This window comes from Streptomyces sp. NPDC058195, assembly GCF_042883525.1.
Taxonomy (GTDB): Bacteria; Actinomycetota; Actinomycetes; order Streptomycetales; family Streptomycetaceae; genus Streptomyces.
In genome coordinates, this window is the sequence record NZ_JBHVVM010000007.1 from 223,139 (window position 1) to 314,335 (window position 91,197).

Consider the following 91,197-nt stretch of genomic DNA (forward strand, 5'->3'; position numbering starts at 1 on the left):
GGCTCACTCTGCCCCCCCCCCGGCCCCTGTGGGTGGAAGGGGCCTCGGGGTTGGGGGGGGGGGGGGGGGGGGGGGGGGCCGGCCCCCGCCCCCCACGCCGCACGCCGTACGGATCAGTCTCCGGCCGGTACGGCCGTCGGTCCGGGGACCGGCCCGGCCGGGAACTGCTCGGCCGCCTTCCTGGCCCGGCTGCGCACCAGCAGCATCGAGGTGATGCCGACCAGCACGGCGGCCACCAGGCCGAGGTAGGAGAACCGCTTCAGCCAGGCTTCGGCGACCACGCCGACGGAGTAGACGACGGCCGTGGTGCCGCCCGCCCAGACGATCCCGCCGAGCACATTGGCGACCAGGAACCGCCAGTACGGCATGTGCAGGACACCGGCCAGGGGGCCCGCGAAGATCCTCAGCAGGGCGATGAAGCGGCCGAAGAACACCGCCCACATGCCCCACTTGTCGAACGACCGCTCCGCCAGCGCTATCTGCGCCTCGCCGAAGTGCCGGGGGAACTTCCGGCCCAGCCGGGCGAGCAGCGGACGGCCGCCCTTGCGGCCGATGGCGTAGCCGATCGAGTCACCGATGACGGCGCCCGCCGAGGCGCAGGCCCCGAGCACCCACGGATTGATCCCGTCGTGCCCGGCGGCCAGGAGCGCCGCGCTGACCAGGACGATCTCACCCGGCAGCGGAATGCCGAGGCTCTCCAGCCCGATGACCCCGGCCACCAGGGCGTACACGCTGATCGCGGGGATGGTCTCCAGCCATTCCTGGATGTGCAACGCCCGTTCCTCCCGAAGCTGTTGTCCGTCGGACGCCGGGCAGCTCCCCGGCGCACGGCGCGCAGCCTACCCGGCTCTCCGGCCGCCGTAACAGCACGAAGGGCCGCCGCGCCGCCCCGGGGGGGGGCGGCGCGGCGGCCCCGGTTCGAACAGGCTGGATCAGGAGTGCGGGCGCAGGGTCCAGACGACCGTCATCTCGCCGGTCACCGCCCCGTCCTCGCGCCGGATCTCGATGGTCACCGGGAACTCCGGCCGCTGGCCCGCGTCGAGTTCGGCGACGACCTCGGCCGCCGGGCGTCCGAGGGTCGCGGTGGCGGTGACGACGCCCCTGGCCAGCTTCTTGTAGCCGATCTCGGCTTTCACCGCCAGCGGGACGGCGCGCGACATCTGGTCGCCGAAGGCCGCGATCACGATCGCTCCGCTCGCCGATTCCGCCAGCGTGAACATCGCTCCGGCGTGCGGTCCGCCGAGGTGGTTGTGGTAGTCGGCCTGGTCCGGCAGGCGGACCACCGCACGCTCGGCGGTCGTCTCCAGGAATTCGAGGTGAAGGGTCCGGGCCATCGGGACCGTCGCCACGAGCATCTCGCCGACGGTCATCTGTGTAGCGCTCATGACCAGATGTTACTCATGGGTAGGAGTTCTTGGCCATGTCCGTACCCCGTGGACGACCGCTCCTGATCGCTTCCTTCACCGTCCGCACACGGGGGCGGGCGTAGCAGACCGGCCACCGCACCTCTATCGTTACTCGCCATGTGGCCAGGACAGCAGCCGCCCGGGGGCGAGCAAAACCCGCAGGACCAGAATCAGAACCCGTACCAGCAGCCGGGTTACCAGCAGCCGAATCCCTATCAGCAGCCGGGATACCAGCAGACGGGACAGCCCGCACCGCAGCCGGGGCAACCGCAGCAGGGCCAGCAGCCCGGCTACCCGCAGCCGAACCCGTACCAGCAGTCGACCGTGCCGCAGTACGCCGTGCCCGGTCCGCCCGGCGGCGTGCAGCCCGGTGGTGGTGACAGCAACAAGAAGAAGAACACCGTTGTCGCCATCGTCGCGGCCACCGCGGTCGTCGTGGCCGCCGTGGTCACGGGTGTCGTCGTGATGAACAAGAACGACGACAAGGACAAGGACGTCGCCGACGGCAAGCAGTCCTCGGCGCCCGTCAAGCCGTCCGGCTCGGCCTCCTCCGACGGGGCGAACCCGCGCGGCGACAGCGACGATCCCAAGCCCCTCATCGCGGGGTGGAAGGTCGTCACCAACCCCAAGTGGGGTACGCAGTTCGACGTGCCCGGCGACTGGGAGGTCGGCCGGCCCGGCACCACCTCGTTCTTCGAGGACGACAAGAAGGGTGACGGGTCGCCCCTCATCGGTTTCTCCGCGCCGTCGTACTTCCAGAGCAAGTGGTGTGTGGAGGACTCCGACAAGGACGGCACCGAGGAGACCATGAGTCTCGCCAGCGCCGGTACCCGGGGCGCCCAGGGCGCCACCGACGCAGCCAAGAACGCGCACAGCGAGGCCGGTACGTGGGTGTGGGCCGCCTACGCGCAGCACATGCCGGAGAGCACCATCAAGTTCACCGACGCCAAGCAGTACACCACCAAGTCGGGGCTCACCGGACAGGTGGTCACCGCGACCGCCCCGAACGTCAAGAAGCGCAAGAAGTGCGACAGCGACGGCAAGTCCATCGCCTTCACCTTCAAGAACAAGGACGGGGAGTTCGCCTCCTGGGTCCTGTACGGGGCCGACTCCGTCAAGGACGAGCTCCCGGACTCCACGGTCCAGCAGATCCTGAGCACGGTCCGGCTGGTGGACGTCGTCAAGTCCGAGTGACCATCCCCCGCCGGGAATAAACGGCTGGCACGGGGCGGGGTGCGCAAGGCATATTCCGTGGGTGACTGCCGCTTCCGCCCCCCTGTCCCGTCCGCCGCGCTCCGAGCGCAATTACCGTCTCCTGACCGCCGCCGCGATCATCACGGGCCTGGGTACCCATGGCGCGTTGATCGCGGCGGCGTTCGCCGTACTGAAGGCGGGTGGCGACGGCGGGGACGTCGGTCTGGTGGCCGCGGCCAGAACCGCTCCCCTGGTGCTCTTCCTGCTGATCGGCGGCGCGATCGCCGACCGGCTGCCGCGTCACCGGGTGATGGTCGCGGCGAACACCCTGAACTGCCTCTCGCAGGCCGCGTTCGCCTGGCTGGTGCTGGCCGGTGATCCGCAGCTGTGGCAGATGATGCTGCTGACCGCGTTGTGCGGTACGGGGCAGGCGTTCTTCAATCCGGCGGCCGAGGGCATGCTGATGTCCAGTGTCAGCCGGGAGCAGGCGAGCCGGGCCTTCGCCCTGTTCCGGATGTCGATGCAGGGTGCGTCGATCGGTGGTGCGGCGCTCGGCGGCGCGATGATCGCGGCGATGGACCCGGGCTGGGTGCTGGCCGTCGACGCCGCGGCCTTCGCGCTGGCGGGCGCGCTGCGCGCGTTCCTGGACGTCAGCCACATCCCTCCGCGCGCGCCGGGCGGCGGACTGCTCGCCGATCTGCGCGACGGCTGGCAGGAGTTCATCGGCCGCCCCTGGCTGTGGAGCATCGTGGCGCAGTTCTCGGTGGTCGTCGCCGCCGTCGGGGCCGCCGAGTCCGTGTACGGTCCGCTGGTCGCCCGGGACGAGCTGGGCGGCGCCCGGCCCTGGGGGTTCGCGCTCGCCGCGTTCGGGGCCGGGACGCTGGGCGGGGCGCTGCTGATGACGCGTTGGAAGCCGCGGCGCCTGCTGCTGGCCGGGACGCTCTGTGTCTTCCCGCTGGCGCTGCCCTCGGCGGGTCTCGCGGTGCCGCTGCCGGTGGGTCTCCTGTGCGCGGTCATGTTCGTCAGCGGGGTCGCCATCGAGGTGTTCGGGGTCTCCTGGATGACGGCCATGCATCAGGAGATCCCCGAGGAGAAGCTCTCCCGGGTCTCCGCGTACGACTGGTTCGGTTCGGTGGCGATGATGCCGCTGGCCACCGCGCTCGCCGGTCCGGTGGAGTCGGTGGTCGGGCGGAGTCAGGCGCTGTGGGGCTGTGCGGTGCTGATCGTGCTGGTCACCGGAGCCGTCCTGTTCGTTCCGGACGTACGCAGGCTGACCCGGGCCCCCGTCACCACCGAGGTGGCGAAGGGCCCGGAACCGGTCTCAGCCGATGCTGAAGGCGCCGTCGGGCGGCTCGGGTGAGGCGACCGCCTCACCGTCCCCGACCGGCCGGGCGGCACCGGTCAGCCGCTCCAGGGCGGCACCGTACTCGACCCGGGCGGGGAAGGCGTCGGCGGCGCAGCGCCGGGTGAGGGTCGCGGTGTCGATGGGGCACGGGGAGGCGACCAGCACCAGATTGCCGAAGCGCCTGCCGCGCAGCACCGCCGGTTCGGCGATCAGCGCCAGCTCCTCGAAGACGGCGGCGAAGGTGGCCAGCTGGGAGCGGAGGAAGCCGAAGGGGGCGCCGTCCGCGAGGTTGGCCGCGTAGACACCGTCCTCCCGCAGCGCCCGGCGGGCGGCTCGCGCGTACTCGACGGAGGTGAGATGGGCGGGCACCCGTGAGCCGCCGAAGACATCCGCGATCACGAGGTCCAGCGAACCGGGCGGAGTCTCCTCCAGCAGGCTCCGGGCGTCCGTGCCGTGCACGGTGATCCCGCTGTCGCCGGGGACCGGAAGGTGCTCGGTGACCAGCGCGAGGAGGCCCAGGTCGGCCTCGGCGACGTCCTGCCGGGATCCGGGCCTGGTCGCGGCCGTGTAGCGGGGCAGGGCGAGCGCGCCGCCGCCGAGATGGAGCACGTCCAGCGGCGCGCCCGGCGCCGACGCGCAGTCCACGACGTGCGCGAGCCGTCGCGCGTACTCGAACTCCAGGTGGTCCGGGGCGTCGAGGTCGACGTAGGACTGGGGCGCGCCGTCGACGGTGAGCAGCCAGGCCCGGTCCCGGTCCACGTCGGGGAGAAGTCTGGCGATGCCCTGGTCCACGTCCCGGATCACCGGTATCGAGTCGTTCACTCCCCCATTGTGGGGTGCCCGGTCAGTCGCCGAGCACCGCGGCCACCGCGTCGGTGTGCGCCGCCGCCTGGGCGAGTCCGGCGCGGGCGGCAGCGGCCCGGTGGCCCGGGTCCAGCGGATTGCGGCCGAAGGCCTTCTGCGCCGCGGCGTCCGGGGTGATGAGCACGGTCCGGGCGCCCTGTTCGGCGAGCCCGGCCACCTGGGAGCGGGGCGAGGCGAGGGCCCTGCTGCCCGCGGCCGACGGGGCGATGACGACGACGCGCCGGTATCCGGCGGCGAGCTGGGCGTTGGCCGTGGAGTGCACTCCGCCGTCGATCCAGGTCCGCCCCGCGCAACGCGCGACGGGCCACACGCCGGGGACCGCGCAGCTCGCGGTGACGGCGTCGACGAGCGGCACCCCGCCGTCCTCGGCGAAGGCGCGGAGTTCGCCGGTCGTGGCGTCGACGGCGGTGACCAGCAGCGCGCGCCCCGGCCACTCTGGCGACGGCAGCAGGCGGGCGATCGCCGCGCGCCGTTCCCCGGCGGTGACGCCGGGCCGGGCGTCCTGCGCGAGCCTGCCCAGCTTCCGGCCGTACGCCTCGGGGGTGCGGGCGGACAGGACGGCACCCGTGTAGCGCAGCAGGGTACGCGCGCCCAGCTTGCCGCCCCTCATGTCGTGCGGGTCGGCGAGCTGGCGTGCGTAGAGTTCGGGAAGTCCGAGGAGCCCGGAGGCCAGTTGCGCGCCGACCACCGCTCCGGCCGAGCTGCCGACGATCAGATCGGCGGTGGCGAGGTCCGTTCCCGCCTCCGCCAGTCCGTGCAGGATGCCGGTCTCCCAGGCACTGCCGGTGACACCGCCGGAACCGAGTACCAGTGCTGTGTCCGTCATCCCGTCAGTCTCGCGCACGGCGCCGGGCCCGCCTCCAGCAGGGGGCTGGAGACGGGCCCTTGGCGCACCGTCACCCGGAGCGGGGCCGTTCAGAGCAGGGCGGTGACGGTGCCCGCGCCGACCGTGCGGCCACCCTCGCGGATCGCGAAGCCGAGGCCGGTCTCCAGCGGGACGTCACGCCCCAGTTCGACGGTCAGGTCGACGGTGTCGCCGGGGCGCGCCACAGCGAGCTCCCCGAGGTCGATGTCACCGACCACGTCCGCGGTGCGGATGTAGAACTGCGGCCGGTAGCCGGTGGTGACGGGGGTGGTCCGGCCACCCTCGCGCGCCGACAGGACGTACACCCGCGCGGTGAACCGGCGGCTCGGCGTCACACTGCCGGGCGCCGCGACCACATGGCCGCGGCGGACCCGGCCGCGCTCCACTCCGCGCAGCAGCAGCGCCACGTTGTCGCCCGCCTGCGCGGACTCCATCGGCTTCCCGAAGGTCTCCAGGCCGGTGACGACCGTGTCCACGTCCTGGTCCGCGCCGAGCACCGACACGCGGTCGCCGGTGCGGACTGTGCCGCGCTCGACGGCCCCGGTGACGACGGTGCCCCGGCCGGTGATGGTCAGCACGTTCTCCACCGACAACAGGAACGGCGCGTCGGTGTAGCGGACCGGTATCGGTACGTACGTGTCGACGGCGTCCAGCAGCGCCTCGACCGCCGAGGCCCAGCGCGGGTCGCCCTCCAGGGCCTTGAGGCCCGATACCCGTACGACGGGGACGCTGTCGCCGCCGTAGCCGTGCCCGGAGAGCAGCTCACGGACCTCCAGCTCGACGAGGTCGGTCAGCTCGGGGTCACCCATGTCCGCCTTGTTGAGCGCGACGACGATGTGGTCGACGCCCACCTGGCGGGCGAGCAGGACGTGCTCGGCGGTCTGCGGCATGATCCCGTCGAGCGCCGAGACGACGAGGATCGCCCCGTCGAGCTGGGCGGCGCCGGTCACCATGTTCTTGATGTAGTCGGCGTGCCCCGGCATGTCGACATGCGCGTAGTGGCGGGTGTCGGTCTCGTACTCGACGTGCGCGATGTTGATGGTGATACCGCGCTGTGTCTCCTCCGGCGCCCGGTCGATCCGGTCGAACGGGACGAAGGTGCCGGTCCCGCGCTCGCTGAGGACCTTGGTGATGGCGGCGGTCAGGGTGGTCTTGCCGTGGTCGACGTGGCCCATGGTGCCGATGTTGAGGTGCGGCTTGGTGCGCACGTATGCCGTCTTGGACATGACTCGTTCCTTGGTGTTCGAAGCTGAGAGGAGACCCCAGGGCCCTGCCGACCCTCCCCTTGCGGGGTCCGCCGGACTGTCGGGGGAGGGTCAGCTTCGGGCGCCGCCGAAGGGCGCTGCGACAGCGGTGCACGCTGCCACGCCAGCTGCGATGACGGGGATCACGGCAGCCTTCGGCGCGTCCGCGACTGCGGACGGCTCTGCGGGGAAGGCGTACCGGAACATGGCTTTGATGATGGCCGACGGGCACGGCCGCGTCGAACGGTTTTCGCGTATCTCTCCCCCTGTCCGGGGCAGTTCGCTCCACAGCGGGCGCCCACCAGTTCCGCACCTCGACGTGCACGGGGTCCGCACCTCGACGTGCACGGGTCCGCACCTCGACGTCCGCGAGGTCCGCACCTCGATGTGCGCGGAGCGCGTTCCGGCGATCATTCACCGGCGTCGGTTACTCTCCCCGCATGCTCGCCCCCGTCCCCGCCGCCCGGCCCGGCACCGGCCTCGCCGTGCGCTGCACGAAGGCGCTGCTCTCGCCCTGGTCCCGGCTCTCGCTGCTCGTGGCCGTGCTGCTGGGCGCGGCCACGACGATGCTCCTGCTCGAACCCCAGCGGCTGCTCGCGGCCGACTGGCCCGCCCGGCTGGACGGGAGCGCCGTCGCGGTGCTCCTGTTCGGGGCCGCGTACGGAGTGTGCACCGTGGCCTTCGTTCCCCGGCCGGTGCTCAACATCGCCGCCGGTGCGCTCTTCGGCGCGCAGGCCGGACTGGCCGCCGCGCTGGCGGGGACGGTGCTGGGCGCGGGCGTCTCCTTCGCCCTGGGCCGGGTGCTCGGGCAGGACGCGCTGCGCACGCTGGTGCGCGGGCGGTGGCTCAAGGCCGCGGACGGGCAGCTGAGCCGCCACGGGTTCCGCTCGATGCTGGCGCTGCGGCTCTTCCCGGGGGTGCCGTTCGCGGCGGCCAACTACTGCGCGGCGGTCTCCCGGATGGGTTACCCGGCGTTCCTGGGTGCCACCGGGCTCGGCTCGGTCCCGAACACCGCCGCGTACGTCGTCGCGGGCAGCGAGGCCACATCCCCGACCTCACCGGCCTTCCTGGCCGCGATGGGCTTCATCGTGCTGACGGGGGTCGGGGCGGCGGTCGTCGTCTGGCGCAGACGGCACCGCCTGTCTGCCGAGTGAGCCGCCGTGCCCTGACCGGCGCACTTGCGCGACCGGCCCCTTCCGGCGGGCTGCCGGGGGACCTGGGGCCGCCGTTCATCTGAGGGCGGTACCCTGCCCGCGACCGATCGTAGATCTCCGGGCCCTCGGGGGCCCTGTCCCCATTTGACCACTATGCGTACGCTGCCGACGGCGCTCGCCGCCGACGGCCGATGCACGATCACCTCCAGGATGGCCAAAGCCCCATGAGCTGGTTCGAATCGTTCGTCCTGGGCCTCGTTCAGGGACTGACCGAGTTCCTGCCGATCTCCTCCAGCGCGCATCTGCGGCTCACCGCCGCGTTCGCCGGCTGGCACGACCCGGGTGCGGCGTTCACCGCCATCACCCAGATCGGCACGGAGGCGGCGGTCCTCATCTACTTCCGCAAGGACATCGTCCGGATCATCTCCGCCTGGTCCCGTTCGCTGGTCGACCGGTCGATGCGCGGCGACCACGACGCCCAGATGGGCTGGCTGGTCATCGTCGGCTCCATCCCGATCGGGGTGCTCGGCGTGACACTCAAGGACCAGATCGAGGGGCCGTTCCGCGATCTGCGGCTGATCGCCACCACCCTGATCGTGATGGGCATCGTGCTGGGCATCGCCGACCGCCTCGCCGCCCGCGACGAGGCCGGCGGAAGGCACCGGGCGGGCAAGGAGCGCAAGACGCTCAGGGACCTCGGCGTGAAGGACGGCCTGATCTTCGGCTTCTGCCAGGCGATGGCCCTGATCCCGGGCGTCTCCCGGTCCGGAGCCACCATCAGCGGTGGCCTGCTGATGGGCTACACCCGCGAGGCCGCGGCCCGCTACTCCTTCCTCCTCGCGATCCCGGCGGTGCTCGCCTCGGGCGTCTTCGAGCTGAAGGACGCGGGCGAGGGGCATGTGTCGTGGGGGCCGACGATCTTCGCGACCATCATCGCGTTCGGTGTGGGATATGCCGTTATCGCATGGTTCATGAAGTTCATCACCACCAAGAGCTTCATGCCGTTCGTGATCTACCGGGTAGCCCTGGGCATTCTGCTCTTCGTCCTGGTCGGCATGGGTGTCCTCAGTCCTCACGCGGGCGAATCTGCCGGGTAGCCCGGTATCCACCGTTAACCACATCTAGCGTTTTCTTACGTCCCACTGCGATTGGTTACCAAGATCATCTCCCACAATCTCCCACCAGGGAGACTGGGAGACGGGTAGAGCAAACGCCTGCACGTACAAATCGGTGTGGCACCAGAGGGGCCCGCGCAGTCGTGAACCGGCTGTGCGGGCCCCTGCCGCTGACGCCGGCCCACCCCGAAGATCGGCGCCGCGGACATGCCCCCGTCCACGGCCGGCGGCCGTGGGCGAGGGCGAGGGCGAGGGCATAGTCTTCTCCTCGCGCGAACCGCGAGGTTCTGGCCGCGGCCAGGCGGTGCAGCAGCGCTTCTCAGCCGCCGCCGTGCCGCCGAGAAGCAGAAATATTCGAAGGGCGCCCCAGCGGGGCCGACTGGCTTGTGTCGACCTCCCTGCGCAGCGCCAGCCGTCGGTGACCGTGCGGCGTACACGCGGGATCGCCAGCCTGGCGCGTGTAGGTGCTCGCCCGAGCCCCGGACGCCGGGCTCGTCCCGTCGTTCACCAGCACGGCCCCGGTGGTGATGAGGCGGCCACAGTCGATACAGAACTTCACCGGCTGGCCTCCCGCCGTGCCCGATTGAGCTGACGCGCCTGCAAGCGATGCGCCTTGGCTCGGCAGGCCGCGCACGTCACGGAGTGCCCGAGCAACACTCGGTACGTCTCCCCGCTTCCGGGCTCTGCTGCTGAACGCTCGCGTCTTTTGTCACTTCGGGGTGCCCTTTCGGCAAGAGGGGAACCAGCAGCGGGGGAACCAGTGGCCGACGGAATCGCCGTACGGGCGATCGCCCAGGCCGTGCGCGGTTTTGCTGGTCAGCCCGGCCTTGCACCAGACGCAGTGCGCTCCGCGAACCTGTGCGTCCGTCAGAGTCGCCGGGTCCGGCACGATCACGGTCGGCGGGCGCGCCGTCTCGCACGCGGCGGGCTTGCGGTCGGTCATCACAGGCACTGCCCCACACTCAGACGCGGGCCCAGGGCCGCCCGAAGGCAGTCAGGGCTGACGAGGTGGCCGCGGCCGTCCGGTGGCGACAGCCCATACGGGCCCGGCGGCTCGACGACAGCCGGGACCGGGGCCATCACCCAGCGCTCCGGGTCCAGGAGGTGCGTGCCAGGGACCGACCACACCGCCCCGAGCGGCCCCAGGAAGTACACGCACTTCCGGGGGATACGGAAGGCCGGGCCGGAGACTTCGGCCCGCGGCGGCCAGCCCTTCGCGCTCCGGCGCCTGGGCCACCGGCCACTCAACATCATCGGCAAGACCAAGACCCGGGCCGGGCTGGTCCACAGATCCGCGATCACCGATGCCTCATCCGGAGCGGGAGCCGTCATCACGCCACCACAAGGGCAGACCCGCGCAGCAGGCTGTCCAGGGCGCTACGAAGCGCTTCGGCCTCCGTACGAGCGGGGAACGGTATCGGCGTGGCCACGGCGGCCGACCTGACCTTACGGACTCGCGTCCTGGCCGACGGTGGGACGCGGGCTCTGCTGAACAGCCTGCACCCGATAGCGGTGTGGGAGCCGCCCGTGCTGAGCGTCGTCTGTCCGGTCGAGTGTGATCTGCACCTGAACGGGTGGGGTCTGCTGCTGGTGCCGTGGCACTTCTGCTGGCAGCGCCTGATCACCCTGGCCGACGACCAGCTGCTGCCGGCACTCATCTACCCGGTCGGCAAGACTCCCTCACCGCCGACCGCTTCCCCGGCGTCGCTGGCGCGCGTGCTGGGCCCCACCCGCGCCGCGCTCCTGTCCGAGACCGCCGCGCTCGCCTGCGCCACCACCTCCGAGCTCTCCGATGCGACAGGGGTACGGCTACCGAGTGTCAGCCAGCAGCTGCCCGTACTGCGGGACGGCGGACTCGTCGCGTCCCGGAGCGATGGCACACGCGTCCCGCACACCGCGACTCCTCCGATCCGTAGGCCCCTTGGCGGCTTCTGACCCCACCACCCGACGCTTTGGCTGGAGCCAAAACCACACGCGCGCTACCTGGTGGCCGTCGCATGCTCTGCGCGAAGAAACACGGCGCACACCATACAAAGGGGATCTCGCATGAAGCAGCTCAAGCGTGCCGCAGCAGTACTGACCTCCGTCGTCCTTGCCGGGACGGGACTGGCGCTCACGACCACACCGGCCTCCGCCGCCCGGGCCGGGACCGCCTCGGCCATCCAAGCGAATCACCCCAAGGTCGACGTGTACTTCGCCTACTCCTCGTGGTCCCACGAGAGCCCGGACTCGAAGGCGTCCACCCACGTAGGCACCTTGGGAGCGGGCAAGAACTACGTCTACTGCTTCGTGAACGGCGAAACGTACACGGACAAGGGCCACACGAGCACCGTCTGGCTGATGACCGACGACGACAGCGGCAACGCCGATGTCTATGTGTCCAGGGTCTACCTCACCGACGGCAGCTACAACGTGGACCTGCCGCGCTGCTGATACCCCGCCACCCCGGCAACCCCCGCCAGGCTACTTCGGACTGGGCCTGGCGGGGCACCCCCGCGCCTCACCACGCTGCCCGCATCGCCACCGATCATCCGTACACGGACAATTATCCAGATGTACCTCACCTCTGCGGTGCTCGCTAGTGATCTGAGTCAGAGATTCGGGCTCTGGTCCACTTCGTGTGGACGTGTACGCAAGGTGACTGTTGATCTTCGTGTGATGCGGGTTGAGTTCGTCCGGAAATCGCTCAATTGAATGGTGGTGCGGTCGACAGTCCTTCGCCATGAACGAAGTGTTGCCGTAGTTGGACGAGCTGCTGTTCTCCTCGGTCGAGGGTGTGTTGGTGGAATCGGTTGAGGTGACCGACACGGTCGTCTGGGTCAAGGCTCGTACGACGACAGGGCGAGCGGCCTGTCCGGGGTGTGGATGCTGGTCGGCCCGGTCGACCTCCTTCCCGACCGGGAAGCGGACACGCTCGCGGCCTGGCTCGCTGAGCGGCCCGGCATCGAGATCGTCTGCCGTGACCAGGCTCCCTTCTTCGCCGAAGGCGCCACCCGCGGCGCCCCGCAGGCCCTCCAGATCGCCGACCGGTGGCACCTCTGGCACAACCTGGGCGAAGCCGCCGAGAAGTGCGTCTACCAGCACCGCGGCTGCTTACGCCCCACGCCGGAACAGTCGGAGGAAACCCAGGAGGAGCCGGAGCCGACCACGTCATCGCCCTGGCCGACAAGGCACCGATTCGCCGAACGCATCCGCGCCAAGCACGCCACCATCCACGCTCTCCTCGCTGCCGGGCACAGCAAGCGGTCCGTCGCCCGGCAGCTCGGGATGACCCTCAACACGATCCTGCGCTTCTCCCGCACCACCACGCCGGAGGAGATGTTCACCGGTCAGTGGCAAACCCGTGCGACCAGGCTTGACGCCTACAAGCCCTACCTCGATCAGCGCTGGCAGGAAGGCTGCACCAACGCCTGGAAACTATGGGAGGAGATCAAGGGAACAGGGCTATCCCCGCGGCTACGTCAGCAGGAATCTCCGCGGCAAGCCTCAACCGGTCGGTCCCCGCCCGCCGTCGGCCCGCGCCGTCACGCGCTGGCTCCTCACCCACCCCGACGCCATGCCCGAAGCCGACCGGCTCCAGCTCAAAGCCGCCCTGACCAACTGCCCCGAACTGACGGCTCTCTCCGAGCACGTGCGTTCCTTCGGTCACATGGTCGCCCTCCTCCAGGGCGACGAGTTGCCGACCTGGATCGAAGCGGCCACCTCCACTGCCGATCTGCCCAGCCTCCGGCACTTCGCCCAGCACCTCGAACGCGACCTCGACGCCGTCATCGCCGGCCTCACATTGCCCTGGAACTCCGGCGTCGTCGAAGGCCATGTCAACCGGATCAAGGTGCTCAAGCGTCAGATGTTCGGCCGCGCTGGCTTCGCCCTGTTGAGGAAGAGAGTCCTGCTGTCGTGACTCATACGGAACATCAACAAGCGGGCAGATTGGCCGGGCGGTCCACGGCATACACCGTGACCGGGCGGCCCTGCAGATGGTCTTCTCGCCGCGGCGCGAACCCTAGCTGCTTGGCCACCCTCACTGATGCCTCGTTGCCCGGCCGCATGAGAGCCGTGAAGTAGTCGTCGTCAAGGGTGGCAAAACCCCATTCCAGACACGCTTGAGCAGCCTCGGTCGCATAGCCATGCCCCCACTGATCCGCTCGAAGGGTCCACCCCAGCTCCACCTCGTCGAACTGCTCCCAGTACTGCAGACCGCTTCGACCGATGAACTCCCCGCTCGACTTCAGCTCGATTGCACACAGGCCATGGCCTCGCTCAGCCCACTGCCGCTCGATCACAGTGAGACGTTCCAGTGCTTGTTCGCGCGAGAAGGACCCGACGAAGCGGTTGACCTGCGGGTCGGCATGGAGCTCGACGAAAACGTCGACGTCAGACACATGCAGAGGTCGCAGGAACAGCCGCTCAGTCTCGATCATGCGTCCGAGCATAGATCTTGCCGCCAGCTGAGCTCAGGTAGTCGCTGCAACCTCACTCAGCGTTGCGCACACCACACGAAGTGGCCCAGACTCGTCGGCGGTCTTGGTCCAGATGAAGGGCCTGGGGTGCTCGTTCCAGTCGGCGGGCCAGGACCGGATGTCGCGTTCGCGTGCCTGGGCGGAGCGGTGGACGCCTCGCTCGAGCTTCTTCTGCGTGAGCTCGGCGAACCACCGCTCGACCAGGTTCAGCCAGGAAGCGCTGGTCGGCGTGGAGTGCAAACGGAACCGCGGGTGGGCCAGCAGCCACTTCTTGATGTCAGGCGTCTGGTGGGCCGCGCAGTTGTCCAGGATCAGGTGGACTTCGAGGCCGTCGGGGACTTCCCTGTCGAGCCTGGCCGGGAACCTCCTGAACTCCGCTGCCCGGTGACAGCGGCGGAGGGAGCCGATGACCTTGCCGGTGGCGGCCTCAAGGGCGGCGAAGAGGGTCGTGGTGCCGGCACGGACGTAGCCGTGGCTGCGGCGTTCGGGGACACCGGACATCATCGGCGGCACGGGCGGGGACCGGTCCAGGGCCTGGATCCGCGGCTTCTCGTCCACGCAGAGAACCCGGGCCCTCTCCGGCGGGTCGAGGCAGAGGCCGACGACATCGCGGACCTTGCCGACGGACGGCGGGTCGGTGGACAGCTGAACGTCTGAGCCCGGTGCGGCGCCAGAGCGAACGCCCGCCAGATCCGTGAGACCGTCGACTGCGACATCCCCGTCGCCGCGGCCAACGACCTCGTCGACCAGTGAGTCGCGTTCTTCGGCTTCTCCTCCAGCGTCTTGACGATGATCCGCCCGACGTCGGCATCGGTGATCTTCCGTGGGACACCGGACCGCGGGTCGTCGTGCAGACCGTCCAGGCCGCGTTCGAGGAACCGACGCCGTCGGGTGCGGACCGTGTCCGGAGCGACCCGCAGCCGACGGGACACCTCCATGATCGAGCGAGCGGCCCTCCGCAGCCTCCAGCACGATCCGCGACCGCCGAGCCAAAGCCTGTGCCGTCGTACGGCGACGCACCCAGCCCTCCAGCACCGCCCGCTGGGCATCAGTGACCGACAACGACGGAATCCTCAGACCCGGACGACTCGTACCCAACTACGATGAATCCCTGACCCAGGCCACTGGCCGCTTCCGGCCGGATCCAGCGTTTCCTTGCGTCTCCAGGCAATGGGGCGCCCTGATCGTCTCGCGGTTTCTCCCGCCCGCGAGAAACCGGGGAACGGGCAGCACATACGTCTGCGATCGCACATCGACGCCGTACCGGTGGGGGCCCGCACAGTCGCGAACCGGCTGCGCGGGCCCCACTGCTGCTGGTAGCGCGCCGCCCCGCACGACGGCCCGGCACCTCACCGGCAAGCCTCCCGCCGTACCGGGCAGAACCGGAGCGCCCGCGAGCGGGGCCCTGGCCCGGCGCTGTGCACGGACCGTGTGACCGAGCGCGAGGCGCCGCATCCCCGGCGGACGGTGTCGCCCGGGATACCGGCCCGGCGGCAGCGGTCAGGCCCGTCCATCCGCTCCCAGGTCGGATAACGCTGCCCGTCCAGGGGACACGACGCGGCGTTGGCCGTGGCGGGGACACGGACCGTGACCCGGTATTCCGCCCGCCTCCCGGAAGCTCCGCCGCCTTGGCGGGCCACCCCGGCCGACGCCCGGCCGCACTGGATCACTGACCCCCACGGAACAGTGCCGTGTGTGCAGTCGGCGACTCGGCTCGTGGGACAGGGGCGTTCACGGGCGGCCGGTGGCCGGGCCGGGCGGACCGGCCACACCGACGCACGCCTCGTTGCCCTCGGGGTCGGCCAGTACCCAGTTCGACGGCGCGTCGGCGTCGTTCACCAGCCGGCCGCCGGCCGCGAGCGCTGCCGCTATCCGGGCCTCAGCCTGGTCGTACGGCACCCACACATCAACGTGGACCCGGTTGCGCTGCGGGCGCGGTGCGTCCATCTGCTGGAAGTAGAACGGCGCCCCACGGCGGCGCGGGTCCAGCAGGTCCTCACCGCTGTTCGCGCGGTGCTGGTAGCCGAGCAGTGCACGCCAGAACGCCACCACGGCGGGACCTGCGAGGGCGTCAACAGAGACCTGGACGGTCTGCACAGCGGCCGGTTCGGCCGGTATGCCCAGCGCGCGGGCCACCACCGAGATCTGCCGGGCCAGCTCGACGTGCCGCGCGGTCAGCCCGTAGTAATCGTCCGTGACCGTGATCAGCCGTACGGTCACGCCCTCCCGCCTCACATCGACGTCCGGGTGATCCTGCCCGGCTGCCGGAATCTCACTGATCGCCTGCACGAACCGGGCACCGGCCCCGAACGACCCGGTGCGGAAGTACGCGCACGCCCCCTCGCCCACGACACGCCAGTCCTCCACCCCTTCGGTCTGGTGGAACTGTTGCGGCCTGATGCGCTCGATCGTGCCCTCTGTATAGATCACGCGCTCAAAATAGCGTGCGGGTCCGACAACCCCCTTCGACCGTTCCGCGCTTCAAAACCGCTCGCCCAGGACGGTCACGCACCCCCGGCGCCGGGTCGTACGGCAGGGACGAATCCGGCCCCGGCGTCAGCGTCTGGCCCGGCGATGGAAGAGGTATCCGCCCATGACCAGACCGACAAGCAGGGTCACGGCCAGCACCGTCCAGAGCGGCAGGGTGACGGACGGAACCCAGAGCCGGATGGCGACCGAGCCGGTGTTCGCGGCGATGAACCAGATCACGAGGGCCGCCAGTACCACGGCCCCGATGGTCCGGATGCGTACGCTCCGCCCCTTGACGGTCAGGGTCGACGGCTCCTGTGGTCGGGACGTCTTGTGCGCCATGCGTCCAGTATCGAGCGGTTCAGGCGATTAGTCCTGGCGGGCCGCGCTCAGGGGGTGTCACCCCGCCAGTCCCAGCGGTCGGGATCGCTGTCCCTGGGCCCGTACTCCGCTCTGCCGCCGGGGCCGAAGCGCCCGATCTCCGTGTTGAGCGCCGCCCCTTCGCGCAGCGCCCGGTCCGTCCACCCGGTCACGTCGAGCAGCAGGCCGTCGAGCGGGCCGCCCACCAACTCCCGGTAGACATGGCCCGGTCGGGGGCCCGGGTCGGGGTCATCGTGGTCGGCGCCGTATACGCGCCGCTGCCGCATCAGCTCGTCCATGGCGGCAGGATCGCACCCGGCACTGACAATCGCAGACGGCCCGAGCGGACCGGTGCCTTGCCTTACCTCACCGCCGGGCGCGCGGCAAGCCGACGCGGGGGGCGACAGGCCCTGGATCTTCCGGGCGGATAGGGTCGAAAGTCCCTGCCGTACCGTGTCCGCGCAGACCAGCCTGGGACATGAACCGCCGGAACCTGGAGGGACACCATGACCAGCACCGACCACCCCGTGATCGCCGCAGTCGACGGCTCGTCGCACAGCGCCGAAGCGCTCGACTGGGCCGCCCGTGAAGCCGCGCGCCGAGGGCTCGGGCTCACGATCGTGCACGCCCTGACACCCGACCGGCCGTCCGAGCGGGACGCCCGCCGCCACGAGGCGGACGAACTGCTCGCCCGGTCCGTGCGACGGGTGGCCGACATCGCCCCGGGGCTGACCCCGTCGACGCTGACGCCGCTGGACTACCCCTCGGCAGCCCTCTCCGCTCTCAGCCACAACGCCTCGCTGATCGTCGTCGGCTCGCGCGGGCTGGGCGGATTCCGCTCGCTGCTGCTCGGCTCCAACAGCCTGGCGGCCGCCTCGATGGCCCATTGTCCGGTCGTCGTCGTCCACAGTGGCCCGGACGGCGAGGACGCGCCGGAGGGGACGGAGGCACACTCCGACATCGTCGCGGGGGTGGCCGCCGACGAAAGCAGTGAGGCGGTGCTGGACTTCGCCTTCGAAACCGCCGCGTCGCGGCCGGGCGCGCGGCTGCGGATCGTGCACGGCTGGACGATGTTCTCCTCCATGATCTCCGGCGGTCCCGTCTTCGACCGGGAGGCGGCGGCCGACTCCGCCGCGCGGACCCTGTCGGAGCTCACCGCGGGCTGGCGCGAGAAGTACCCGCAGGTCGAGGTGGTACGGGAGCCGGTCGGCGGTTCCGCCTCGCGCACCCTGGTCACGGCCTCGGCCACCGCGGCGCTCACCGTGATCGGGCGGCGCCGGGGCGGTGAGTCCCTCGGGCTCGGGCTCTCCCCCGTCGCCCAGACCACGCTCACGCACGCGCTCGGCCCGGTCGCCGTGGTGCCGTGCTGACCACGCCGTCCGGTCATACGTGCACGCCTCTTGGCCTCTTCGGCGAGCGGGCGGACACTGACCCGATGACGCAGCGCGCGGATCTCGCCCATCTGATGGACCGGCTCGCCGTGGACGCCCTGCTCACGGGCTACGCGAGGGCGGTGGACGACGGTGAGTGGGCTGGCTATCTGGCCTTGTTCACCGCGGACGGCCGGGCCGACTACCGCGGCGCGGGCGGCATCGAGGGGCCGGTCGGCGAGGTGGCACGGTGGCTGGCGGAGACGATGCGGCTCTTCCCCGTACGCCAGCATCTGATCGTCAACCGGCGCATCGGTATCGAGACGCCGGACGGGTACCGCGGCGACCGGGCCGAAGCCCAGGCCGACTACCTCAACCCGATGCGGCTGGAGAGCGCCCCGGACGGTGCGGGCGGCCCGCCGGAAGGGCCCACCGCGCCGAACTTCGTCTCCGGCGGGCGGTACGCGTTCACGCTGTCGCGCACGGCCGAGGGCTGGCGTATCCGGACGGTGACCGTCCACGAGAAGTGGCGCGGCACCGGAGAGCTCTTCGCCGGGCAGTGAAAGAGCGCTCTTCGCCAGGAGCGAGGCTGTTCGCCGGGGAGTGAAGGGGAGCGAAGGGAGGCGCCGCATGCGGATTCCGGCCGACCGGGGCAAGCGGTGGAAGCGGCGGGAGCGGAGTGGGCGACTGGCCGCCCGGTGGCGGGGCGTTCTGGCCCTGCTCGCCGGGGCGCTGCCCGCGCTCACGTTTCCCCTTCCCGGTCTGTGGTGGCTGGCCGGTGTCTGTCTGGTGCCGTGGCTGCTCCTCGTCCGGTCGGCGGGCACGGCGCGGCGGGCGGCGCTGGAGGGCTGGCTCGGAGGCACCGGCTACATGCTCGCGGTGCATCACTGGCTGATGCCGAGCCTTCATGTCTTCATCGTGCTCCTGGCCGCGCTGCTCGGGCTGCTGTGGGCGCCCTGGGGGCTGCTGGTCCGCCGGACCCTGGGCGGGCCGCTCTCCGCCCCGGCGGCCGTCCGCGCGATCGTCCTGGTGCCCTGCGGCTGGCTGATGACCGAGCTGATCCGCTCCTGGGAGGCGCTCGGCGGCCCCTGGGGCCTGCTCGGTGCCTCCCAGTGGCAGGTGGGCCCCGCGCTCCGCGTGGCGTCGGTGGGAGGCGTGTGGCTGGTGAGCCTGGTGGTGGTCGCGATGAACACGGCTGCCGCCCTGCTGTTCCTGGCCCCGGCCGCGCGTACGACGGCCGTGGTGTGTCTCGTGGTGGGCGGGCTGGCCGTGGGGGCGACGGCCCGGTGGGCGCCCCGGCCCAAGGAGTCGGGGACGGCCAGGATCGCCGTCGTCCAGCCCGGGGTGTTCGACGGTCCGCACGGCCCGGAGCGGCGGCTGGCCGCCAGTGAGCGGCTGACCGGTGCGCTGGCCGGGCGTGATCCCGATCTGGTGGTGTGGGGCGAGAGCAGTGTGGGAGTGGATCTCGCGCGCCGGCCGGACGTCGCCGGGCGGATCGCGGCGCTCTCGCGCCGGGTGGGCGCGGATGTGCTGGTCAACGTGGACACCCGGCAGACCGACCGGTCCGGGCGGACCGGGATCTTCAAATCGGCGGTGCTGGTCGGACCGGACGGGCCGACCGGGGACCGGTACGACAAGATGCGGCTGGTGCCGTTCGGCGAGTACGTCCCGGCGCGGCCGGTGCTCGGCTGGGCCACGTCCATGGGGCGGGCGGCGGGCGAGGACCGGCTGCGGGGCGCCCGGCAGGTCACGATGGCGGTGCCCGGGGCCGGGGGCGGGCACGGCCTTCGGATCGGGCCGATGGTCTGCTTCGAGTCCGCGTTCCCCGACATGAGCCGCCGGCTCGCCCAGCACGGTGCGGGGCTGCTGGTCGCCCAGTCCTCGACCTCCTCGTTCCAGCACAGCTGGGCGCCCTGGCAGCACGCCTCACTGGGGGCGCTGCGGGCCGCCGAGACCGGCCGCCCGATGGTGCACGCCACGCTCACCGGGGTCAGTACGGCATACGGCCCCTCGGGCGCCCGGACCGGCACACCGCTCGGTACGCGCACCGGTGGCGCCGCCGTGTTCGACGTACCGCTGGCGACGGGCACCACGCTCTACGTGCGGCTGGGCGACTGGCCGCTTCGGGGAGCGGCGGCCGTACTGGCCCTGTTCTGCGTGTACGAAGCGGCCCGCTCGCTCGCGGGCCGCTCGCGCGGGGTCCGTCGGGCCAAGACATCCGCCGGGCCGGTCAGGGACCGTTCACCGAGATGATGTGGCCCTGGGCGTCGACGGTGAGGGCGGCCCGCTCGACCTTGTGGGTCACGGCCAGCACCAGCCAGACGACGCCCCAGAGGAAGCAGGTGAGCACCATCAGGAGGGCGTGCAGGACGTGGTTGAGCGGGGTTCCGCGCACCATGACGACCTGGGTCGGGGAACGGGACTCCACCCGCCAGCCGGCCGCTATCCGCTGGTTGACCGCCCAGTCGAGGATCAGGGCGCGCTGCGCGTCGTCGGGGGGCTGGCCGTTAGCCGAGTAGTAGCCGGGCGGCGGCTGGAGCGCTCCCCAGCCCTTTGGCTCGTCGTGAGGTCGCACGAGGTCACCTCCACAGGCCGGTGGCATCACCTCAGCCTGCATCCCGGCCGGACCGGGCGCATCCGGAGACCGGGCGACGCCGCCGGGCGTCAGGCGAGCCCGAGATCGGCGAGGACGCGTTCGCAGAGTTCGTGGGTCAGCAGGGCGTCCCCGGCATCCAGCACCGTCCCGGCGCGTACGGCGTCGAGGAACGACAGGACGCACTGCTCGATGCCGCGCTGGCGGGCCACCGGCACCCAGTCGCCGCGTCGCCGCACGCTCGGCACCCCGTGGTGGTCGATGGTCTCGGCGAGATTGACGACCTCGCGCTTGGAGTCCCGGCCGGAGACCTCGAGCCGTTCCTCCGTCGAGCCGCTGAGCCGGTTCATCATGCCGATGGCGGTGAATCCGTCGCCGGACAGCTGGAGCACGACGTGGTGCATCAGGCCGTCACGGATCCTCGCCCGGACGACGGTGTCCTCGACCGGTCCCGGCGTCAGGAAGCGGAGGGTGTCGACGACATGGATGAAGTCGTCGAGCACCATGGTGCGCGGCTCCTCCGGCATGCCCACCCGGTTCTTCTGCATGAGGATCAGCTCGCGCGGGTGCTCGGCGCACTCCGCGTAGCCGGGGGCGAGCCTGCGGTTGAAGCCGACGGCGAGACTCGTGCCGCGCTCCACGGCCAGGGCCACCAGCCGCCGGGACTCGGCGAGTTCGTAGGCCAGCGGCTTGTCGACGTAGGTGGCGACGCCCGCCTCCAGCAGCCGGGCCACGATCCGCGGGTGCGCGGCCGTCGGGGCGTGGACGAACGCGGCGTCCAGCCCCTGCGCGATCAGGGACTCCAGGTCGGTGTGGCACTGCGCGGCCGGAATCCGGTGGGCCCCGGCGACGGCGGCCAGGGTGGCGGGCGTACGGGTCTGCAGGTGCAGCTCGATGCCCGGCAGGCTGGTCAGCACCGGCAGGTACGCCTTGCGCGCGATGTCACCGAGCCCGATGCAGCCGACCTTCACCAGGGTTCTCCCTCTCGCTGTTCGGCGTCCACCGGAGCCGTGCCCGCCTCGCGATGGGCAGCATACGTGGGCCGGGGAGGCTGCCAGTCGGCGATCCCGTCGAAGGTGCGCAGGACGAGCGCGGGGCCCAGGCGCCCGGCGGCGGACATCAGCGCGTTGCGCGCCGCGACGGCGGGCGTGCTGGTCAGCCGCATGAGACGCGCGGTCCGGGCGGACTTGCGGACGATGGCCGAGGTCCGGGGCAGCCGGTCTGCGGTGTACGCGGCCACCCCGGCGCCGAGGTCGCCGTCCGGCGGCAGGCGGTGGGCGAGCACGACCGCGTCCTCGATGGCCTGGTTGCCGCCCTGGCCGAGGCTCGGTGCCATCGCGTGCGCACCGTCGCCGACCAGGACGGTGCGTCCGCGGTGGAAGGCGGGCAGCGGGTCGGTCAGGTGATGGACGTCGTTGCGGAGCACCTGTTCCCGGGCGGCGGCGGCGATGACCGACGGGATCGGGTCGTGCCAGTCCCCGAACCGGCGCAGCAGCTCCGCCTTCTCGCCGTCCGGGGCGCGGCCCCGGGCCGGGGCGACGGCGGCGCCGTACGCGTAGATCCGGCCGTCCTTGAGCGGCTGGGTGCCCCAGACGGCGCCGCGTCCCCAGGTCTCGTGCGGGGCGAAGGGCCGGTCGGGCGCGGGGACGACGATGCGCCAGGTGGTGAACCCGGCGTACGACGGACCGGGGTGGTCCGGGAAGAGTGCGCCCCGCACGGCCGAGCCGATGCCGTCGGCGCCGACGACGAGGTCCGCCTCGATGGTCCCGGCGTCCGTTTCGACCAGGGCGGGCGCGCCGTCCGCGCGGCCCGGGTCCAGCAGTCTCGCGGCGGTGCCGGTGCGGACGGCGGCCCCGGGCAGCCGGGCCATCAGCCGTTCGACCAGGACGGCCCGGTGCAGCAGGACCAGCGGCCCGCCGAACCGCTCCGCCGCGGCGGCGCTGTCGGTACGGGCGAGCCAGCGACCGCCGGGCTCACGCAACCCGCCCTCGCCCTGCCACGCGGCGAGCGCCCTGATCTCGTCGCCCATCGCGAGGGCGTCCAGGGCGCGCTGGGAGTTGGGGGCGAGGGCGATCCCGGCGCCCACCGGTTCCAGGGAGGCCGCGCGTTCCAGCACGGTGACCCGCCAGCCCCGGCGGTGCAGGGCCACCGCCGCGGTGAGGCCGCCGATTCCACTGCCGATGACGACGGCACGGGGTCTGTCCATGGCTCCTCCGCGTACACGACTCACCGGGACCGCGGCGCAGGAGGCCCCGGCACCCGGAACTACATCCGTAGTAACCACTTCACCGTACTACAGACGTAGTTGCGGGGGTAGGTTGAGCCCATGGCCACACGCACCACCGGTACCCCCCGGGCCGACCTCATCGCCGACGCCGCCCTCGGCCTGCTCGCCGAGCGCGGGATGCGGGGGCTGACCCACCGCGCGGTCGACGAGCGCGCCGGACTCCCCCAGGGCTCGACGTCCAACCACGCGCGCACCCGGCAGGCCCTGCTGGAGGCGGCGGTACGACGGCTGGCGGAGCGCGAGGCCCGGGTGCTGGCCCCCGGCGAACTGATGGCCGGCGGGGCCCGGGGCGATGCGGGCGACCGTCCCGGAAGCGGCCCGCCCGACGGGGCCCGGGACCTGGCCGCCGCACTCGCGGCGGCACTGCACCGCTATCTGACCCGCCACCCCGACCTGCTGGTCTGCCGCTACGAGCTCGCCCTGGAGGCGACCCGGCGGCCGGAGCTGCGGGAGTTCTTCGACGCGACGGGCCGGCAGTTCCGCGCACCGCTGCTGGCGCTGATGACGGCGGCCGGATCGGCCGAGCCCGAGCGGCACACCCTGTCCCTGGTCGCCTGGTGCGAGGGGCTGATGTTCTCGTGCACCGCGGGCTCGTTCCACCGCTCCGTCCCGGACGAGGCCGAACTGCGCGCCGGATTCACCGAACTGCTGAACGGAATGCTCGGGCCCGGGTGGGCACCGCGCTGAACGGGTGTCACCCGTGCGGAGCAATCCCGCCAGCCCTGCGCACCTGGTCCGCGTCCGCACCGCAGAGTTGACCAGGTGCAACGAACCCGAATCACCGTGAGCCTCCTGGTCGGCATGGCCGCCACGGCGCTGTCCGGCTGCGTGTCCGTGGGGCCCGGCCCGGACGCCCCGCCCCGGCCGCATGCCAGCGGCCCCGCCCAGGAGCTGTCGCCGCAGATCGCGCTGCCGCCCGTCCATGACTCGCTGGAGGCCCTGCCGGTACCCGAGCCGTCCGCCCCCCGGCCGCCGTCCGCCGCCCCGCCTCGGACCGCGGCCGTCACGCCGCCCGGCACCCACCGGCCCCGGTCCGGCGCCCCGTGGCAGCAACGGCACCCCGCCGCCACGCACCCGCGCCCCCGCCCCGTACCGCCCGCCGTGACCGCACCGGTCCCCGTCCCGCCGCCACCGGCCTCCGGTACGGGTGTGTGCGCGCTGGGCCGGGGCTACGGGCACTGGCCCGCGGGCAGTCCCCAGTCCAGGATCTGTGACGACACCTACGGACACTGAGCCCGCCGTCCGCAGGTGCGGCGCGGCACGCCCGGCCTCAAGGGGCGGGCCGCGCTCAGGGCTCGCGCAGCCGCAGCTCCAGCCGGACGATCGCCGCGCGCACCCCTTGCGCGTATCCGTCGTCGGCCCGCCCGTCTCCGAGCGCACCGGCGGCGGCACGGGCCCGGTCCAGATGAAACCGTGCCGCGTCGGGGCGCCTCAGTTTGAGGTAGTCGGCCACGAGACTGAGGTGGAGCGAGGGGTAGAAGGCCCGCAGCGCGGGGGCATCGGGATGCCGCGTCGCCCGCTCGCCACGCAGTCCGTCCGCAGCGGTCAACGCCCTGAGGTCCCAGGCCAGTTCGTCACCGGGATCGTCCTGGGTGTCGGCCATGTAGTGGGCGAGGGTGCACCGGTCCAGGGCGTCGCCCGACTCGCCGATCTCCGACCAGAGCACGCCGAAACGATTGCGGGCCTCCTCACGGTCACCACCGTGCAGCAGCATGGCCGCCTGGCCGATCCTGGTCATGACGGCGTCCCTGGACGCCTCCCGCTGCTCCGCCACCGCGGCCTCCTCGCGCGCCGGTCCCCCGTTCGTTTCCGGTCGACGCTAGCGCCAGCGGCGGCCGATCCCGCTGAGGCTCGGGCGGGCGTCCCGGTCCGGCCGCCCGAAGCGCGCTGTCGGCCGGACCGGGGCCGGGGCTCAGCCCAGGTCGGGGATGCGCCAGTCGATGGCGTCGTGGCCCTGTGCCGCCACCGCCTCGTTGATCTGCGTGAAGGGACGGGAGCCGAAGAACTTCTTGGCCGAGAGCGGCGAGGGGTGCGCGCCCTTCACCACCACGTGGCGTTCCTCGTCGATCAGCGGGAGCTTCTTCTGGGCGTAGTTGCCCCAGAGCACGAAGACCGCGGGGTCGGGCCGCGAGGCGACGGCCCGGATCACGGCGTCGGTGAACTTCTCCCAACCCTTGCCCTTGTGCGAGTTGGCCTCGCCCGCGCGGACCGTCAGCACGGCGTTGAGCAGGAGCACGCCCTGCTCGGCCCACGGCATCAGATAGCCGTTGTCCGGGACCGGCAGGCCCAGCTCCTCCTTCATCTCCTTGTAGATGTTCCGCAGCGAGGGCGGTGTCTTCACGCCTGGCCGCACGGAGAAGCACAGCCCGTGCCCCTGGCCCTCTCCGTGGTAGGGGTCCTGCCCGAGGACGAGGACCTTCACCCGGTCGTAGGGCGTGGCGTCCAGAGCGGCGAACACCTGCTCGCGCGGCGGATAGACCGGCCCCTTGGCCCGTTCCTCCTCGACGAACTCGGTGAGCTCCTTGAAGTAGGGCTTCTGCAGCTCGTCGCCGAGGACGCCGCGCCAGGAGTCGGGCAGCAGGTCGGTGTCGGTCACTTCAACAACCTCCGGTAAGCAATCAGCTGTACGTCCGAGAACCTACCGGGGGCCACTGACAACGCGTCCTGCGGTCCGGGGCTACCAGCTGGTCTTGCGGTAGAACTCCCACATCTGCATGACCGTCTGCGGGTCCAGGGCACGCTCGCCGCCGCCGATGTCCTCGCCCGAGGCGACGTACAGCTTGCCCTGCCACAGTGGCAGCATGCGCACGTCGTCGACCAGGATCTTCTGGGCCCGCTCGAACTGCTTGGAGACCGCGCCGCGGTCCCCCTCCTTGCGGGTCTGCGGCAGCAGCTGCTTGGTGATCTCGTCCTTCAGGTACGGCATTCCCGTGACGCTCTGCTTGCCGACGAACGGGGCGATGAAGTTGTCCGGGTCCGGGAAGTCGGGGAACCAGCCACGGCCGAAGACCGGGTACTCACCCTTGGTGAAGCCTTCCTGGAAGGCCTTCCAGGGCTGGCTCTTGAGCGTGATCCTGAACAGCCCGGAGCTCTCCAGCTGGCGCTTCAGCTCGTCGAACTCGGGGGCGGTGGAGGATCCGTACCGGTCGGTGGTGAACCAGAGCGTCAGCTCGACCGGCTTGGTGATGCCCGCCTTGGACAGGATCCGCTTCGACTCGGCCGGGTCCGGGTCACCGTACGCGTCGAAGAAGCTGGTGGTGTGCCCGCCGATGCCCTTGGGGACCATGGAGTACAGCGGTTCGGCCGTGCCCTGGTACACCTTGGCCACCAGGGCGTCGCGGTCGACCAGCTGGGCGATGGCCCGCCGTACGGCCACGTTCCCCGCCGCCGGGTCCTCGGGGTTGAAGACGAGGAAACGGATGTCCGCGCCGACCGTCTCGACGATCTGCGGCTGGCCGTCCTTGGACTGGCTCCGCTCCAGGCCGACGACCTCCTCGGCGGTGAGACCGCGGTAGATCGCGTCGATCTCCTTCTTCCGCAGCGCCGCGACCACCGGGGCGGATTCCTTGTAGTACCGGATGGTGACGGCGTCGTTCTTGCGGTTCGCGAATCCCTTGTAGTCGGGGTTCTTCACGAGTTCGGCGCGGCGCCCCGGCTTGTACGAGTCCAGGAGATACGGGCCGGAACCCGTGACCTTTCCGTCGTTGCGTATTTTGTGCCGGGAATAGTCACTGGGGGCCACCAGGGACATCGCGGGCGTGGCCAGAATGAACGGGAACGTGGCGTCCGGGCGGGAGAGGTGGAAGACGACGATGTCGTCCCCCTTCGTCTCGACGCGGTCGAGCGAGCCGAGCATGCCGACCGGCCCGCTCTTGAAGTCGATCTCCGAGATCCGCTCGATGGAGAACTTCACCGCCTCGGCGTCGAGTTTGTCCCCGTTGGAGAATTTCAGGCCCTTGCGCATCTTGCACCGGTAGGAGGTGCTCGTGGTGTCGGTGAACTTGCACCATTCCGCGGCGTCGGGCTCGGGCCTGGTACTTCCGGTCGGGAAACTCACCAGGGTCTGGAAGACGTTCCGCATCATCTCCCAGGAGTTGTCCCACGCCGCCGCCGGATCGAGGGTCGAGGGTTCACTGGTCGTGCCGACGACTATCTTCTGCTCGCTCTTGGAACCACTGTCGGAAAAAAGTCCGCAGCCGGCCAGCAGAGAAAGGGAAGCTAGGGCTGCAGCGGCCTGCAGACTGGCCCGGTAGAACACGTGCACGCTCCTCGATCAGCCATGGGTCGGCAGACGATACCGCAGCGCCCCGCCGGGTCAATCCGTAGGCCCGGCAGGGCACTTGAGTCAATCGGGGCCAAATCCGCTCAGGCCGTATCAGCCCACGCCCGCGTTCAGGAAGATTCCGCCGTCGACCACCAGGGTCTGCCCGGTCATCCACTCCGACTGGCTGGACGTCAGGAACGCGGCGGTACCGCCGATGTCCGCCGGAACTCCCAGCCTGCCCAGCGGATAAGCCGCCGCGGCCTCCTCCTCCCGGCCTTCGTACAGAGCCTGCGCGAACTTGGTCTTCACCACCGCGGGCGCGATGGCATTGACCCGGACGGACGGCGCGAACTCGTGCGCCAACTGCAGGGTCAGATTGACCATGGCGGCTTTGCTCATGCCGTACGCGCCGATAAAGGGTGAGGCGGAAATACCGGCGACCGAGGCGATGTTGACGATCGCCCCGCCGTTCTCCTGCTGCCACGCCTTCCAGGTCAGCTGCGCGAAGCCGAGCGCGGAGACGACATTCATCTCGAAGACCTTGCGGACGACGTCGAGGTCGAGCTCCGCGATCGGCCCGAAGACCGGGTTCGTACCGGCGTTGTTGACCAGGAAGTCGACCCGGCCGAACGCCTCCATGGTGCGCTTGACGGCCTCGGCCCGGTGCTCCGCGTCGTGGGCCTTGCCCGCGACGCCGATCGCCCGGTCGGCACCGAGGCGCTGGACGGCCTCCTGGAGCGCCTCCTCGCCCCGACCGGTGATGCACACCCGGTCGCCCCGGGCCACCAGGGCCTCGGCGATGCCGAAGCCGATGCCCCGGCTCGCACCCGTGATGAGCGCGACCTTCCCGCTGTCCTGCACTGTCATGATGTCCAAGCCCTCCGGAATCAGTTGAGCGGTCCGCCCGCGACGTACAGGACCTGCCCGGAGACGAAGCCCGCCGCGTCACCCGTGAAGAAGGCGATGGCGTTGGCGATGTCCTCGGGGCGGCCGACGCGCTGCACCGGGATCTGGGTGGCGGCGGCGGCCTGGAAGTCCTCGAAGCCCATGCCGACCCGGGCGGCCGTCTGCGCGGTCATCTCCGTGACGACGAAGCCGGGGGCGACGGCGTTGGCGGTGATGCCGAACTTGCCGAGCTCCTTGGCGAGGGTCTTGGTGAAGCCCTGGAGGCCCGCCTTGACGGCGGCGTAGTTGGCCTGGCCCCGGTTGCCGAGCGCCGAGGAGGAGGAGAGCGAGACGATACGGCCGAACCCGGCGTCCACCATGTGCTTCTGGACGGCCTTGGCCATCAGGAACGCGCCCTTGAGGTGCACGTTCATCACGGTGTCCCAGTCAGACTCGCTCATCTTGAAGAGCAGGTTGTCGCGGAGCACGCCCGCGTTGTTGACCAGGATCGTCGGCGCTCCGAGCTCGGCGGCGACCCGCGCGACCGCGGCTTCCACCTGGGCGCTGTCCGAGACGTCGCAGCCGATCGCGAGGGCCCGGCCCCCGGCGGCGGTGATCGTGTCGACGGTGTCCTTGCAGGCGGCCTCGTCGAGGTCGAGTACGGCGACGGCGCGGCCCTCGGCCGCCAGGCGAACCGCGGTGGCGGCGCCGATGCCCCGGGCCCCTCCGGTCACTACGGCGACGCGCTGCTCGGTGGTGGACATGCTTCGTTCTCCTCGCCCTTGGATCGCCGCCCAGCAGGTCCGGGGCACCTCCGGCACGGGATCTCGTGTGCGCGGAACCTTCCCGATGTCTGAGCGACCGCTTAGTACCTTCAGCAGACGAGACGCTAGAAGCCCTGGCACCCGGTGTCAACGGCGCACGGCCGTCGCGGCGCATGTCACATCCGCGACGCCGCCCGCACGGTGGCCGCGGGCGGCGCCGTGGCGGACCGGTCAGTGCACCAGCAGCCCCAGCAGCCGTTCGACCTCGGCCTCCGGGTCGGCCGTGAGGCCGCTGTGCACGGGGCCCGGCTGGACGACCGTGGAACGCGGCGCGATCAGCCAGCGGAAGCGGCGTCCCGCGTCGTCGCCCGACGCCTGGCCCGCGTCCGCCCCGCCGAGGCAGACGCCCTCGACGGCGCGCAGGGCGGCCCGTACGCCCGTCGTGTCGGCGGCCGGGTCCAGGGCCTTCAGCTTGGTCTCGTCGAGGTGGGTACGGGCAGCCACGTAGCCGCGGGCCCGGCAGTAGACGACCACGCCCGCGTTGAAGCACTCACCGCGCTCCACCCGCGGCACCACACGCAGCAGGGCGTACTCGAAGACAACGCGCTCGCTCACCGCTGGCCGTCCTTGTCGTTCTTCTTGGCGGGGTGGGGCCAGGGAGTGAGGTGCTCGGTGAGCCAGCCGGGGGCCTGGGACGGCCGGTCCGGCGTGGGGCCGTCCATGGTGATGCGCTCGTGGATGGTCGCGGCGCGCGGCAGCAGGGCCTCGACGTACGCGCGGCGCAGCTCGTCGGTGGTGGCGAAGCCGGGCTCGTCCACGAGCCACTCGTCGGGGACGTCCGCGGCAACCTCGGTGAGCAGTTCCTCGGTGACCAGCGGGGCCAGCTCGGCCGCGGCGGCCGCGATGTCGGGCGCGAACGGGGCGAGCGCGTGGTCGGAGGCGTTGTACGGCTTGGCGGCGGAGGCCTGGGCGCCGGGCCAGTTGTGGTGCCAGATCATGGTGGCACCGTGGTCGATGAGCCACAGGTCGCCGTGCCAGACGAGCATGTTCGGATTGCGCCAGGACCGGTCGACATTGTTGATCAGCGCGTCGAACCAGACCACCCGGCCGGCCTCGCGCGCATCCACCTGGTAGGCGAGCGGGTCGAAGCCGATCGAGCCGGGCAGGAAGTCCATCCCGAGGTTGAGCCCGCCGCTGGCCTTCAGGAGCTCCTGTACCTCCTGGTCGGGTTCGGCGAGGCCGATGACCGGGTCCAGCTGCATCTGGACGAGCGTGGGGACGCGCAGTCCGAGCCGTCGGCCGAGCTGTCCGCAGATCACCTCCGCGACGAGCGTCTTGCGCCCCTGCCCCGCACCGGTGAATTTCATGACGTACGTGCCGAGATCGTCGGCCTCGACGATCCCGGGGAGCGAGCCGCCCTCACGCAGGGGCGTGATGTAGCGGGTCGCTACAACCTCTTCCAACATGTTCCCAGGTCACCCATCTCTTCAGCCTTACCATCCACGGAACAGTATTCCGGGGCATAGAGGCAGGAATCACCGGCCACGGCCCGGGGAGGAGTCCGGGGAGCTTCGGCCGGCGAGCCGGTCCCCCCGCTCCCCGAACGGACCACCGATGGTGTCTCCCCCGTTGCGACCGGCCTCCGGAACGAAACGAGCATAGTAACCAAGGGTGATCACGGGCGAAGGGTTTACGGGCCGCCACGCCATGGTCGCGACGGGCCCTTCGGCTTCCGGCCAGGCCATGCCATGCCATGCCATGGAAACCGAAGCGCGGAGCGCCGGACTCGTCCGCCGCCGGACAGCCTCCGTTCCAGAAGAGGAACTCGCCGCCTCCCCGCAGGCGACCGCCGCGCGCCGGCAGGAGGGGGGCGCGGCACGGGCCGCCTCTTCGGACACCCGCGTCACCCGCGTCACCCACAAGACCCCCGCGCGCGGCCGACACCGCCAGGGCGGGTGCGGGGTGGCGGGTCCGTTCGGTGACGGCGAGGTGAGCACGGCCCGGACACGGGCGTTCCATCGGTGCGGAGAGAGCAGGATTCGAACCTGCGTGGGCCTGAGCCCGACCGGAACAATGTTCCGGACCCCGATAAGCCACTCCGGGCATCTCTCCTCGAACCGGGCCGGTCGCGCCCCGTTCACATCCACAAGACTGCACCACGCCGCTGACACCCGGCTGATGCCCGGCTGACGCCGGGTCATCTCGCGCACGCCCCCGTTCGGCTCACCGGTCGCCCGCAGCGCGGGTCTCCCTGATCACCGGCCGGGAGCACCGGACGCCACACCGGCCTGCCCCGGAGCCCGGAGCGAAGACCGCGGGAAGGGGAAACGCGAACGGCCCTGGGGAGACCACACCCTCTTGTCTTCAGGCGAACTGACGACAGCCAAGGGTGATTGCTAGACTGCGCGTCGTGACGGTCTTAGGCACGGACACCAGCATCGGGGCACTCCTGCGGGAGTGGCGTCAACGCATGATGCTCACCCAGGGGGAGCTCGCCCAGCGCGCCAACACCTCCGCCCGGCACCTGAGTTTCGTCGAGACGGGCCGGTCACGGCCCAGCCGGGAGCTGGTCCTGCGCCTGGCGGACCAGCTGGAGATCCCCCTACGGCAGCGCAACACGCTGCTCGTTTCGGCGGGCTACTCCCCGTCCTTCCAGGAAACCCCGCTGGAAGCACCCCGGCTGAAGATCGTGCGCGAGGCGATGGACCGGATCCTGGGTGCCCACGCCCCGTACCCCGCACTCGCGGTGGATCCCGACGAGAACATCGCCGCGCTGAACATCGGGACGGAGCTGCTCCTGAGCGAGGTCTCGCCCCAGCTCCTCGTCCCGCCGTGCAACGTCATGCGGATCTGCCTCCACCCCGAAGGTCTCGTCCGCCAGGTGGTCAATCACGAGGAATGGCGCACGCACCTCATCGGACGCCTCTACCGGCAGGCCGTCTACTCGGGGCGCGAGAGTCTCAGGCGGCTGTACGACGAGGTCTCCGCGTACTGGCCCGACACTTCTCCCGTCAGCGGGCACGACCTGTCCGACACGATCGTCGCTTCGATCCGCGTGCGGGGACTGGGCACCGAACTGACCCTGTTCAGCACCATCGCCACCTTCGGCTGCGCCACGGACATCACCGTGGCGGAACTCTCCCTGGAAACGATGCATCCGGCCGACCAGCGGACAGCCGACGCTTTCGGGGCAGCCGCGAAGGAACGGCTCGAACAGAACGGCACGTCCGGAATCGCATCCCTCCAGCCGCTCATCACTCCGCCGAGAAGGCCAGCAGATCCGCGTTGAACCGGTCCGCGTGAGTGGCGAACAACCCGTGCGCCGCACCCTCGTAACGAATGAACGCACTCCCGGGCATCAACGCCGCAGTCGCCTCGCCGCACAGACGGAAGGGGGCGCCCGCATCAGCGGTGCCGTGGACGATCAGCGTGGGCAACGTGATCTTGGTGATCTCGCTGCGCTGGTCGGTGGCGAAGAGGGTGCGATAGATCTCCAGCGCCGCTCGCGGCGAGCAGTCCAGAGCCAACTCGGCGAACCAGTTGGTGAGTTCGGGTGAGAGGGGTGACCGGTCCGGGCCCCCGTCAGCTCCTCCGAAGAACTGCGTGGCGAGTCCGGCGGCCCAGCGCGGCCGGTCTTTGACCATCCCCTCCGTCAGACCTTCGAAGAGCTCCGGGTCCAGCCCTTCGGGGTTGTCGGGTGCCTTCATCATGAAGGGCGTGGTCGAACCGACCAGGGCAAGCCGGGAGATCCGGTCCGTGCCGTGCCGGCTCAGGTAGCGCACCGCCTCTCCGCCGCCCACCGCGTATCCCACGAGGGTCACGTCGACGACGTCGAGGTGTTCGAGAAGAGCCGCGAGATCGTCGGCGAGCGTGTCGTAGTCGTAACCCTCCCAGGGCTGGTCCGAGCGTCCGCAACCACGCCGGTCATACGTGACGCACCGGAACCCATGAGCGGCCAGGAAAGATGCCTGGAACTCCCACATGCGCGAACTCATCATGGCGGTACCAAGCAGGACGACCGGTTTTCCATTACCCCAGTCGTTATAGAAGAGATTCGTCCCGTCCCCGGACGTGAAGAAAGTCATCCCTCTACGCTCCCTGATCCAGCAGCCCGCGTCAATTACTTCTCAGGTAATAAGGATTCGGCGAATCGCGGGCGATCATCTGCCTCTCAGGCGCTAAACCGGGGACGAAGCATCCACATTCCTCCGGATGACAGAAACCAGCCATAGTGCCGACCGCCGGAGGCGGCTCCCGGACCGCCATCCCCGGTCGATGTGGCCATTTATGAACCTCTTTGCACTGCCATCCCCAGCCCCGGATCCGCCTGACTCCGCCTGTCTCGTTCTCGACGAAAATTCTAGATTCACTCTTGCGGGTCACACGAGGAATGCAAGTAAATAGGACCGACGGTCGAGTTGTCCGTTCATGACGGAGTTGGCGATGGCGAAAAGAATCGAAGGCCGGTTTGGGATTCAGTTACCAGCCGGACTCCGCGATAGATCGAAAACCCGCCTCAGGCATCCAACTCCTTAACGCTCCGTTAAGGATGGGTCTTGCGTGCTAGAAGAAACGAACGTGAGGTTTAAAGTGCTCGGCTCCGTCGGAGTCGAGACGGGAGGGCGCTTCCGAAGCATATCCGGATCAAGACAGCGCTCACTGCTGGCCAGCCTGCTGGTGAGTTCCGGAAGACCGCTCTCCGCGCCTCAGCTGTACACGGAGTTATGGGGCGAGAACCCGCCCACCACCGCAGAGAACTCACTGCAGGCCCACGTCTACCGACTGCGTCGGACGCTTCACGGACTGGCGGGCAGCGAGAGTGATCCGCCCCTATTGGCCACCCGCGCCACAGGCTACGTTCTGAACATCCGACCGGAGGCTCTTGATCTGAATGTCTTCCGGGATCTCACAGCGGAAGCGCGGGCCGCCGCGCCGTACAATCCGCACGTTGCTTACACGGCACTGGACAAGGCCTTGAACCTGTGGCGAGGATCGCCGCTGCAGGACGCGGCTTCCGGTCCGCTGTGCCAGAGCGTGGCACTCCAGCTGGAGGAGGAGTACCTCAGCACGCTGGAAGAGAAACTCGCTCTCGGTATCGACTGCGACGACCCCGTGCGTGTCATCGGGGAACTAAAAAGGGTGAGCATCATACACCCCTGGCGCGAACGCATCACCGAAATGCTGATGCTAGCGCTCTACCGGTGCGGCCGCCAGGCGGAGGCAATCGAGGCCTACAACCGGGTGCGCAGCCGGCTGGTCGACGAGCTGGGCATGGAACCGTCCCAGCAACTCGAGCTGCGCTTTAGGGAAATACTCAATCAGGCACCGTCACTGCACCTTTCGCCCTTGGCGCGGTAGCAGACCAGGCCGTCTCCTGGACGACGGCAGTCAGCCGCCGTCCGGGAGACGACCGCTCGCCCTTTCGGGAGGTTCGCCGTCGGGCCCCATCCCGCCGAATCCGGTATGCGGACCCGGGGCTTTCACCAGCGTCACCGACGCCTCCGGGCAGCCCTTTTCCAGCGGCACGGCAACCGGTGAGCCGAAGATCAGGGCTTCGAAATCGCCAGGACCGCGTTCTGCCCGCCGAAACCGAGGGAATTACTCAGGACCAGATCGACGCGGGCACGGGTTGCCACGGTCGGCACCTCGATGTCGATGCGTGGATCGAGCGTACGCAGCCCCGCGGTGGGCGGGACCACCCCCTGCTCGACGGACAGGACACCGAACGCCGCCTCCACCGCGCCCGCCGCACCCAGGAGGTGCCCCGTGACGCCCTTGGTCGAACTGACCAGGGGCCCATCGGGCAGCGCGCGACGCAGTGCCTGAGCCTCCGCCAGGTCGTTCATCGGGGTCGAGGTGCCGTGCGCGTTGACGTGGTGGACGTCCTGCGGGCGCGCACCCGCGTCCGCCAAGGCCCGCCGCACCGCCGTCTCGACCCCCCGGCCGTCGGGATGGGGGCTGGTCACATGATGAGCGTCGGCACCGGCACCGTATCCGGCGATCAGGGCCCGGACGCGGGCGCCGCGGGCGCGGGTGTCCGCGGCGCGCTCCAGCACGAGCACTCCGGCGCCCTCACCCGCCACGAATCCGTCGCGGCCGACGTCGAACGGCCGGGACGCACTCGCCGGGTCGTCCTCGCGTCGCGACAGCGCGCCCATCTTCGCGAAGCCGGCCATCACCAGCGGGGTGATCATGGCCTCGCTGCCCCCGGCCAGGACGATGTCGCAGCGGTCGAGCAGCAGCAGGTCCCGCGCCGTGCCGATGGCCGTCGCCCCGGAGGCGCATGCCGTGGCCACCACGAGGTTGGGGCCGGTGGCACCGAATTCGATGGCCGTCTGCCCGGCCAGCATGTTGGGCAGCTGCATGGGAAGCAGCAGCGGAGAGACCCGGGAGGGGCCCTCCTCCAGGAGCACCCGGTGCTGGGTCTCCACGGTGCCCGGGCCGCCGTCCGCGCAGCCGAGCACCACACCGACCCGGGCGCCGTCCCACTTCGCCGGGTCGAGCCCGGCATCCGCCACCGCTTCCCGGGCGGCGACCAAGGCGAACTGCACGAAGGGGTCCAGCCGATGGGAGCGGCGGGCTCCCAGCAACTTCTCGGGGTCGAAATCCGGTACACGGCAGGCGAGCTGGACCGGCCCTCCCTTCAGGGAAGGGTCGAGCTGGGCGGCTGGGCGGCCCGCGAGAACCGCCGCCCAGCTCTCCCGTGTACCGACTCCGCCCGGCGTCACCAGGCCAAGGCCGCTGACCGCGATGTCGGTGTGTGTCATCAGACCTTCGCGCTCCGCTGTTCCATCAGCTCGGCCATGGCCCCGATGGTGGGGAGTTCGAGCAGTTCGTCATCGCTGATGACCATGTTCAGCTCTTTCTCCAGGACCAGCGACAGCTCGACGATCGCCAGCGAGTCCAGTTCGACGTCCTCGCGGGTGGCTTCGGGCGTGACCTGTTCGGGCGTCACCTTGAGCTTGCTGACCAGGATTTCCTTGAGTGTCTCGAACATGTCGTCCTCCTCGGGATTCGGTTTCCGTGCGTGCCGACGGACGGGCCCGGCCCGCCGCTCGTCAGCCGGGCTTGACGTCGGGCCAGACCACGGTGCTCGCGCCCCAGGCCAGCCCGCCGCCGAAGGCGGTGAGCAGCACCCGGTGGCCGGGCAGCAGGGAGCCCTCGGCGGCCGACTGCGCGAGCAGCAGCGGGATAGATGCGGCGCCGGTGTTGCCGACATGCTCAATGTTGGAGAGCCGGCGCTCCGCCGGGATGCCCAGCTCCTGGGCGACGGTGCCCAGAATGCGGGCGTTGGCCTGATGCGCGGCCAGTCTGTCGACGTCCTCGGTGCTCCAGCCCGCGGCCGCGACCGCCTGCCGGGACGCCGCGGTCATGCGGTCCACCGCATGCCGGTAGGTCTCGCGCCCGCGCATCCGGAACCAGCTGTCCCCGGGACCGGCCGCGATGCCCGAGGAACGCTGGCGGGAGCCGCCCGCGGGGACCTCGATCAGGTCGCTGAGCGTCCCGTCGCTGCCCAGCACGGTCGGGCCGATCGCCCCCGGCTCCTCGTGCGTACCCGCGCGCAGGACCATCGCGCCCGCTCCGTCGGCGAAGATCACGCAGGTGCCGCGGTCCTGCGGGTCGATGATCGTGGTGAAGGCGTCCGCCGCGATCAGCAGCACCCGCTCGGCCACTCCCGACGCGATCAGTCCCCCGGCGGTCGCCAGCCCGTAGAGAAAACCGGTGCACACCGCCGAGATGTCGAAGGCGGCGATGCCGGTGAGCCCCAGCCGCGCGGCCACCTCGGGAGCGGTGGCCGGGCAGGGGCGGTCGGGTGTCGTGGTCGCGAGGACCAGGGCGTCCGGGCGGAGGCCGCCCGCCGAGTCCCATGCCCTGGCGCCTGCCTCCACCGCCAGGTCAGAGGTGGCCGTGCCCGGGGAGACCATGTGCCGGGTGGCAATTCCGGTACGGCTGCGGATCCACTCGTCGCTCGTGTCCAGGCGGGCCGAGAGATCGTCGTTGGTCACCACGTCGGGCGGCAGATGGGAACCGATCCCGGCGATCACCGCCGCCGGTCCGGTGCGCCCCGGTACGCCGGGAGGCGTGCCGCTCACGCCGTTGCCCCGGGCCCCGGGCCGTCGAGCGCGTCCAGGGGCAGGCCCATGTACTCCAGCCGGCTGCGCGCCATCTCGCCCGTCCACTGCTCGGCCATGTCATAGCGCTGTTCGGGGGTCGTGTCGAGCATCCGGACGCCGGGCCAGATCTCGTAGTCGCCGATCGCCTCCGCGTGCTGGCTCATCCCCACCTGGAACAGTTCCTCACGATGGATGACGAACTCACGGTCGGGAACCTCGTCCCACAGTCGCGCCCCGTCGCGGATGATCTCCAGGACCCTGTCACGGGATTCCGGGTGCGCGGCCAGGTGGTCCTTGAGGAGGGTGCTGGCCACGGTCAGGTGCCGGATCTCGTCGATCGCGGTGCCGCGGGAGATCTCTCCGGTGGCCGGGGACAGCGGCGTCCACTTGCGCTCGCTCAGTTCGGCCGCGGGAGCCAGCACGCCCTCGATGACGATGGCGAACACGGCCACGCCTCCGATGAAGTCCTTCTGGTCGCGGACGATGCCGAGGGTGAAGTCCTCCACGGGCTGGAGCACCCGGCGCCGGTAGTCGGCGGCCATCTCGTGGATGTCCTCGACCAGCGTCGCCGCCGGCATTCCGAGCTCCACCAGGTGGTTGCGGAACACCCGGGCGTGCCGGGCCTCGTCGATCAGCTGGGTGGAGTAGAACTCCATCTCCGGGACGCCGGGGGCGATCGGTACGTAGTGGCCGAGCAGCCGGGTGGCGATCTCCTCGGACAGGCCCCGGAACCCGAACTCCAGGACGAGCGCCTCGCGCAGCGGTCCGGGGGCCCTGAGGAAGCCGGGTACGCCCGCGTCCCGGTGGTGCCCGGTCACCCCGCGGTCGCGCAGGGTGCCCTGGGCGACGGAGGTGATCCAGTAGGCGAGGTCGCAGTCCTCCGGGCCGAGGGTGAGCTTCATGGCGCCCTCGAGGAGCCCGGGTGCGGCATCCCAGTCGGCCTCGGGCGACGTGGTGGTGTCGTGGGGAGTGGTGGTCATCGTCCTGCGTCATCCTTCCGGGGAGAGTGTCTTGGGCACGGCAACGTCCTGGGGCCCGTCGGCCCGCGCCGGTCGCAGGCCCGCCGCGAAGAGCCCGCCCGCGTAGCTGAGCAGCGGTTCCCCGGGGCCGTGGTCCGCGCGGACCACCTGGCCGAGCAGCACCTCGTGGTCGCCGATGGCGAAGCGGCCGGAAACCCGGCAGGAGTAGTGGGCGAGGGCCCCTTCTATCCGGGGAGCTCTGGTGAACTCGTCGGTCAGCCAGGGCAGCCCGGCGAACTGCTCGACGCCTTCGGGGCGCGTGCTGTCGGCGAACCAGCGCGCCAGGTGTTCCTGTTCGCTGTCGAGCACGTTGATGGAGAATCGCCCCTCGGCGGCCGCCAGTCCGGCGAAGGAGGAGCCGGACCGCAGGCAGGCGCCCATCAGCAGCGGAACCCTGGAGACCCGGCTGACGTTGCTGACCGTCGTGCCGTGCGGGCGTCCCCCGTGCGAGACGGTGAGCACCGCCACGGGCGCCGCCAGCCGCCGCAGCGCCTCGCGCTGTACGGGGTGGGCCCCGGCGGCCGTGATCACCGGATCCCCTCGGCCGCGGCCCGCTCCGGCACCTCGACCGTGGTCCGGGCAGCGGGCACATGGCCGACGGGTTCCGGTACCTGCTCGTGTCCGACAGGCTTCGGGTGAGCGACGCCGAGGTCGTCCAGGAGCCTCAGGTACCCCTTCTGCCGGACAGGTTCGAACGGCAACGCGAAGGGCTTCATGAAGTTGCCGAACAGTCCGCGGTCGCCGAACAGGTGGAACGGCAGAACCAGCAGCGCCCACTCCGGCCCGGCCAGCCAGCACCACAGGGCCGCGACGGCGGCCTGCGTGATGAGGCTGTGCATCACGTTGTAAAGGACGTAGTACGTCTTGGCGATGGGCCTGCCACCGCTGCGCCGGAAGGCTATGGCTCCCGGGATGTAGCCGATCAGGTCGATGTAGAGGAACAGCGCGATCGCCGGCAGCCACCGGATCTCGTCGAGGTGCGCGATGATCAGCCCGGTCGACACCGCGAGGCCGACCAGGTACTCGGCGCGGTGCAGCGAAAAGGTTCTGGGGGTCTCGAAGGGATTGGCCTGGTCCACGGTTGGTCTCCTGATTCTCGCCGCGATGCGCGGCGGCCGGGCTCAAGCGGTGGCGGGCACACCGGCGCCGGGAGCGGACAGGTCGATTTCGCCGTGCACCTCGGACTGCGGGAACAGTCCGGTGACGGCCCAGGCCACGGTCTCCTTGATGACCCGCTCGGCGATCGGGTCGAGGATGCCTTCGAGGCTGGGGATGCCGAAGTCGAACGCGGCCTCGAAGCGGACGGCCACGTCGTCGCCTTCCTGCACGATCCGCCAGGTGCCGGTGAAGCTGTCGAAGTCTCCGTCGTCCTGGGTGAAGTGGATCTCCAGGCCCTCACGGTCGAAGCGGTCCTCCTCCGTCCAGCGCAACAGCCCGCTGCGGAAGTGGAGTTCCCAGCTGGAACTGCACTGCTGCGCCGGGTGGGTGGCGTGCACGGTGGTCGACCGGACGTGCGGGGCGAGTTCGGGGTACCGCTCCCAGCGCAGCACGTTGTCGTACACGGTCAGCGCCTTCTCGCAGCGCACTGTGACGTCCAGTTCGACATGTCGCACGGGGGTTACCGCCTTCCGGGCAGTGTGGCCGAGCCACTGATGAGGTCGCGGGTGGCCTTGTCGAAGGAGTCGAGCAGATGGTTCACGTCGTGGTCGCTGAGGATGGCCGGCGGGGTGAACCGCACCACCGAGCTGCCGTTCATGGAGTGGTTGGCGACGACCCCGTGGTTGAACAGCTCGATGAGCAGCTCCCCGGCGAGTCCCGCTTCGACCAGCTCCACACCGATCAGCAGCCCTCGGCCCCGTACGTCGACGAGCAGGTCGGGGATGTTGCGCCGGGCGATCTCGGTGATCCGGGGCAGCAGCCGGGCCCCCAGGTCGGCGGCCCGGGTGACGAGCCGTTCCTCCTGCACGGCCCGGATCGCCCCCTGGACCGCTGCCATCAGCACCGGCTGTCCGGAGAACGTGGCCGTGTGGACGTACGGGTCCTTGTCGAAGGGCCGGAACGCCTCACGGGTGGCCACCGCCGCCGAGACCGGGAGCACACCGCCGCCCAGAGCCTTGCCCGTGAGGAGGACGTCGGGGACGACGCCGTCGATGTCGGCCCCCCACCACTCCCCCAGGCGGCCGAAGCCGGACTGCACCTCGTCCAGGATGAGGAAGCCGTCGTACTCCCGCACGAGTTCCTCGACACGCTTGAGGTAGCCCTCGGGAGGCAGGATCACGCCTCCCTCGCCCTGGACGGGCTCGATGATGACGCAGACCTCTCCGGGGTGCGCGGCGAGCTCCTGCTTCAGGGCGTCGGCGTCTCCGTACGGCAGGTGCGTGAAGTCGGGGACCAGCGGCCGGAAGGGCTTCTGGTACACCTCCTTCGCCGTCGCCGACAGGGCCCCGAGGGTCTTGCCGTGGTACCCGCCGGACATCGAGACGGTGCGCTTGCGGCCCTTGGCACGGGCCAGCTTGAGGCCGGTCTCGACCGCTTCGGCGCCGGAGAGCGCGAAGTGCACCCGGTCGAGGCCGGGCGGTGTGATGGAGACCAGCGCTTCGGCGGCACGCGCCACCGTCGGCTCCAGCAGAATCCGGGTGGCGGTCGGGTGCGTGCGCAGCTGGCGCTCGACGGCCTCGATCACCATGGGGTGCCGGGCGCCCATGATGAAGACCCCGTAGCCCCCGGCGTTGAGAAACCGCTCGCCGTCGCTCGTGGTCAGCCAGGCCCCGCAGGACTCGGTCTCCATGTGGCTGCCGAAGAGTTCGGCGAGAGTGGCCCGGCCCTTGCTCAGGTGCGCCCGGTAGAGGCCGAGGATCTCCTCCTCCGTGTCCACCGGGGCTCGGTCTTCGGACAGGGCTGTCATCACACGGCTCCCATGGACGGGCGCGCCGGGGGCGGCGCGGTGGCGGTCGGGCGGTGGTGGTGGTCCGGGGTCACGACAGCTCCAGCGGCTCGCCGGTGAACCACTTCAGCAGCGGTTCCTGTGCCGAGGCCCGCCCCGGCGGGTGGAATGCGAGGGGGCGCACGGCGGCGGCCAGCCGGGTGTTCTCGTCCGACCTGATGAAGTCGATGCCGCCGAGCAGTTCCAGGGACCGGTCGGCGGCCTGTGCCAGGGATTCCTGGGCGGCGTACCGGGCGACCAGCACCGTGGCGACCGCTGCCTCGCCCTGCTGTCCGTCCCGCAGCGTGCGGGCCGCGCCCTCCAGCAGCGCGAAGGCCGACTCGACCTTCAGGGCGAGGTCCGCCCGGTCCGCCGTGCTGCCGCGCCCGCGTTCGATGACGCGGTCGGCGAGAGCCGTCGCCGCGCCCGCGTAGCCTGCGGACGCCAGGAGTTCGAACCAGGCGAAACCCGCCGACTGGAGGTCCTCCAGGCGGTGCGGGTCCTCGGTGGACGTGGTGATCACGAGTTCGTCCGGGACGAAGACGCCGTCGAGGCGCACTTCGTCGCTCTCGGCCGCGGCCAGCACCTCGTTCGCCCAGAAGGGGTGTACCGACAGGCCGGGCGAAGAGGCGGGGAGCAGCGCCAGGGCCAGTTCCGGGGTGCCGTCGGCGCCCGGCACCGCGATGCTCGCGGTGAGCAGGTCCATCGAGCCCGCGAGACTGCAGGGCTTCTTGGAGCCGTTCAGCAGATAGCCGCCGTCGGCCCTGGTGGCGGTCACCGCGGGGACGAGAATGTTCTGCTGGGTACGTCCCTCGGCCCATCCCGAGGCCATCAGCCGGGGGCCCGGGGCCACATCGTGCAGCACCTCCAGCACGGCGTCGGTCAGCCGGCCGGGGTCCGCCGCCAGCGCGTACAGCATCGCGACCGTGAAGTGGTGCATGGCGGTCGCCGCGGCGAGCGAGGGCGACAGCGATCCCACGGCACGCTGCACCCGCACCGCCTCCAGTACGTCGACGCCCAGGCCGCCGTACTCCGTCGGGACCAGGAGTCCCGCTCCCCCGTGGTCACGGAAGAGGCCGATCACCTGGCTGCCCGATGCCTCCCGCTCCGCGTACGGAATGGCCGCCAGGGCCTTGACCAGGCCGGGGAGGCGTTGCTCGGCGAGGTCACGGGCGAGTTCGAGGGAACGCATGGAGTCTCCAATACCAAGTAGTACGCCGTCGCGCTCGGGGCGGATGGAGGAAGGTCAGGAGCCGAAGACCGCGTCGCGCGGGCTGACGCCGTGCGCGATGCTCACTCCCTGGACGTGCGAGGTCTTGAGCATCGGGTAGTTGGCCTCGCCGAAGACTCCGCCGGTCAGGCCGGTTCCGCCGTGGCTGGGGAGGTAGGGCAGGAAGCCGATGTGCGAATCGTTCACCTTCAGCAGCCCGCCGTTGACGACGCGCCCCACGAAGGAGTCGATCACCCCGGGAGACGTGGCCCACAGGGAGTTGCGCAGTCCGTACGCGTTGCCGTTGACGAAGGCGACGAAATCGTCGAGGAGTTCCGTGTCACCGGCGGGTTCGGGGACGACGATCGGCAGCAGCGGGAAGAACGTCTCGTGCCGGACGACGTCGAAGCTCCGGGCGGCCACCAGGCCGTCGACCCGCAGCACCGTGGGCTGGAGGAACACGCCGGTCTCCGACTCGGTCCCGTCCAGCTCGGTGCGCCGCCCGCCGGTGACCAGTTCGGCGCCCTGGTCGAGCGCGCCCTGCAGGAGCGAGAAGAAGCGTTCGCTGCGGCGTACGGGGGACAGCAGGACGTCTTCGTCCTCGGGGTATCCGGGCCGTACCTCCGCGGCGCGCGCGGCCACCTCGGCGATGAGCCGGTCGGCGATCCTCGGGTGGGCCAGTACGTAGTTGGGAACCATGCAGATCTGGCCGGAGCCGTAGAACGCCTCGGAGATGGCCTCGGCGGCCTTCGGTATGTCGGCGTCCTCCCACACCACGATGCCGTCGTTGCCGGCGAGTTCGAGGATGGGCTTCTTCCCGGCGGCCACGCACTGCTCCTGGAAGCGCAGTCCTTCCTGGCTGCCGCCGATGTAGAAGATGTCGTCGATCAGCGGGTGCGCCAGCCAGCGGTCCAGTGTCTGACGGGGGTTGGAGCAGACCGCGTTGAGCACGCCGGGCGGGGCGCCGGCCTCGTCGAGGAGCGGTCCGACCACATCCCGCATCAGCCACATCGTGCTCAGCGCGATGCTGCGCGGGGCACGCACGACGACGCTGTTGCCGGACATCAGCGCCAGGACCGCGAGCGCCGCGCTGGGGGCGGGCGCGTTCTGGGGCGGGTTGAAGGCGACCACACCGTCGGGTTGTCTGCGCACGATCAGTCTCCGGCCGCCGTGCCGGAACTCGGTGTGCATCTGGCTGCGGTACCACTCCAGGCTCTCCTCGCTGAAGACCTGGAGCAGACAGCTCAGTTCCCAGCGCGCGAGTCGCACGGGGTGGGCCTCGGTCACCAGCATCTCGACGAACTCGTCCTGTCGGCGGACCAGCTCCTCGCGGAAGCGGGCGCCGAGGCTCATCCGGCGCTCCAGCGGCACCGCGGCCCATCCGGGTGCCGCCGCGGCCGCCGCCTCGGTCGCCAGGTCGATCGCGGAGTCGCCCGCGACCGCGCAGCGTCCCGCGATGTAGGGGTGCTCGGCGGCTTCGGATTCCGGATCGCGTTCGAGTTGCCGCTTCAGGCTGACGCTGGTGAAGACGTCCTCCAGCAAGGACCGCGAACTGACCGTATAGACCCAGCCGTCGCCGTCGATGTCCTTGCCGGCTATGTAGAGTTTGTAGCTGAGCAGTGGCTTTTCACGCATCAACATGCCTTCCCGGATTTACCGGCACGCGAGACGGGCCTGCCGATCGACATCATGTGCAGCCGCGCATCACGTGCGGTGTAAATCGATCCTTTCAGCGGGGCCTGACCCGGCACTGACATCTCTCTGACTCCTGGTCTCCGGATCCCCTTCAGGGGCCGGCGGACGCCAAAGGGCCCGGTTGCGTTGACACCGCGACCGGGCCGAGGCGTGCCTTGTGCAGACTGCGCTACGCGGAGAGGGCAGGATTCGAACCTGCGGAGGCGTAAGCCAGACCACCGACTGCGCGTGGACCCCGATAAGCCGCTCCGGGCACCTCTCCTCACTCCCGGTCCACACCTCTGGGCCGTTCTCCTGAATAACCTTGACAGACGCTTCTGATACGCACCTGACGCCTGCCTGACGTTCCCATGTCCCCTCTTTCGGCGGGCAAAAGTAACTGCTCTACTTTCTCTGTCCAGCCACACCGAGCAGGGAGCAGAGCATGCCCGCGCCCACATCCTTGGACACTCAGGTCCTGCATGCCGTCCGCCGGCACACGCAAGCCGAGAACCCAAGCTCCTTTCTGACGCTGAACAGCGGGAACGAGGTCTTCACCTCGCCCGCCGCCGAAGGCGTCATCGTCTACCGCCGCACCGGCCGCTTCCTGGTGCAGTTCGGCGGCCCCTTCGCGGACAAGGGCTCCTACGAAGAGCTGCTGCGCCGGTTCGTGGCCTACGCGCACCAGCAGGATCTGCTGGTCGTGGGCGTGCAGCTGCAACACGAGGACGCCGCGGTATACGCCGGGAGCGGCTTCACCGTGAACCAGATCGGGGCCTCATGGGCCGTGCGCCTGCCCGACTTCACACTGCGCGGCACCCGGTTCATGCAATTGCGCAACAAGATCTCCCGGGCCCTCCGCAGCGGTCTGCGGGTGACGGAGGTCGAAGCCGGTGAATGGCGGGAGCAGCTGTCGGGGATCGACAACGCCTGGCTGGCGACGAAGAACAGCGACGCCCGTGCGCTGGAGTTCCTGGTCGGCCAGATCGGAGGTCCCGCGCAGGAGCACCGGAGGTTATTCCTCGGAACGATCGAGGACCGGCCCGTGGGTTATATCTCGTACGCGCCGGTCTTTGGCAGCCGGGCCGGCTGGATGCACGATCTCAGCCGACGCATTCCCGGCGGATCACCCGGCCTCATGGAAGCCATCAACGCCCATGCGATCGAGACGCTCAGGGCCGAGGAAGTGGAATGGCTGCATTTTGGCTTCACTCCGTTCACCGGCCTGGACGAGAGCCTCGAACTGCCTGGACACAGCCCTTCCTTCAGATGGCTCATGCATTTTCTGTGGGAACACGGGGAACAGCTCTACCCGGCGAAGTCCCAATTGGCGTACAAGGAGAAGTGGGCACCGCAGCTCCGGATACCCGAGTACGTCGCTTTCGACGGTTGTGCATCGCTTTCCGCCTTCGCGCATATCTTCCGTGCCTGCAACGCGTTCTGACGCGAACCGTCCCGAACGCTGCCGGAGAAACCGACCTGAGGAGAAGAAGATGTCCCAGGAGTACCAGAGCGTCGAGACCCTGCAGAATTCCCTGGTCGAACTGCTCATGGCGATCATCGGGCTGCCGGACGACCAGGCCCTCGCCCGGGAGGGGGACGCGGCCGTCCGGGCGCTGGACGCACGGCTGCTGAGGGAGCCGAGTCAGCTCTGAGGTCCGGACGAGGAAACGGATGAGGGGCGGGGCGGGGCGACCCGATGGGGTGTCGCCCCGCCCCTCACCCGTTCCGCCCGCTCGCTCGCGGTCATTCGGCCGTCAGAGCGGCCGTCAGCAGGTCCGACACCTGCTCGGGCCCCGCCGACTCCAGCTCCGCACAGGCCCGCGCGACTTCCGCCCCTCCTCCCACGGCACGGAACTTCTCCTCGACCAGTGCCCGGTGGCGGGCCCGCGTGTCCGGGCCCGCGGCACCGATCGGGATGTCCCGGCGCGCGCAGAGCGACCTTCCGTCGGCCCATCGCACGGTGACGCGCGCCCCCGTGTGCTTGGTGGCGTGCCGGAAGTCGGGGACGGGTTCGCCGGGACGGCCGAGGAGCCGGGCCGCCCGCGGACCCGCGAAGCCGTCCAGCCACTGCGCCCCCCGGTCCCCCGCCTGCCGCAGCGCCTCCCCGAACGGGGCTTCGCTGTGCAGGAGGTCGCGGGTCATCAGCGGGTCCTCCACCATCCGCACCCGCTTCGCGAGCTGCCACCGCCGGGCGTCCTCGGTGGCCGGTGCGGCGAAGTCGGCCACCGTGAGGTCACCCTCGATCAGCGCGGTCGCCACCGCGTAGGGGACGGACAGCGGCAGGACGCTCGCCGGAGTCAGTGACTGCTGGTCGTGCGCTTCGGCGAGCCGGGCGGCGTGCATCGTGTAGTACGACGTCTCCACCACCACCTCCTCGATGTTCTCCGGGCCGGCGGTGCCGGACGCCTCCGGGGAACCGGGGACGCCGACGGGCTGTCGTGCCGCCAGCCGCCGGATCTCCAGGGCGCAGTCCACCGCGCTGTCGATGCCGGGGCCGCCCGGCCGGACCTTGAACGACAGCGTTTCGGTGTGCCAGCGGCGGCCGAGCCCGGCCGTGACCGCCTCGGGCAGCGGCACCGTGGCGAACCGGGCGAGAAAGCCCTGCGGATGTTCCAGGATGTCGGGTGCCGAGGTCACTCCGACGGCTGCGGCGTCGCAGGCGTCCATGGCCATCCGTACCGGGGCGAAGGCGGAGAGCACCCGGGCCTCACCACCGAGGAAGCCGTGCATCAGCGTCCAGGGCGGCATCGTGAGGGCGAGCCCCAGGGCCTCGCGCCATTCGGACGCCGGCGCACCTGTGCAGTGCAGCCGCCCGGCCACCGCACCGGCCAGACTGGTGTGCGCGGCGGTCTGGCCCCGGAACGGTCCCAGGGTGGCGGCGGCCGTGATCCGGGCGGCGCACTCGTTGGCGGCCACCACCGCGCCGAGCAGCGCGGCACCGTCCATCCGGCCGGCCCGGACGAACGCCAGGGGGACGGCGACGGTCGAGTTCGACAGGTGCCCCGCGTAGGCGGTGTCGTCCAGGTTCAGCCACGAGCCCAGGCCAGCGAGCACACAGGCCGCCCGCGCCGGGTCGGCCTGCAGCGGACTGCCGAAGGCTCGCACCAGCTTGGCGCCCAGTGGATGCGCCGCACCCGCCCGGATCGCCGCGAGCTGGGAGACGATCTGGCTTTTGGCGAGTGCGACGACGCGGTCCGGAACGTCCTCGACGCGCAGGGCGCTCGCCCAGTTCGCCAGCTCCCCGGTGAGGGAGCCCGCCGCCGTCACCGGACGTCCGCGGGATCAGCCGGGGCGCACAATACGGGCAGGGCGCCCGGCAGGACGTCCACGGTGAGGCGGGATCCGCAGTCCGCGATCAGTTCACCGTCGTGCTCGAAGCAGAGGGGCTGCCCGTCGGTGCGTTCGAGGACGACCCTGCGCCCCCTGGCATACACCGTGCCGTCGAGGCCGATGTGCGCACCCGTGCGCAGCAGTTCCGGGACCTCCGTCGCGGGGACCTCGGTTCCCATCACGCAGACGTCGAGCAGCCCGTCGTCCAGGACGGAGTCCGGCAGGACGAGGAACTGCCAGGCCCGGTGCCGGCCGCCGCCGACATTGGCCAGGACCGTCGCTCCCTCGTGGACCACGATCCCGTCGACGGTGACACGGCCGGGGAAGGGGACGTACCGCGCCGCCGCGTGGTCGAGTCCGGCCCGCAGCCGGTCCTTGCCGCGCAGCTCGATGCCCCGGGCGCTGCGCAGCACTTCGGCGGTGAGGCCGGCTCCCGCACCGAGCACGATCAGCTCACCCGACTCCCTTACCCTCGCCAGGTCGAGCCTGTGCGGGGTCACGGTGCCGTCGCCGAGCGCCTCTTTGAGGGACTGCTGCCAGGGGCGCTCGCCCCAGTGGGAGCGGTAGTCGGAGTTCCCGGTGCCGCCCGGGACCACCATCAGGGCCACGCCGTCCGGCGCACGTCCGGCGCCCACCAGGCCCTCGACCACCTCCAGGACGGTTCCGTCACCGCCCACCGCGACCACCGCGCGCACGCCGGGGCCCCGCGCGAGCGCCGCCTCCTGGGCCGCGATCGCGGTGGCGTCGCCGCGCCCCGCGGTCCACGCCAGCCGCACGTCGGCGTGGTGCGCGCAGCGCTCGGCCACGTCGTCGATCAGCTCCCGGGTCACCGAACCCGCCCGGGGGTTGGCGATGACGAGACAGCTTTCGAGCCGCTGGACAGGGAAGTCCGCCATGGATTCAACTCCTGGGACAAGGACGACGTGAGCCGCACAGCAGCCTCAACGGTCCGGCTGACCGAGTGCTGACGACCGGCTGACGCGCCGCCCGCGAACCCGGTTTCCCCATACCCGTATTACATGGCAGGTAATGGACAGTGCGTCGGCCGGGTGAAACGCTGACGGCCCTGACCGGTCGGCCAGGAATCCCACTGTGTCAATTCCCGTGAAAGGAATATCGCGTTGAGCAGCAGCACCGGGTTCGTGGACCGCTATATCGCTGTATGGAACGAGAAGGACCCAGAACGCCGACGTCAGGCCGTCGAGACGGTGTGGGCCGAGGACGCCCTCTATGCCAACACCGGCCAGGAATTCCGGGGTCGCGACGGCGTCGAGACGGCTGTGCGCGAGGCGTACGAGGAATTCGTGGCGAAGGGCTTCGTCTTCCGGCTCCACTCCTCCTCGCACAACCACGACGCGCTGCGGATCACCTGGGACATGGTGCCTTCGGCGGGCGGGCCCCCGGCCGCCCGGGGCACGGAGTACCTGATGCTCGGGGCGGACGGCCTGGTCCGCACCGACCACCAGTTCCCCGAGGTGCTTCCCGCTTCCGAGTAGGCCCGACGTCCCCTTCGAACCGCGGCCGGGCCGCTGGCGGTTCGGCCGCGCCCCGTGCGACGAGGAGTGACCGAGTGAACGACCCCGTGACGTTCGACGTAACGAACCCGCTGTTCAAGGCCAACCCCCATGACTTCTACACCCGGCTGCGGGAGTCGGGTCCGGCGCACCTGGTACATCTGCCGGGCTACGGCGACATCTGGCTCGTCACCGGCTACGCGGACGCCCGCGCGGCGCTGGCCGACCCGGACCTCTCCAAGGCACCGGCGAACGTCCCCGCGAGCCTGCGGAAGTCCATGATGGAGGCGGGCGGCCAGGACAACTTCCAGCTGATGGCCCATATGCTCAACAGCGACCCGCCCGACCACACCCGGCTGCGGAAGCTCGTGGTCCGGGCCTTCACCGCCCGGCGGGTACGCGAACTACGGCCCCGCATCCAGGAGATCACGGACGCGCTGCTGGACGAGGTGGTGGAGAAGGGCAGTGCCGACCTGATCGACGCGCTGGCGTTCCCGCTGCCGATCACGGTGATCTGCGAACTGCTCGGCGTGCCGGTGAGCGACCGGGACGACTTCCGGCGCTGGACGTCGATCCTGGTCTCCGAGGATGAGGAGCTGCTGCCCCAGCTCCAGGATTCCTTCGAGCAGTTGAATGCCTATATGTCCGACCTGGTGCGGCGCAAGCACACCGAGCCGGACGACGGGCTGCTCTCCGCACTGGTGGCGGTGGCCGAGGACGGCGACTCCCTCAGCGACGACGAAGTGGTCTGGATGGCCTTCCTGTTGCTGGTGGCGGGGCACGAGACCACGGTGAACCTGATCGGCAACGGGGCACTCGCCCTCATGAGCAACCCGGACCAGCTCGCGAAACTGCGTGCGGACGAGTCGCTGCTGCCCGCGGCGGTGGAGGAGATGCTGCGCTACGACGGGCCGGTGGAGACGGCCACGTGGCGCTTCACGACCAGCCCGGTCACCATCGGCAATGTCGTGATTCCCGCGGACCAGTCGCTGCTGGTCGTCCTGGCCTCCGCCAACCGCGACCCGTCCCGCTTCGCCGACCCGGGCGGCTTCGACATCTCCCGCGAGGACAACCAGCACGTCGCCTTCGGGCACGGCATCCACTACTGCCTCGGAGCCCCCCTGGCCCGCCTGGAGGGGCAGATCGCGATCAGTTCCCTGCTGCGGCGGCTGCCCGACCTGGAGCTCGACGTGGCCGGGGAGGACCTCGCCTGGCGGCTGGGAGTCGTCATGCGCGGACTGCAGAACCTGCCCGTCCGCTTCACGCCCGGGAGCCGGAGCCACTGATCGGACACCGGGACGACGAGGACGGTCCGCCTGCTCCCGGCGGCGAGCGCCGGGGCAGGCTCTCCTCACTCCTGCGCCGGGCCGTCGCCCTCGTACCGGGCGAGCATCTCGGCCAGCGTGCGCCGCATCCTGTCCCGCAGCGACGGCGGCCCCACCACCTCCGCCCCCACGCCCAGCGACAGCAGCGCGGGGAGCGCCCGTTCGGCGGACTCGACGGGGACGACCACCTGCGTCCAGCCGTCCGCGTCAGGTTCCGCCGCCGACTCCGCGGCGGCCCGGGCCGCCGCCGGTTCGAGCACCTGCCCGATGCCCTCGAACGCCTCGGCCGACAGGCGCAGCACCGCCTCGTCCAGGAAGCGGCGCGCGTCGAAGGTCGCCAGGTACTCCTGCCAGTGGGCCGCCAGGTCGAATCCGGCAGGCCGGGTGAACGTCTCGGTCAGGGACTCCAGTTCGTTGATCCGGGACACCCGGTAGGTCCGCACACCGCGCGCGGACCCGGCCACCAGATACCAGCGGCCGGCTTTGAGGACCACCCCGTAGGGGTCCACGGTCCTGATCACCTCGTGCGGGGTGGCCCAGCGCTCGTACCGGATCCGCACGCGCTGCTGGCCCCACACCGCGCTCGCCACCTCGGCCAGCCGAGGGGTCTCCTCGGAGCCCTGGTACCAGCCGGGGATGTCGACGTAGATCCGCTGCCGGGACCGTTCGGCGCGCTCGCGCAGCTCGGGCGGCAGTGCCGCGGACAGTTTCAGCCGCGCCTCCGCCGCCACGGCGCCGAGGCCGAGGTCGGCCGCCGCGCCGGGCAGTCCGGTCAGGAACAGGGCCCCGGCCTCGTCCGCGGTGAGCCCGGTGAGCCGGGTCCGGTATCCCTCCAGCAGCCGGTATCCGCCGTCCGGTCCGGATTCGCCGTACAGCGGGATGCCGGAGGCGCTGAGCGACTCCATGTCCCGGTAGACGGTGCGTACCGAAACCTCCAGGGTGTCCGCCAGTTCCTGCGCGGTCATCCGGCCGCGCGTCTGCAAGAGCAACAGGGTGCTCACCAACCGACTCGCTCGCACGGAAAAACAGTACCCGGATCACTGACAGTAGATGTCAGTGATCCGGGCCTAGCCTCGTCCCGTTCACCCAACGAAGGATGGAAAACCACGTCATGACCAGTCCGCAGACCGCCGGCCGCGCGGCCGATCGCCCGTCCTGGGCACCCTTAGCCATCGTTCTGATCGGCGGGTTCATCGCATTCCTGGACTTCTTCATCGCCAATGTGGCCATCCCCTCGATCCAGAGCGACCTGCGCGCCAGCGCGCCCGAGACACAGCTCGTCATGGTGGGTTACGGCGCGTCCTTGTGCGTCGGCCTCATCACCGGTGGACGGATGGGCGACATCTTCGGCCCCCGGCGGATGTTCCTGACCGGTCTCGCGCTCTTCACCGTCTCTTCGGCGGCCTGCGGCCTCGCGCCGAACATCTGGTTCCTCATCATCGCCCGCATCGTCCAGGGTCTCTCCTCGGCGATGCTGGCCCCGCAGGTGCTCGCCATCGTGAGCCACTGCTACACCGGGGAGGCGCGGGGACGTGCCTTCAGCGCCTACGGGCTGATGCTGGGGCTGTCCGGCCTGTGCGGGCAGCTCATCGGCGGCGTGCTGATCGCCCTCGATGTCGCCGGGCTCGGCTGGCGGAGCGTCTTCCTGGTCAACATCCCGATCGGCCTGGTGATCCTGGCCCTGACGCCGCGAACCGTGCCCGACATCCGCACCGGGGCCGGGGCCAAGCTGGACCTGGTGGGCGCCGCCCTGGCCACGGTGGGCCTCGCCGCGGTGGTGCTGCCGCTGCTGGAGGGCAGGGAGCAGGGCTGGCCGCTGTGGGCGTGGCTGTCGCTGGTCGTGGCCGTGCCGCTGGTCGCCCTGTTCGTCACCCACCAGCGGCGACTGGCCGCGCGGGGCGGGGCGCCGCTGATCGCCCCGGGGCTGTTCCGTTCACGGGGATTCACCATCGGTATCACCGCGTACTTCGTGTACTTCATGTCGATGGGGTCCTTCTTCCTGCTGTTCGCGATCTACATGCAGGAAGGCCGCGGCTGGGCTCCCCTGGCGTCGGGCCTGCTCTTCACCACGATGAGCGCCGGCTTCTTCGGCTCGTCCTTCCTCGCGGGGAGGATCGCCGCGCGCATCGGGAACCAGGTCATCGCCCTGGGCGCCGGGCTGGTGGCCGTCGGATACGGGACGGTCGGCGTGATCGTCGCGCAGCTCGGCACGGACGGCACGGCCGGCTGGGTGGCGCCCGGACTGCTGGTGGCCGGTTTCGGCATGGGCCTGGTCGCGGCGCCGCTGCCCGCGGCGGCTATGGCGGGCGTCGACCCGAAGCACGCTTCCTCGGCCTCCGGCGTGCTGTCCACCGCGATGGAGGGCGGAGCGGCGCTCGGTGTCTCGCTCGTCGGCCTGGTCTTCTTCGGCACGCTCGGGAACCCGCCGGTCCTGGACAGCTACCCCAAGGCGTTCTACCTCAGCATCGCAGTGATCGTGGCGTTCCCCCTCGTCGTCACGCTGCTCGTCCAGGCACTGCCCAGGCCGGCTCCGGCCACACCGGGCACGGGCCATGAGGAGGGTGAAGAGACCAGCGCGGTGGAACAGCCGGTGCACTGATTCCAGCATTCCGCGCGAGGACAGCCGGGCTTCACCACCTGCGATCCGGTGGCGAAGCCCGGCGTTTTCCTGTCGGAGGCCGCTACCAGCTGACCGGCAGCGAGGTCAGCCCGTGGAAGACCGTCTCCCTCCGGAACAGGCTGTTGACGTCGTCGGTAGCCAGTTTCAGGCCGGGGAAGCGGCGGAAGAGCGACGTGAGCGCGAGCTCCATCTCCAGCCTGGCCAACGGGGCTCCCAGGCAGTAGTGCGGGCCGAGACCCCACTGGAGGTGGGGGCTCGTGTCCCGGTGGACGTCGATGCGGCCCGCGTCGGGGAAGACCGACTCGTCGTGGTTGGCGGCCGGTATGGAGATGACCACCGCCTCCCCCTTGTGCACGGTGACTCCACCGAGGTCCATGTCCTCCAGAGCGACGCGCAGGATGGCGTCCTGGGACAGCGACCAGAACCGCATCGACTCCTCGATGTACCGCGGGACCAGCCGGGCGGGGTCGGCCAGGACCCGGGCACGCAGCTCCGGGTCCTGGAGCAGGCTGAGGGTGCTCAGGGCGATCTGGTTGGTGGTGGTCTCATGACCGGCCACGAGCACCAGCCTCGCGATCCCCACGATCTCGTCCCGGGTGATCTCCCCCGCGACCAGTCGGGTGGCCAGCCGGCCGATCAGATCGTCACCCGGCGCGCGGACACTGCGGTCGACCATGTCCTCCAGGTACCGCGACATGTCGAGGAACGCCGCGTACGAGGCCTCGGCGTCGCCCTGGGCGAGCGCTCCTCGCGTCTTGTCGGTGAAGAACTCCGAGTCCTCGTCCGGGACGCCGAGCAGCCGGGCGATGACGAGCGTCGGCAGCCGCATGGAGAACACGTCGTGCAGATCCGCGGGCCGGGGCAACGCGCCGAGCTCGTCGAGCAGTTCGTCCACGAGCCGCTGGATCGCCGGCTCCATGCCGCGCACCTTGCGGGCGGTGAACTCCGGCACGATCATGCCGCGCAGCCGGCTGTGCTCCGGATCGTCCATGCGCAGGAACGAGCTCGGCCTGCCCTCCTGGGGTACCTGGAGCCGTACGGGGGCGCCCGGCGCGAGCTCGTCGGCGCTCAGCCGCGGGTCCTTGAGCGCCTGGTGCACATCGGGATAGCGGGTCACCAACCAGGCAAGCTGGGATCCCACCGTGCCGGCCGGTATACGGATGGCACTGGGAGGCCGTTCCCGCAGATCGGCCAGAACCTCCGCGGGGCATCCGGAGGGAGTACGGGCGAAAGGCCAGTCGAGGACGCCCTCTTGCGCATCGAGCATTTTCGTACCTCGCTTGTCCGAGTGGGAAACACAGACGCTGTTCGGTCACCCACTATTGGCGGACAGGCTGACGCGCTGCTGATGCCCGACTGACCTTCACTCGCACCGCCGCCCCGAAAGACGCGAATTCCCGCGGCAACGAGGAAGAAATCCGTTGCCGCGAAAATTCATCGATCGCGGAGCGGTCAGCGCCGCAGGCCGACGTATTCCCCCATGGCCGCCGCCGCGTGCTCGAAGAAAGCGACCGGATCGGCGGCCACTCCGGCGATGTGCCCGTAGACGGCGAATCCGCTCATGCCGAGCAATTGCGTCCAGGCGATGTTCATCCGGGCGATGACGATGTCGGGCAGTCCCGCCGAAATGCTGGACGAGAGGATCTCGACATTGCGCACCATCGCCTCGTTGAGCGGCGGGGTCAGCGCGTGCTCCTGAAGCACCCCCTGCTCGACCGCCTCGCGCACGATCGCGATGAGCGCCACGGGGGTGCGCCCGCCAGCCTCCATCGTCTCCATCGGGGCGTCGTAACCGCTCAGCGGCGGTCCCCAGACCAGTGCGAACTGCCCGGGGTTGGCCACGGCCCACTCGCGCACGCCGCGGCAGACGCCGGTCCACCTCTCCAGGTGGCTCCCCCCGCTCTCCTGCGCCTGACGCGCACCCTTCTCGGCGCTGTCGCCCATCGCGTGATAGGCGTCGAGGATCAGGGCGGTGAGCAGTGCGTCACGGCTGCCGAAGCACTCCTTGGCCCGGGCGGGGTCGATGTCCGCGCGACGCGCCACGTCCTCCACCGTCAGGTCGTCGCCACCGTGCCGAGACACGACGAACATCGCTTCTCGCTTGATCCGGTCGGCGGTCTCGTTCAGTTTCTCCTCGGCACGGACCTCGGACGGCATACGGGGAACCTCCTGGTTTCGCTGGTCTGTTGGTTCACCTCACACTTTCAGCAAGATCCGCTCCTTGTCGATTACGTCACAGGTAATCAGGAGGGTGGACGGTTGTGCGGTTCCGAGGAGCTCTCCCGGAACCGCACGGCTGTCCGGCCACACGGATCTCAGGCGCGGGCCGCCGCCAGCCGGTACACGTGCCGGGTGAAGTCCGACGTGACCGCCAGGGCGTGCTTGTCGATGAAGAAGTGGCCGCCCGAGTACTCGCTGTGCCCGAGGTACTGCGGGCTGCGCGGCACCCACGAGGCGAAGGCGTCGTCCTCCTCCATCAGGGGATCGGACTTGCCTCCGTAGGACACCAGCGGGCAGGGCACCGTGGCCGCCTCGTCGACCCGCTGCGCCGCCACCGACAAGTCGGCCCGCAGCGCCGGGATGACCATCTGGAGCATCTCCGGGTTGTCGTAGATCTCGGCCGGGAAGGACCCCAGCTTCTTGATCCAGCCGACCAGTTCCTCCTGCGGCATGCCGATGTGCTCCTTGGTGGGGTTGAAGAAGCCCTCCGGCGCCCAGCCGGACATCCCGACCAGGAGCGGTCCCCTCACCCCGTCCTCGTGCATGCGGACCGAGAGGTGGTAGGCGAGCTGCGCCCCCAGGCAGTGCCCGAAGAAGGCGAACGGCCTGTCGTCGTTCTCCGCGAGCACCGCCTCGTAGAGCCCCTCCAGCAAGGGCTCCCACTCCGTGTACGCCGTCTCCTCGCGGCGCTCCTGACGGCCGGGCAGGGTCACCGCCTGGGCGCCGATGTCGGACGGAAGCAGGTCCGCCCAGTCGCGGTAGATGATCGCCCCGCTGCCCGCGTGCGGGAAGAGGAACAGCCGGACCTCGGCGTCCGCGGCGAGTTCACTGGGCTGGAACCACTGTCCGGGGGCGGACACCTTCTTGGCTATGGATTCCTTCACCGATATCCCTCTCTACGAAGTGTCATACCTGGAACCGGCGCGGTTCACCGGTCGAATCGGTCCCGCAGCATCGGCAGCACCTGATCGGCGATCTCCTTCAGCCCGGACGCCGAACGCAGGGAGCCCACCCGCAGGATCACGTGCCGGGCACCGGCCCGGACGTACTCCGCGAGCCACTCCACGCACTCCTCGGCGCTGCCCCACGCGTACGCCTGCAACGGGGACATCTGCTCCAGCGTCCGGCCGTAGTACTGCCGGAGGTAGTGGTCCAGCTCGCGGCGGGCGCGTTCGCGGTCGGCGTCGACCGTGAGGGTGGCGTACAGCGCCGGGGTCACCGCGTCCGCGGTCCGGCCGGCCGCCACGGCCAGTTCCCCGATCCGCCTGCGGGCGCGCCCGTAGGCCTCGGCGGAGGGCAGGAACGGCAGCCAGCCGTCGTACAGCCGGGCCACCCGTTCCAGTACACGGGGTGTGTCGGAGCTCGCCAGCCACAGGGGCGGCCCTCCCTGGCGGTGCGGCGCCGGCAGCCGGTCGAGGCCCTCGATCCGCCAGCGGCGCCCCTCGAAGCCGGTCGCCGCGCCCTCGTGGGTGCTGCGCCAGGCGGTGCGCCACAGCGCCGCCGTCTCGTCGAGTCGTCCGACCCGGCCTTCGAAGGGGACACCGGCGGCGGCGAACTCCGCCTCGGACTCGGGTATGGGAAAACCCGCGCCCAGCCCGAGGACCAGCCGGGAGTGGCACACCTGGTCGAGCGCGGCGATCGTGCTGGCACCGGCCAGCGGGGGGCGCAGCGCGGCCGTGAGCGCGGCGGTGCCGAGGGTCACCTCGCTGGTCACCGCGCCGACCGCGGACAGCAGGACGAGCGGGTCGAGGCGGGGCCGGGCGGTCAGCGAGTCACCCGCCCACACGGAGTCGAAACCGAGCTGTTCCGCCTGGCGTGCGAACTCCAGCAGCGGGGCCGCGGCGAAGTCGCCCGCGAGGGCGTGCTCCCGGGTGGGCAGCAGGACTCCGACTCTCGGCGCCCCGGGACGGGGGTCGTCGGTCATGGAACTCTCCGATCGGGTTCAGGAGGTCGCGGTCAGTGCCGGCCGGCCGTCGCCGGTCCGGGCGAAGGCCCCGTGCAGCTTCTCCCTGACGGCCCGGCGCAGGATCTTGCCCGCTGGGTTGCGCTCCAGCTCGTCGACGAGGTGAAAGGCGACGGGAATCTTGTAGTCGGCCAGTCGGCCGCGCAGGAACAGCAGGAGTTCGCGCGGGGTGACCTGGGCGTCCCCCCGTGTCACGACGCAGGCGTGCACGGCTTCCCCCCACTGCGGATGCGGCATGCCGACGACGGCCGAGTCGGCCACGGCGGGGTGCTCCGCGAGCTGCTGCTCGACCTCGGCCGGGTAGATGTTCTGCCCGGCGACGATGATCGTGTCGTTGATCCGGTCGCACAGGAACAGATGTCCCGACTCGTCCAGGTAGCCCGCGTCGCCCATCAGCAGCCACCCGTCGACGAGGGTCCGCCGGGAGGCTTCCGGCAGGTTCCAGTAACCGAGCATGGCGGCCGGGGTGCGGACGCAGACCTGGCCGATCCGGCCGGGCGGCAGGTCCGCGCCCGCCTCGTCAACGATCTTCAGCTCGTTGCCGGGACAGACCAGTCCGGCCGAACGCAGCAGGGGGCTGCCGGGCCTGTGCTCGGCCGGGGGCAGGCACACCGCCACGCTGGCGGTCTCGGTGCTGGCGTAGATCTGCGCGAACTCGCAGCGGAACACCTCCATGCAGCGCGTGAGCAGCTTCTCGCTGATCGGCGCCCCGCCGTAGGCGATCTTCCGCAGGGAGGAGAACGCGGCCACGTCCGCGGTGTCCTCCTCAAGCATCATCTGGAGCATGGCGGGCGCCGCGAAGGTGGTGGTCACGCCGTGTTCGCGGATGAGGCGCACCGCCTCCTGAGGGATGAACGCGCGCATCACCACGTTGGTCAGCCCCGCGTTGAACCCGTGCATGAACCAGCCGATGCCCGCGGTTCCCAGACCGGGCAGCGAGATGAGGCTGACGTCGTCGGGGAGCCAGTCGATCCACTCCACTCCCGCGGCCGCGAACTCCGCGGGCAGCGTGAAGAAGCTCCGGTGCGCGACCACCGCGCCCTTGGGCCTGCCCGTGGTGCCGCTGGTGTAGATCTGCACCACGGCGTCGTCCGGTCCCACGTCGATGCCGGGATCGGTCTCGGGGGCGTTCGCCCACCACTGCCGCAGGCCAGCCCCCGGATCGTCAGCACCCGGCCGGTCGACGGTGACCAGGGTCAGCGGTCCGGGCAGCCCGGACCGGGCGGACTGTGCCGTCTGCATGAACTCCGTGTCCACGAAGAGGAGTTCCGCCTGGGAGTCGCGCAGTACGTGGTCGACCTCCCCGGCGGTGAGCCGCCAGTTGACCGGCACCAGAACGGCTCCGGCCTTGGCGCAGCCGAGAACGGCGGTGTAGTAGTACTCCGACTCACGGCCGAGGTAGGCCACCCGGGTGCCACGGCCCACGCCCGCCGCGCGCAGCGCGTGCGCCACCCGGTTGCTCGCCCGGTGCAGCTGCGCGTAGGTGAGCCGTCGTTCCTCGCACAGAATCGCGGTGTGCTCCGCGCGGTCACGGGAGTGCGTCCGGGACGTGGAGGCCAGCGTCCACTCCTTGGTTGCGCTCACTCTCTCTCCTCCGAAGACTCGTCGGTCCTGGGGCTCCGCGCCCGTGCCCCGGCGGGGCACGGGCGCACGGGGCTATGCGGTTGCCGGGGCAGCGGTGAGCCTGCCGTCGAGGAACTCGGTCAGGTCATGGGCCGAGGGGTGGTCGAACGTGAGGGTCGCGGGCAACGCGATGCGGAAGACCGACTCCAGGGACGTGCGGAGGCCGAGCGCCATCAGGGAGTCGAGGCCCAGGGAGACGAACTCCGCGTGGAAGTCCACCTCCTCGGGGTCCTCGGCCTGGAGCACCGCCGCCAGGTTCTGGAGCACGATCCGGCCGACGGCCGCCCTGCGCTCCCCGTCCGGCAGTGCCAGCAGGGCGCCCGTGTCGAAGCCGTTCTCGTCCCTGGTGCGGGCGCCGACGAGGCGGGAGTAGAGGGCGTTGTCGAGCAGGCTCGGCGCGACGTGGGCCGCCCAGTCGAACTCACCGGCCACCCGCTGCCCGGAGGGAACGGCTGACAGCCGTTCCAGCGTGCGCAGGGCCCGGACCGGGGAGAAGTACCGCACCCCGCTGCGCTGGAGCTCCCGGCCGAGGTTCTCGTCCAGCCGGGCCGACATGCCGACCCTGGCCCACGCGCCCCAGTTCACCGCGAGGGCGGGCAGCCCCTGCCGGGCGCGCCAGGCCACCAGGCCGTCCAGGAAGGCGAAGGAAGCCGCGTAGTGGCCCTGGGTCGCCCCTCCGAGCACGGCGGCGATGGAGGAGTGCACGAGGAAGAAGTCGAGGCCGGGGACGTCCAGGCTCAGCTCGTGCAGCAGCCAGCCGCCGTACGCCTGGGCGCGCAGCTGATCGTCGATGGCCTCCCAGGTCAGGGCGCCGATCAGGGACTTTCCCGCGGCACCGGCCGCGTGCACGATGCCGCCCAGCGGCACTGCGGCGCCCCGTAGCTCGCCCACGAGACCCGCCATGTCCTCGGCGGAGCCCACGTCGGCCTTGACCACGCGCACCTCGGCCCGCTCCGAGAGAGCCGCCAGCAGCCCGGCGGCCTCCGGAGTCGGCCGGCCGCTGCGGCTGACCAGCACCAGGTGCCGTGCTCCCATGGCCACGAGCTTCTCCGCCGTGACGAGCCCGAGCCCGCCGACGCCGCCGGACACCAGATAGCTGCGGTCGGGGCGTACGACGAGCGGGGCGGAGCCCCGGGGGTCCGGCGCGGGTGCCAGGGACACCACGGCCGTACGGTGACGTGCGACGGCGAGCGCCTCGGCCAGCTCGTCGATTCCGTAGACGTCGGCGGGGACGCCGGCCTCCTGCCCGGATCCGGCGCCCGGACCGGCGCTCTCGGGCTCGGCCGCGGCCGAGGGCACGGTGACGGTACGCCGCAGGGTGCCCCGGTGGCGCACCACGACGCGGTCGCCGGCCGAGAACCCGGCCCGCTCCCCGGCGGACAGAACCGTGCCGGTGCACTCGGCGCCGAGGACCCCGGACCCGGTCAGGTCGTCGGCGGTCAGCGGCACCGTCCGGACCAGCACCTGGATCTCGTCGCCCACGGGGGCGACGTCCTGGGCGGGCACCAGGCGGGGGTGGTCCCTCTCGGGGACGGGGGAGCCGTCGCGCGCGGTGCCCGGACCGTCGGTGTGGACCTCGAAGCCCCCCTCCCAGGCCGGGGTGCGCTCGTCCGCCAGCAGGCGGCGCACATGGCGCCGCTCGCCGCGGTAGGCCACCTGGTACTCCCCGCTGTTCCCCGCCTGCCATTCGTCCAGCAGCACGTCCGGGCCGGTGCCGCGCGCCACGTCGATGAGGGTGGCACGGTGCTGCGGGTACTCGTTGAGCAGCACGTGGCCGAAGCCCCAGAGCGTCGACGCCGCCAGCTGTTCGCCGGTACCGGGCTGGTCTCCCGGCAGCCACTGGCCCCGTTCGGTGACCAGCCACAGACGGGGCGGCCTCGCCGGGTCGGTGTCCGACAGGGCCCGGGTCACGGCGAGCAGCTCGCGGTAGTTGCGCTCGCACTCCGTGCGCAGCCGGTCGGCGGACATCTCCGCGTCGTCCGGGTTCCACAGCCAGCACACGTCGCTGACCGAGGCGTCTTCGAGCGCGGCGGTCAGTTCCGCGACGGACGCGAGGAAGGTCAGCCGCACACCGAGTCCGTCGGCGCGTTCCCCCGCGGCGGCCAGCCAGCCGCGGCGGTCACCGAGGACGAGGACGTGACGGCGGGCGCGGTGGGCGTCGGCCGGGAGGCTCCTGCGCAGCCAGGCCGACCGGTGCAGGAACGGTGCGGGGACGACGGGCCGTTCACCGTCCGCGTCGACGGGAGCGGGCAGCAGACGCACACCGGTGAGTTCGAGGACGGGCAGCTCTCCCTCCAGGAGCAGCAGATCCGCCGTGCGCGCGGTCGGGTCCTGCGCCACGGACCGCACCACCACACGCAAGCGGCGGCCTCGCGGCTTCTTGTACAGCCGTACGCCACCGAATCCGGCGGGGGTGAACGCCGGGCTGTACGCGTCGAGCGCGGTCACCGCCTGGAGCGCGCACTCGAGCGCCTCCACGGGCACGTACTCCCCGAGTTGTGCCGGACGTACCGTCACTGAGGCGCTGACCAGCCCGTTCTGGTGCTTCGCCACCTCCTCAAGGGCGCGGAAGCCCTCGCCGTAGTTCCGGCCCACCGAGGCGAAGTCGGTGTAGATGTCGGCCGGGCCCGCCCGCTCGACCAGCTCGCCGGGGTTCTCCGCGAGGCGGTCCAGACCGGAGGCGGGACCGGTGTGCACCGGCCGTGCGTCGAGTGTGGCGGTGGCGTGCCGGATCTCGTCGTCCGCCGCCCCGCTGACCACTTCCACGTCGGTGCCGCCGTCCGGCTTCGGCCGCAACCGGGTGCGCACCTCCACCACCGCTCCCTCGGGCAGCGCCAGCGGCCTGTGCAGGACCAGGTCGAGGACCGCTCCTTGCGTGTGCCCATACACCGCGTCCTGCGCGGCGAGGAGCAGCTCGACGTAGGCGGCGGCCGGGAGCGTCGCCACCCCGTCGGGCCCGGGGTGACCGGCCAGGTACGCCGGGTTCTCCGCCGCCAGGACCGTCGTGAACTCCCGTACCGGGTCGGCGGCTTCCTCAGGTCCCGTGCCGCCCGCCGGTTCGCGGCCGAGCAGCGGGTGCGTGGCCGGGCCCCGGTTTCGCAGGCCACGGGCCCGGACGTCGGCGCCGTCGACGGGCAGCCAGTACCGCTTGCGCTGGAACGCGTAGCAGGGGAGCACGACGCGGGACAGTTCCCGTCCGGTGTGCACGCCGGGCCAGTCCACCGGGCTGCCGGCGGTGTAGAGGTCGGCCAGGGCCCGGAGCACGGCGTCCTCGCCCCGTTCCCGTCGGCGCAGGCTGGCCACCCAGTGGTGGTCCGACGCGGGGAGGCACTGTCTGGCGAGAGCGGTCAGCGCCGCCGACGGGCCCAGCTCGACAAAGGTGTGCTTGCCGCGCTTCTCGATGGCCTGGACGCCGTCCATGAAGAGAACGGGCCGTCCAATGTGGGCCACCCAGTACTCCGGCGTCCCGATCTCGCCGTACGTGGCGACCTTGCCGGTGACGTTGGAGATCAGCGGGATGGACGGTTCGTGGAAGGTGATGCCGTCGAGTTCCGCCCGGAACCTGTCGAACACCTCGTGCATCAGCGAGGAGTGGAAGGCGTGCGACACGGAGAGCGGTTCGACCCTCAGGCCGCGCTCACGCAGTTGTCCGACCAGCTTGTCCAGCGGTTCGACGGCCCCGGACACGACGCACTGCTCCGGGGCGTTCACCGCGGCCAGGGAGAGGTCCGGTGAGCCCGTGAGCAGCGGTGTGACCTCCTCGGCCGAGGCGTACACGGCCGCCATGGAGCCGGGCTCACGCACCGACTGCATCAGCCGGGCCCGTGCGGCCACCAGCGTCAGTGCGTCGGGGAGGGTCAGCAGCCCGGCAACGGCTGCCGCGACGACCTCGCCGATGCTGTGCCCGATGAGCACGGTGGGCCGTATGCCCCATGACATCCACAGCCTGGCCAGCGCGTACTCCAGGGTGAACAGGGCCGGCTGGGTGTACTCGGTGCGGTGGATCAGCTCGTCGTCCTCGCAGGTCCCAAGGAGCAGATCGCGCACGGAGACCGCCAGCTTCGACGCGAGTATCCGGTCGCACTCGTCCACGCAGTCACGGAAGACCGGGAAACGCCGGTAGAGGTCCGCGCCCATGCCGTTGTACTGGCTGCCCTGCCCGCAGAAGAGAAAGGCGGTCTTGCGCGCCCTGGCCGCCGCGGGGGGCGCGTCGCCGGAGAGCCGCTTCTCCAGCGCCGACTTCAGCCCGTCCAGGTCCCGGACCACGGCGGAGAAGCGATGGGAGAAATGCGCCCGGCCCACGTTCGTCGTGTGGCAGAGGCGTGCGATGTCGGTGTCCGGACGGTCTGCCAGGAAGTCCAGGTACCGCACCAGTTGTTCCCGCAGCGCCGCGGCGCTCTTGCCCGACACCGTGAAGATCACCGCGGGCTTGTCGGCCGCGGCCCTCTCCAAGACGGCCGTCCTCTGGTCCCCGGCCTTCACGGGGGCAGCGGGTTTCACGTCCTCGTCCCGCTCTGGCGCGGAGGGCGTCGGGGGCGCCTGTTCCAGGACGGCGGCCGCGATGGTGCCCGCGAAGCCGAAGCTGTTCACCACCGCGCGGCGGACCTCGCCGGGCCACGGGGTGCACTCGGTGGGAATCCGGACCGGATAGGTATCCCAGGGAATGCGGGTGGAGGGGGTGTTCAGGTTCAGGTGCGGGTACACCGTGCCGGAGCGGAGCTGCAGTACGGTCTTGATCACGCCCACGATGCCGGACGCGGGTTCCATGTGCCCGAGGTTGGTCTTCGCCGAACCGACGAGCAGGGGCTGTTCGGGCGTGTGGGACCGGCTGAAGACATCGTTGATGGCACCCAGTTCGATGGGGTCGCCGATCGGGGTTCCGGTGCCGTGTGCCTCCACGTACTGAATGTCGTGGGGTTCCAGGCGTGCCGCCTCCAGGGCTCTGCGGATCACCAGCTCCTGGGCGGGGCCATGGGGCACGGTCAGCCCGGCGCTGTCGCCGTCCTGCCCGATCGCGGTGCCCCGGACCAGGGCGAGTACCCGGTCACCGTCGCGCTCGGCGTCGCACAGCCGCTTGAGCACCACCATTCCGCATCCCTCGGCCCGTACGTAGCCGTCGGCCGCGTCGTCGAAGGTCTTACACTGTCCGTCCGGGGCGAGCATCTGGCCGTGCGAGAACATCACCATGATGCGGGGGTGGTGCAGGGCGTTGACCCCGCCGCACAGCGCGATGCCGCACTCGCCCCGGCGCAGTGCCTGGACCGCCATGTGCAGCGCGCTCAGGGACGAGGAGCACGCGGTGTCCACGCTGACGCTGGGGCCGCGCCACCCGAGGAAGTAGGAGAGGCGGCCGGACAGCGGGAACATCGTGATGCCGGACGCGAGGTGGCCGTCCAGGTCCTCGTAGGGCAGCGCGTCGATCTCCAGCGCGTAGTCGATGGAGCTCGCCCCTATGTACACCCCTCCGTTTCCGCGGCGGAGCGGGGTGGGATCGATGTTGGCGTTCTCCAGCGCGTGCCAGGCCGTCTCCAGGACGAGGCGCTGCTGGGGGTCGATGTACTGCGCCTCCTTGGGCGAGATGTTGAAGAAGGGCGCGTCGAACAGGTCGATCCGGTCGAGGAACCCCCCGCCCGCCGTCTGGATCTTGCCCTTCTCCTCGGGGTTCGCGGGGGAGAAGGCGGAGGTGTCCCAGCGGTCCTCGGGAAGCGGGCGGATTCCCGACCGCCCTTCCCTCAGGAAAGCGTCGAACTGTTCGGGCGACTCGCTCCCGCCGGGAAACCGCAGTCCCACTCCGACGATGGCGATCGGCTCGTACTTCTCGCGCAGCAGGCTCTCGACGGTGTTCCCGACGGCCGCCGCTTCGGACTCACACCGCATCCGTGTGCCTCCTGTCGTTGTCCTGGCCGGTTGACTCGGTCAGGTGATCCACGAGCTGATCGACCGTCGGCTGGTTGAACAGCGCGGTCGCGTCGATGGCCGTCCCCAGCAGCTTCTCCAGCTGCTGCCTCAGCAGGTTGAGCCGGAGCGAGGTGAGGCCCAGGTCGAAGAAGCTCGTGTCCCACTCCAGTTCCTCGTCCGCCCCCATCAGCAGGGCCTCCTTGAACTGCGTGACGACGATCTCTTCCAGCGCCTCGCGCCGCTCGGCTCCCGACAGTCCGCTCAAACGTCCACCTGCGTGCAGGGAATCGGCCATCTCCGTTCCGCCCCTTCGGGTAGAAGCGGGGGTGCGCATCCCGCACCGCCCGCTGTGCCACCCGATAGAAACAGCGCGTGCTGATGTGTTCCTGATCGAGGGCTGACGTACTGCGCAGCCCGCCCGAACAGCCACGACCGTCAGGCGTACGCCGATGGCTGAGCGGGGGCGTTCCGCACGGCGGGCGGTTCGCCCGCCTCCACGCCCCGGACGCAGTTCCGGCGCCCGCCCCACGACGTACCGGCCCCGCCGGCCACCGCGAACCACCCTCCCCGGCGCCGCACGGTGTGCGGACCGCCGGCCGTGGCGGCACCCCGCCACCGCCACGGGCGCGGTGCGGGGACACGCCCGGCGCGCAGCCCGTGCTGCCGGATACCGGGCTCCGGTTGACGGCACGGGCGGGGCGGTGTGACGATGCGCCGATGTCGGACCTGCACGCCCGGATGGCCGCACGGGCCGGTGGCCTCACGGCCGTCGTGGTCGCGCGCTGCGCGGCGGAGGCGCCGTTCTACGGGGCGCTGCCCCCCGCCACCCTCCAGGGCGAGGTGGCGCGGTCCGTCGCGGCGGTGCACGCGCTGTTCCTCAGGGCGCTGCGCGAGGGCGGCGGGGGCCCGATAGGGCCGGGCGATCTGACGCGGCTCATCGAGTGGTCGGCGCGCCGGGCGGAGGAGCGCGTGCCTCTGGAGGCGGTGATCGCCGCGTATCTGATCGGCGCCGAGGTGTGGTGGCAGACGCTGACCGAGGTCGCGGAGCCCGGCGAGCTGGCCGGGGCGGGCGGCGCGCTGCTCGCCTGCCTGCACACCGCGCTGCCCGCGGTCGTCCTCGCCCACCAGAATGCCCAGGAGGACGTCCACAGCGAGGACAGGCGCGCACGGCGGGCCCTGCTCGGCGCCCTGCTGGCCGGACAGCCGTACGAGGAGCTGGCGGGCGTGGCGCGGGTGGCGGTGGCGGGTGAGTACGAGGTGGTTGCCCTGGCGTTCGAGTCCGATCCGCCGAGCAGGTTGGTGCAGTCCTCGCTCGACGCCTTCACCGGGATCCCTGTGCTGATGGACCATGTCGCCCGGATCGCGCTGCTGCCGGGCGGGGCTGACGTGCCGGGCCTGGTGGCCCGGCTGGAGAAGGACGTGGGGCAGCCCGTGCGCGGCGCTGCCGCCCGCGCCCGCGTTCCGGCGGCCGTGCCTCCGGCGGCGCGGGAGGCCGTTCGCGTGCTGGATCTCGTCCGGCGTCTGGGACGCCCGCCCGGGTGCTACCGCCTCGACGACGTGCTGCTGGAGCACCAGCTCGCGCGCCCCGGGGACGGCCTGGTGCGGCTGGCGGCCAAGCTCGACCCCCTGGAGGAGCATCCGTACCTGCTTGAGACGCTGCGCGTGTTCGTGGAGCGGGGGCACAACCGCCGCCGGACGGCCCTGGAGCTGTGCGTCCACCGCAACACCCTGGACTACCGGTTGCGGCGGGTGGGCGCGCTGACGGGCCTGGACCTCGCGGTTCCCGCGCAGGCGCGGCTGCTCCAGGCGGCGCTCGTCGCCAGGGAGCTGGCCGGGCCCGCGGACCGCCACGGGGTCACCGGAGAGCAGTGATCCACGGGAGCGGCGGACAGCGGATGAACCGCGGCCCGCTCCGGCGGGCGCCCGGCCCGTCCCCTGTCAGAGCCAGGCGCTGAGTTCTTCGTGCCGGGGTGCGAGGACCTGGCCCGCGCCGGGGTGGTCGAAGACCATGACGGGCCGGTCCTCGTTCCAGCCGGACCAGCCCGGCTGTCCGGTAGTGGCGAAGGCGACCCAGGCCCGGTGCATGGCGTCGGCCAGTGGCTGGGGCGCGCCGGGCCCGGTCAGGTCCTCGGCGGCGCGCAGGTTGTCGAAGACGAAGCCGAGTTCCAGCGCGTGGCACGCGCCGAGTCCCATCACGGGCGAGCGCCAGCGGAATTCGTAGACGAAGGTGCGGTCGGGGCGGGAGTCGGCGAGGCGGTTGAGCGGCCCCCGCAGCAGCAGGTCGGTGGCCATCTCTCCCAGGATCTCACCGGGCCGGGCGTGCGGCCGGGTGGCTCGGTACAGGCGTGCCACGCGGTGCGGGACACGGATCTTCAGCAGTGCCAGCCGCAGGGTGAGCCGGCTGATCCGGTCCACCGTTCCGCCGGGTACGAACCAGAGCCGGTACTCCTCCCGGTTGCAGCCCAGCAGCAGGTCGGCCTCGGGAAGGGGCGGGGCGGCGGGCACCACGTCGCCGTCGGCCACGATGTGGAAGCCGGGACCGCCGCCGATGGGGTCGGACCGGTCGACGACGGCGGCCTGCGCGTCCAGCAGCCGTTCCCGGTCCACCGCTGCGAACGCCTCGGCGGTGGCCGGGATCCGCAGTCGCTTCGCCATCGACCGTACGGTCTTCGCGGCCTCGCGGCGCGTCACCGTGTGCGGCGGTCCGCTCTGCAGGATCGCCCGGTTGAACAGCCCGGCCGCGCCGGGGCTGGTCATGAGGGCCGCGACACTGATCGCACCAGCGGACTCCCCGCACACGGTGACGTTCGCCGGATCTCCGCCGAAGGCGCAGATGTTGTCGCGGACCCAGGTCAGGGCTGCGATCTGGTCGAGGAGGCCCCGGTTGACGGGGGCGTCGGGGAAGACTCCGAACCCCTCGACGCCGAGCCGGTAGTTGACGGAGACGAGGACCACCCCGTCGCGCGCGAACGCGCCCCCGTCGTAGAGCGGCAGGCTCGCCGAGCCGTTGCGCAGGGAACCCCCGTGGATCCAGACCATGACGGGCAGCCGGCCCTCGCCGACGGACGGGGTCCAGACGTTGAGGTTGAGACAGTCGTCCCCGGCGATGCTCGGATCGGGTATCAGCCGGTCCAGGGGCGGGCGGTAGGGGCGTTTGGGGGCGGTCGGCCCGTACTCCAGAGCGTCTCGCACCCCTTCCCAGGACTCGGCCGGGGCGGGCGCGCGGAAGCGGCGGGCACCGAAGGGCGGGGCGGCGTAGGGGATGCCGAGGAAGGTGGCGATCCCGTTGTGGAAACGGCCTCGGACCTTGCCCTGCTGGGTGGTCGCGATGAGGTCCATGTCGGTCCTTCCATGTGCGGACAGGAGCCGTCCGCCCCTGGTCGCGGGAGCGTCGGGGGCGGGCGGCGTGGATCGGGACGGCCGCCGGTCACGGCGGAAGGGTTCTGCGGGAACGGGTCACCGGCTGGCGAGGCCGTTGCGGCGGACGTCGGACCAGGTGCCGCTGTCGGTGCAGATCCCGCAGTCGGCCCCGAAGAACTGTGCCCGCGCCGTCTGGTCCCCCATCAGGTGCGCCTTGAACCAGGCGGTGGTGGGCGCGGCGAACGGGCCGGGGTCGCCCACGACCGTGAAGTGATCGGCGCCGCGCAGTTCCCCGTAGATGGCCGGTATGTGGTCGGCGTCGTTGTAGAAGGCCTTGACCAGGAAGGGGAAGACGATGCTGTCCTTCTGCCCGGCCAGAAGGAGCGCGGGCACGTGCACGTCGTCGATGTCGGCGAGCGGACCGGGCTGGATGGGCAGGATGGCATCGATGCGCGGGTCCGCGCCGACGACGATGGCGGCGGCGCCGCCCTGCGAGTGGCCGGAGGCGCCGATGTGCTCCAGGTCGACACGGTCGTGAAAGGGACTGCCCTGGTCGGCGTTGCGACGGGTGAGCAGGTCGATCCCGGCCCTCATGGAGATGCCGGGGTTGGACTGCGGGGTGTTGGCGGCGGCGACGATGAAGCCCTGGCTGGCCCAGTGGAGCAACAGGTCGCGGTAGACGACCGGGAAGGCGAAGGTGCCGTTTCCCCACACGATCACGGGGTGGCGGCGGTCGCTGGTCGCGATGTCACGCGGGTAGTACAGGGTCGTCACCACCCCGACCTCCACCGCGGTGGCGTAGGGGCCGGGCGTGCCGTAGTCGGCCACGGCCGCCTCGGCGACGGCACCGGCGGGGGAACCGGTGGACGCCGTTGCCGCTCCCGCCCCGGCGGAAGCCGTCAGCAGGAGCAGAAGAGAGGTCACGGGGACGAGCAGTTTTCTCCAGCGCACAGCGGACTCCCGGTGTCGTCACGGTGAACTGGATGCCTCATCCGGCTCACGCCTTGCCTGATCGCACATCCTGAAGCACGGTTCGGGACCTGTCTCTGCGCAATCGCGGCAAGCGGCGGCGGCGGAGTTCGTGCACCATGCCAGGAGACCTGGGCGCGGTGAGGGTGCCATGCCCGACTCCGCCGCCACGACGCAGAACCCGCCGCCCGGTCCCGCGAGGAGCGCTCACGCCTTGCGGAGCGTGGTCCGCCACCACGGCGAGGGCTCCGTCCCGGGTGCCCCTGCTCTTCTCATCCGATGGTCCGGAAGCCGCCGGTCTGTGTGAACAGGTCGTTCACGATCTTCTGGGCCGTCGCCTCGTGCTCCCGCGGGACCTCGGCACGGACCCAGAGCAGGTTGGTGTGCCAGGCCTTCGTCTTCTGGTCCTGCCAGCCCCAGTAGCGCTTCATCGCCATCCGGTAGCGCTCCGCCCCGTCGACGGATCCCGCCGCGACGTACGTGGAGGTGTCGGCCTTCGTCCACGAGGTACGCGCGTGGTCGGGGCAGGCGCGCAGGAACGCGTTCGTCTCCTTCTGGTCGCAGGAGCCTCCGCAGGAATGGAACCGGACGTCGATCCGCAGGTCGGGGAGGAGACCGGCCCGCACCGTCCCGGGGCGGGGCGTGCAGGCGTACGTGACCGGGTCGTCGGCCTTCGTGCCCTTGCAGACGAGGTGCTTGGGGGCCCGGAAGACGAGCGGGGCCCGCTCCAGGTGCCAGAGGTAGGAGCGTTCGTCGCCGCGCCAGGTCTCTCCTCGCACCGGCCTCGCCGGGCGACGGGAGTAGAAGGCGAACCGGTTGCCCTGCGGGGTCCTCGTCCGGGGCGGCAGGCCGGCCAAGGACCCCCCTTGGACCGGCTTGGCCCCGGCCTCGGGCGCCGGTCCCCCGGAAGAGGACGCACCGTCCGTGAGCCCGGCCCGGCGGGCGGCTTCCCTTGCCAGGATCTGCGCGGCCGCGGCCGCCCGGCCGAGAGAGGCGAACTCCTCCTCGTACCGGACGTGCAGGATCGCGTTGCCGGTGCGCACGCCGACGAGCGCTGCCCCGCGCGGCGTTCGGACCTCGGCGGTGTCCCGGTACGGATCGGGCACCGCAGCGACGTACGCCTCGTCACCGAGGCCAGAGAGCGCGTGGTGGAAGCCCTCGGGCCTGCTGGTGCTCACCCAGCTCATGGCCTGGCTCCGCGCCTTCATGAACTCGACCCGCGCCATGTACGGGCCCCCTAGTGACCGGCTCTTCCCGGTGAGGAGTTCGGTGCGGACGCTGATCCGGGTGTCACGGACGAACGGCGCCTGTTCACCCGCGCTGCACACGCGCCCGTCGTCCTCGGCGACGACCGCGGGATCCGTCATCAGCTGGCCGAGGCTCTGCCGGGCGAGCAGCTCGCAGGCCCCGGGCAGCGAACGGACCGGCCCCGTCAGCGGTTTCGCCGTGATGGCCCCGGATACGAGGGCGAGCGCCATCAGTCCGGCGGCCAATGCCGACAGCGGGCCGGGCACGTGCCGCAGTGCGGCGAAGCGCGGCCTCGGCCCGGTACGGGCAGAGGCGCCGTCGGCCGCCTCCCGCGCCAGCCGGTCGCGCAGCTCGATGTGCCGGAAGCGGTAGACGCCGCCGGACTGGCGCAGCACTCCGCGCGCGTGCGCGTCCTCCAGGAACGGCATGAGCCGTCCGGGCAGTCTGCCCGTCGCCCAGAGGTACAGCCGTGCCACCGTGAATCCGCCCCACGCGGACGCGCCGAACTCGTACAGGGCCCATGCGAGCGGCAGCCCGGCAGCCAGGCGGGCCCAGTCCCGGCCGGTGACGACGTCCGCTCCACCGGCCTGCTGCCAGAGGGAGAGCAGGACGACCGGCAGCACCAGTACCAGCAGCGGCGTCTCTTCCATGCCCCGTCTGACCGGCGCCGACCAGCCCAGGACCAGGACACCGCGCCGGTCGGCGCGCAGCAGCCTGGACGGGCTCTCGGCGCTCGCCGGATCGGACGGGCGCCAGACGGCGGCGGCGGCCCGTACCGCGCACACCCACACGACGGGCACGGTGGGAAGCACCATCGCCCAGCGCAGAGTGCTGCCACCGGCGATCAGCGCGGCAGCCCAGCCCGCCGCCAGGCCGAGCGCGGCGAGTGCCGCACGCCACCGGCCCGCGCGGTCCGCCGCGAGGATCTCGGCGCCGCCGGGCCGTGCCAGGCGGCGCGGCGGGAACCGCCACGTGGCCGGGTCCGCGCCCGCGAGCCCCAGCCCGCACAGCAGGGCGAAGGCGCCCGACAGCCCCAGCGGCAGCTGACGGTTCCACCAGGGCGTCCCGAAGTCGGTCCCCGCGACGAGCACGGCCCCCAGGGCGAACGCCGGCACCAGGGCGATCATCCGCACGGCCCGTGGCACCGTCTCGTCCAGTCGCCACCACGCGAGGTCCTGCTCGTTCGCCTCCTTCATGCGGGAGGCGAGGAACCCCGCCCACGCGCGTGCCCGCTCCGGCGCCCATCCGCCGCGCGCGGCCCGTACGTCGTGCGAGGCGCTGTAGACCACGTCGAGGAACGCGTCGTACAGGTGCCGTTCGACGTCCCGCCCGCTGTCGAACCTCGACGGCTCCAGCAGTTCCCGGGGGTCGCTGTCCCCGCGCGCGTACGCGACCCGGGCGAGGCCCACCATGAGCGGCACGCTCAGTACCTCGCGCAGCCGCCGCACTTCCGGTGAACCGTCCGCGGGGCCGGAGCGGTCACCGAGCCGGTCGAGCACGGGTGTCCATCTGCTCCGGGTCCGGCCCGGAGCGAGGCAGGCCCGTACGGCGTCATCGCTCAGCGGGCTGAGGCGGATCTCCGTGCGCTCGAACAGGGCTTCTTCCGGGGCGTGTTCGCGGTACTCCGGCTCTCGGCTCGTCAGTACGAACGGGTGGCGCCCCCGCATGGTCTCGATGATCTGGCGGAGGGCGTCGGCGCGCCGGTGCTCGGGCAGTTCGTCGAACCCGTCGAGAATGGGCAGGACCCTGCGGGTCAGGAGCAGGTGGAAGGCGACGTCGGCCGGCGGCGCACCCGCCATCGACGCGAACGCGTCCGGGTACTCCTCCGCCAGCCGCTCGGACAGCCACCCCAGCAGGCCGTGGCCGGGATCCCAGGACGCCAGCGACACGACGGCGGGTACGGGGTCCTGGGAACCGCGGGCGCGCTCGCGCAGGAGGGCGTGCGCGAGGCGCAGGACGAGCACGGACTTGCCGGCTCCGGCGCCGCCGAGAACGACGAGACGTCCGGCCGGGGCGGAGGTGAGGAGACCGGCGATGGCCGCCTCGTCGGCGGCGGGTCCGGTGCGGTCCGGGTCGTCGCGGGCGTCTTCACCCGTGGCGCCGTCCTCGGCGGCCGGGGCGGCTGTCGCCCCGGTCGTCCAGCTCACGGCGAGCGGATGCGGATCGTTGATCCTCGCCAGGCGCTCGTCCTGGCCGTAGTGGTAGGTGAGGCTCTCGGCGAGGGCCTCGGCCGTGCGGGCGAGGTTCTTCCCGGAGCGCCATGCCGCGCGCCGACGCCGGGCCCTCGCCTCGTTCACTCTCGTACCGGTCTCGAACACGGTCGCGCCCGCGATCAGGAACCATCCCCAGGCCACCGGCCCGAGACCGGTCCGTTCCGGCAGGGGAAGCGCGGGGCGGATGATGAGCAGCAGTGCACCGGCCAGAGCGATGACGAGGCGGCCGATCCGGCCGAAGCCGCCGTGCCATGGAACGCCCTGTCCCGCGCCGGAACCGGTGTGGATCTCGTACGCCCCGTGGATCTCCACGGTCCCGATGTCGCGCGCGAAGACGACGTTGCGCTGTGTGCCGCCCGTGATCTCCTGGTGGGGGCCGTCGGCGTCCCCGTGCTTCACCGCCGCCCCTCAGTTCAGGTTGATCGGTCCGTGGACGTCCCGGGTGAAGACGACGTTGTGCTGTGTGCCGCCGGATATCTCCTGGCGCGTGTCACCGCCGCCGTGCACCCGCTCCGCCTCCTGGCGCCAGAGCGCCAGGGCCTGCGCGAAGGCGGGGTCCTGGTCCGCCCTCAGTGCCAGGGCACCGGCCAGCGCACGGGCGCGCGCGCCGTCTGCGGTGTCCTCGGCGAAGGCGGCCAGCTCTCCTTCGCCGACGGCGTCCGCCGCGGCCTGTCTCCGTACGAGTGCACGGAGCCGTTCCCACAGACTCTGCCCGGCGGCTCCGGCGGTCCCGCTCGCCAGAGCCATGAGAAGTTCTGCTGCCACTGGTTCCACGGACGCTCCCCTCCACACGGCCACCCGACCGCCCCATCCCATCGGAGACAGGCCCGCCCTGTCCACAGAATCCCCCGCAACTCCCGTTCCAGCAGCCAGTTTTGGCGTGCTCAGAGCCCGGATCCGGGCAGGAGGACGGCCCGGTGGCGCGGCGGGGCGGTCGAGGTGCCGCCCTTGGCGCCGGTGGGCGCCGGGCCGTGATGCGTCCGGACGTGATGCCTCCGGACGTGATGACGGCAGGAGCCGCGGCCATCGCGCCAGGCGCTGACCCTCCTCCGGTACGGGCGCGGACCCTCCCCGGGTACGGGCGCGGGCGCGCCCGCCCCGCGCGTCGGGTCACGCCCGTCAAGGCGACCGGACAGGCACCGTGTCCGCCTCCGTGGGCGCGCCGCCCTCCCGCCTCGCCGGACGGCGCCGGAGGCGCGCGTGGCCGCGCCGTTCGCCCCTGCCCCGGGCGGTCGGCGGATCACGGGCCGCGGCCGGGCTGGCGCTCAGCCCACGTAGCCCTCGGGCGTGCCCCAGGTGTCCCCGCGGGTGGTCGCGCGGTCGACCAGGACGCAGCGGGTGCCGGTGAAGTTGGTCGGCATGCACTTGTTGCAGTGGATGCACAGGGACGGGGTGGCGGCGTCCTCGCGCAGCCGGTTGACCAGGTCGGGTTCGCGGAGCAGGGCACGGGCCATGGCCACGAACGCGAAGCCCTCCCGCATCGCGCGGTCCATGACCGGCCTTCCGGTGATGCCACCGAGCAGGATCATCGGCAGCTTCACGGCGGCGCGGATCTGGCGGGCGTCCTCCAGCAGATAGGCGTCCCGGTAGGGGTAGCTGCGCAGGAAGCGGCCGCCGACCGCCTTCACCCCGAGCCGGGCCGGCTGCGGCATGACCGCGGCGAACTCGCGGAGCGGGGCGTCCCCCTTGAAGAGGTACATCGGGTTGAGCAGGGAGCTGCCCGCGGTCATCTCCAGGGCGTCGACGGTGCCGTCCTGTTCCAGCCACCGGGCCACCGCGATGGCCTCGTCGAGCCAGAAGCCGCCCGGCACCCCGTCGTCCATGTTCATCTTGGCGATGACGGCGATCCGGCCGCCGGCCGCGTCGCGGACGGCCCGCATGATCTCCCGGGCGAACCTGGCCCGGTTCTCCAGGCTGCCGCCGTACCGGTCGCCGCGGCGGTTGATGCGGGGGCTGAGGAAGGAGCTGGCCAGGTAGTTGTGGCCCAGGTGGACCTCGACGGCGTCGAAGCCGGTGGCGGCGGCGCGGCGGGCGGCCTCGGCGTGCGCCTCGGTGATGCGCCGGATGTCGGCGGGGGACGCCTCTCGGGCCCGGCTGAAGGCGGTGGTGTGGAAGAAGGGGGACGGGGAGAGGGCGGGGGCGCCGTTGGCGCGGGGGCTGGCGACGGGGCCGCCGTGGCCGATCTGCGCGGCGATCGCGGCGCCCTCGGCGTGGACGGCCTCGGTGAGGACGCGCAGTCCGGGCAGGGCCTCGTCGGTCCAGTGGATCTGGTGCCGGTCGGTGCGTCCGTCCCGGGTGACGGCGCAGTAGGCCACGGTCGTCATGCCGACGCCGCCGCGCGCGTAGGCGACGTGGAAGTCGACCAGGTCCCGGGTCACCAGGGCGCGGTGGCTCAGGCCCTCGTAGGTCGCGGCCTTGATGACGCGGTTGCGGAGCCGGACCGGGCCCAGCCGGGCGGGGGCCAGGACGTCGGGTGCCTCGGTGGCGGTCATGGGCGGTTCCTCCTCGGTTCGCGGGGTGGGACACGGGCCTCGGCGGGTGGGTTCAGCGCGCCCCGTACACCCGCTGGGGCGGTTCGGAGCGGGCGAGCAGCCCGGTCGCGGCCCTGCCCGCCTCGGCCGGGCTCCACCGGGCGCCCTTGTCGGCGGTGGGGCCGGGGCGCCAGCCCTCCATCACCGTGATCCGTCCGGCCTCGGTCTCGAAGACCCGGCCGCTGACCCCGGCGCTGGCGGGAGAGCCCAGCCAGACCACGAGCGGCGAGACGTTCTCCGGGGCCATCGCGTCGAACGCGTCCGGCGCGCGGACCGCCATGGTCTCGGCGAAGGTCTCCACGGTCATGCGGGTGCGGGCGGCGGGAGCGATGGCGTTGACCTGGACGCCGTAGCGGCCCAGTTCGGCGGCGGCCACCAGGGTCAGGCCGACGATCCCGGCCTTGGCGGCGGAGTAGCAGACCTGGCCGACGCTGCCCAGCAGCCCGGCCCCGGACGAGGTGTTGACGACCCGGGCCTCGGGCGTGCGCCCGGCCTTCGACTCGGCCCGCCAGTGTGCCGCGGCGTGTTTGAGCGGCAGGAAGTGGCCCTTCAGGTGGACCCGGGTCACCGCGTCCCAGTCGTCCTCGTCCAGGTTGACCAGCATCCGGTCGCGGAGGAATCCGGCGTTGTTGACCAGGGTGTCGAGCCGTCCGAAGGTGTCGAGCGCGGTCGCGACGAGCGAGGCGGCTCCCTCGGTGGTGGCGATGTCCGCGTAGTGCGCGACGGCCTCCCCGCCAGCGGCGCGGATCTCCTCGACGACCAGCCCGGCGGGTTCGGTGGCACCGCCCGAGCCGTCGAGGTCGACGCCGAGGTCGTTGACCACGACCCGGGCGCCCTCGGCGGCGAGGGCCAGAGCGTGGGCGCGGCCGAGTCCGCGGCCCGCGCCGGTGACGACGGCGACGCGTCCGGCACACAGGGCGGTCGGTGAGCTCATGGCGGAAGTCCTTTCGCTGGGCGGGGAACCCGGTGGGCGGGGAGCGAGGTGACGGCGCCGCCGAAGCGGTGCGACGACGCCCTCCCGCGGCATCCGTATCGCTGCTACGTTGAACCAAACAAACGTTAGGTGGAAAGGTAGCTGATCTGCTCATGGGTGTCTCCACCTCCGCCCCGGAAGCGGGCATCGCCGTCGTCACCGTCGACTTCCCTCCGGTCAACGCCCTGCCGGTGCGCGGCTGGTTCGACCTCGCCGCCGCGGTGCGCGCCGCCGGGGCCGATCCGGAGGTCCGGTGCGTGGTCCTGGGCGCCGAGGGCCGCGGCTTCAACGCGGGCGTGGACATCAAGGAGATGCAGCGCGCGGACGGGCACGAGGCGCTGATCGGAGCCAACCGGGGCTGTTTCGAGGCGTTCGCCGCGGTCTACGAGTGCGAGGTCCCGGTCGTCGCCGCTGTGCAGGGCTTCTGCCTGGGCGGCGGCATCGGCCTGGTGGGCAACGCGGACGCGATCGTGGCCTGCGAGGACGCCGTCTTCGGGCTGCCGGAGCTGGACCGGGGCGCGCTCGGCGCGGCCACCCATCTGGCCCGGCTGGTTCCGGCGCACCTGATGCGGACCCTGTACTACACCTCGCGCACCGTGACGGCCCACGAGCTGCACGGGCACGGCTCGGTGTGGAGCGTCGTCCCGCGCGAACGGCTGCCCGGCGCCGCCCTGGAGCTGGCCCGGGAGATCGCCGCCAAGGACGGCTCGCTGATCCGGCTGGCCAAGGCCGCCATCAACGGGATCGACCCCGTCGACGTACGCCGCAGCTACCGCTTCGAACAGGGCTTCACCTTCGAGGCCAACCTCAGCGGCGTCGCCGGACGGGTGCGCGACACCTTCGGTACGGACGCGGACAAGGAGCGCAACGCGTGACACAGGACAAGACGATGACGGCCGAGGAGGTCGTCGGCCGGCTGGAGAGCGGGATGACCATCGGCATCGGCGGCTGGGGTTCGCGCCGCAAGCCGATGGCACTGGTCCGGGCGCTGCTGCGTTCGGACGTCACCGATCTGACCGTGGTGTCGTACGGCGGGCCCGATGTCGGGCTGCTCGCCGCCGCGGGCCGGATCCGCAAGCTGGTCACGGCGTTCGGGACGCTGGACTCGATCCCGCTGGAGCCGCATTTCACCGCGGCCCGCCAGCGCGGCGCGTTCGAGATGGCCGAGCTGGACGAGGCGATGCTGATGTGGGGGCTGACGGCGGGCGCGCAGCGGCTGCCGTTCATGCCGGTGCGGGGCGGGCTGGGCTCGGACCTGATGAAGGTCAACCCGGCGCTGCGCACGGTCACTTCGCCGTACGACGACGGAGAGGTGCTGCTCGCCGCGCCCGCGCTGCGGCTGGACGCGGCGCTGGTCCACGTCAACCGCGCGGACGCCCAGGGCAACGGCCAGTACCTGGGCCCCGATCCGTACTTCGACGACCTGTTCTGCGAGGCCGCCGACCGGGCGTACGTCTCCTGCGAGCGGATCGTGGAGACCTCGGAGCTGCTGAAGGAGCACGGTCCGCAGACCCTGCTGGTCAAGCGGCTGTTCGTGAACGGGGTGGTCGAGACTCCGAACGGGGCGCACTTCACTTCCTGCGCGCCCGACCACGGCCGGGACGAGGTCTTCCAGCGCGCCTACGTCCGGGCCGCCCGCGATCCCGAGGCGTGGCCCGCCTTCGTCACACGGTTCCTGTCCGGCGACGAGGCCGCGTACCAGGCCGCCGTCACCGCTTTCCACCAGGAGGAAGCATGAGCGACACCACGGCCCCCGGCGGCGCGGCACCGAGCCGGGCCGAGTACTGCGTGGTGGCGTGCGCGGAGGCATGGCGCGGCGCGGGTGAGGTCCTCGCCAGCCCGATGGGCACCGTCCCGGCCGCCGGGGCACGTCTGGCGCGGCTCACCTTCTCCCCCGCGCTGCTGCTGACGGACGGGGAGGCACTGCTGATGGGCGACACCCCGGCGGTGGGGGCGGCGCCGGGGAGCGTGGAGGGGTGGCTGCCGTTCCGCCAGCATCTGACGCTCGGCGCCACCGGCCGGCGGCACGTGATGATGGGCGCCAGCCAGATCGACCGGTACGGCAACCAGAACATCTCCTGCATCGGCGACTGGGACCGGCCCATCCGCCAGCTGCTCGGGGTGCGCGGAGCCCCCTCCAACACCTTGAACCATCCGACGAGTTACTGGATCCCCCGGCATTCGGCACGGGTCTTCGTGGAGCGGGTCGACATGGTCAGCGGGGTCGGCCACGACCGGGCGGCGGCGGCCGGGCCCGCCGCGAGCCGCTACCACCGCATCCCCGAGGTGATCAGCGATCTGGGGGTCTTCGACTTCGAGACGCCCGGCCGTACGATGCGGCTGCGCTCCCTGCACCCGGGGGTGAGCGTCGAACAGGTCGTCGAGGCCACCGGGTTCGCCCTCACGATCCCCGCCGAGGTGCCCTTCACCCGGGAGCCCACGGAGCAGGAGCTGCGGCTGATCCGCGAGGTCATCGACCCGGAGGGGCTGCGCGGGCGCGAGGTGCCGGCATGACCGGGCCCGCGCCGCTGCCGACCGCGCTGACGGAGCTGACCGGGGTGCGGTACCCGATCGTGCAGACGGGGATGGGGTGGGTGGCCGGGCCCCGGCTGGTGTCCGCGGCCGCGAACGCGGGCGCGCTCGGCATTCTGGCCTCGGCGACGATGACCGTGGAGCAGTTGCGCGCGGCGGTCCGGGAGGTCAGGTCCCGTACGGACGCGCCGTTCGGCGTCAATCTGCGCGCGGACGCGAAGGACGCGGCCGAGCGGGTGCGGGTCATGACCGAGGAGGGGGTGCGGGTGGTGTCGTTCGCGCTCGCCCCGTCGAAGGAGCTGATCGCGCGCCTGAAGGACGCGGGGATCGTCGTCATGCCGTCCGTGGGGGCCCGGCGGCACGCGGAGAAGGTCGCCGCGTGGGGGGCCGACGCGGTGATGGTGCAGGGCGGCGAGGGCGGCGGGCACACCGGCAGCGTCGCCACCACGGTGCTGCTCCCCCAGGTCGTGGACGCCGTGGACATCCCGGTCGTCGCGGCGGGCGGTTTCCACGACGGCCGGGGGCTGGTCGCCGCGCTCGCCTACGGGGCTGCCGGGATCGGGATGGGGACGCGTTTCCTGCTCACCTCCGACAGCACCGTCCCCGGGGCGGTGAAGGCGCGGTACCTGGCCGCCGCGGTCCAGGACGTCACGGTGACGGACCGGCTCGACGGGCTGCCGCACCGGATGCTGCGCACCCCGATGGTCGACGCCCTGGAGCGCTCGGGCCGCACGGCCTCGCTGCTGCGGGCGGTGCGGCACGCCGCGGCGTTCCGGAAGGAGTCGGGGGCGAGCTGGCCCCGGCTGGTCCGGGACGGACTGGCGATGAAGCACGGCAAGGAGCTGACCTGGAGCCAGGTGCTGCTGGCCGCCAACACCCCGATGCTGCTGAAGGCCTCACTGGTCCAGGGGCGCACGGACATCGGGGTGATGGCCTCGGGCCAGGTGGCGGGGGTGATCGGGGATCTCCCGTCCTGCGCGGAACTGGTCGGGCGGATCATGGCGCAGGCGCGGACGGCCCTGAAGGAGCTCGGCACCCTCTGAGCGGGTCCGCACGGGCGGGGACGGTCCCTCTCACGGGGGAATCCGTCCCCGCCCGTGCGGACGTTCTCAGAGGCGCTCGATGATGGTGACGTTGGCGAGGCCACCGCCCTCGCACATGGTCTGGAGGCCGTACCGGCCGCCGGTGCGTTCCAGTTCGTGCAGCAGGGTGGTCATCAGTTTGGTTCCGGTGGCGCCGAGCGGGTGGCCGAGCGCGATGGCGCCGCCGTTGACGTTGACCCGGTCCGGGTCGGCGCCGGTCTCCTTCAGCCAGGCCAGCACGACCGGGGCGAACGCCTCGTTGATCTCCACCAGGTCCATGTCGTCGATGGACAGGCCGGTCTTCTTCAGCGCGTGCGCGGTCGCCGGAATGGGTGCGGAGAGCATCCGGATGGGGTCCTCGCCGCGCACCGAGAGGTGGTGGACACGGGCCCGGGGGGTCAGCCCGTGCTCGGCGACGGCCCGTCCGGAGGCGATGAGCAGCGCGGAGGCGCCGTCGGAGACCTGCGAGGAGACGGCGGCGGTCAGCAGGCCGCCCTCGACCACGGGCTTCAGGGCGGCCATCTTCTCGGCCGAGGTCTCGCGGCGGGGCCCCTCGTCCACGGTCACCTCGCCGTACGCGACGGTCTCCCTGACGAAGCGGCCCTCGTCGATGGCCCGCAGTGCCCGGCGGTGCGAGCGCAGGGCGAACTCCTCCATCGCCTCGCGGGTGATGCCCCACTTCCGGGCGATGAGTTCGGCGCCGTGGAACTGGTTGACGGGCGCGTCGCCGTAGCGGGCGCGCCATCCCTCGGAGCCCGCGTACGGACCCTCGGTGAGCCCGAGGGGGTCGGCGGCCTGGCGGGAGGCGAAGGCGATGGGGATCATCGACATGTTCTGGGTGCCGCCCGCGACGACCAGGTCCTGGGTGCCGGAGAGGACGCCCTGGGCGGCGAAGTGGGCGGCCTGCTGGGAGGAGCCGCACTGCCGGTCGACGGTGGTTCCGGGCACTTCCTCGGGGAGGCCCGCCGCGAGCCACGCGGTGCGGGCGATGTTCCCGGCCTGCGGGCCGACGGTGTCCAGGCAGCCGAACACGACGTCGTCGACCGCGGCCGGGTCGATCCCGGCGCGGTCCACCAGCGCCTTGAGGACATGGGCGCCGAGGTCGGCGGGGTGTACGGCGCTGAGGCCGCCCTTGCGGCGGCCGACCGGGGTGCGTACCGCTTCGACGATGTAGGCCTCGGCCATGACTGCTCCTTCGTGTCCTTCGTGACGGAGATGGGGTGCATCGCGCGGAGGTGGGGGTGTGTCAGGTGTGCGGGGTGACGGCTTCGAGGACCACGGGCGGGTACGGGCGGACGGTCCTCCCGGGCCCGTGGGGGCCGCTGCGCGGGGGCTCGCCTCCGGTGGACGGTGTCCTCGGGGCCGGGCCGGCCGACCGGCCGGAAGGAGTGGGTGACGCGCCGCGCGAGGGTCTCGCGCGCTCCGGGCCCGGCGTCGGGAACGGCCTCGCGGCCCGCCCGCGGTCCGCCGGGGGAGGCCGTCGGCGTCTCGTCCGTCCTCGGCCGTCCGGGGCCGGCGGGGTGGTGGGGGCCTCCCAGGGGCAGACCCGCGCGGTCCGCGAGGCGCCGGCGGGTGGTGGCACGGCGGCCGTGGGGGCGAACAGCTCGGCGGCGGCCAGGATTCCGGCCGGTCGTCCGGCACCGGGGTTCCGGGGTCACCCTCACGCCCGCTGGCTGCTGACGGAGACGGTCTCCCCGGTCATGTACGCGGAGTAGCCGCTGGCCAGGAAGACGATGACGTTGGCGACCTCCCAGGGCTCGGCGTAGCGGCCGTAGGCCTCGCGCTCGGTGAGTTCGGCGAGCAGCTCCGGCGTGGTCACCTTCACCAGGTGCGGGTGCATGGCCAGGCTCGGTGCGACGGCGTTGACGCGTACGCCGAATCCGGCGGCCTCCAGGGCGGCGCACCGGGTGAGCGCCATGACCCCGGCCTTGGCGGCGGCGTAGTGGGCCTGGCCGCGCTGGGCGCGCCAGCCGACGACCGAGGCGTTGTTGACGACGACCCCGCCGCTGCCGCCGTCCCGGAGGTGGCGCAGGGCGGTGCGGGTGCAGCGGAAGGTGCCGTTGAGGGTGACGTCGAGGACCTTCGTCCACTGTTCGTCGGTCATGTCGACGAGTTCGGTGGTGCCGCCGAGGCCCGCGTTGTTGACGACGATGTCGAGGCCGCCGTGGAGCCCGGTGGCGTACCCGAACAGGGCGTCCACCTGTTGCTGGTCGGTGACGTCGCAGGCAAGAGCGGCGACCCGGTCCGCGCCGAACTCCTCGGCGAGCGCGTCGGCGCTCTCGCCCAGGCGGCGCTCGTGTGCGTCGCCGATGACGATCCGGGCCCCCTCCTCCAGGAACCGGCGGGCGGTCGCCCCGCCGATCCCGGCGCCCGCGGCGGCGGTGATCACGGCGGTGCGCCCGTCCAGGAGGGCGTGGCCCGCTACGTAGGTCGGCCGGTGGGTCACGGGCGGGGCTCCTTCGGCAGGCCGAGGACGCGCTCGGCGATGATGTTGCGCTGGATCTCGTTGGACCCGGCGTAGATGGTGTCGGCACGCGAGAAGAGGAACAGCCGCTGCCAGTCGTCGAGTTCGTACGGTCCCCCGGCGGCGGTCGTGCCCGCGGCGCCGAGCACGCTCATGGCGAGTTCGCCCAGCTCCCGGTGCCAGGTGGCCCAGAAGATCTTGCCGATGGACGCCTCGGGGCCTGGCGCACCGGCCGCGACCCCGTCGAGCATCCGCAGGGCGTTGCAGCGGATGGTTTCCAGCCCGGTCCAGGCGCGGGCGAGCCGGTCGCGGATCAGCGGATCCCCGGCGGCGCCGGTGCGCCGGGCCAGGGCGATCAGGGCCTCCAGTTCGCGCCGGAAGCCGACCTGCTGGCCCAGGGTGGAGACGCCGCGTTCGAACCCCAGGGTGGCCATGGCCACGCGCCAGCCGTCGCCCGGTTCCCCCACGACGTGCTCGGCGCGGGTGCGGGCCCCGTCGAAGAAGACCTCGTTGAACTCGTGGGTGCCGGTGAGCTGGGTGATCGGCCGGATCTCCACCCCGGGGCCGTCCAGCGGGACCAGCAGGTAGGACAGACCGCGGTGGCGGGACGAGCCGGGTTCGGTGCGGGCGACCACGAAGCACCACTGGGCCTCGTGGGCCAGTGACGTCCAGATCTTCTGTCCGGTGACGACCCAGTCGGGGCCGTCCCGTTCGGCCCTGGTCCGCACGTTCGCCAGGTCGGACCCGGCGTCGGGCTCGCTGTAGCCCTGGCACCACAGCTCCTGGACCGCGGCGATCGGCGGGAGGAACCTGGCCCGCTGTTCCGGGGTGCCGAAGGCCACCAGCGTCGGCCCGAGCAGCTGCTCCCCGATGTGGTTGACCCGCGCGGGGGCGTCGGCCAGGGCGTACTCCTCGTGGAAGGCGATCTGCTGCTCGATGCCCGCGCCGCGCCCGCCGTACTCCTCGGGCCAGCCCACGCACGTCCAGCCCGCCGCCGCCATGTGCCGCTCCCAGCCGAGGCGTTCGTCGAAGGCCTCGTGCTCGCGCCCGGGTCCGCCGCGTCCGCGCAGGCCCGCGAAGGAACCGGTGAGGTTGGCGGCCAGCCAGCCGCGGATCTCGTGGCGGAACTCCTCGACGCTGCTCATGACGGTACGTTAATCTACCAAACACTTGTTAGGGAAGGAGGGGCGGATGTCCACTGCCCACGACGAGCCGGTGCGCTACGAGAAGCGGGGCCCTGTCGCCACGGTGACCATGAACCGGCCCGACTACCGCAACGCCCAGAACTCCGCGATGACCTACGCCCTGGACCGGGCGTTCTACCGCGCGGCCGAGGACGGCGAGGTGAAGGCCGTCGTCCTGGCCGGGGCGGGCAAGCACTTCTCCGCCGGGCACGACATCGGCACCCCCGAGCGGGACGCGCACCTCCCCTTCGAGCGCAGGGCCGGGCTCTGGTGGGACCACTCGGACAAGGAGGGCGCGGAGAGCCGCTTCGCCCGCGAGTCCGAGGTGTACCTGGGCATGTGCCGCCGCTGGCGGGAGCTGCCGAAGCCGGTCATCGCCTCCGTGCAGGGCGCCTGCGTGGCCGGGGGCCTGATGCTCGCCTGGGTCTGCGACCTGATCGTGGCGAGCGAGGACGCCTTCTTCGCCGATCCGGTGGTCCGCATGGGCATTCCCGGCGTCGAGTACTTCGCGCACCCCTGGGTGATGCCTCCGAGGATCGCCAAGGAGTTCCTCTTCACCGGCGACCGGATGAGCGCCCGGCGGGCGTACGAGGTCGGCATGGTCAACCGCGTCGTGCCCCGGGAGGAACTGGCCGGGCACACCCGGGAACTGGCGCTGCGGATCTCCGAGATGCCCCGCCTGGGCCTGGCCCTGACCAAGCGCGCCGTCAACCAGGCCGAGGACCTCCAGGGGATGCACGCCGGAATGGACTCGGTGTTCGGCCTGCACCACCTGGCGCACGCCCACAACGCCGAGACCGCCTCCGACGCGCTGGGCGGCATGGACATCCGGGCGATGAAGGAGGCGGGCTCCTGATGGACCTCGCTCTCGACGCCGCCGACGAGGCCTTCCGCGCCGAGGCCCGCGCCTGGCTGGCCCGCCACGTCCCGGCCGCCCCGCTGCCGTCCCTGGAGACCGCCGAGGGCTTCGCCGCCCACCGCGAGTGGGAGGCCGAACTGGCCGCGGACCGCTGGTCGGTGGTCTCCTGGCCCGAGGAGTACGGCGGGCGCGGCGCCTCGCTGCTGCGCTGGCTGCTCTTCGAGGAGGAGTACTACGCGGCAGGAGCCCCCGGCCGGGTCGGCCAGAACGGGATCAGCCTGCTGGCCCCGACCCTCTTCGAGTACGGCACTCCCGGGCAGCGGGCCCGGCTGCTGCCCCCGACAGCGCGCGGCGAGCTGGTCTGGGCGCAGGCCTGGTCGGAGCCGGAGGCCGGTTCGGACCTGGCCTCGCTGCGCTCGACGGCCGTGCGGACCGAAGGCGGCTGGCTGCTCAGCGGCCAGAAGACCTGGTCCTCCCGGGCCGCCTTCGCCGACCGGGCCTTCGGCCTGTTCCGCAGCGACCCTGACGCGGACCGGCCGCACCGGGGGCTGACGTATCTGATGTTCCCGCTGGACGCCGAAGGGGTCACGGTGCGGCCCATCGGACGGCTCGACGGGAAGCCCGCGTTCGCCGAACTCTTCCTGGACGGGGTGTTCGTCCCGGACGCGGACGTGATCGGCGACGCCGGGCAGGGCTGGCGGGTGGCGATGAGCACCACCGGCAACGAACGCGGGCTGACCCTGCGCAGCCCCGGGCGTTTCACGGCCGCCGCCGAGCGGCTGACCGCTCTGTGGCGGACCCACGGCGACCCCGGGGACACGGCGCTGCGCGACCGGGTCGCCGACGCGGTGATCGCGGCCCGCGCCTACCGGCTGTTCTCCTACGCGGGCGCCTCCCGGGTACTGCACGGCGAGGACGCCCCGGCCGCCGCCTCCAGCCTCAACAAGCTCTACTGGTCCGAGCTGGACATCGCGCTCCACGAGACGGCGCTCGACCTGCTGGGCCCGTACGGCGAACTCGCCGATCACGCGGCGGACTCACCGCCCGGCGGCTGGGCGGAGGGCTACACCTTCTCGCTGGCCGGACCGGTGTACGCGGGCACCAACGAGATCCAGCGCGACATCGTCGCCGAGCGGCTGCTGGGCCTGCCGAAGGGACGCCGCTGATGCGCTTTCTCCTGGACACCGAGCAGCGGGAGTTCGCCCGGTCCCTCGACGCGCGGCTCGCCTCCGGCGACGTCCCGGCCGCGATCCGGGCCTGGGCGGCCGGGGACCACAAACCGGGGCGGGCCCTTCGGGACCGGCTCGCCGAGGCCGGGGTGTTCGCCCTCGCCGTGCCGCGCGAGCACGACGGATTCGGCCCGCTGCCGCTGGAACTGGCCGTGGCCTTCGAAGTCCTGGGGCGGCACGCCGTACCCGGGCCACTGGTCGAGACGGTCGCCGCGGCGGCCCTCATCGACCGGCTCGGCGACGCGCGGCTGGCCGCCGAACGGCTGCCCGGGATCGCCTCGGGTGCGGCGGAGCTCTCGCTCTGCCTGACCGCGCTGAGCCCGTACGCGCTGGACGCCGACGCGGCCGACGCGGTCCTGGTGGTGGAGGGTGATGTGCTGCGCCTCGCGGCCGGGGCGGGGCCCGTGCAGCCCTCGGCCGATCCGGCGCGGCGCCTGGCGCGGCCCACGGGCGGTGCCGTCCTCGCCCGGGGCCCGGCGGTGACCGGGGCCGCGGGGTACGCGGCCGAGGTGGCCGCGCTCCTCACCGCGGCCCAGGCACTCGGGGTCGGCCGTACCCTGCTGGCCCGTACCGTCGCCTACGTCCAGCAGCGCACCCAGTTCGGGACGGCGATCGGGTCCTTCCAGGCGGTCAAGCACCGGCTGGCCGACACCCTGCTGGCCCTGGAGTTCGCCGGGCCCCTGGTGCACGGCGCCGCGCTCGCGCTCGCCACCGGGGACGGGGCGGCGGGCCGCGAGGTGGCCGCGGCCAAGGTCGCGGCGGGCGAGGCCGCGTATGGGGCGGCGCGCACCGCCCTTCAGCTGCACGGGGCGGTGGGGTACACCGACGAACTGGACCTGTCGCTGTGGATGCGCAAGGCCCGGCCGCTGCGCGACGCCTGGGGCACCCCGGCCGCCTGCCGGGCCCGGGTCCTGGCCGCCTGACCGCCTGACCGCATACCGAGAGGAGCGGCCCGATGAGGCTGACCAGGGAACAGGAGCAGCTGCGGTCGGCGGTGCGCACCGTGCTGACGAAGCACCAGGACGCGGCGGCCTGGGCGCCGCTGACCGCGCAGGTCGGTGCCGCCGCGCTGACCGTGCCGGAGGAGTACGGCGGACTGGGCGGCGGGGCCCGGGACGTCCACGTGCTGATGGAGGAGCTGGGCCGGTGCCTGAGCCCGGTGCCGTACCTGGGTTCGGCGGTGCTCACCGCCGGGGCGCTGCTGGCCACCGGCGACCGGGCGGCCTGCGGGCGGCTGCTGCCGGGGCTCGCCGAGGGCACCTCGGTGGGCGCCCTGGCCTGGGCCGAGGACGGGTCCTGGGACGGGGCGGCGGTCCGCGCCGAAGCGAACCCGCGCCCGGGAGGCGGCTGGCTGATCAGCGGGGCCAAGGAACACGTGCTGGACTGGCCGGACATCGGCGTACTGCTCGTGGCGGCCCGTACGGCGGCGGGGATCTCGCTCTTCGAGGTGGCGCCCGGTGCCGCCGGGGTGCGCCGGGAGCCCGTGGTGACCATGGATTCCACCCGCGGCCAGGCCCGGTGGGTGTTCGCGGGCGCCGAGGGGCGGCTGCTGGGCGCGGACGGGGACGGCGGCCGGTGCCTGGAGCGGGCAGGGGACCTGGCGTGCGCGGCCCTCGCCGCGGAGCAGGCGGGCGCGGCCGGACGCTGTCTGGAGCTCACCGTCGCCTACGCCCGCGACCGGGTCCAGTTCGGGCGGCCCATCGGTTCGTTCCAGGCGGTCAAGCACCGGCTGGCGGACGCGTACGTGCTGGTGGAGTCGGCGCGGTCGGCGGCGCTCGGGGCCGCGTACGCCGCCGATACGGAGCCGGACGCGCTGCCGCGGGCCGCCGCCGTCGCCAAGTCCGTCTGCTCCGAGGCGTTCTCGGCGGTGGCGGGCGAGATGATCCAGCTGCACGGCGGGATCGGCATCACCTGGGAGCACGACGCGCACCGCTACTTCAAGCGGGCGCACGGCGCGGGCGAGCTGTTCGGCGCGCCCGCGCACCACCGGGCGCGGCTCGCCGCCGGGCTCGGCCTGCCGGCGCACTGACGCCGCACCGATCAGGGAGGCTCACGGCATGGACACCGACGGTGGCTGGGACTTCACGGGGCGCGTGGCGCTGGTCACCGGCGGCACCAAGGGGATCGGGGCCCGGATCGCGCAAGCGTTCCTCGGCGCCGGGGCCCGGGTGGTGGTCTGCGGGCGCACCACACCCCGGGTGCTGCCCGCGGCCGGGGGCCGCTCCGCGGTCTTCGTCGCGGCCGATGTGCGCGACCCGGCGGCGGCGGGGGCGCTGGTGGCGGAGGCGGCGGAGCGATTCGGCCGGCTCGACGCACTGGTCAACAACGCGGGCGGCTCGCCGGACGCCGACGCGGCCACCGTGTCGCCGCGGTTCGTGGAGAAGATCGTCGCGCTCAATCTGCTGGCGCCGTTCTACGTGTCGCAGGCGGCGCACCGTGTGATGCGGGCCCAGGAGAGCGGGGGCTCGATCGTCAACATCGGCAGTGTCTCCGCCCATGACCCGCAGCCCGGCACCGCCGCCTACTCCGCCGCCAAGGCCGGACTGCTCAACCTCACCCGGGCCCTGGCGCTGGAGTGGGCGCCCATGGTCCGGGTCAACCACATCACCACGGGCCCGGTCCACACCCCGGACGCGGCGGCGGTCTACGGGGCGGGCGGCGCGGCGTCGGTGGCGGGGGTGATCCCGATGCGGCGGATGGCCGTGCCCGGGGACATCGCCCGGGCCTGCCTGTTTCTCGCGAGCGGACTGTCCGGCTATGTCAGCGGGGCGGATCTGGCGGTGCACGGCGGCGGCGAGTTCCCCGCCCGCTACCTCGCGGTGAAGGCGGCCGACGGGGCGATGTGAGGCCGACGGGGAACGGTGTGCGCACGGGCGTCCACGACCGCGGGGGCGGGACTCCGGTACGGTGGCGAACGCTTCGCGCCCGAGATCCACATCGCCTTACCTGACGCCACACACCCGTGACACGACTGGGGAGTCCGATGTTCGAGAAGGTACTGGTCGCCAACCGCGGCGAGATCGCGATCCGCGCCTTTCGCGCGGCGTTCGAGCTCGGCGTCTCCACCGTCGCCGTGTTTCCCTACGAGGACCGCAACTCCCTCCACCGGGCCAAGGCCGACGAGGCCTACCTGATCGGAGAGCGCGGCCATCCCGTACGCGCCTATCTCTCGGTGGACGAGGTGATCGGCGCGGCCCGCAGGGCGGGGGCCGACGCGGTCTACCCCGGCTACGGCTTCCTGTCGGAGAACCCGGACCTCGCGGCGGCGTGCGCGGAGGCCGGGATCACCTTCGTCGGCCCGCCCGCCCCGGTGCTGAACCTGACCGGGAACAAGTCCCGGGCGGTCGCGGCGGCCCGGGAGGCCGGGGTGCCCGTGCTGAGGTCGTCCGCACCCTCGACGGACGTGGACGCGCTCGTGGCCGCCGCGGACGGGATCGGCTTCCCGGTCTTCGTGAAGGCCGTCGCGGGCGGCGGCGGGCGCGGCATGCGCCGGGTCGCCGGGCCCGCGGAGCTGCGGGAGGCCATCGACGCGGCGATGCGCGAGGCGCGCTCCGCGTTCGGCGACGCGACGGTCTTCCTGGAGCAGGCGGTGATCGATCCCCGCCACATCGAGGTGCAGATCCTCGCCGACGCCGAGGGCAGCGTGGTGCATCTGTACGAGCGGGACTGCTCGTTGCAGCGCCGCCACCAGAAGGTCGTCGAGATCGCGCCCGCCCCGCACCTCGATCCGGCGCTGCGGGAGCGGATCTGCGCCGACGCCGTCGCCTTCGCCCGTCACATCGGCTACGTGAACGCGGGCACCGTCGAGTTCCTCGTGGACGGCGACGGCCATCACGTCTTCATCGAGATGAACCCGCGCATCCAGGTGGAGCACACCGTGACCGAGCAGGTCACCGGGCGCGACCTGGTCATCGCGCAGCTGCGCATCGCGGCGGGCATGACGCTGCCCCAACTGCGCCTGACCCAGGACGACATCACCCTCAACGGCACGGCGCTCCAGTGCCGGATCACCACGGAGGACCCGGCGAACGGCTTCCGGCCGGACACCGGCACGATCTCCGCGTACCGCTCCCCCGGCGGGCCCGGCGTCCGGCTGGACGGCGGCACCGTCCACACCGGTGCGGAGGTGTCCGCGCACTTCGACTCCATGCTCGTCAAGCTCACCTGCCACGGACACGACTTCGCCAACGCGGCCCGCCGGGCGCGCCGGGCCATCGCCGAGTTCCGCATCCGGGGCGTGGCGACCAACCTGCCGTTCCTGGGCGCCGTGCTGGACCAGCCCGACTTCCGGGCGGGGCACGTCACGACCGGTTTCATCGAGGCGCATCCGGAGCTGATCCGGGCCCGCCCGTCCGCCGACCGCGGCAGCCGCATGCTCGGCTACCTCGCCGAGATCACCGTCAACCGGCCGTACGGACCCCGCCCCGCCGTGATCGACCCCGCGGACAAGCTGCCCGCGCTGCAGCCGGGCACCCCGCCGTCCGGTTCCCGGCAGCGGCTCGCGGCCCTGGGCCCGGAGGCGTTCGCCGCCGGACTGCGCGCCCAGGCAGCCGTGGCCGTCACCGACACGACGTTCCGGGACGCCCACCAGTCGCTGCTGGCCACCCGGGTGCGTACCCGAGATCTGCTGACCGTGGCACCGCATGTCGCGCGGACCGTTCCGCACCTGCTGAGCCTCGAATGCTGGGGCGGCGCGACGTACGACGTGGCGCTGCGCTTCCTGGCCGAGGACCCGTGGGAGCGGCTGGTCAAGCTGCGGGAGGCAGTGCCCAACATCTGCACCCAGATGCTGCTGCGCGGCCGCAACACGGTCGGCTACACGCCCTACCCGACCGAGGTCACCGAGACGTTCGTCGCCGAGGCCGCGAGCGCGGGGATGGACATCTTCCGGATCTTCGACGCCCTCAACGACGTGGACCAGATGCGTCCGGCGATCGACGCCGTGCGCGCCACCGGCACCTCGCTCGCCGAGGTGGCGCTCTGCTACACCGCGGACCTGTCCGACCCCGGCGAGACCCTGTACACCCTGGACTACTATCTGCGGCTCGCCGAGCGGATCGTGGAAGCGGGCGCGCATGTACTGGCGATCAAGGACATGGCGGGGCTGTTGCGCCCGCCAGCCGCCCGCACCCTGGTCACGGCGTTGCGGGAGCGGTTCGACCTGCCGGTCCATCTGCACACCCACGACACCGCGGGCGGACAGCTCGCCACGCTGATCGCCGCGATCGACGCGGGGGTGGACGCGGTCGACGCGGCGGTCGCGTCCATGGCCGGTACGACCAGCCAGCCGTCCCTGTCGGCGCTGGTGGCGGCCACCGACCACACCGAGCGGGCCACGGGCCTGTCGCTGGCGGCGGTGGGCGATCTGGAGCCGTACTGGGAAGCGGCCCGCAAGGTGTACGCCCCCTTCGAGTCCGGGCTGGCCTCGCCGACCGGACGGATCTACCACCACGAGATCCCCGGCGGGCAGCTGTCCAATCTGCGTCAGCAGGCCATCGCGCTCGGTCTGGGCGACCGTTTCGAGCTGATCGAGGACTGCTACGCGGCGGCGGACCGCATGCTCGGCCGGCTGGTGAAGGTGACGCCCTCGTCCAAGGTGGTGGGCGATCTGGCGCTGCATCTGGTGGGGGCGGGGGTCGGCGCGGCGGACTTCGAGGCCGACCCGGGCAGGTTCGACGTGCCGGACTCCGTGATCGGCTTCCTGCACGGGGAGCTGGGCGATCCGCCCGGCGGCTGGCCCGAGCCGTTCCGGACCCGGGCGCTGCGGGGCCGTCCGGCGAAGGAGCAGGTGCCCCGGCTGTCGGAGGAGGACCGCGAGGGGCTGCGGAAGTCGCCGCGTACGACGTTGAACAGGCTGCTCTTCCCGGGCCCGGCCAAGGAGTTCGAGGCGCACCGGGAGGCGTACGGCGACACCTCGGTGCTGCCGACCCGGGACTTCCTGTACGGGCTGGAACCGGAGACCGAGCACACGGTGACTCTCGAACCGGGGGTCACGCTGCTGATCGAGCTGGAGGCCGTCTCCGAGCCGGACGAGCGCGGCTTCCGCAGCGTGCTGGCCACGCTCAACGGGCAGTTGAGGCCGGTGTCGGTGCGGGACCGGTCGGTCGCCACGGAGGTGAAGGCCGCGGAGAAGGCGGACCGCGGCAACGCGGGGCACGTCGCGGCGCCGTTCGCCGGGGTCGTCACGCTTCAGGTGGAGCAGGGTGCTCAGGTGACGGCCGGTCAGACCGTCGCCACCATCGAGGCGATGAAGATGGAGGCGTCGATCACCGCACAGGCCTCCGGGACGGTGCGGCGCCTGGCGATCGGCGGCGTCCAGCAGGTCGAGGCGGGTGACCTGCTGCTGGAGATCGGCTGAGCGGCCTGGCCCGGGGCGGGTGTGCGGGCCCGCCCCGGGGCGCCGGTGCTACGCGTCCTCGTCGTTGACCCAGCTCATGAGCTTGCGCAGCTCGCGGCCGGTGGTCTCCAGGAGGTGGTC

General features: G+C 71.7%; 79 protein-coding genes, 1 tRNA gene and 3 pseudogenes. 31 read left to right on the forward strand and 52 right to left on the reverse strand.

Annotated elements, in window-relative coordinates:
- Positions 1 to 113: 113 nt before the first annotated feature.
- Positions 114 to 773 carry a DedA family protein gene (locus ACFVWY_RS11955; RefSeq protein WP_389870180.1) on the reverse strand — a complete coding sequence of 220 codons (660 nt, stop codon included), beginning with the start codon at positions 771 to 773 and terminating at the stop codon, positions 114 to 116.
- Positions 774 to 932: 159 nt separating this feature from the next.
- Complete coding sequence (locus ACFVWY_RS11960) at positions 933 to 1,370, reverse strand: DUF4442 domain-containing protein (protein ID WP_389870382.1); 438 nt, start codon at positions 1,368 to 1,370, stop codon at positions 933 to 935.
- Positions 1,371 to 1,523: 153 nt separating this feature from the next.
- Here ACFVWY_RS11960 and ACFVWY_RS11965 point away from each other — a divergent pair, with 153 nt between their 5' ends.
- Both ACFVWY_RS11965 and ACFVWY_RS11970 read left to right on the forward strand, forming a co-directional pair.
- Complete coding sequence (locus ACFVWY_RS11965) at positions 1,524 to 2,600, forward strand: hypothetical protein (RefSeq protein WP_389870182.1); 1,077 nt, start codon at positions 1,524 to 1,526, stop codon at positions 2,598 to 2,600.
- 61 nt (positions 2,601 to 2,661) lie between these two features.
- On the forward strand, positions 2,662 to 3,960 hold the full coding sequence (locus ACFVWY_RS11970; RefSeq protein ID WP_389870184.1) for an MFS transporter: 1,299 nt from the start codon (positions 2,662 to 2,664) through the stop codon (positions 3,958 to 3,960).
- Here the strand turns inward: ACFVWY_RS11970 and ACFVWY_RS11975 are convergent.
- The 3 genes from ACFVWY_RS11975 to tuf form a co-directional block, all read right to left on the reverse strand.
- A complete protein-coding gene (locus ACFVWY_RS11975; RefSeq protein WP_389870186.1) occupies positions 3,922 to 4,767 on the reverse strand; it encodes a spermidine synthase in 846 nt (281 codons plus the stop codon). The two genes, ACFVWY_RS11970 and ACFVWY_RS11975, sit on opposite strands and share 39 nt — an antisense overlap.
- 22 nt (positions 4,768 to 4,789) lie before the next feature.
- Positions 4,790 to 5,635 carry a patatin-like phospholipase family protein gene (locus tag ACFVWY_RS11980; RefSeq protein WP_389870189.1) on the reverse strand — a complete coding sequence of 282 codons (846 nt, stop codon included), beginning with the start codon at positions 5,633 to 5,635 and terminating at the stop codon, positions 4,790 to 4,792.
- Positions 5,636 to 5,724: 89 nt separating this feature from the next.
- On the reverse strand, positions 5,725 to 6,900 hold the full coding sequence (tuf, locus tag ACFVWY_RS11985; protein WP_389870191.1) for an elongation factor Tu: 1,176 nt from the start codon (positions 6,898 to 6,900) through the stop codon (positions 5,725 to 5,727).
- Between the two features lie 458 nt (positions 6,901 to 7,358).
- Between tuf and ACFVWY_RS11990 the strand changes: the two genes are divergently transcribed.
- From ACFVWY_RS11990 to ACFVWY_RS12015, 6 genes and pseudogenes are all read left to right on the forward strand, one after another.
- Positions 7,359 to 8,072 (forward strand): TVP38/TMEM64 family protein, encoded by a 714-nt coding sequence (locus ACFVWY_RS11990; protein ID WP_389870194.1) that lies wholly within the window; start codon positions 7,359 to 7,361, stop codon positions 8,070 to 8,072.
- Between the two features lie 224 nt (positions 8,073 to 8,296).
- Entirely contained in the window at positions 8,297 to 9,169 is an 873-nt protein-coding gene (locus ACFVWY_RS11995; RefSeq protein WP_389870195.1) for an undecaprenyl-diphosphate phosphatase, read from the forward strand.
- Between the two features lie 1,440 nt (positions 9,170 to 10,609).
- Positions 10,610 to 11,122 carry an ArsR/SmtB family transcription factor gene (locus ACFVWY_RS12000; protein ID WP_389870198.1) on the forward strand — a complete coding sequence of 171 codons (513 nt, stop codon included), beginning with the start codon at positions 10,610 to 10,612 and terminating at the stop codon, positions 11,120 to 11,122.
- Positions 11,123 to 11,233: 111 nt separating this feature from the next.
- Positions 11,234 to 11,620, forward strand: a complete 387-nt coding sequence (locus ACFVWY_RS12005; protein ID WP_389870201.1) for a hypothetical protein — start codon at positions 11,234 to 11,236, stop codon at positions 11,618 to 11,620.
- A gap of 432 nt (positions 11,621 to 12,052) precedes the next feature.
- Positions 12,053 to 12,286, forward strand: a pseudogene (locus ACFVWY_RS12010) (transposase); the annotation flags it as partial.
- Positions 12,287 to 12,743: 457 nt separating this feature from the next.
- On the forward strand, positions 12,744 to 13,088 hold the full coding sequence (locus ACFVWY_RS12015) for a transposase (RefSeq protein WP_389870204.1): 345 nt from the start codon (positions 12,744 to 12,746) through the stop codon (positions 13,086 to 13,088).
- Positions 13,089 to 13,101: 13 nt separating this feature from the next.
- Here the strand turns inward: ACFVWY_RS12015 and ACFVWY_RS12020 are convergent, their stop codons facing one another.
- The 5 genes and pseudogenes from ACFVWY_RS12020 to ACFVWY_RS12040 form a co-directional block, all read right to left on the reverse strand.
- Positions 13,102 to 13,608 carry a GNAT family N-acetyltransferase gene (locus ACFVWY_RS12020; RefSeq protein ID WP_389870207.1) on the reverse strand — a complete coding sequence of 169 codons (507 nt, stop codon included), beginning with the start codon at positions 13,606 to 13,608 and terminating at the stop codon, positions 13,102 to 13,104.
- Positions 13,609 to 13,641: 33 nt separating this feature from the next.
- Positions 13,642 to 14,724 (reverse strand): annotated as a pseudogene (locus tag ACFVWY_RS12025) (IS630 family transposase).
- A gap of 654 nt (positions 14,725 to 15,378) precedes the next feature.
- Entirely contained in the window at positions 15,379 to 16,077 is a 699-nt protein-coding gene (locus tag ACFVWY_RS12030; protein WP_389870209.1) for a VOC family protein, read from the reverse strand.
- A gap of 126 nt (positions 16,078 to 16,203) precedes the next feature.
- The gene (locus ACFVWY_RS12035) at positions 16,204 to 16,458 is read right to left on the reverse strand and encodes a LapA family protein (RefSeq protein WP_389870211.1); all 255 of its coding nucleotides are present in this window, start codon (positions 16,456 to 16,458) and stop codon (positions 16,204 to 16,206) included.
- 47 nt (positions 16,459 to 16,505) lie between these two features.
- Positions 16,506 to 16,775 carry a hypothetical protein gene (locus ACFVWY_RS12040; protein WP_389870213.1) on the reverse strand — a complete coding sequence of 90 codons (270 nt, stop codon included), beginning with the start codon at positions 16,773 to 16,775 and terminating at the stop codon, positions 16,506 to 16,508.
- 207 nt (positions 16,776 to 16,982) lie between these two features.
- Between ACFVWY_RS12040 and ACFVWY_RS12045 the strand changes: the two genes are divergently transcribed.
- From ACFVWY_RS12045 to lnt, 3 genes are all read left to right on the forward strand, one after another.
- Complete coding sequence (locus ACFVWY_RS12045) at positions 16,983 to 17,846, forward strand: universal stress protein (protein WP_389870216.1); 864 nt, start codon at positions 16,983 to 16,985, stop codon at positions 17,844 to 17,846.
- Positions 17,847 to 17,911: 65 nt separating this feature from the next.
- Positions 17,912 to 18,409, forward strand: a complete 498-nt coding sequence (locus ACFVWY_RS12050; RefSeq protein WP_389870218.1) for a nuclear transport factor 2 family protein — start codon at positions 17,912 to 17,914, stop codon at positions 18,407 to 18,409.
- 67 nt (positions 18,410 to 18,476) lie between these two features.
- Positions 18,477 to 20,099 carry an apolipoprotein N-acyltransferase gene (gene lnt / locus ACFVWY_RS12055; RefSeq protein ID WP_389870220.1) on the forward strand — a complete coding sequence of 541 codons (1,623 nt, stop codon included), beginning with the start codon at positions 18,477 to 18,479 and terminating at the stop codon, positions 20,097 to 20,099.
- Here the strand turns inward: lnt and ACFVWY_RS12060 are convergent.
- From ACFVWY_RS12060 to ACFVWY_RS12070, 3 genes are all read right to left on the reverse strand, one after another.
- Positions 20,077 to 20,421: a hypothetical protein gene (locus tag ACFVWY_RS12060; RefSeq protein ID WP_389870222.1), complete on the reverse strand. Its 345-nt coding sequence runs from the start codon at positions 20,419 to 20,421 to the stop codon at positions 20,077 to 20,079. The genes lnt and ACFVWY_RS12060 overlap by 23 nt on opposite strands.
- Positions 20,422 to 20,510: 89 nt before the next feature.
- Positions 20,511 to 21,410 carry a Gfo/Idh/MocA family protein gene (locus ACFVWY_RS12065; protein ID WP_389870224.1) on the reverse strand — a complete coding sequence of 300 codons (900 nt, stop codon included), beginning with the start codon at positions 21,408 to 21,410 and terminating at the stop codon, positions 20,511 to 20,513.
- On the reverse strand, positions 21,407 to 22,645 hold the full coding sequence (locus tag ACFVWY_RS12070) for an FAD-dependent monooxygenase (RefSeq protein WP_389870226.1): 1,239 nt from the start codon (positions 22,643 to 22,645) through the stop codon (positions 21,407 to 21,409). Before ACFVWY_RS12070 ends, ACFVWY_RS12065 begins: the two co-directional genes overlap by 4 nt.
- 120 nt (positions 22,646 to 22,765) lie before the next feature.
- Here ACFVWY_RS12070 and ACFVWY_RS12075 point away from each other — a divergent pair, with 120 nt between their 5' ends.
- Together ACFVWY_RS12075 and ACFVWY_RS12080 are read left to right on the forward strand one after the other, a co-directional pair.
- Positions 22,766 to 23,413: a TetR/AcrR family transcriptional regulator gene (locus ACFVWY_RS12075; protein WP_389870228.1), complete on the forward strand. Its 648-nt coding sequence runs from the start codon at positions 22,766 to 22,768 to the stop codon at positions 23,411 to 23,413.
- A 75-nt stretch (positions 23,414 to 23,488) separates the two neighbouring features.
- Positions 23,489 to 23,959 (forward strand): hypothetical protein, encoded by a 471-nt coding sequence (locus ACFVWY_RS12080; protein ID WP_389870230.1) that lies wholly within the window; start codon positions 23,489 to 23,491, stop codon positions 23,957 to 23,959.
- A 55-nt stretch (positions 23,960 to 24,014) separates the two neighbouring features.
- Here ACFVWY_RS12080 and ACFVWY_RS12085 read toward each other — a convergent pair whose 3' ends face one another.
- The 8 genes from ACFVWY_RS12085 to ACFVWY_RS12120 form a co-directional block, all read right to left on the reverse strand.
- Complete coding sequence (locus ACFVWY_RS12085) at positions 24,015 to 24,500, reverse strand: hypothetical protein (RefSeq protein WP_389870232.1); 486 nt, start codon at positions 24,498 to 24,500, stop codon at positions 24,015 to 24,017.
- 138 nt (positions 24,501 to 24,638) lie between these two features.
- A complete protein-coding gene (gene ung / locus ACFVWY_RS12090) occupies positions 24,639 to 25,322 on the reverse strand; it encodes a uracil-DNA glycosylase (RefSeq protein ID WP_389870234.1) in 684 nt (227 codons plus the stop codon).
- An 81-nt stretch (positions 25,323 to 25,403) separates the two neighbouring features.
- Positions 25,404 to 26,984 (reverse strand): ABC transporter substrate-binding protein, encoded by a 1,581-nt coding sequence (locus tag ACFVWY_RS12095; protein WP_389870236.1) that lies wholly within the window; start codon positions 26,982 to 26,984, stop codon positions 25,404 to 25,406.
- Positions 26,985 to 27,101: 117 nt separating this feature from the next.
- Positions 27,102 to 27,857 (reverse strand): SDR family oxidoreductase, encoded by a 756-nt coding sequence (locus ACFVWY_RS12100; RefSeq protein WP_389870238.1) that lies wholly within the window; start codon positions 27,855 to 27,857, stop codon positions 27,102 to 27,104.
- 20 nt (positions 27,858 to 27,877) lie between these two features.
- Positions 27,878 to 28,639: a 3-oxoacyl-ACP reductase FabG gene (gene fabG / locus ACFVWY_RS12105; protein WP_389870240.1), complete on the reverse strand. Its 762-nt coding sequence runs from the start codon at positions 28,637 to 28,639 to the stop codon at positions 27,878 to 27,880.
- A gap of 231 nt (positions 28,640 to 28,870) precedes the next feature.
- Positions 28,871 to 29,254, reverse strand: coding sequence for a DUF3037 domain-containing protein (locus tag ACFVWY_RS12110; protein ID WP_389870243.1), 384 nt, complete (start codon positions 29,252 to 29,254; stop codon positions 28,871 to 28,873).
- Complete coding sequence (locus ACFVWY_RS12115) at positions 29,251 to 30,105, reverse strand: HipA family kinase (RefSeq protein WP_389870245.1); 855 nt, start codon at positions 30,103 to 30,105, stop codon at positions 29,251 to 29,253. Before ACFVWY_RS12115 ends, ACFVWY_RS12110 begins: the two co-directional genes overlap by 4 nt.
- 558 nt (positions 30,106 to 30,663) lie before the next feature.
- Positions 30,664 to 30,751 (reverse strand) — tRNA-Asn (locus tag ACFVWY_RS12120).
- 298 nt (positions 30,752 to 31,049) lie between these two features.
- On the opposite strand from ACFVWY_RS12120, the gene ACFVWY_RS12125 reads away from it, so the two are divergent.
- On the forward strand, positions 31,050 to 31,928 hold the full coding sequence (locus ACFVWY_RS12125) for a helix-turn-helix domain-containing protein (protein ID WP_389870248.1): 879 nt from the start codon (positions 31,050 to 31,052) through the stop codon (positions 31,926 to 31,928).
- On the opposite strand, the gene ACFVWY_RS12130 is transcribed toward ACFVWY_RS12125, so the two are convergent.
- Complete coding sequence (locus tag ACFVWY_RS12130) at positions 31,894 to 32,724, reverse strand: alpha/beta fold hydrolase (protein ID WP_389870251.1); 831 nt, start codon at positions 32,722 to 32,724, stop codon at positions 31,894 to 31,896. The two genes, ACFVWY_RS12125 and ACFVWY_RS12130, sit on opposite strands and share 35 nt — an antisense overlap.
- 475 nt (positions 32,725 to 33,199) lie before the next feature.
- Here ACFVWY_RS12130 and ACFVWY_RS12135 point away from each other — a divergent pair, with 475 nt between their 5' ends.
- The gene (locus tag ACFVWY_RS12135; protein WP_389870254.1) at positions 33,200 to 33,997 is read left to right on the forward strand and encodes a BTAD domain-containing putative transcriptional regulator; all 798 of its coding nucleotides are present in this window, start codon (positions 33,200 to 33,202) and stop codon (positions 33,995 to 33,997) included.
- Between the two features lie 188 nt (positions 33,998 to 34,185).
- On the opposite strand, the gene ACFVWY_RS12140 is transcribed toward ACFVWY_RS12135, so the two are convergent.
- From ACFVWY_RS12140 to ACFVWY_RS12190, 11 genes and pseudogenes are all read right to left on the reverse strand, one after another.
- On the reverse strand, positions 34,186 to 35,406 hold the full coding sequence (locus ACFVWY_RS12140; protein ID WP_389870256.1) for a beta-ketoacyl-[acyl-carrier-protein] synthase family protein: 1,221 nt from the start codon (positions 35,404 to 35,406) through the stop codon (positions 34,186 to 34,188).
- Positions 35,406 to 35,636: an acyl carrier protein gene (locus ACFVWY_RS12145; protein ID WP_389870259.1), complete on the reverse strand. Its 231-nt coding sequence runs from the start codon at positions 35,634 to 35,636 to the stop codon at positions 35,406 to 35,408. Before ACFVWY_RS12145 ends, ACFVWY_RS12140 begins: the two co-directional genes overlap by 1 nt.
- Positions 35,637 to 35,697: 61 nt before the next feature.
- The gene (locus tag ACFVWY_RS12150; protein WP_389870262.1) at positions 35,698 to 36,732 is read right to left on the reverse strand and encodes a beta-ketoacyl-ACP synthase III; all 1,035 of its coding nucleotides are present in this window, start codon (positions 36,730 to 36,732) and stop codon (positions 35,698 to 35,700) included.
- Positions 36,729 to 37,733: a VlmB-like protein gene (locus ACFVWY_RS12155; protein WP_389870264.1), complete on the reverse strand. Its 1,005-nt coding sequence runs from the start codon at positions 37,731 to 37,733 to the stop codon at positions 36,729 to 36,731. The genes ACFVWY_RS12150 and ACFVWY_RS12155 overlap by 4 nt, the downstream gene beginning before the upstream one ends.
- 9 nt (positions 37,734 to 37,742) lie before the next feature.
- A complete protein-coding gene (locus tag ACFVWY_RS12160) occupies positions 37,743 to 38,303 on the reverse strand; it encodes a flavin reductase family protein (RefSeq protein WP_389870267.1) in 561 nt (186 codons plus the stop codon).
- The gene (locus ACFVWY_RS12165) at positions 38,300 to 38,851 is read right to left on the reverse strand and encodes a hypothetical protein (protein ID WP_389870270.1); all 552 of its coding nucleotides are present in this window, start codon (positions 38,849 to 38,851) and stop codon (positions 38,300 to 38,302) included. The genes ACFVWY_RS12160 and ACFVWY_RS12165 overlap by 4 nt, the downstream gene beginning before the upstream one ends.
- A 42-nt stretch (positions 38,852 to 38,893) precedes the next feature.
- The gene (locus tag ACFVWY_RS12170; protein WP_389870271.1) at positions 38,894 to 39,385 is read right to left on the reverse strand and encodes a type II toxin-antitoxin system RatA family toxin; all 492 of its coding nucleotides are present in this window, start codon (positions 39,383 to 39,385) and stop codon (positions 38,894 to 38,896) included.
- A 5-nt stretch (positions 39,386 to 39,390) separates the two neighbouring features.
- Positions 39,391 to 40,677, reverse strand: a complete 1,287-nt coding sequence (locus ACFVWY_RS12175) for an aspartate aminotransferase family protein (protein ID WP_389870273.1) — start codon at positions 40,675 to 40,677, stop codon at positions 39,391 to 39,393.
- Positions 40,678 to 40,747: 70 nt separating this feature from the next.
- Positions 40,748 to 41,887 (reverse strand): acyl-CoA dehydrogenase family protein, encoded by a 1,140-nt coding sequence (locus ACFVWY_RS12180; protein WP_389870275.1) that lies wholly within the window; start codon positions 41,885 to 41,887, stop codon positions 40,748 to 40,750.
- Between the two features lie 54 nt (positions 41,888 to 41,941).
- Positions 41,942 to 43,540, reverse strand: coding sequence for an aldehyde dehydrogenase family protein (locus tag ACFVWY_RS12185; RefSeq protein WP_389870278.1), 1,599 nt, complete (start codon positions 43,538 to 43,540; stop codon positions 41,942 to 41,944).
- Positions 43,541 to 43,774: 234 nt separating this feature from the next.
- A pseudogene (locus ACFVWY_RS12190) lies at positions 43,775 to 43,862 on the reverse strand.
- A gap of 162 nt (positions 43,863 to 44,024) precedes the next feature.
- On the opposite strand from ACFVWY_RS12190, the gene ACFVWY_RS12195 reads away from it, so the two are divergent.
- Positions 44,025 to 45,023 carry a bifunctional lysylphosphatidylglycerol flippase/synthetase MprF gene (locus ACFVWY_RS12195; protein WP_389870280.1) on the forward strand — a complete coding sequence of 333 codons (999 nt, stop codon included), beginning with the start codon at positions 44,025 to 44,027 and terminating at the stop codon, positions 45,021 to 45,023.
- Positions 45,024 to 45,072: 49 nt separating this feature from the next.
- The gene (locus ACFVWY_RS12200) at positions 45,073 to 45,234 is read left to right on the forward strand and encodes a hypothetical protein (RefSeq protein ID WP_389870283.1); all 162 of its coding nucleotides are present in this window, start codon (positions 45,073 to 45,075) and stop codon (positions 45,232 to 45,234) included.
- 91 nt (positions 45,235 to 45,325) lie between these two features.
- Here the strand turns inward: ACFVWY_RS12200 and ACFVWY_RS12205 are convergent, their stop codons facing one another.
- Both ACFVWY_RS12205 and ACFVWY_RS12210 read right to left on the reverse strand, forming a co-directional pair.
- Positions 45,326 to 46,849: an MmgE/PrpD family protein gene (locus ACFVWY_RS12205; protein WP_389870286.1), complete on the reverse strand. Its 1,524-nt coding sequence runs from the start codon at positions 46,847 to 46,849 to the stop codon at positions 45,326 to 45,328.
- Complete coding sequence (locus ACFVWY_RS12210; RefSeq protein WP_389870289.1) at positions 46,846 to 47,808, reverse strand: diacylglycerol/lipid kinase family protein; 963 nt, start codon at positions 47,806 to 47,808, stop codon at positions 46,846 to 46,848. The genes ACFVWY_RS12205 and ACFVWY_RS12210 overlap by 4 nt, the downstream gene beginning before the upstream one ends.
- A gap of 225 nt (positions 47,809 to 48,033) precedes the next feature.
- Between ACFVWY_RS12210 and ACFVWY_RS12215 the strand changes: the two genes are divergently transcribed.
- Together ACFVWY_RS12215 and ACFVWY_RS12220 are read left to right on the forward strand one after the other, a co-directional pair.
- Entirely contained in the window at positions 48,034 to 48,408 is a 375-nt protein-coding gene (locus tag ACFVWY_RS12215) for a nuclear transport factor 2 family protein (RefSeq protein WP_389870292.1), read from the forward strand.
- Positions 48,409 to 48,482: 74 nt separating this feature from the next.
- Positions 48,483 to 49,712: a cytochrome P450 gene (locus tag ACFVWY_RS12220; RefSeq protein ID WP_389870295.1), complete on the forward strand. Its 1,230-nt coding sequence runs from the start codon at positions 48,483 to 48,485 to the stop codon at positions 49,710 to 49,712.
- Between the two features lie 65 nt (positions 49,713 to 49,777).
- Here the strand turns inward: ACFVWY_RS12220 and ACFVWY_RS12225 are convergent, their stop codons facing one another.
- Positions 49,778 to 50,734 carry a helix-turn-helix transcriptional regulator gene (locus tag ACFVWY_RS12225; protein WP_389870298.1) on the reverse strand — a complete coding sequence of 319 codons (957 nt, stop codon included), beginning with the start codon at positions 50,732 to 50,734 and terminating at the stop codon, positions 49,778 to 49,780.
- Positions 50,735 to 50,862: 128 nt separating this feature from the next.
- On the opposite strand from ACFVWY_RS12225, the gene ACFVWY_RS12230 reads away from it, so the two are divergent.
- Positions 50,863 to 52,350, forward strand: a complete 1,488-nt coding sequence (locus ACFVWY_RS12230) for an MFS transporter (protein ID WP_389870301.1) — start codon at positions 50,863 to 50,865, stop codon at positions 52,348 to 52,350.
- An 82-nt stretch (positions 52,351 to 52,432) separates the two neighbouring features.
- Here ACFVWY_RS12230 and ACFVWY_RS12235 read toward each other — a convergent pair whose 3' ends face one another.
- From ACFVWY_RS12235 to ACFVWY_RS12265, 7 genes are all read right to left on the reverse strand, one after another.
- Entirely contained in the window at positions 52,433 to 53,512 is a 1,080-nt protein-coding gene (locus tag ACFVWY_RS12235; RefSeq protein WP_389870304.1) for a cytochrome P450, read from the reverse strand.
- A 311-nt stretch (positions 53,513 to 53,823) separates the two neighbouring features.
- On the reverse strand, positions 53,824 to 54,528 hold the full coding sequence (locus tag ACFVWY_RS12240) for a TetR/AcrR family transcriptional regulator (protein ID WP_389870305.1): 705 nt from the start codon (positions 54,526 to 54,528) through the stop codon (positions 53,824 to 53,826).
- Positions 54,529 to 54,686: 158 nt separating this feature from the next.
- Positions 54,687 to 55,475, reverse strand: coding sequence for a thioesterase II family protein (locus ACFVWY_RS12245; RefSeq protein ID WP_389870307.1), 789 nt, complete (start codon positions 55,473 to 55,475; stop codon positions 54,687 to 54,689).
- Between the two features lie 44 nt (positions 55,476 to 55,519).
- Positions 55,520 to 56,515, reverse strand: coding sequence for an LLM class flavin-dependent oxidoreductase (locus ACFVWY_RS12250; RefSeq protein WP_389870310.1), 996 nt, complete (start codon positions 56,513 to 56,515; stop codon positions 55,520 to 55,522).
- Between the two features lie 18 nt (positions 56,516 to 56,533).
- Positions 56,534 to 58,138: a fatty acid--CoA ligase gene (locus ACFVWY_RS12255; RefSeq protein ID WP_389870313.1), complete on the reverse strand. Its 1,605-nt coding sequence runs from the start codon at positions 58,136 to 58,138 to the stop codon at positions 56,534 to 56,536.
- Positions 58,139 to 58,210: 72 nt separating this feature from the next.
- Positions 58,211 to 64,054 (reverse strand): SDR family NAD(P)-dependent oxidoreductase, encoded by a 5,844-nt coding sequence (locus ACFVWY_RS12260; protein WP_389870315.1) that lies wholly within the window; start codon positions 64,052 to 64,054, stop codon positions 58,211 to 58,213.
- Positions 64,044 to 64,340 carry an acyl carrier protein gene (locus tag ACFVWY_RS12265; RefSeq protein WP_389870317.1) on the reverse strand — a complete coding sequence of 99 codons (297 nt, stop codon included), beginning with the start codon at positions 64,338 to 64,340 and terminating at the stop codon, positions 64,044 to 64,046. The genes ACFVWY_RS12260 and ACFVWY_RS12265 overlap by 11 nt, the downstream gene beginning before the upstream one ends.
- A 452-nt stretch (positions 64,341 to 64,792) precedes the next feature.
- On the opposite strand from ACFVWY_RS12265, the gene ACFVWY_RS12270 reads away from it, so the two are divergent.
- Positions 64,793 to 65,947 (forward strand): PucR family transcriptional regulator, encoded by a 1,155-nt coding sequence (locus tag ACFVWY_RS12270; protein ID WP_389870319.1) that lies wholly within the window; start codon positions 64,793 to 64,795, stop codon positions 65,945 to 65,947.
- A 66-nt stretch (positions 65,948 to 66,013) separates the two neighbouring features.
- Here ACFVWY_RS12270 and ACFVWY_RS12275 read toward each other — a convergent pair whose 3' ends face one another.
- The 6 genes from ACFVWY_RS12275 to ACFVWY_RS12300 all read right to left on the reverse strand — a co-directional run bounded on the left by ACFVWY_RS12275 (position 66,014) and on the right by ACFVWY_RS12300 (position 75,330).
- Entirely contained in the window at positions 66,014 to 67,414 is a 1,401-nt protein-coding gene (locus ACFVWY_RS12275) for a carboxylesterase/lipase family protein (protein WP_389870322.1), read from the reverse strand.
- 117 nt (positions 67,415 to 67,531) lie between these two features.
- Complete coding sequence (locus tag ACFVWY_RS12280; RefSeq protein WP_389870324.1) at positions 67,532 to 68,359, reverse strand: alpha/beta hydrolase family protein; 828 nt, start codon at positions 68,357 to 68,359, stop codon at positions 67,532 to 67,534.
- Between the two features lie 317 nt (positions 68,360 to 68,676).
- Complete coding sequence (locus tag ACFVWY_RS12285) at positions 68,677 to 72,264, reverse strand: NACHT domain-containing protein (RefSeq protein ID WP_389870326.1); 3,588 nt, start codon at positions 72,262 to 72,264, stop codon at positions 68,677 to 68,679.
- 9 nt (positions 72,265 to 72,273) lie between these two features.
- Positions 72,274 to 72,630 (reverse strand): hypothetical protein, encoded by a 357-nt coding sequence (locus ACFVWY_RS12290; RefSeq protein ID WP_389870328.1) that lies wholly within the window; start codon positions 72,628 to 72,630, stop codon positions 72,274 to 72,276.
- Between the two features lie 500 nt (positions 72,631 to 73,130).
- On the reverse strand, positions 73,131 to 74,357 hold the full coding sequence (locus ACFVWY_RS12295; protein ID WP_389870331.1) for an NADH:flavin oxidoreductase: 1,227 nt from the start codon (positions 74,355 to 74,357) through the stop codon (positions 73,131 to 73,133).
- A gap of 52 nt (positions 74,358 to 74,409) precedes the next feature.
- Positions 74,410 to 75,330: an SDR family oxidoreductase gene (locus tag ACFVWY_RS12300; protein WP_389870333.1), complete on the reverse strand. Its 921-nt coding sequence runs from the start codon at positions 75,328 to 75,330 to the stop codon at positions 74,410 to 74,412.
- Positions 75,331 to 75,482: 152 nt separating this feature from the next.
- Between ACFVWY_RS12300 and ACFVWY_RS12305 the strand changes: the two genes are divergently transcribed.
- Genes ACFVWY_RS12305 through ACFVWY_RS12320 form a run of 4 tightly spaced genes read left to right on the forward strand, consistent with a single transcriptional unit; the run spans position 75,483 to position 78,944 of the window.
- Positions 75,483 to 76,244: an enoyl-CoA hydratase family protein gene (locus tag ACFVWY_RS12305; protein ID WP_389870334.1), complete on the forward strand. Its 762-nt coding sequence runs from the start codon at positions 75,483 to 75,485 to the stop codon at positions 76,242 to 76,244.
- A 14-nt stretch (positions 76,245 to 76,258) separates the two neighbouring features.
- Positions 76,259 to 77,107, forward strand: coding sequence for a CoA transferase subunit A (locus ACFVWY_RS12310; protein ID WP_389870384.1), 849 nt, complete (start codon positions 76,259 to 76,261; stop codon positions 77,105 to 77,107).
- A complete protein-coding gene (locus tag ACFVWY_RS12315; RefSeq protein ID WP_389870337.1) occupies positions 77,104 to 77,883 on the forward strand; it encodes a CoA-transferase subunit beta in 780 nt (259 codons plus the stop codon). Before ACFVWY_RS12310 ends, ACFVWY_RS12315 begins: the two co-directional genes overlap by 4 nt.
- Positions 77,880 to 78,944, forward strand: a complete 1,065-nt coding sequence (locus tag ACFVWY_RS12320) for an NAD(P)H-dependent flavin oxidoreductase (RefSeq protein WP_389870339.1) — start codon at positions 77,880 to 77,882, stop codon at positions 78,942 to 78,944. The genes ACFVWY_RS12315 and ACFVWY_RS12320 overlap by 4 nt, the downstream gene beginning before the upstream one ends.
- A gap of 66 nt (positions 78,945 to 79,010) precedes the next feature.
- Here ACFVWY_RS12320 and ACFVWY_RS12325 read toward each other — a convergent pair whose 3' ends face one another.
- The 3 genes from ACFVWY_RS12325 to ACFVWY_RS12335 all read right to left on the reverse strand — a co-directional run bounded on the left by ACFVWY_RS12325 (position 79,011) and on the right by ACFVWY_RS12335 (position 82,592).
- Positions 79,011 to 80,168, reverse strand: coding sequence for an acetyl-CoA C-acetyltransferase (locus ACFVWY_RS12325; protein WP_389870342.1), 1,158 nt, complete (start codon positions 80,166 to 80,168; stop codon positions 79,011 to 79,013).
- Between the two features lie 475 nt (positions 80,169 to 80,643).
- Entirely contained in the window at positions 80,644 to 81,429 is a 786-nt protein-coding gene (locus ACFVWY_RS12330; protein ID WP_389870345.1) for an SDR family oxidoreductase, read from the reverse strand.
- Positions 81,426 to 82,592: an acyl-CoA dehydrogenase family protein gene (locus tag ACFVWY_RS12335; RefSeq protein WP_389870348.1), complete on the reverse strand. Its 1,167-nt coding sequence runs from the start codon at positions 82,590 to 82,592 to the stop codon at positions 81,426 to 81,428. Before ACFVWY_RS12335 ends, ACFVWY_RS12330 begins: the two co-directional genes overlap by 4 nt.
- Positions 82,593 to 82,638: 46 nt before the next feature.
- On the opposite strand from ACFVWY_RS12335, the gene ACFVWY_RS12340 reads away from it, so the two are divergent.
- The 6 genes from ACFVWY_RS12340 (at position 82,639) to ACFVWY_RS12365 (ending at position 91,077) form a co-directional block, all read left to right on the forward strand.
- Positions 82,639 to 83,487, forward strand: a complete 849-nt coding sequence (locus ACFVWY_RS12340) for an enoyl-CoA hydratase (RefSeq protein ID WP_389870350.1) — start codon at positions 82,639 to 82,641, stop codon at positions 83,485 to 83,487.
- Entirely contained in the window at positions 83,487 to 84,656 is a 1,170-nt protein-coding gene (locus tag ACFVWY_RS12345; protein ID WP_389870352.1) for an acyl-CoA dehydrogenase family protein, read from the forward strand. The genes ACFVWY_RS12340 and ACFVWY_RS12345 overlap by 1 nt, the downstream gene beginning before the upstream one ends.
- Positions 84,656 to 85,642 carry an acyl-CoA dehydrogenase family protein gene (locus ACFVWY_RS12350; RefSeq protein ID WP_389870355.1) on the forward strand — a complete coding sequence of 329 codons (987 nt, stop codon included), beginning with the start codon at positions 84,656 to 84,658 and terminating at the stop codon, positions 85,640 to 85,642. Before ACFVWY_RS12345 ends, ACFVWY_RS12350 begins: the two co-directional genes overlap by 1 nt.
- A gap of 32 nt (positions 85,643 to 85,674) precedes the next feature.
- Entirely contained in the window at positions 85,675 to 86,748 is a 1,074-nt protein-coding gene (locus ACFVWY_RS12355; RefSeq protein ID WP_389870358.1) for an acyl-CoA dehydrogenase family protein, read from the forward strand.
- A gap of 28 nt (positions 86,749 to 86,776) precedes the next feature.
- Positions 86,777 to 87,565, forward strand: coding sequence for an SDR family oxidoreductase (locus ACFVWY_RS12360; protein WP_389870361.1), 789 nt, complete (start codon positions 86,777 to 86,779; stop codon positions 87,563 to 87,565).
- A gap of 137 nt (positions 87,566 to 87,702) precedes the next feature.
- Entirely contained in the window at positions 87,703 to 91,077 is a 3,375-nt protein-coding gene (locus tag ACFVWY_RS12365) for a pyruvate carboxylase (protein WP_389870364.1), read from the forward strand.
- The last annotated feature ends 120 nt before the right edge of the window (positions 91,078 to 91,197 follow it).

Excerpts from the sequence above, each read along its gene's own strand:
- ACFVWY_RS11960 (WP_389870382.1), bottom strand. The coding sequence starts at position 1,370 with ATGACCGTCGGCGAGATGCTCGTGGCGACGGTCCCGATGGCCCGGACC.
- ACFVWY_RS11965 (WP_389870182.1), top strand. The coding sequence starts at position 1,524 with ATGTGGCCAGGACAGCAGCCGCCCGGGGGCGAGCAAAACCCGCAGGAC.
- ACFVWY_RS11980 (WP_389870189.1), bottom strand. The coding sequence starts at position 5,635 with ATGACGGACACAGCACTGGTACTCGGTTCCGGCGGTGTCACCGGCAGT.
- tuf (WP_389870191.1), bottom strand. The coding sequence starts at position 6,900 with ATGTCCAAGACGGCATACGTGCGCACCAAGCCGCACCTCAACATCGGC.
- ACFVWY_RS11990 (WP_389870194.1), top strand. The coding sequence starts at position 7,359 with ATGCTCGCCCCCGTCCCCGCCGCCCGGCCCGGCACCGGCCTCGCCGTG.
- ACFVWY_RS11995 (WP_389870195.1), top strand. The coding sequence starts at position 8,297 with ATGAGCTGGTTCGAATCGTTCGTCCTGGGCCTCGTTCAGGGACTGACC.
- ACFVWY_RS12005 (WP_389870201.1), top strand. The coding sequence starts at position 11,234 with ATGAAGCAGCTCAAGCGTGCCGCAGCAGTACTGACCTCCGTCGTCCTT.
- ACFVWY_RS12015 (WP_389870204.1), top strand. The coding sequence starts at position 12,744 with ATGCCCGAAGCCGACCGGCTCCAGCTCAAAGCCGCCCTGACCAACTGC.
- ACFVWY_RS12020 (WP_389870207.1), bottom strand. The coding sequence starts at position 13,608 with ATGATCGAGACTGAGCGGCTGTTCCTGCGACCTCTGCATGTGTCTGAC.
- ACFVWY_RS12035 (WP_389870211.1), bottom strand. The coding sequence starts at position 16,458 with ATGGCGCACAAGACGTCCCGACCACAGGAGCCGTCGACCCTGACCGTC.
- ACFVWY_RS12040 (WP_389870213.1), bottom strand. The coding sequence starts at position 16,775 with ATGGACGAGCTGATGCGGCAGCGGCGCGTATACGGCGCCGACCACGAT.
- ACFVWY_RS12045 (WP_389870216.1), top strand. The coding sequence starts at position 16,983 with ATGACCAGCACCGACCACCCCGTGATCGCCGCAGTCGACGGCTCGTCG.
- ACFVWY_RS12050 (WP_389870218.1), top strand. The coding sequence starts at position 17,912 with ATGACGCAGCGCGCGGATCTCGCCCATCTGATGGACCGGCTCGCCGTG.
- lnt (WP_389870220.1), top strand. The coding sequence starts at position 18,477 with ATGCGGATTCCGGCCGACCGGGGCAAGCGGTGGAAGCGGCGGGAGCGG.
- ACFVWY_RS12070 (WP_389870226.1), bottom strand. The coding sequence starts at position 22,645 with ATGGACAGACCCCGTGCCGTCGTCATCGGCAGTGGAATCGGCGGCCTC.
- ACFVWY_RS12075 (WP_389870228.1), top strand. The coding sequence starts at position 22,766 with ATGGCCACACGCACCACCGGTACCCCCCGGGCCGACCTCATCGCCGAC.
- ACFVWY_RS12100 (WP_389870238.1), bottom strand. The coding sequence starts at position 27,857 with ATGACAGTGCAGGACAGCGGGAAGGTCGCGCTCATCACGGGTGCGAGC.
- fabG (WP_389870240.1), bottom strand. The coding sequence starts at position 28,639 with ATGTCCACCACCGAGCAGCGCGTCGCCGTAGTGACCGGAGGGGCCCGG.
- ACFVWY_RS12115 (WP_389870245.1), bottom strand. The coding sequence starts at position 30,105 with ATGTTGGAAGAGGTTGTAGCGACCCGCTACATCACGCCCCTGCGTGAG.
- ACFVWY_RS12130 (WP_389870251.1), bottom strand. The coding sequence starts at position 32,724 with ATGACTTTCTTCACGTCCGGGGACGGGACGAATCTCTTCTATAACGAC.
- ACFVWY_RS12140 (WP_389870256.1), bottom strand. The coding sequence starts at position 35,406 with ATGACACACACCGACATCGCGGTCAGCGGCCTTGGCCTGGTGACGCCG.
- ACFVWY_RS12145 (WP_389870259.1), bottom strand. The coding sequence starts at position 35,636 with ATGTTCGAGACACTCAAGGAAATCCTGGTCAGCAAGCTCAAGGTGACG.
- ACFVWY_RS12155 (WP_389870264.1), bottom strand. The coding sequence starts at position 37,733 with ATGACCACCACTCCCCACGACACCACCACGTCGCCCGAGGCCGACTGG.
- ACFVWY_RS12175 (WP_389870273.1), bottom strand. The coding sequence starts at position 40,677 with ATGACAGCCCTGTCCGAAGACCGAGCCCCGGTGGACACGGAGGAGGAG.
- ACFVWY_RS12180 (WP_389870275.1), bottom strand. The coding sequence starts at position 41,887 with ATGCGTTCCCTCGAACTCGCCCGTGACCTCGCCGAGCAACGCCTCCCC.
- ACFVWY_RS12185 (WP_389870278.1), bottom strand. The coding sequence starts at position 43,540 with ATGCGTGAAAAGCCACTGCTCAGCTACAAACTCTACATAGCCGGCAAG.
- ACFVWY_RS12195 (WP_389870280.1), top strand. The coding sequence starts at position 44,025 with ATGCCCGCGCCCACATCCTTGGACACTCAGGTCCTGCATGCCGTCCGC.
- ACFVWY_RS12200 (WP_389870283.1), top strand. The coding sequence starts at position 45,073 with ATGTCCCAGGAGTACCAGAGCGTCGAGACCCTGCAGAATTCCCTGGTC.
- ACFVWY_RS12210 (WP_389870289.1), bottom strand. The coding sequence starts at position 47,808 with ATGGCGGACTTCCCTGTCCAGCGGCTCGAAAGCTGTCTCGTCATCGCC.
- ACFVWY_RS12230 (WP_389870301.1), top strand. The coding sequence starts at position 50,863 with ATGACCAGTCCGCAGACCGCCGGCCGCGCGGCCGATCGCCCGTCCTGG.
- ACFVWY_RS12240 (WP_389870305.1), bottom strand. The coding sequence starts at position 54,528 with ATGCCGTCCGAGGTCCGTGCCGAGGAGAAACTGAACGAGACCGCCGAC.
- ACFVWY_RS12250 (WP_389870310.1), bottom strand. The coding sequence starts at position 56,515 with ATGACCGACGACCCCCGTCCCGGGGCGCCGAGAGTCGGAGTCCTGCTG.
- ACFVWY_RS12260 (WP_389870315.1), bottom strand. The coding sequence starts at position 64,054 with ATGCGGTGTGAGTCCGAAGCGGCGGCCGTCGGGAACACCGTCGAGAGC.
- ACFVWY_RS12270 (WP_389870319.1), top strand. The coding sequence starts at position 64,793 with ATGTCGGACCTGCACGCCCGGATGGCCGCACGGGCCGGTGGCCTCACG.
- ACFVWY_RS12275 (WP_389870322.1), bottom strand. The coding sequence starts at position 67,414 with ATGGACCTCATCGCGACCACCCAGCAGGGCAAGGTCCGAGGCCGTTTC.
- ACFVWY_RS12295 (WP_389870331.1), bottom strand. The coding sequence starts at position 74,357 with ATGACCGCCACCGAGGCACCCGACGTCCTGGCCCCCGCCCGGCTGGGC.
- ACFVWY_RS12300 (WP_389870333.1), bottom strand. The coding sequence starts at position 75,330 with ATGAGCTCACCGACCGCCCTGTGTGCCGGACGCGTCGCCGTCGTCACC.
- ACFVWY_RS12305 (WP_389870334.1), top strand. The coding sequence starts at position 75,483 with ATGGGTGTCTCCACCTCCGCCCCGGAAGCGGGCATCGCCGTCGTCACC.
- ACFVWY_RS12310 (WP_389870384.1), top strand. The coding sequence starts at position 76,259 with ATGACGGCCGAGGAGGTCGTCGGCCGGCTGGAGAGCGGGATGACCATC.
- ACFVWY_RS12315 (WP_389870337.1), top strand. The coding sequence starts at position 77,104 with ATGAGCGACACCACGGCCCCCGGCGGCGCGGCACCGAGCCGGGCCGAG.
- ACFVWY_RS12320 (WP_389870339.1), top strand. The coding sequence starts at position 77,880 with ATGACCGGGCCCGCGCCGCTGCCGACCGCGCTGACGGAGCTGACCGGG.
- ACFVWY_RS12325 (WP_389870342.1), bottom strand. The coding sequence starts at position 80,168 with ATGGCCGAGGCCTACATCGTCGAAGCGGTACGCACCCCGGTCGGCCGC.
- ACFVWY_RS12335 (WP_389870348.1), bottom strand. The coding sequence starts at position 82,592 with ATGAGCAGCGTCGAGGAGTTCCGCCACGAGATCCGCGGCTGGCTGGCC.
- ACFVWY_RS12340 (WP_389870350.1), top strand. The coding sequence starts at position 82,639 with ATGTCCACTGCCCACGACGAGCCGGTGCGCTACGAGAAGCGGGGCCCT.
- ACFVWY_RS12345 (WP_389870352.1), top strand. The coding sequence starts at position 83,487 with ATGGACCTCGCTCTCGACGCCGCCGACGAGGCCTTCCGCGCCGAGGCC.
- ACFVWY_RS12350 (WP_389870355.1), top strand. The coding sequence starts at position 84,656 with ATGCGCTTTCTCCTGGACACCGAGCAGCGGGAGTTCGCCCGGTCCCTC.
- ACFVWY_RS12355 (WP_389870358.1), top strand. The coding sequence starts at position 85,675 with ATGAGGCTGACCAGGGAACAGGAGCAGCTGCGGTCGGCGGTGCGCACC.
- ACFVWY_RS12360 (WP_389870361.1), top strand. The coding sequence starts at position 86,777 with ATGGACACCGACGGTGGCTGGGACTTCACGGGGCGCGTGGCGCTGGTC.
- ACFVWY_RS12365 (WP_389870364.1), top strand. The coding sequence starts at position 87,703 with ATGTTCGAGAAGGTACTGGTCGCCAACCGCGGCGAGATCGCGATCCGC.